Origin of the sequence: Streptomyces sp. NPDC101110 (assembly GCF_044759525.1) — a bacterium.
Taxonomy (GTDB): domain Bacteria; phylum Actinomycetota; class Actinomycetes; order Streptomycetales; family Streptomycetaceae; genus Streptomyces.
The window spans coordinates 115344-214101 of record NZ_JBIVZM010000017.1; the positions used below are offsets into that span (position 1 = coordinate 115344).

The 98758-nt window shown below is 72.0% G+C and carries 84 protein-coding genes and 1 pseudogene (1 of these 85 running past the window's edge); 41 read left to right on the forward strand and 44 right to left on the reverse strand.

Annotation, left to right across the window (positions count from 1 at the left end; genetic code table 11):
• Both ACIQU3_RS32265 and ngcE read right to left on the reverse strand, forming a co-directional pair.
• Nucleotides 1-534 carry the 5' portion of a carbohydrate ABC transporter permease gene (locus ACIQU3_RS32265; RefSeq protein ID WP_031104949.1) on the reverse strand. It extends 393 nt beyond the left edge of the window, so only the first 534 of its 927 coding nucleotides appear in the window; its start codon is at nt 532-534; its stop codon lies beyond the left edge, outside the window.
• 42 nt (nt 535-576) lie between these two features.
• The gene (gene ngcE / locus ACIQU3_RS32270; RefSeq protein ID WP_366714460.1) at nt 577-2031 is read right to left on the reverse strand and encodes an N-acetylglucosamine/diacetylchitobiose ABC transporter substrate-binding protein; all 1455 of its coding nucleotides are present in this window, start codon (nt 2029-2031) and stop codon (nt 577-579) included.
• Nucleotides 2032-2397: 366 nt separating this feature from the next.
• On the opposite strand from ngcE, the gene ACIQU3_RS32275 reads away from it, so the two are divergent.
• Nucleotides 2398-6195: a GH92 family glycosyl hydrolase gene (locus tag ACIQU3_RS32275; RefSeq protein WP_403929202.1), complete on the forward strand. Its 3798-nt coding sequence runs from the start codon at nt 2398-2400 to the stop codon at nt 6193-6195.
• A 20-nt stretch (nt 6196-6215) separates the two neighbouring features.
• Nucleotides 6216-6975, forward strand: a pseudogene (locus ACIQU3_RS32280) (alpha-glucuronidase); the annotation flags it as partial.
• A gap of 161 nt (nt 6976-7136) precedes the next feature.
• Here ACIQU3_RS32280 and ACIQU3_RS32285 read toward each other — a convergent pair.
• Nucleotides 7137-7547 (reverse strand): MmpS family transport accessory protein, encoded by a 411-nt coding sequence (locus ACIQU3_RS32285; protein WP_403741348.1) that lies wholly within the window; start codon nt 7545-7547, stop codon nt 7137-7139.
• A 447-nt stretch (nt 7548-7994) separates the two neighbouring features.
• Here ACIQU3_RS32285 and ACIQU3_RS32290 point away from each other — a divergent pair, with 447 nt between their 5' ends.
• The 6 genes from ACIQU3_RS32290 (at nt 7995) to ACIQU3_RS32315 (ending at nt 17260) form a co-directional block, all read left to right on the forward strand.
• Nucleotides 7995-9053 carry a lytic polysaccharide monooxygenase gene (locus ACIQU3_RS32290; protein ID WP_403929118.1) on the forward strand — a complete coding sequence of 353 codons (1059 nt, stop codon included), beginning with the start codon at nt 7995-7997 and terminating at the stop codon, nt 9051-9053.
• Nucleotides 9054-10242: 1189 nt separating this feature from the next.
• The gene (locus ACIQU3_RS32295; RefSeq protein WP_403741590.1) at nt 10243-12645 is read left to right on the forward strand and encodes a SpoIIE family protein phosphatase; all 2403 of its coding nucleotides are present in this window, start codon (nt 10243-10245) and stop codon (nt 12643-12645) included.
• Nucleotides 12645-13727: a sugar ABC transporter substrate-binding protein gene (locus tag ACIQU3_RS32300; protein WP_403741354.1), complete on the forward strand. Its 1083-nt coding sequence runs from the start codon at nt 12645-12647 to the stop codon at nt 13725-13727. Before ACIQU3_RS32295 ends, ACIQU3_RS32300 begins: the two co-directional genes overlap by 1 nt.
• Before the next feature lie 14 nt (nt 13728-13741).
• Entirely contained in the window at nt 13742-14521 is a 780-nt protein-coding gene (locus tag ACIQU3_RS32305; protein WP_403741357.1) for an ATP-binding cassette domain-containing protein, read from the forward strand.
• A complete protein-coding gene (locus ACIQU3_RS32310) occupies nt 14512-15819 on the forward strand; it encodes a sugar ABC transporter permease (RefSeq protein ID WP_403741360.1) in 1308 nt (435 codons plus the stop codon). Before ACIQU3_RS32305 ends, ACIQU3_RS32310 begins: the two co-directional genes overlap by 10 nt.
• An 85-nt stretch (nt 15820-15904) precedes the next feature.
• Nucleotides 15905-17260, forward strand: a complete 1356-nt coding sequence (locus ACIQU3_RS32315) for an ABC transporter substrate-binding protein (protein ID WP_403929120.1) — start codon at nt 15905-15907, stop codon at nt 17258-17260.
• Between the two features lie 95 nt (nt 17261-17355).
• Here the strand turns inward: ACIQU3_RS32315 and acnA are convergent, their stop codons facing one another.
• The 3 genes from acnA to ACIQU3_RS32330 all read right to left on the reverse strand — a co-directional run bounded on the left by acnA (nt 17356) and on the right by ACIQU3_RS32330 (nt 22497).
• Nucleotides 17356-20073 (reverse strand): aconitate hydratase AcnA, encoded by a 2718-nt coding sequence (gene acnA, locus ACIQU3_RS32320; RefSeq protein ID WP_403741366.1) that lies wholly within the window; start codon nt 20071-20073, stop codon nt 17356-17358.
• Nucleotides 20074-20966: 893 nt separating this feature from the next.
• Complete coding sequence (locus ACIQU3_RS32325; RefSeq protein ID WP_403929123.1) at nt 20967-21497, reverse strand: hypothetical protein; 531 nt, start codon at nt 21495-21497, stop codon at nt 20967-20969.
• The gene (locus tag ACIQU3_RS32330; RefSeq protein ID WP_403929126.1) at nt 21472-22497 is read right to left on the reverse strand and encodes an MFS transporter; all 1026 of its coding nucleotides are present in this window, start codon (nt 22495-22497) and stop codon (nt 21472-21474) included. The genes ACIQU3_RS32325 and ACIQU3_RS32330 overlap by 26 nt, the downstream gene beginning before the upstream one ends.
• 186 nt (nt 22498-22683) lie before the next feature.
• On the opposite strand from ACIQU3_RS32330, the gene ACIQU3_RS32335 reads away from it, so the two are divergent.
• The 4 genes from ACIQU3_RS32335 (at nt 22684) to ACIQU3_RS32350 (ending at nt 25842) form a co-directional block, all read left to right on the forward strand.
• Complete coding sequence (locus ACIQU3_RS32335; RefSeq protein WP_403741377.1) at nt 22684-23139, forward strand: hypothetical protein; 456 nt, start codon at nt 22684-22686, stop codon at nt 23137-23139.
• A gap of 289 nt (nt 23140-23428) precedes the next feature.
• Nucleotides 23429-23629 (forward strand): DUF4236 domain-containing protein, encoded by a 201-nt coding sequence (locus ACIQU3_RS32340; RefSeq protein ID WP_403929129.1) that lies wholly within the window; start codon nt 23429-23431, stop codon nt 23627-23629.
• Nucleotides 23630-23714: 85 nt separating this feature from the next.
• On the forward strand, nt 23715-25244 hold the full coding sequence (locus tag ACIQU3_RS32345; RefSeq protein ID WP_403741383.1) for a helix-turn-helix domain-containing protein: 1530 nt from the start codon (nt 23715-23717) through the stop codon (nt 25242-25244).
• A 52-nt stretch (nt 25245-25296) separates the two neighbouring features.
• Nucleotides 25297-25842 (forward strand): DUF488 family protein, encoded by a 546-nt coding sequence (locus ACIQU3_RS32350; protein WP_403741386.1) that lies wholly within the window; start codon nt 25297-25299, stop codon nt 25840-25842.
• A gap of 4 nt (nt 25843-25846) precedes the next feature.
• Here ACIQU3_RS32350 and ACIQU3_RS32355 read toward each other — a convergent pair whose 3' ends face one another.
• Complete coding sequence (locus tag ACIQU3_RS32355) at nt 25847-26479, reverse strand: hypothetical protein (protein ID WP_403929132.1); 633 nt, start codon at nt 26477-26479, stop codon at nt 25847-25849.
• 326 nt (nt 26480-26805) lie between these two features.
• Here ACIQU3_RS32355 and ACIQU3_RS32360 point away from each other — a divergent pair, with 326 nt between their 5' ends.
• The 5 genes from ACIQU3_RS32360 (at nt 26806) to ACIQU3_RS32380 (ending at nt 32208) form a co-directional block, all read left to right on the forward strand.
• The gene (locus ACIQU3_RS32360) at nt 26806-28272 is read left to right on the forward strand and encodes an alanine racemase (RefSeq protein WP_403929134.1); all 1467 of its coding nucleotides are present in this window, start codon (nt 26806-26808) and stop codon (nt 28270-28272) included.
• Nucleotides 28269-29588, forward strand: a complete 1320-nt coding sequence (locus ACIQU3_RS32365) for a pyridoxal-phosphate dependent enzyme (RefSeq protein ID WP_403741395.1) — start codon at nt 28269-28271, stop codon at nt 29586-29588. The genes ACIQU3_RS32360 and ACIQU3_RS32365 overlap by 4 nt, the downstream gene beginning before the upstream one ends.
• Nucleotides 29589-29593: 5 nt before the next feature.
• Nucleotides 29594-30790, forward strand: coding sequence for an aminotransferase class V-fold PLP-dependent enzyme (locus tag ACIQU3_RS32370; protein WP_403741398.1), 1197 nt, complete (start codon nt 29594-29596; stop codon nt 30788-30790).
• 90 nt (nt 30791-30880) lie between these two features.
• Nucleotides 30881-31642, forward strand: a complete 762-nt coding sequence (locus ACIQU3_RS32375; RefSeq protein WP_403741401.1) for a class I SAM-dependent methyltransferase — start codon at nt 30881-30883, stop codon at nt 31640-31642.
• A gap of 266 nt (nt 31643-31908) precedes the next feature.
• Complete coding sequence (locus tag ACIQU3_RS32380) at nt 31909-32208, forward strand: hypothetical protein (RefSeq protein ID WP_403929137.1); 300 nt, start codon at nt 31909-31911, stop codon at nt 32206-32208.
• A 47-nt stretch (nt 32209-32255) separates the two neighbouring features.
• Here the strand turns inward: ACIQU3_RS32380 and ACIQU3_RS32385 are convergent, their stop codons facing one another.
• The 6 genes from ACIQU3_RS32385 to ACIQU3_RS32410 all read right to left on the reverse strand — a co-directional run bounded on the left by ACIQU3_RS32385 (nt 32256) and on the right by ACIQU3_RS32410 (nt 37928).
• Nucleotides 32256-32909: an ABC transporter ATP-binding protein gene (locus ACIQU3_RS32385; RefSeq protein WP_403929140.1), complete on the reverse strand. Its 654-nt coding sequence runs from the start codon at nt 32907-32909 to the stop codon at nt 32256-32258.
• Nucleotides 32902-33822, reverse strand: coding sequence for an ABC transporter ATP-binding protein (locus ACIQU3_RS32390; RefSeq protein ID WP_403929204.1), 921 nt, complete (start codon nt 33820-33822; stop codon nt 32902-32904). Before ACIQU3_RS32390 ends, ACIQU3_RS32385 begins: the two co-directional genes overlap by 8 nt.
• Nucleotides 33823-33884: 62 nt before the next feature.
• Nucleotides 33885-34784 (reverse strand): ABC transporter permease, encoded by a 900-nt coding sequence (locus tag ACIQU3_RS32395; protein ID WP_403741410.1) that lies wholly within the window; start codon nt 34782-34784, stop codon nt 33885-33887.
• A complete protein-coding gene (locus ACIQU3_RS32400; protein WP_403929207.1) occupies nt 34774-35742 on the reverse strand; it encodes an ABC transporter permease in 969 nt (322 codons plus the stop codon). The genes ACIQU3_RS32395 and ACIQU3_RS32400 overlap by 11 nt, the downstream gene beginning before the upstream one ends.
• A gap of 20 nt (nt 35743-35762) precedes the next feature.
• Nucleotides 35763-37349 carry an ABC transporter substrate-binding protein gene (locus tag ACIQU3_RS32405; RefSeq protein WP_403741415.1) on the reverse strand — a complete coding sequence of 529 codons (1587 nt, stop codon included), beginning with the start codon at nt 37347-37349 and terminating at the stop codon, nt 35763-35765.
• A gap of 111 nt (nt 37350-37460) precedes the next feature.
• Complete coding sequence (locus tag ACIQU3_RS32410; protein WP_403741420.1) at nt 37461-37928, reverse strand: DUF6299 family protein; 468 nt, start codon at nt 37926-37928, stop codon at nt 37461-37463.
• A 244-nt stretch (nt 37929-38172) separates the two neighbouring features.
• Here ACIQU3_RS32410 and ACIQU3_RS32415 point away from each other — a divergent pair, with 244 nt between their 5' ends.
• Nucleotides 38173-38364, forward strand: a complete 192-nt coding sequence (locus ACIQU3_RS32415) for a DUF5999 family protein (protein ID WP_403741423.1) — start codon at nt 38173-38175, stop codon at nt 38362-38364.
• A 35-nt stretch (nt 38365-38399) separates the two neighbouring features.
• On the opposite strand, the gene ACIQU3_RS32420 is transcribed toward ACIQU3_RS32415, so the two are convergent.
• Both ACIQU3_RS32420 and ACIQU3_RS32425 read right to left on the reverse strand, forming a co-directional pair.
• A complete protein-coding gene (locus ACIQU3_RS32420) occupies nt 38400-38798 on the reverse strand; it encodes a RidA family protein (RefSeq protein ID WP_403741426.1) in 399 nt (132 codons plus the stop codon).
• Nucleotides 38795-40120 (reverse strand): acyl-CoA dehydrogenase family protein, encoded by a 1326-nt coding sequence (locus tag ACIQU3_RS32425; protein ID WP_403741429.1) that lies wholly within the window; start codon nt 40118-40120, stop codon nt 38795-38797. Before ACIQU3_RS32425 ends, ACIQU3_RS32420 begins: the two co-directional genes overlap by 4 nt.
• A gap of 128 nt (nt 40121-40248) precedes the next feature.
• Between ACIQU3_RS32425 and ACIQU3_RS32430 the strand changes: the two genes are divergently transcribed.
• The 6 genes from ACIQU3_RS32430 to ACIQU3_RS32455 all read left to right on the forward strand — a co-directional run bounded on the left by ACIQU3_RS32430 (nt 40249) and on the right by ACIQU3_RS32455 (nt 46637).
• On the forward strand, nt 40249-41859 hold the full coding sequence (locus ACIQU3_RS32430; protein ID WP_403741434.1) for an AMP-binding protein: 1611 nt from the start codon (nt 40249-40251) through the stop codon (nt 41857-41859).
• 15 nt (nt 41860-41874) lie between these two features.
• Entirely contained in the window at nt 41875-42687 is an 813-nt protein-coding gene (locus tag ACIQU3_RS32435) for a PaaX family transcriptional regulator C-terminal domain-containing protein (RefSeq protein ID WP_403741437.1), read from the forward strand.
• Between the two features lie 222 nt (nt 42688-42909).
• A complete protein-coding gene (locus ACIQU3_RS32440; protein WP_403741440.1) occupies nt 42910-43701 on the forward strand; it encodes a ribonuclease BN in 792 nt (263 codons plus the stop codon).
• A 160-nt stretch (nt 43702-43861) separates the two neighbouring features.
• On the forward strand, nt 43862-44680 hold the full coding sequence (modA, locus tag ACIQU3_RS32445; protein ID WP_403741443.1) for a molybdate ABC transporter substrate-binding protein: 819 nt from the start codon (nt 43862-43864) through the stop codon (nt 44678-44680).
• Nucleotides 44677-45558, forward strand: a complete 882-nt coding sequence (modB, locus tag ACIQU3_RS32450) for a molybdate ABC transporter permease subunit (RefSeq protein WP_403741447.1) — start codon at nt 44677-44679, stop codon at nt 45556-45558. The genes modA and modB overlap by 4 nt, the downstream gene beginning before the upstream one ends.
• The gene (locus ACIQU3_RS32455) at nt 45555-46637 is read left to right on the forward strand and encodes an ABC transporter ATP-binding protein (protein ID WP_403929143.1); all 1083 of its coding nucleotides are present in this window, start codon (nt 45555-45557) and stop codon (nt 46635-46637) included. Before modB ends, ACIQU3_RS32455 begins: the two co-directional genes overlap by 4 nt.
• A gap of 21 nt (nt 46638-46658) precedes the next feature.
• Here the strand turns inward: ACIQU3_RS32455 and ACIQU3_RS32460 are convergent, their stop codons facing one another.
• The 4 genes from ACIQU3_RS32460 to ACIQU3_RS32475 all read right to left on the reverse strand — a co-directional run bounded on the left by ACIQU3_RS32460 (nt 46659) and on the right by ACIQU3_RS32475 (nt 52135).
• Nucleotides 46659-47873, reverse strand: coding sequence for an NAD(P)/FAD-dependent oxidoreductase (locus tag ACIQU3_RS32460; RefSeq protein ID WP_403929146.1), 1215 nt, complete (start codon nt 47871-47873; stop codon nt 46659-46661).
• Between the two features lie 113 nt (nt 47874-47986).
• Nucleotides 47987-48937 carry an RNA polymerase sigma factor SigJ gene (gene sigJ, locus ACIQU3_RS32465; RefSeq protein WP_403741458.1) on the reverse strand — a complete coding sequence of 317 codons (951 nt, stop codon included), beginning with the start codon at nt 48935-48937 and terminating at the stop codon, nt 47987-47989.
• Between the two features lie 10 nt (nt 48938-48947).
• Nucleotides 48948-51323, reverse strand: a complete 2376-nt coding sequence (locus ACIQU3_RS32470) for a bifunctional salicylyl-CoA 5-hydroxylase/oxidoreductase (RefSeq protein WP_403929148.1) — start codon at nt 51321-51323, stop codon at nt 48948-48950.
• On the reverse strand, nt 51308-52135 hold the full coding sequence (locus tag ACIQU3_RS32475; RefSeq protein WP_403741464.1) for an enoyl-CoA hydratase family protein: 828 nt from the start codon (nt 52133-52135) through the stop codon (nt 51308-51310). The genes ACIQU3_RS32470 and ACIQU3_RS32475 overlap by 16 nt, the downstream gene beginning before the upstream one ends.
• Before the next feature lie 320 nt (nt 52136-52455).
• Here ACIQU3_RS32475 and ACIQU3_RS32480 point away from each other — a divergent pair, with 320 nt between their 5' ends.
• Nucleotides 52456-52911 carry an ATP-binding protein gene (locus ACIQU3_RS32480; RefSeq protein WP_403741467.1) on the forward strand — a complete coding sequence of 152 codons (456 nt, stop codon included), beginning with the start codon at nt 52456-52458 and terminating at the stop codon, nt 52909-52911.
• Between the two features lie 63 nt (nt 52912-52974).
• On the opposite strand, the gene argF is transcribed toward ACIQU3_RS32480, so the two are convergent.
• The 9 genes from argF to ACIQU3_RS32525 all read right to left on the reverse strand — a co-directional run bounded on the left by argF (nt 52975) and on the right by ACIQU3_RS32525 (nt 64207).
• A complete protein-coding gene (gene argF / locus ACIQU3_RS32485) occupies nt 52975-53982 on the reverse strand; it encodes an ornithine carbamoyltransferase (RefSeq protein WP_403741470.1) in 1008 nt (335 codons plus the stop codon).
• Nucleotides 53983-54091: 109 nt separating this feature from the next.
• Complete coding sequence (locus ACIQU3_RS32490; protein ID WP_403741473.1) at nt 54092-55315, reverse strand: arginine deiminase; 1224 nt, start codon at nt 55313-55315, stop codon at nt 54092-54094.
• A gap of 208 nt (nt 55316-55523) precedes the next feature.
• Complete coding sequence (locus tag ACIQU3_RS32495; RefSeq protein ID WP_403929151.1) at nt 55524-58100, reverse strand: polynucleotide kinase-phosphatase; 2577 nt, start codon at nt 58098-58100, stop codon at nt 55524-55526.
• Nucleotides 58097-59560, reverse strand: coding sequence for a 3' terminal RNA ribose 2'-O-methyltransferase Hen1 (locus tag ACIQU3_RS32500; RefSeq protein ID WP_403929153.1), 1464 nt, complete (start codon nt 59558-59560; stop codon nt 58097-58099). Before ACIQU3_RS32500 ends, ACIQU3_RS32495 begins: the two co-directional genes overlap by 4 nt.
• Nucleotides 59561-59717: 157 nt before the next feature.
• On the reverse strand, nt 59718-60641 hold the full coding sequence (locus ACIQU3_RS32505; protein ID WP_403929155.1) for an LLM class F420-dependent oxidoreductase: 924 nt from the start codon (nt 60639-60641) through the stop codon (nt 59718-59720).
• A 401-nt stretch (nt 60642-61042) separates the two neighbouring features.
• A complete protein-coding gene (locus ACIQU3_RS32510) occupies nt 61043-61513 on the reverse strand; it encodes a DUF6099 family protein (protein ID WP_366714504.1) in 471 nt (156 codons plus the stop codon).
• A 704-nt stretch (nt 61514-62217) separates the two neighbouring features.
• Nucleotides 62218-62577 (reverse strand): nucleotide pyrophosphohydrolase, encoded by a 360-nt coding sequence (locus ACIQU3_RS32515; protein WP_403929157.1) that lies wholly within the window; start codon nt 62575-62577, stop codon nt 62218-62220.
• Nucleotides 62570-63739, reverse strand: coding sequence for an ATP-binding protein (locus ACIQU3_RS32520; protein WP_403929160.1), 1170 nt, complete (start codon nt 63737-63739; stop codon nt 62570-62572). Before ACIQU3_RS32520 ends, ACIQU3_RS32515 begins: the two co-directional genes overlap by 8 nt.
• Before the next feature lie 72 nt (nt 63740-63811).
• A complete protein-coding gene (locus ACIQU3_RS32525) occupies nt 63812-64207 on the reverse strand; it encodes a cell division protein SepF (RefSeq protein WP_031134653.1) in 396 nt (131 codons plus the stop codon).
• A 193-nt stretch (nt 64208-64400) separates the two neighbouring features.
• Between ACIQU3_RS32525 and ACIQU3_RS32530 the strand changes: the two genes are divergently transcribed.
• The gene (locus ACIQU3_RS32530; RefSeq protein ID WP_403929163.1) at nt 64401-68441 is read left to right on the forward strand and encodes a molybdopterin-dependent oxidoreductase; all 4041 of its coding nucleotides are present in this window, start codon (nt 64401-64403) and stop codon (nt 68439-68441) included.
• A 34-nt stretch (nt 68442-68475) separates the two neighbouring features.
• Here ACIQU3_RS32530 and ACIQU3_RS32535 read toward each other — a convergent pair whose 3' ends face one another.
• Complete coding sequence (locus ACIQU3_RS32535; protein ID WP_403929166.1) at nt 68476-68991, reverse strand: YceI family protein; 516 nt, start codon at nt 68989-68991, stop codon at nt 68476-68478.
• Between the two features lie 117 nt (nt 68992-69108).
• Here ACIQU3_RS32535 and ACIQU3_RS32540 point away from each other — a divergent pair, with 117 nt between their 5' ends.
• From ACIQU3_RS32540 to ACIQU3_RS32560, 5 genes are all read left to right on the forward strand, one after another.
• Nucleotides 69109-69612: a MarR family winged helix-turn-helix transcriptional regulator gene (locus tag ACIQU3_RS32540; RefSeq protein ID WP_403929170.1), complete on the forward strand. Its 504-nt coding sequence runs from the start codon at nt 69109-69111 to the stop codon at nt 69610-69612.
• A gap of 212 nt (nt 69613-69824) precedes the next feature.
• The gene (locus ACIQU3_RS32545; RefSeq protein ID WP_403741498.1) at nt 69825-71168 is read left to right on the forward strand and encodes a hemolysin family protein; all 1344 of its coding nucleotides are present in this window, start codon (nt 69825-69827) and stop codon (nt 71166-71168) included.
• Nucleotides 71165-72190, forward strand: coding sequence for a hemolysin family protein (locus tag ACIQU3_RS32550; RefSeq protein ID WP_403741501.1), 1026 nt, complete (start codon nt 71165-71167; stop codon nt 72188-72190). Before ACIQU3_RS32545 ends, ACIQU3_RS32550 begins: the two co-directional genes overlap by 4 nt.
• Before the next feature lie 522 nt (nt 72191-72712).
• On the forward strand, nt 72713-72943 hold the full coding sequence (locus ACIQU3_RS32555; protein WP_403741504.1) for a hypothetical protein: 231 nt from the start codon (nt 72713-72715) through the stop codon (nt 72941-72943).
• A gap of 220 nt (nt 72944-73163) precedes the next feature.
• On the forward strand, nt 73164-73334 hold the full coding sequence (locus ACIQU3_RS32560) for a hypothetical protein (RefSeq protein ID WP_403741507.1): 171 nt from the start codon (nt 73164-73166) through the stop codon (nt 73332-73334).
• 55 nt (nt 73335-73389) lie between these two features.
• Here ACIQU3_RS32560 and ACIQU3_RS32565 read toward each other — a convergent pair whose 3' ends face one another.
• From ACIQU3_RS32565 to ACIQU3_RS32585, 5 genes are all read right to left on the reverse strand, one after another.
• Nucleotides 73390-73725, reverse strand: coding sequence for a DUF3140 domain-containing protein (locus ACIQU3_RS32565; protein WP_403741602.1), 336 nt, complete (start codon nt 73723-73725; stop codon nt 73390-73392).
• Between the two features lie 5 nt (nt 73726-73730).
• The gene (locus ACIQU3_RS32570) at nt 73731-73961 is read right to left on the reverse strand and encodes a DUF2945 domain-containing protein (RefSeq protein WP_403741510.1); all 231 of its coding nucleotides are present in this window, start codon (nt 73959-73961) and stop codon (nt 73731-73733) included.
• A gap of 55 nt (nt 73962-74016) precedes the next feature.
• A complete protein-coding gene (locus ACIQU3_RS32575; protein ID WP_403929173.1) occupies nt 74017-75138 on the reverse strand; it encodes an acyltransferase family protein in 1122 nt (373 codons plus the stop codon).
• 191 nt (nt 75139-75329) lie between these two features.
• Nucleotides 75330-76391: an N-acetylmuramoyl-L-alanine amidase gene (locus ACIQU3_RS32580; protein WP_403741516.1), complete on the reverse strand. Its 1062-nt coding sequence runs from the start codon at nt 76389-76391 to the stop codon at nt 75330-75332.
• A gap of 255 nt (nt 76392-76646) precedes the next feature.
• On the reverse strand, nt 76647-77537 hold the full coding sequence (locus tag ACIQU3_RS32585) for an NAD(P)-dependent oxidoreductase (protein ID WP_403741519.1): 891 nt from the start codon (nt 77535-77537) through the stop codon (nt 76647-76649).
• Nucleotides 77538-77787: 250 nt separating this feature from the next.
• Between ACIQU3_RS32585 and ACIQU3_RS32590 the strand changes: the two genes are divergently transcribed.
• The 4 genes from ACIQU3_RS32590 to ACIQU3_RS32605 all read left to right on the forward strand — a co-directional run bounded on the left by ACIQU3_RS32590 (nt 77788) and on the right by ACIQU3_RS32605 (nt 84005).
• Nucleotides 77788-81027 carry a BTAD domain-containing putative transcriptional regulator gene (locus ACIQU3_RS32590; protein ID WP_403929175.1) on the forward strand — a complete coding sequence of 1080 codons (3240 nt, stop codon included), beginning with the start codon at nt 77788-77790 and terminating at the stop codon, nt 81025-81027.
• A gap of 723 nt (nt 81028-81750) precedes the next feature.
• Entirely contained in the window at nt 81751-82203 is a 453-nt protein-coding gene (locus ACIQU3_RS32595; RefSeq protein WP_403929178.1) for a hypothetical protein, read from the forward strand.
• A 184-nt stretch (nt 82204-82387) separates the two neighbouring features.
• Entirely contained in the window at nt 82388-82843 is a 456-nt protein-coding gene (locus ACIQU3_RS32600) for a regulator component (protein WP_403929180.1), read from the forward strand.
• Entirely contained in the window at nt 82830-84005 is a 1176-nt protein-coding gene (locus ACIQU3_RS32605; RefSeq protein WP_403741530.1) for an MAB_1171c family putative transporter, read from the forward strand. The genes ACIQU3_RS32600 and ACIQU3_RS32605 overlap by 14 nt, the downstream gene beginning before the upstream one ends.
• Before the next feature lie 40 nt (nt 84006-84045).
• Here ACIQU3_RS32605 and ACIQU3_RS32610 read toward each other — a convergent pair whose 3' ends face one another.
• Entirely contained in the window at nt 84046-84879 is an 834-nt protein-coding gene (locus tag ACIQU3_RS32610) for an SDR family NAD(P)-dependent oxidoreductase (protein WP_403929182.1), read from the reverse strand.
• A 755-nt stretch (nt 84880-85634) separates the two neighbouring features.
• Here ACIQU3_RS32610 and ACIQU3_RS32615 point away from each other — a divergent pair.
• Genes ACIQU3_RS32615 through ACIQU3_RS32630 form a run of 4 tightly spaced genes read left to right on the forward strand, consistent with a single transcriptional unit; the run spans nt 85635 to nt 86815 of the window.
• Nucleotides 85635-85811 carry an erythromycin esterase family protein gene (locus tag ACIQU3_RS32615; RefSeq protein WP_403929184.1) on the forward strand — a complete coding sequence of 59 codons (177 nt, stop codon included), beginning with the start codon at nt 85635-85637 and terminating at the stop codon, nt 85809-85811.
• Nucleotides 85741-85998 carry an erythromycin esterase family protein gene (locus ACIQU3_RS32620; protein WP_403929187.1) on the forward strand — a complete coding sequence of 86 codons (258 nt, stop codon included), beginning with the start codon at nt 85741-85743 and terminating at the stop codon, nt 85996-85998. The genes ACIQU3_RS32615 and ACIQU3_RS32620 overlap by 71 nt, the downstream gene beginning before the upstream one ends.
• Nucleotides 85999-86057: 59 nt before the next feature.
• Entirely contained in the window at nt 86058-86333 is a 276-nt protein-coding gene (locus ACIQU3_RS32625; protein WP_403741539.1) for a DUF3253 domain-containing protein, read from the forward strand.
• Between the two features lie 41 nt (nt 86334-86374).
• Entirely contained in the window at nt 86375-86815 is a 441-nt protein-coding gene (locus ACIQU3_RS32630; protein WP_403741541.1) for a VOC family protein, read from the forward strand.
• A 27-nt stretch (nt 86816-86842) separates the two neighbouring features.
• Here ACIQU3_RS32630 and ACIQU3_RS32635 read toward each other — a convergent pair whose 3' ends face one another.
• The 7 genes from ACIQU3_RS32635 to ACIQU3_RS32665 form a co-directional block, all read right to left on the reverse strand.
• Nucleotides 86843-87661, reverse strand: a complete 819-nt coding sequence (locus ACIQU3_RS32635; protein ID WP_403929190.1) for an ABC transporter permease — start codon at nt 87659-87661, stop codon at nt 86843-86845.
• Complete coding sequence (locus ACIQU3_RS32640) at nt 87658-88728, reverse strand: ATP-binding cassette domain-containing protein (protein WP_403929193.1); 1071 nt, start codon at nt 88726-88728, stop codon at nt 87658-87660. Before ACIQU3_RS32640 ends, ACIQU3_RS32635 begins: the two co-directional genes overlap by 4 nt.
• A gap of 72 nt (nt 88729-88800) precedes the next feature.
• A complete protein-coding gene (locus ACIQU3_RS32645) occupies nt 88801-89643 on the reverse strand; it encodes a DUF4097 family beta strand repeat-containing protein (protein WP_403929196.1) in 843 nt (280 codons plus the stop codon).
• Nucleotides 89644-89738: 95 nt separating this feature from the next.
• Nucleotides 89739-90251 (reverse strand): toxin-antitoxin system HicB family antitoxin, encoded by a 513-nt coding sequence (locus ACIQU3_RS32650; RefSeq protein WP_403741552.1) that lies wholly within the window; start codon nt 90249-90251, stop codon nt 89739-89741.
• A gap of 168 nt (nt 90252-90419) precedes the next feature.
• Entirely contained in the window at nt 90420-91691 is a 1272-nt protein-coding gene (locus tag ACIQU3_RS32655) for an MFS transporter (RefSeq protein WP_403741555.1), read from the reverse strand.
• Nucleotides 91692-92238: 547 nt separating this feature from the next.
• Nucleotides 92239-92994 carry an HAD family hydrolase gene (locus ACIQU3_RS32660; protein ID WP_403741556.1) on the reverse strand — a complete coding sequence of 252 codons (756 nt, stop codon included), beginning with the start codon at nt 92992-92994 and terminating at the stop codon, nt 92239-92241.
• The gene (locus tag ACIQU3_RS32665) at nt 92984-94153 is read right to left on the reverse strand and encodes an acyl-CoA dehydrogenase family protein (RefSeq protein ID WP_403741559.1); all 1170 of its coding nucleotides are present in this window, start codon (nt 94151-94153) and stop codon (nt 92984-92986) included. Before ACIQU3_RS32665 ends, ACIQU3_RS32660 begins: the two co-directional genes overlap by 11 nt.
• A gap of 176 nt (nt 94154-94329) precedes the next feature.
• On the opposite strand from ACIQU3_RS32665, the gene ACIQU3_RS32670 reads away from it, so the two are divergent.
• On the forward strand, nt 94330-94923 hold the full coding sequence (locus tag ACIQU3_RS32670; RefSeq protein ID WP_403741562.1) for a TetR family transcriptional regulator: 594 nt from the start codon (nt 94330-94332) through the stop codon (nt 94921-94923).
• A 45-nt stretch (nt 94924-94968) separates the two neighbouring features.
• Here ACIQU3_RS32670 and ACIQU3_RS32675 read toward each other — a convergent pair whose 3' ends face one another.
• The gene (locus tag ACIQU3_RS32675; protein WP_403929199.1) at nt 94969-95934 is read right to left on the reverse strand and encodes a ScbA/BarX family gamma-butyrolactone biosynthesis protein; all 966 of its coding nucleotides are present in this window, start codon (nt 95932-95934) and stop codon (nt 94969-94971) included.
• A gap of 334 nt (nt 95935-96268) precedes the next feature.
• Here ACIQU3_RS32675 and ACIQU3_RS32680 point away from each other — a divergent pair, with 334 nt between their 5' ends.
• A complete protein-coding gene (locus ACIQU3_RS32680) occupies nt 96269-96928 on the forward strand; it encodes a ScbR family autoregulator-binding transcription factor (RefSeq protein ID WP_403741568.1) in 660 nt (219 codons plus the stop codon).
• A gap of 87 nt (nt 96929-97015) precedes the next feature.
• Here ACIQU3_RS32680 and ACIQU3_RS32685 read toward each other — a convergent pair whose 3' ends face one another.
• Complete coding sequence (locus ACIQU3_RS32685; protein ID WP_403741571.1) at nt 97016-98569, reverse strand: MmgE/PrpD family protein; 1554 nt, start codon at nt 98567-98569, stop codon at nt 97016-97018.
• Nucleotides 98570-98758: the final 189 nt, after the last annotated feature.

Genomic DNA, 98758 nt, shown 5'->3' on the forward strand with positions numbered 1-98758 from the left:
GGACCAGACGAGGACCCCCATCACCGCCCAGAGGGCCAGATCAGGGTCGCCGAGCCAGAGGGGCTGGACGTCGTCCAGGCCGATCCCGCGCAGGAGCGAGTTGATCGCGCCGCTGTCCGGGTTGTACGCGAACGCGAACAGCAGCGCGACGATGGCGATCGAGAGGACCTGCGGGAAGAAGTAGACGATTTTGTAGAAACCGGAGCCGCGGACGCCGGTGATGACTGGCCCGTTTCTCCGTTTTCTGCCGCCTACGTTGATCATGAAGGCGAAGAACAGCGCGAGGCCGATCGTCACCACCGGCAGCAGGAGGGCGAACAGCAGGCTGTGCTGCAACGACTTCCAGAAGATGTCGTCGTCGAGCATGCGGCTGTAGTTGTCGAAACCGACCATCTTGAATTCGGGGCTGAGGCCGGTCCAGTCCGTGAACGAGTAGTAGATGGACTGGATGAACGGCCAGACCACGAAGAGCGCGTACAGTCCCAGGGGCAACGCGAGGAAGCCCACGATGAACCGGTACTTGCCGTGCTGCATCGCCACTCCGGTGCCGTGTGCGGAATTTGTTTTCCGGTGCTCTTACTGGTGCTTGTAGTGCTTGATGGAGTCGTCCTTGGCGGTCTCGTCGGCGAAGCCCTGGATCTTCTTGATGGCCTCGGCGGGAGTCAGACGGCCGGCCATCATCTCGCCGAGGCCGGAAACTCCGATCTTCTCCTTCTGCAACTGCACGTACCAGTCCTGCATACGGGGATTCACCACGTTCTCGCCGGCCTTGTCCAGTGCCGCGACACCGGATTTCAGACCGGGGGTGAGGGCGATGCCGTCGGTGCCGCCGTTGTACGCGGTCAGCGACTTCACCTTGCCGGTGAAGTTCTTCGATGAGGCCTCGCTGAGCATGATGCGCAGCTGCTCCATGCCGCCGGCGGCGTTCTTCGCCTTGGCCGGGACGATGAAAGGTTCGCCGCCGGAGGCCCAGATGGTGCCGAACGGCATCTTGTCGGAGGAGTCGAGGCCGGTGGGCGCGGAAACGGCCAGGTCGAAGTCCTTCGGGATGACGTTCGCCGACTCGTTCTCCACCCAGGAGCCGTTGGGGATGAACAGCGCCTTGCCCTCGGCCCACGCGGTCTGCGACTGGATGTGGTCCAGGCCCGGGGTGCCCTTGAGGACGTAGCCCTTCTTGTAGAGCTCGTAGTACGCCTCGAAGCAGGCCTTGACGGCCGGGTGCTTCCAGGCGTTGGGCTCCAGGTTGTCGATGGCGTCCAGGACCTCGCGGCCGCCGACCTTGCCGATCATCGGGTAGAGCGAGAAGGGGAGGTAGTACGGGTATTTGCCCGCGTACGTCCAGCCCGCCATGCCCTTCTTCTTGGCCTTGGCGCAGACCGCGAGCATCTGGTCCCAGGTCTCGGGGTACTGCTCGTCGAGCGAGTCCAGGGCCTTCTGCGAGTACCAGACGCCGTACACCGTGTAGGCGTAGTAGAGGATCCAGACCTTCTCGCCGTCGAACTGGCCCATCTCCACGATGCCGGGGCGCAGCGTGTCGCGGACCTTCTTGTTCGGGTCGTCATAGGAGGGCGCGTCCAGCAGCGGCGTGAGGTCGGTGAGCTGGTTCTTGCCGACCAGGACACCCATGTCCATCTGCTCGGCACCGGAGTTGTCGATGAGGTCCGGCGGGGTGCCCTGGTTGAAGCGGGGCTGGAGTGTGGACTGGATCTTCTGGGTGGCGGAGAACTTCACCGACGCCTTGGGGAAGTTCTTCTCGTAGATCTTCACGGCGTCCTCGGCGTACTCCTTGCCGAAACCGCCGTCGAACAGGACGAATTCCATGCCGGCCGTGTCGTTGACGGCGAGCGGGTTCTTCGCGGTCTTCTTGCCTGCTTTGGCCTTGTCCCCGCTGTCGTCGCCGCCGCTGCTCGCGCAGGCGGACAGGAAGCTCATGGTGGGAACGGAGATCAGCCCGAGCGCGGCGGACCTCTTGATCAGATCACGGCGGCCGACACCTTCGGTGCCGTGGTGCTCGGCGGAAGTGGATCCCATGCTCAAGTCCTCGCCTTCTCCAGGACTCAGGCGGTGAACCGGATCCTCCCGGCACCGCGATCGGGTCAAGCTGGGTCGTGCAGGAAGTGCGGGTGGTCACGTGCGGATCGTGTGAAGCGTCCGACAGGTATAGTCCACTTCCCGCCAACGGATCAAGATCGAACGCAAGGTTGGCCGTGGGTCTTATCCGAGTTGAGACCTCGCGGAAGTATGCGCGGCCTGTGTGTGCTCCGCCGGAAATCTCCCGGTCACCGCCCCCGAATGCCGCAGGCAACACCCTTGACACTCCTCGCCACTTGGGCAACTACTGGTCCTTGCGCATCGAAGGTGACAACGTTGTCCACTGCGCAGGGAGGGTACCCGTTGATACAGCGGAAAGCTCGGCACAGATGGGGTTCGGCGGTCGTGTCGGCGACCGCCTTCGCTTTGACCCTGGGTTCGCAGGGCATTGCGGTCGCACTGCCGCAGGCCCCTGGAAAACCCGATCGGGAATTCGTGTCCTCCTTCGAGGCGGACGACCCGGTTCCGGACTGGGTGAACACCGTCGACACCGGCCCCGACGGCGCCAAGCGGGCCTCCGGGGTCGACGGCGGCTACAGCAGCGGCATACCGGGCAATGTGACCGACCGGGTCACCGACGTCCGGGCGAGCGCCGAGAACGCGGGCGGCGGAGAGGTGAAGGAGAACCTGGTCGACGGCGAGCCGAGCACCAAGTGGCTCACCTTCGAGCCCACCGGCTGGGCCGAGTTCGACCTGGACAAACCAGTTCAATTGGTGCGTTACGCACTGACGTCGGCCAATGACCACGACGAGCGCGACCCGAGGGACTGGAGTCTGAAGGGCTCCGTCGACGGCAAGGAGTGGAAGACGCTCGACGCGCGCTCCGGTGAGTCCTTCTCCGAGCGCTTCCAGACGAAGACCTACGATCTCGCCGAACCCGGCGAGTACCGGCACTTCCGGCTGGACGTGACCGGGAACAACGGCGGCGGCATCCTCCAGCTCGCCGACCTCCAACTGTCCACGGGCGGGGCCGACGGTCCCGTCCCGCAGGACATGCTCTCCCTGGTCGACCGCGGCCCGAGCGGCTCACCCACCGCCAAGGCCGGCGCCGGGTTCACCGGAAAGCGCGCCCTGCGGTACGCCGGCCGGCACACCGCCGACGGGCGGGCGTACTCGTACAACAAGATCTTCGACGTGAACGTGGCCGTCGGCAGGGACACGCGGTTGGCCTACCGTGTCTTCCCCTCCATGGCGGACGGGGACCTCGACTACGACGCCACGAACGTCTCCGTCGACCTCGCCTTCACCGACGGCACCCACCTGAGCGACCTGGGCGCCACCGACCGGCACGGGTTCCCGCTGACCCCTCGGGGACAGGGCGCGGCGAAGATCCTCTACGTCAACCAGTGGAACGACGTGTCCGCGCGGATCGGGTCGGTCGCGGCCGGGAAGACCGTGGACCGGATCCTGGTGGCGTACGACTCCGCCGAGGGCCCGGCCAGGTTCCGGGGCTGGCTGGACGACGTCAGCATCGAGTCCGTCGCGCCCGAGCGGCCGAAGGCGCACCTGTCGGACTACGCGGTGACGACCCGCGGCACCCACTCCAGCGGCGGCTTCTCACGCGGCAACAACTTCCCGGCGACGGCCGTGCCGCACGGCTTCAACTTCTGGACGCCGGTGACCAACGCCGGTTCGCTGAGCTGGCTGTACGACTACGCGCGTGCGAACAACGCGGACAACCTGCCGACGATCCAGGCGTTCAGCGCCAGCCACGAGCCGAGTCCCTGGATGGGAGACCGGCAGACCTTCCAGGTGATGCCGTCCGCGGCCGCCGGGACCCCGGAGTACGGGCGCGATGCCCGGGAGCTTGCCTTCCGGCACGAGAACGAAACGGCTCGGCCGTACTACTACGGGGTGCGGTTCGAGAACGGGCTGAAGGCCGAGATGGCGCCGACGGACCATGCGGCGGTGCTGCGCTTCACCTACCCGGGCGACGACGCGAGCGTCCTCTTCGACAACGTGACGGACCAGGCGGGCCTGACGCTCGACAAGGAGAAGGGGATCGTCAGCGGCTACTCGGACGTGAAGTCCGGGCTGTCGACGGGCGCGACCCGGCTCTTCGTGTACGGCGAGTTCGACAAGCCGGTCAGCGAAGGGAGCTCCAGCGGTGTCAAGGGCCATCTGCGCTTCGAGGCCGACGACCGGACCGTCACCCTGCGCCTTGCGACCTCGCTGATCAGCCTCGACCAGGCCGAGGACAACCTCCGCCAGGAAATCCCGGAAGGCCGGTCGTTCGAGGCCGTCAAGAAGAGCGCACAGCGGCAGTGGGACCGGCTGCTGGGCAAGGTGGAGGTGGAGGGCGCGACCCCCGACCAGCTGACGACGCTGTACTCCAGCCTGTACCGGCTGTACCTGTACCCGAACTCCGGGTTCGAGAAGGTAGGCGGCACGCACAAGTACGCCTCGCCCTTCTCCCCCATGCCGAACCCGGACACCCCGACGCACACCGGCGCGAAGATCGTCGACGGCGAGGTGTACGTGAACAACGGGTTCTGGGACACCTACCGGACCACCTGGCCGGCCTACTCGTTCCTCACTCCGTCCCGGGCGGGTGAGCTGGTCGACGGGTTCGTGCAGCAGTACAAGGACGGCGGCTGGACCTCGCGCTGGTCCTCCCCCGGCTACGCGGACCTCATGACGGGCACGTCCTCGGACGTGGCGTTCGCCGACGCGTACGTCAAGGGCGTCGACTTCGACGCGGAGGCGGCCTACGAGGCGGCGGTGAAGAACGCGACGGTCGTGCCGCCGAACCCGGGCGTCGGCCGCAAGGGCATGACCACCTCGCCGTTCCTCGGCTACACGGGCACCGAGACCCACGAGGGCCTGTCCTGGGCGCTGGAGGGCTACCTCAACGACTACGGCATCTCCCGCATGGGCCGGAAGCTGTACGAGGAGACCGGCGAGCGGCGCTACAAGGAGGAGTCGGAGTACTTCCTGAACCGCGCCCGCGACTATGTGAACCTCTTCGACTCGAAGGCCGGGTTCTTCCAGGGCCGGGACGCGAAGGGCGCCTGGCGGGTGGAGTCCTCGAAGTACGACCCGCGCGTCTGGGGCCACGACTACACCGAGACCAACGGCTGGGGGTACGCCTTCACCGCCCCGCAGGACAGCCGGGGCCTGGCCAACCTGTACGGCGGGCGCAAGGGCCTCGCCGACAAGCTGGACGCGTACCTCTCCACCCCCGAGACGGCCTCACCCGAGTTCGTCGGCTCCTACGGCGGTGTCATCCACGAGATGACCGAGGCCCGGGACGTGCGGATGGGCATGTACGGCCACTCCAACCAGGTGGCCCATCACGCCCTCTACATGTACGACGCGGCCGGGCAGCCCTGGAAGACGCAGAGGAGCGTCCGCGAGGTGCTGTCGCGGCTGTACACCGGCAGCGAGATCGGGCAGGGCTACCACGGCGACGAGGACAACGGCGAGCAGTCGGCCTGGTTCCTGTTCTCCGCGCTCGGCTTCTACCCGCTGGTGATGGGCAGCGGCGAGTACGCGATCGGCTCACCCCTGTTCACGAAGGCGACCGTGCACCTGGAGAACGGGCGCGAGCTGGTGGTGAAGGCGCCGCGGAACAGCGCGCGGAACGTGTACGTGCAGGGGGTGAAGGTCAACGGCCGGACGTGGACGAAGACTTCGCTTCCGCACGCGCTGGTCGCCAAGGGCGGTGTCCTGGAGTTCGACATGGGCGCGCGGCCGTCGTCCTGGGGCACGGGCGAGCACGCGGCACCCGTGTCGATCACCCGGGACGACGAGGTGCCGACGCCCCGCGCGGACGTGCTGGAGGGTGACGGCGCCCTGTTCGACGACACGTCGGCCACGGACGCCGCGGTGACCTCCGTGGACCTGCCGGTCCCGAAAGGCACTGAGGCGGTCCAGTACACGCTGACCTCGTCCGCGGACCGGGCGAAGGCGCCGGCCGGATGGACACTCCAGGGCTCCTCCGACGGCACGGCCTGGCGCACGCTGGACCGGCGCTCCGAGGAGTCCTTCGCGTGGGACAGACAGACCCGCGCGTTCTCCGTGAGGTCGCCGGGTTCGTACGAGAGGTACCGCCTGGTCCTCGACGGCGAGGCCACCCTGGCGGAGGTCGAACTGCTCTCCTGAGCAGCCGAGTTGGGGGTCCGATGGCGCGTCCCGTGCCCGTCCTGCCGGAGGGTGTCGCCCCGGCCCGGCTGCCGTCCGCCGCCTTCCGGGCGGTCGGCAGCCGGCGCACGCCGATCCGGGGATCGGGTCCGCTGGTGGAGACGGTGCACGAGGAGGTGGCCCACGCCTGCCGGGGTTTCGGAGGCCGGGTCGTACGGGAAGCCGAGCCGGACGGCCCGTACGACCTGGTCCTCGGCACCGGCACCGGTGTCGCCGACGCCGAGGGCTTCACCTGCGCGCGGGCGGGCGGCACGACCACGGTCACCGCCTGCGACGGCCGCGGGCTGCTGTACGGCCTGTTCCACGTGGTCCGCATCGGCGAGGCGGCGTTCCGGGGTGCGTGGGAGCCGCAGGCCCATCGCCCGGCGCTCGCCCCGCGGATGCTCGACCACTGGGACAACGTGGCCGTGCACCCCGTGATGGGCCAGGTGGAGCGCGGGTACGCGGGCGGCTCGCTGTTCTGGCAGGACGGGAGGGCACGGGGCGACCTCGACCGTGTGCGGGCCTACGGCAGGCTGCTCGCGGCGTGCCGGGATCAACGCGCTGTCGGTGAACAACGTCAACGTGCACACGGCCGAGGCGCGCCTGCTGACCGACCGCATCGGTGAAGTGGCCGCCATCGCGGGGGCGTTGCGCTTGGACGGGGAGTTCGCCGCGGGTGCCGTGCTCCAGGTGAAGCACGGGCCGATGGACTTCCAGGCGCGTGAGCCGGTGTCGCCGCTCGCCCGCCGCGCGCCCCGGCCCAGTGCCGGGCCGACAGCGGTGCGGCACTGAGTCAACGAAGACGCATGCGGTGCCGACCGGACCACTGCAGCGGGTGCCGGGCCCGCGACGGGCGCGGGGTCAGCCGAGGTCGTGGTGGCGCATCCCGGAGGCCGCGCCACCCCGCCCTGCTCTCCGGGTCACCCCGCGACCGGGGACTCCGCGGTGCAGCCGCCGGCGCTCACCAGGCCCTCGGCGCTCTGCTCCTCGATCACCTTGCCCTTGTAGACGATCTTGCAGGTGACCTGGGAGCCTTCGGGGTCCGCGGCGACCGGCATGACCGCCGCAGGCATGATGCCGCGCAGCGTGACCGTCTTCCTCCAGGGCAGCTCGGGCTTCGAGACCGACTCGATCTTCGGGTCCATGGCCTTGCCCTTGCCTCCGTGGAACTCGATCGAGTCGACGCTCTTCCCCGTGACCTCGTACGTGACTTCGTAGGTCTCGTCCACCGCCTTGTCGACCTGGTCGACCGCTTCGGAGCACGCGGTGAGGCCGACCGCGAGACCTGCGGCGGCGACGGAACAGACGGCTGCACGGACAATGCGCTGCAAAGGGATCCCCCCGGATCATGATGGCCGACCCCAAAGCCAACCGCACAGGGTACGTAGCGTCAACTTCCCCTGTGCGCAGGCCTGTTGCATCGCCGGCTTCCGCCCCCCCCTTCCGGCCCCCCTTCCGGTCCCCCACTTCCGCCCCCCTCCGGTCCCCCCGCTTCCGGTCCTCGGACTCGGCGACGGCGCGGTGCGCGGGGCCGTCCCCGGCACGGCGTCGGCGAGAGAGCCGGCCCGGGCCGTGTGCGGGAGCCGTTTACATCTGCGCCGCAGGGCGCTACCTTCCGCAACAGGCGGGGTGGGAGCGCTCCCATCAATGGTGGACCGGAACCCGCCCGCGAGTCGCTCCCATCCCGCGCATTTCCGTGCACACACATCCGCAGGCCCGTACCCCCACGAACGGATGACGCTGTCATGATCCTGACAAACAGGCCCGGAGGAGCCACGATGCTCCGGCCGGCGCTCCCCGCCCGGGCCAGAGCCCTCTTCCTCGTACTGCTCTCCCTCCTGGTCACCGTCCCGGCCATCGGCCTGGTCATGACGGCCGGCGGTGAGGCGGAGGCGCACGGCACCCCCATGAAGCCGGGCAGCCGCACCTTCCTGTGCTGGCAGGACGGACTGACCGAGACCGGCGAGATCAAGCCGGTCAATCCCGCCTGCCGGGGCGCGCAGCAGGTCAGCGGCACCACGCCGTTCTACAACTGGTTCTCGGTGCTCCGTTCCGACGGCGCCGGCCGCACACGGGGCTTCGTACCGGACGGCGAGTTGTGCAGCGGCGGCAACACCAACTTCACCGGGTTCAACACGCCCGGCAAGGACTGGCCGCTCACCCATCTCACCTCGGGCGCGACCATCGACTTCTCGTACAACGCCTGGGCCGCGCACCCGGGCTGGTTCCACGTCTACATCACGAAGGACGGCTTCGACCCGACCAGGACCCTCACCTGGAACGACATGGAGGAGCGGCCGTTCCTGAGCGTCGACCACCCGCCGCTGAAGGGCTCCCCGGGCACGGTCGAGGCCAACTACTCCTGGACGGGCAAGCTCCCCGAGAACAAGTCGGGGCGCCACATCATCTACATGGTCTGGCAGCGCTCCGACAGCCAGGAGACCTTCTACTCCTGCTCCGACGTGGTCTTCGACGGCGGCAAGGGCGAGGTGACCGGGATCAAGGAACCGGGCAACCCGTCCGAGCCGGCGCCCGGCACCTGCACGGCCACCCGCAGGACCACGGGCGGCTGGAACGGCGGATACCAGTCCGAGGTGACCGTCACCAACACCGGATCGGTGCCGATGCTCGGCTGGATGGTCGACTGGACGCTCCCGGCGGGCCAGAAGGTCGAGAGCCTGTGGAGCGGCAGTGCGACCTACAACGGCCAGGCGGTGATGGTCCACAACGCGAACTGGAACGGCTCCCTGGCGCCGGGCAAGAGCACGACGTTCGGCTACACCGTCTCCGGGACCGGAGGTGACAGCACGAGCAGTCTGCCGTGCCGGGTGGGCTGAACCTGCGCACGGGGCGGGCCCGTTGACCGGCGAGCACCGGTCGACGGGCCCCTCGGCACGGCAGGGTCGAACGGCCCGGCCGGGCCTCCGCGGGTTCCGGGCGACACAGGTGGGCGTCATGACGGAGGGGGCGAAGGCCACGGCCGACGCGGCGGCCACGAGCGAGCGAACCGGAGGACGGCGCGCACGGGGCGGCGGGGCGGCACGGAGCGGACCCGCCCGCTCGTCCCTGCTGATGGCAGTGGGCTCCTGCGGGGCTTCCACGCCTGGACACCCGCACGCCGTTCCTCATGGCGCCGTGGATCGCCACGGTGAACATTGTGTCTCACCGCCGGAACGGCCACCACGGCCGCGGCGCACTCGCCCTGGACCGGCTGATGAGGGTCGACGAGCTGCGCGTCCTCCCCGGCCGACGGTGACGGCGCCCCGCCGGCCCGCCTGAGGGGTCCGGCTCGGGGAGCGGAGGCGGACGCCCCATATGTCCGGGTTATCCAGGTGTGCGATTCTGTTGTGTGGGTGCCCTGCCGCTCATGTGCGGCGTGGAACCGCCATGGGAGGCGCGACCCCGCGCCGCCGGTCCCGTGCCCGCGTCGTCGTCGCCTGAGTCCCGGGGACTCCCACCTGCCGGTGACCGCGGCATGGACGGGAGGTGGATGCGGACATGCCCCATTACGGCGATGCCCGGGCCGCGTTCCCCGGTCTTCGGGCGCCGGGGGACGGGGGCACCGGTCCGTCTCGTCCCGCCCCGGAGCAGGCCGCCCGTGCGCGGCTCCTGGCGTTCGCCGGGGTGGCGCTGGCCGCGGTGTACGTACGTGGCGAGGACGGGGCCGGACTCCGGTTGGCGGAGTCCGCCGGGGGCGAGTCCGAGCAGCGGTACCGGTTGCCGGAACGAGTGAGCCTGCGGGCTCCCGGGTCATCCCCCCGAGCGGGATCGAGCAGCCCCGGGCCGGTGCCGGAAGCCGCTGCCCGTGACGACCGCTCCCCCGGCCCGACGCCGGGAGCGTCGCACGCCGCCGCCCACAGCGGCCCATCCCCCGGCCCTGCGTCGCACGCCGCCGGCCACGGTGGCCTCTCCCCCGGTGCCCGTACCGGCGGCGCCCGCGATGCCCCTGCCGGCCCGGACACGGGAGGTGGCGGTCCTGCCGTGGCCGAGGCCTATCTGCGGGGGCGGCCCGTGTGGCTCGCGAGCGTGCTGCTCGCCGGGGCCGAGGAAGGCGCCGCGGCCCCCGGTGGCAGGGCCCCGTTCGGTGCCCTGCCTCTGGGGGCCGGGGGCGGGTGGCTGGGATGTCTCGTCGTGGTGGGAGAGGCGGAAGGGTTCGGAGCCGAGCAGCGGGAGTTCCTGGAGCGCTACGCCGAGGCCGTCGCCGAGCGGCTGCGGGGCGAGGCCGACCGCTCGGCGCCTACGCCGCTGCTGGACTCGGCCCTGCGCGCCATGGGAGTGGGTTCCTTCGCCCTGTCGCCCGGCACCGGGCTGGTCGAGACGGATCCGGCCCTGCTCGAACTCGTCGGCATCCCCGAGGGCGGGTTCGACGGCAAGACCGACACGCTGCTGTCGGTGAGCGTCCCGGAGGACGTCCCCGCGCTGCTGTCGGTCATCGAGCCGTCCGCGCAGACCCCGGGCCGCCGCGAGCTGGAGTTCCGCATTCGGCGGCCCACCGGTGAACTGTGCTGGCTGCGGCTGAACTGCCGGGTTCTGAAGGGGCCCGACGGCGCCCCGGAGCGGGTGCTGGGCGTGGTCAGCGCGGCGCCCGTGCTGCGCCGCAGCGCCAGTGACGTCGCCCGGATCCAGTGGCTGACGGCCGCGCTCGACGATGCCACGACCGTCCGGGACGTCAGCCGTGTCGTCGTCGCCGCGTTGCGCGAGCCGCTGGGTGCCGACCGGGTGGCGCTCGCCGAGCTGCTGGAGGACCGGCTGGCGGTCACCGTGCTCGATCCGCCGGGTGCCGACGCCTGGCCGGAGCTGTGGCGCCGGGAGTGGCGCTCGGAGTGGCCCGACGCGCCGGTCACCGCCCTCCCCACGCTCCAGGCGGCGCTGCGCGACGGGCGGATGAGTCTGTGGCCGGCCGGTTCCGAACTGGAACCGGGACTCGCGGGGATCGGCCCCGGCGGGCTCGCGGTGCTGCCGCTGCCGGCCAGGAGCGGGGTGGCCGGGGTGTGTCTGGTCGGCTGGGACACCGCGCACGAGTTCGCCCCCGAGGAGCGGGCCCTGCTCACCGCGACCGCGGGCCTGGTCGGTCAGGCCCTGAAGCGCGCGCACGCCTACGACGCCGAGCAGGAGCTCGCGACGATGCTCCAGCGCAGCCTGCTGCCGCGCAGGCTGCCGCGGCTGCCCGGGGGCACGGCCGTGGCCCGCTATCTGCCCGCCCGGCGGGGGCTCCAGGTGGGCGGCGACTGGTACGACGTGATCGCACTGTCGGAGAGCAAGGTGGCCCTGGTCATCGGGGATGTGCAGGGCCACAGCGCGGGGGCCGCGACGATCATGGGCCAGATGCGTACGGCGGTCCGCGCCTACGCCGTGGAGGGGCATCCGCCGGACGTGGTCGTCGCGCACGCCAACCGGCTGCTCGTCGGCATGGAGACCGACCTGTTCGCCACCTGCTGCTACGTCGAACTGGACATGGAGGAGGGCAACGCGCTGTTCGTCCGGGCCGGGCACCTGGCGCCGCTGGCACGGCACCCCGACGGCAGCACCGAGGAGATCGCGGTCGAGGGCGGACTCCCGTTGGGCGTCCTCGCGGAGGCTGAGTTCCCGCTGACGGCCCTCGCGCTCGCCCCCGGATCGGTGCTCGCGCTGGTGACGGACGGCCTGGTCGAGTCGGCGGACCTCCAGGTGGACGAGGGGATGCGGCTCGTGCGCCAGGCGCTCGCGGCGGCGGATCCCGCCGACCCGGGCCGGATGGCCGACGCGCTGCTGGGCGAGGCCGGGCGGCGTGAGGACGACGTGGCGGTGCTGCTGCTGCGCTACGACGGGATGCGGGTACGGCCGGTGCGGGCCGGCTGGGTGGTGTGGCGGCTGCCGGACGCGGTGATGCACGCCCGCCGGTTCAGTGCGCGCACCCTGCGTTCCTGGGGCATCGTCGCGGAGGCCGACACCGTCCTGCTGGTGGTGTCGGAGCTGGTCACGAACGCCCTGGTGCACACACAGGGCGCGGTCCGGGTGGAGCTGACCTTGGCGGCGGACCGGCTGCGGGTGAGCGTGAGCGACTCCTCACCGCGGGCGCCGGCCAAGCCCGTGGTCGTGGACTGGGAGTCGACGGGCGGGCGCGGGCTCTTCCTGGTCGAGGCCATGTCGGCGGCCTGGGGTTCGGTACCGGTCGGCGGCGGCAAGCAGGTGTGGAGCGAGATCGTGGTCACCCGCCGGGAGACGGAGCCCGGTGAGGAGCCCGACGAGGAGCCGGAGACCGAGCCGGAGGAGGAGCGCAAACCGGGCCGGGTCTGGGGCCTGGGCCGCGACCGGTCCTGGGGCCTTGGCCGTAGCCGGGACCGCCGCAGGACCCGCGACGACGAAGGCTCGCGCCTCCACGAGGAACAGGCCCCGCGCCACCACGGCGGGCAGCCGCACCCGCACGCCTCCCGCGAGGGAGGCCCCTGATGCGCGGCCCGGGTCTGCGCGCGGCCGCCGGGCTGCTGGCGGTTCTCCTCGCCGTGTCCCTCGCCGCGTGTGCGGACAGCGGCGGGGAGGGCGAGGGCGAGGTGACCATCGGGCTGCTGCTGCCGAGCCGGGCCGTGCCCCGGTGGGAGAAGTCCGACAGGCCACTGATCGAGAAGCGGGTCAAGGAGCTGTGCCCGGAATGCCGGCTCCTGTACGCCAACGCCGAGAACGACGCGGCGAGCCAGCGGCAGCAGATGACCTCCATGATCACCCGGGGCGTCTCAGCCCTGCTCCTGGACGTCGTCGACCCCAAGGCTCTGCGCTCCTCGGTCCACGCGGCGCAGCGCGAGGGCATCCCCGTCGTCGCCTACGACCGGCTCGCCGAGGGCCCGATCTCCGGTTTCGTCAGTTTCGACGGGGCCGAGGTCGGCAGGCTCCAGGGCCGGGCGCTCCTCCAGGGCATGGGCGCCAGGGCCGACGGCGGCGGTGTGGTCATGATGAACGGCGACCCGTCCAGCCCCAACGCCGCCTGGTACGAGGGCGGAGCACGGTCCGTCCTGCGGGACGAGGTGCGGATCCTGAAGTCCTACGACACCCTCGGGTGGCGCACGGAGAACGCGCACGACCACATGTCCGCCGCGATCAACGACCTCGGTCCGGCCGCGATCGACGGGGTGCTCGCGGCGAACGACTCCATCGCGGCCGGTGTCATCTCCGCCCTCAAGAGCGCCCGCGTCTCGCCGCTGCCCCCCGTCACCGGGCAGGACGCCGACCTCGACGCCGTACGGCGGATCGTCGAGGGCGAGCAGCACATGACCGTGTACAAGCCCTTCCGGCTGGAGACCGAGGCGGCGGCCGCGATGGCCGTCGCCCTGGCGCGCGGCAACGACATCGACTCCCTGGTCACGACGACGATGGACAGCCCCACGACCGAGGACGTCCCGGCGATCCTGCTCACCCCGACCGCGGTGACGCGCGAGACGATCGGGCGGACGCTCGTCCGGGACGGTGTCTACACGCTCGACCAGATCTGCACCCCGAAGCTCCGCCCGGCCTGCGCCCGGGCCGGACTCACCCGGTGAGCGAGGTGGTCCCCGTGGCCCATCCCCCCGTTCTGGCGTTGCGCGGCATCACCAAGCGGTTCGGCGGTGTCCAAGCACTGGTGGACGTCGATCTGCAGGTCCGGGCCGGTGAGGTCGTGGCCCTGGCGGGCGACAACGGAGCGGGCAAGTCCACGCTGATCAAGGTGATCTCCGGGGTCAGCCCCGCGGACCGGGGCGTCATCGCGTGGGAGGGGCGTCTCGTCCAGATCAAGCGCCCCCACGACGCCCACGCCCTCGGCATCGCGACCGTCTACCAGGATCTCGCCATGTGCGACAACCTGGACGTCGTCGGCAACCTCTTCCTCGGGCGCGAGATCGACCGGGTGGGCGTCCTGGACGAGGTGGAGATGGAGCGCCGCGCCCGTGACCTGATGCGCACGCTGTCGATCCGCATCCCCGACGTGCGGATGCCGGTCGCCGCGCTGTCGGCCGGGCAGCGGCAGGCCGTCGCGATCTCCCGCTCGCTGATGGGCTCCCCCAAGGTGCTGCTGCTCGACGAGCCCACCGCCGCCCTCGGCGTGGAGCAGACCAGTCATCTGCTCGACCTGATCGAGGAGGTCCGCGACCGCGGCATGGCGATCATCCTCATCAGTCACAACATGGGCGACATCAAGGCCGTCGCGGACCGGGTCGCCGTGCTGCGCCTGGGCCGCAACAACGGTCTGTTCGACGTGAGCACCGTGACCCAGGAGCAGATCATCTCCTCCGTGACGGGAGCCGCCGACAATGCCGTGGCCCACCGTTCGAAGGGCGACGAGGAGGCATGGCCGTGAGCCGCGGCGGACCGCCCCGGGACGGCGGGCCGGCGGGGCCGGGCAGCACGGAGCCGGTCGCCGCAGCCGGTGCGGAGCGGGCCGCCGCCCGCGGCTGGCGGGACAGCGTGCGGGAGTACGCGCGGGGGGTCCGCGGCGGTGTGCGCGACGGCGAGCGGGGGCCGCTGCTGGTCGTCGCCGGGCTGATCGTGATCTGGATCGTCTTTCAGGGGCTGGACGACAAGTTCCTCTCGCCGCGTAACCTGTCCAATCTGAGCGTGGACATCGTCGGCACCGGGCTGGTGGCCGTGGGGATCGTGTTCGTGCTGCTGATCCGGGAGATCGATCTGTCGGTCGGCTCGGTGAGCGGTCTGGCGGGCGCGGCGTTCGCCGTGCTGAACGTCAACCACGGCGTGCCGGAGTGGCTGGCGGTGATCGTGGCGGTGGCCGCGGGGACGGCCGTGGGCGCCTTCCACGGGTTCTTCCACGCCTGGCTCGGTGTGCCCGCTTTCGTGGTGACGCTGGCCGGGCTGCTGATCTGGAACGGCCTGACGCTCTACCTGCTGGGGGCGAGCGGCACCATCAACATCGACGAGGAGGGCCTGGTCGCCTCCCTGACCAGCCGGCACTTCGGCAACGACCTGGTGGCGTACGCGGTCGCCGCGCTCGGCACGGCCGGGTACGTCCTGGCGGCCCGCCGTCGGCGCAGCCGCCACCGGGCGGCGGGCATGCCCTACCGGCACGGAGGTGACATCTGGCTGCGCACCGGGCTCCTCGCGGTGGTGGCCTTCGCCGGTGCGTACACCCTCAACCGGTTCCAGGGGTTGCCGCTGGCGCTGCTGATCTTCCTGGTGGTCCTGGTCGTCTCGGACTACGTGCTGCGCCGCACCCGCTACGGCCGGCGGGTGTACGCACTGGGCGGAGGGGTCGAGGCGGCGCGGCGGGCCGGCATCGGCGTGGAGCGGGTGCGGGTCGCGATGTTCATGGTGTCGGGGACGCTGGCCGCGTTCGGCGGGTTGTTCGTGGCGTCGGGGCTGACCTCGGCGAGTCCGACGACGGCCCGTGCCGCCGGTTCGGGGATGCTGCTGATCAACGCGATCGCGGCGGCCGTCATCGGTGGGACGAGTCTGTTCGGCGGGCGGGGCTCGCCCTGGTCGGTGCTGCTGGGTGTCGTGGTCATCCAGTCGATCGCCTCGGGGATGGGGCTGCTGGGGGTGCAGGACGCGGTGCAGTTCATGATCACCGGCGCGGTGCTGCTGGCCGCCGTGGCCGCCGACGCGCTGTCCAGGCGCGCTCAGGCCAGACGCGGCCGACCGTGACGCAGCGTGCCGGAAATGTTCCTGTTATTGCTTTATGCAACGTAATGCCTAATAGATGGCAAACGTGGGTATGCGGCGAGATGTCATGAAACACAGCCGCCTCACCCAGGTGGCCGTGGCCGTCACGGTCGCCGCCGGTCTGGCTCTTGCCGGGTGCGGTGACACCGATCTGCCCGGCGGCGAGGAGCAGGCCGATCTCAGCGTGCTCGCGACGGACGTGCCGCAGATCCAGACCCTGAAGAAGCTCACCAAGAGGCACTTCACGGCGGAGACCGGCATCACCGTCGACTACACGCTGCTGCCGGAGAACGAGGCGCGGGAGAAGATGAACCGCGAGTTCGCGACCCAGGCCGGCACCTACGACGTGGCGAGCGTCAGCGCGTACGAGGTGCCGATCTACGCGGAGAACGGCTGGCTCGCCCCGCTCGACTCCTATGTGAAGGCCGACGGGGACTTCGACCAGGACGATGTCTTCCCGAACCTGGTGTCCTCACTGACCGGCGAGGACGGCAAGCTCTACGCCGAGCCGTTCTACGGCGAGGGGTCCTTCCTGATGTACCGCAAGGACCTGTTCCGCAAGAGCGGTCTGACGATGCCGGCGAAGCCGACCTGGAAGCAGGTCGCCGACCTGGCCGCCCGGGTCGACGGCTCCGAGGGCGCGAGCGGCATCTGCCTGCGCGGCCTGCCCGGCTGGGGCCAGAACCTCGCCCCGATCAACACGGTCGTCAACACCTTCGGCGGCGCCTGGTACGACATGGACTGGAACGCCCGCCTGACCTCACCGGAGTTCAAGGAGGCCGTCGGGTTCTACGTCGACCTGCTGCGCTCCCACGGCCAGCCCGGCGCCGAGCGGATGGGCGTGCTGGAGATCCTCGACAGCTTCGTCGAGGGCAAGTGCGCCATGATGTACGACGCCACGTCGCTTGCCTCGTCGATCGAGGCCGACAGTTCCCCGGTCAAGGGCAAGGTGGGCTACGTCCCGGCCCCGCACGAGAAGACCGAGAAGGCCGGCTGGCTGTGGACCTGGGCGTGGGGCGTGCAGCAGGCCTCCGAGAAGAAGGACGCCGCCTGGGAGTTCATCTCCTGGGCCTCCTCCAGGCAGTTCCAGGAACTGGTCGGGCAGGAGATGGGCTGGACCTCGGCCCCCGCCGGGAACCGCAGGTCGCTCTACGAGACGCCCGAGTACCAGCAGGCGGCCGGCGCCTGGTACCGGCAGGAGTACACGGCGGCGACGGACTCCGCCGACCCGAAGGACCCGGGCGTCGGCCCCCGCCCCTACACCGGCATCGGCTTCCTGGGCATCCCCGAGTTCGCCGTGCTGGGTACGGCGGTGTCCGAGCAGATCGCGACGGCCATCGCCGGCCGGCAGTCCGTGGACGCGGCTCTCGACAAGGCGCAGGACCTCGCCCAGGCCGCCGCGGCGAAGTACCGCGGCGGGTGACCCTGCCGCCGTGCGGCGGGGGTCGCCCGTGAACGGCGCGGGCCGCGCCCCCGGTCACCCGGGAACGCGGCCCTCGAACTGCCGTGGCGGTCCGCTTACTTGCGGATCAGGCTGCGCAGCACGTACTGCATGATGCCGCCGTTGCGGTAGTAGTCCGCCTCGCCGGGGGTGTCGATGCGGACGACCGCGTCGAACTCGACGCCGGTGTCGGTGGTGACCTTCACCGTGCGCGGGGTGGTGCCGTTGTTGAGCTCCTCGACGCCGGTGAAGTCGAAGGTCTCCTCACCGGTGAGGCCGAGGGACGCGGCGGTCTGGCCCTCAGGGAACTGCAGCGGCAGGACGCCCATGCCGATGAGGTTCGAGCGGTGGATGCGCTCGTAGGACTCGGCGATGACGGCCTTGACGCCCAGGAGCGCGGTGCCCTTGGCGGCCCAGTCGCGGGACGAGCCGGAACCGTACTCCTTGCCGGCCAGGACGACCAGCGGGATGCCCTGCTCGATGTAGTTGCGGGAGGCGTCGTAGATGAACGACACCGGACCGCCGTCCTGGGTGAAGTCGCGGGTGTAGCCGCCCTCGGTGCCCGGCGCGATCTGGTTGCGCAGGCGGATGTTGGCGAACGTACCGCGGATCATGACCTCGTGGTTGCCGCGGCGGGAGCCGTAGCTGTTGAAGTCGCGGCGCTCCACACCGTGCTCGGTGAGGTACTTGCCGGCCGGGGTGTCGGCCTTGATGGCGCCGGCCGGGGAGATGTGGTCGGTGGTGACCGAGTCGCCGAGCTTGGCGAGCACGCGGGCGCCGGAGATGTTCTCCACCGGGGCCGGCTCGTGGGCCATGCCCTCGAAGTACGGGGGCTTGCGCACGTAGGTGGACTCGGCGTCCCACTCGAAGGTGTTGCCGGTCGGGATCGGCAGCGCCTGCCACTGGGCGTCGCCGGCGAAGACGTCGCTGTAGGACTTGGCGAACATGTCCTCGCCGATGGCGTTGGCGACGACGTCGTTCACCTCGGCCTCGGAGGGCCAGATGTCCTTCAGGAAGACCGGGTTGCCGTCCTGGTCGGTGCCCAGGGCGTCACGGGTGATGTCCACCTTCATGGAGCCGGCGAGCGCGTAGGCCACGACCAGCGGCGGGGACGCCAGGTAGTTCATCTTGACGTCCGGGTTGATGCGGCCCTCGAAGTTCCGGTTGCCGGAGAGGACCGAGGTGACCGCGAGGTCGTGGTCGTTGACGGCCTTGGAGACCTCCTCCGGCAGCGGGCCGGAGTTGCCGATGCAGGTGGTGCAGCCGTAGCCGACGAGGTTGAAGCCGACCTTGTCGAGGTACGGGGTCAGGCCCGCCTTCTCGAAGTAGTCGGTGACGACCTTGGAGCCCGGGGCGAGCGTGGTCTTGACCCACGGCTTGCGGGTCAGGCCCTTCTCCACCGCCTTCTTGGCCACCAGCGCGGCGGCGACCATGACGTACGGGTTGGAGGTGTTGGTGCAGGAGGTGATGGCCGCGACCGTCACCGCGCCGTGGTCGATCTCGTACGACGTGCCGTCGGGGGCGGTCACGGTGACCGGGTTGGACGGGGCGCCGTTCGGGATCGTCGAGGGCGCGTCGGAGCCGGGGAAGGACTCCTTGCTGGCCTCGTACTCGTCGTTGACGTAGGCGCGGACGTCCGTCTTGAACTGCTCGGCGGCGTTGGCGAGGACGATGCGGTCCTGCGGGCGCTTGGGGCCGGCGATGGACGGCACGACGGTCGACAGGTCGAGCTCGAGCTTCTCGGAGAAGTCGGGCTCGGCGGCCGGGTCGAGCCAGAGGCCCTGCTCCTTGGCGTACGCCTCGACCAGCGCGAGCTGCTGCTCGCTGCGGCCGGTGAGCCGCATGTAGTTGATGGTCTCGTCGTCGATCGGGAAGATCGCGGCGGTGGAGCCGAACTCCGGCGACATGTTGCCGATGGTGGCGCGGTTCGCCAGCGAGGTGGCGGCGACGCCCTCGCCGTAGAACTCGACGAACTTGCCGACGACGCCGTGCTTGCGGAGCATCTCGGTGATGGTCAGCACGAGGTCCGTGGCGGTCGTGCCGGGCTGCAGCTCACCGGTCAGCTTGAAGCCGACGACGCGCGGGATGAGCATGGAGACCGGCTGGCCGAGCATGGCGGCCTCGGCCTCGATGCCGCCGACGCCCCAGCCGAGCACGCCGAGGCCGTTGACCATGGTGGTGTGCGAGTCGGTGCCGACCAGGGTGTCCGGGTAGGCCTTGCCGTCGCGGACCATCACGACACGGGCCAGGTGCTCGATGTTCACCTGGTGGACGATGCCGGTGCCGGGCGGGACGACCTTGAACTCGTCGAAGGCGGTCTGGCCCCAGCGCAGGAACTGGTAGCGCTCCTTGTTGCGGCCGTACTCCAGGTCGACGTTCTGCTTGAAGGCGTCGTTCGTGCCGAACTTGTCGGCGATGACGGAGTGGTCGATGACCAGCTCGGCCGGCGCCAGCGGGTTGATCTTCGCCGGGTCGCCGCCCAGCTCCTTCACGGCCTCACGCATGGTCGCGAGGTCCACGACGCAGGGAACGCCGGTGAAGTCCTGCATGATCACGCGGGCCGGCGTGAACTGGATCTCCTGGCTGGGCTGGGCCTGCGAGTCCCACCCGCCGAGGGCACGGATGTGGTCGGCGGTGATGTTCGCGCCGTCCTCGGTGCGGAGCAGGTTCTCCAGCAGGACCTTGAGGCTGTAGGGAAGGCGGGCCGAGCCCTCCACCTTGTCCAGCCGGAAGATCTCGTACGACTCGTCGCCCACCTGCAGCGTGCTGCGGGCGTCGAAGCTGTTCGCCGACACGACAGTCTCCTTCATTGATGTGCGCGTACCACCACGATCCTGCCGCCACGGCATCTTGGCCGATCCGCTAAGGTAAGGCTAAGTTAGGTAACCCTTACCGCCGGACTCGATGGCGGCGTGCGGCTGCGGTGCTCTCTCGGCAGATATCTCGATGTCGAGATAACTCTAGTACACGAGCGCCGGATGGTCATGCCCCGGCGCCCCTGATCTCGCGCAGGGAACGTTGAGCGGCCACCGAAGGTCGGTGACCGCCAGGTTTTCCCGCCGAAGGTTGAGTGATCGTTTACGGCTGACTGCCCGGGGGACGGTGGGGGAACCCGTACGCGCGTACGGCGATCCCGTACGGGCGCCTGCGCTGGGCTCCGGATGGGGTGTCCGGTTCGAGGACGTACCGATGTCCGTGCTGAGGACGATGTCGACGAGCGAACCGCGGAAGCGTTCGCCGCGACCGGGTGGGCCTGGTCGGCGGCGGGGTGCGGCAAAAGACTGATCACCGCCGTCCACGGAGAGACACGTCTCTGGTGTTCGGCGAGCTGCCGTCAGAAGGGCTACCGGCAACGGCAGCGCGAGCGAGCCGAAGCTCTGGCGGCCCAGCCCACTTGCGACGAGTGCGGCACCCCACTCGGCCCCGGCAGCCGACGACGCCGGTGCTCGAAGATGTGCAGTCACCGGGCCTGTATACGTCGCCGGATCGAGCGGGGCGGATCCCCACTGCTGACACCCGGTCCAAAGGCACCGCCCCGAGAACAGCCGAGGATCTGCGCGTATTGCTCAGGCCCCCCGTTGCCGGGGCGCAAGATCCAGATACGCCTCACCTGCTCAGCAACCTGCCGCACATACCTCTACCGCCGAAGGGCACCGTGCTCCATCTGCGGATCTTGCGGACGTGCAGGTCAACGGGGGTTCGTCTCTCCGGGGGCGGACCCGCGGCCTGCTGCTTCGACTTCGGCAAGGGAATGGAACCTGCGGACCCGGTCGGGTCGCGAGGTCTCGACAACCGGGCGCAGATGCCACCGCGCCGTGGGCGCATGCGGGTTCCGGTCCGGTGATGTGTCGGAGACGGCTACGATGTCGTCCTCGTACGCCTCCGTGCATACGTATCCCATGCTCGGGTTGCCCAGCACGGGGCAGTAGTCCACCGCAATCCGGAGGCACCCGGCATGGATGGTGGCGGAGGACACCACCGCCGACCCGTCCCGCGGCTCCTGAAGGGCCACCCACGCCGTGGTGCCCAGATCGTTCCCGCAGACCTGGCACCCCCAGAGCCGGCGGCACAGCTCCGCCTTCACCCGCTCGATCTCGCGGAAGAGCGGCCGGCCGTCGCCCATGGGGGTGACCCAGGGGAAGGGCAGCCCGCCCAGCACCGGGCGCGGCAGCCCAGCGGGGTTCTGGAACTCCTCACCCTGGTAACGCGGCGGATGCACGTATACGACGCGCTATGAGCGGCACGGCGACGCCACGGAAGACGCCGGCGAGGGGAGCTGCCACCACGGCGAACGGTGCCAGGGCGGAGAAGATGAGCGTCATCCGGATTTCACCGAACCGGCGCCGCAGTCGTGGAGCCGGGAGAGAGGCAGCGAACCCGGCCAGGGCGCCGAGCGTGGACAGCAGGCCGCACATCCAGGTCGAGATGCCGATCTCGTTGAGAAGGAAGACCGGCAGCATGGCCAGGATGATGCCCGCGCCGATGTTGTTCAGGGCAGCCTGGTTGAGGAGCAGGCGGAGCAGGGGCTGGCTGAACAGGACGCCCATACCGTCCGCGATCTCACGGCGGAACCTGCGCTCGGGCGTGGCCCTGTCTCGCGCGACGTCCCCGGACGGGTGGATGCGTCGTACCAGCAGGAGCGACATCAGGTGGCAGAGCCCGACGAAGCAGTAGAGAACAGGTGCGGCGATGCTCTGTGTCACCACGCCCGCGACGCTGGGGGAGACCGCCTGAATGGTGGTCTGGGAGGTCTGCAGCCGGGCGTTGCCGTCTGCCACTCGCCGTCTGGGCAGCACGTACGGCAGCACGCTGCTGTGGGCCACTTCGAAGAAGACCCCGGCCATGCTGACCACCAGGGCCACCACGATCAACTGGGCCACGGTGAGGACGTCCAGGAAATAGGCGACCGGGATGCTGCCGAAGGCGACGGCGTAGGCGACGTCTGCCCAGACCATCACCGGCTTCTTGCGCCAGCGGTCGATCCAGACGCCGGCGGGCAGACCAACCGTCAGGAATCCCGCCCGGCTGCAGACGAAGATCAGGCTCATCACCAGCGGACGCGCGTGCAGCAGCAGGAGCGCGGTGACGGGTAGGGCGAACCCGGCGACCTCGGAGGCCGCGTACCCAAAACCGTTCGCTGCCCACAGACGCCGGAAGTCGGGGACCTTGAGGACCTCGGTGGCGTCGTCGTCGGCGGCGAGGGCAGGGGGGAGCGTCACGGTCCTTCCCTCCGTCAGCGGATGATCGTGAAGCTGGGGATCGCACCCGGCGTCGGTCGTGCTGCCAACTCTGCCAGCACCTTGCGGTCGACCTTCCCGTCCTACCAGGGCGCCGTTTACGGGGCCCTGTGCGCGGTTGCCGTACTGTCACGGGCCGAGGGACCGGCCCCCCGGAGCAGCCACGTCATGCTTGTCCACGGACTGGTCTGGCTGGCATTCGTGGTGAACTTCCTTCTGGTGGTGACCGGCGTGAAACTCGAGTGGGCCTTCGCCATGTTCACCAGCCTCCGCCCGTTCGGCCGGTCCTGGCTCGAGCGCCATCGGCTCATGGACTGGCCCCGTTACTACGCGCTCACGCTCCCGGCCCGCATACCGAAGTCACTGCTGCGCGAGGTCGACCCCGAGTTCCTCTATCTGGCGACACGGGCGGGAAACGTCGTCCACGAGGGCGTGGTCTACCACCTGGAAGCCGCGGCGCGGAAGTGTGACGTCTCGTTCGCTCCGCAGGCGATGACCGTCGATCTCGGCGTGCGCGAACTCGTCCCCGCCCCCGCCGATCCGCCCCAACCCCCTCCCCGGCGGCGTCTTCTCGCGTACCCGGCCATCGCCCCCAAGAGCCTGGACCAGCGCTACCTCGTCTGAGAGAAGTCTCCCGACGGCCGTGCGGATGGTCGGGCCGACGTTGACCGTCTCACCGCACCACCCGCGCACACGATCCAGCTTGTCGGCGCCCTCGCACCGGCCGCCGATCGCTCACCTGGGCACTGCGGGCTCCGTAGGGACCGCTCAACCTTCGCCGAGAATCGCTCCCCCTTCACTGCGACGGGTCACTCCCGGCGGCCATGTACGCCCTTTTCCCGGGTATCCGAACGGGACATCCACGTACCACACAAGCAGACGGACAACCACGCACACAGGAGAGGAGACAGGCATGCCGCTCACGTTCCGCAAGAGTTTCCGGATCCTTCCGGGGGTGCGGCTCAACATCAACAAGCGCTCCTGGTCCATCACCACCGGCGGCGGAAAGAACGGCCCGCGGTACACCCGCAGCAGCACAGGACGCCATACGACCTCGATGGACCTGCCCGGACCCTTCGGCTGGCGGCGCACCACCAAGGCGGGCCGACACTGAGCCGGCCCGGACGGGTTTGACATCCCGTCACCCGTTCGGACCCCCCGATCGGGCTTCATCTCATATCTGAGATAACCTCAGCCTCATGTCAGACGACTACCTCGTACGCATCGGCAAGCTCATCCGTGACGCCCGGCAGCACCGCGGCTGGACCCAGTCGCAGCTGGCCGAGGCGCTCGGCACCAGCCAAAGCGCCGTCAACCGGATCGAGCGCGGCAACCAGAACATCAGCCTTGAGATGATCGCGCGCATCGGGGAGGCCCTCGACAGCGAGATCGTGTCACTCGGCTACGCCGGTCCGATGCATCTGCGGGTGGTCGGCGGGCGCCGGCTGTCCGGTGCCATCGACGTGAAGACGAGCAAGAACGCGTGCGTGGCACTGCTGTGCGCCTCGCTGCTCAACGAGGGGCGCACGGTGCTGCGTCGCGTCGCCCGCATCGAGGAGGTGTACCGCCTCCTTGAGGTGCTGGGCTCCATCGGGGTGCGCACCCGGTGGATCAACGACGGCGTCGACCTGGAGATCGTGCCGTCGGCCGAACTGAACCTGGCGGCGATCGACGCGGACGCGGCCCGCCGCACCCGCTCCATCATCATGTTCCTCGGCCCGCTGCTGCACCGCCTGGACCACTTCAAGCTGCCGTACGCCGGCGGCTGCGACCTCGGCACCCGCACGATCGAGCCGCACATGATCGCGCTGCGCCGGTTCGGTTTGGACATCGCCGCCACCGAGGGCCTGTACCACGCCCAGGTGGACCGCGCGGTCAGCCCCGACCGCCCGATCGTCCTGACCGAACGCGGCGACACGGTCACCGAGAACGCCCTGCTCGCGGCCGCCCGGCACGACGGCATCACCGTCATCCGCAACGCCTCGTCCAACTACATGGTCCAGGACCTCTGCTTCTTCCTGGAGGCCCTCGGCGTCAAGGTCGACGGCATCGGCACGACCACGCTCACCGTGCACGGCGTGCCCACCATCGACGTCGACGTGGACTACTCCCCCTCCGAGGACCCGGTCGAGGCGATGAGCCTGGTGGCCGCGGCCGTGGTGACGGAGTCGGAGCTGACGGTCCGCCGCGTGCCCATCGAGTTCCTGGAGATCGAGCTCGCCGTCCTGGAGGAGATGGGCCTCGACCACGACCGCACGCCCGAGTACTTCGCCGACAACGGCCGCACCCGGCTGGTGGATCTCACGGTCCGGCCCTCCAAGCTGGAGGCGCCCATCGACAAGATCCACCCCATGCCGTTCCCGGGCCTGAACATCGACAACGTCCCGTTCTTCGCGGCCATCGCGGCGGTCGCCCAGGGCCAGACCCTCATCCACGACTGGGTCTACGACAACCGCGCGATCTACCTGACCGACCTGAACCGCCTCGGCGGCCGCCTCCAGCTCCTGGACCCCCACCGCGTCCTGGTCGAGGGCCCGACCCGCTGGCGCGCCGCCGAGATGATGTGCCCGCCGGCCCTACGCCCCGCGGTCGTCGTCCTGCTGGCGATGATGGCGGCCGAGGGCACGTCGGTGCTGCGCAACGTGTACGTCATCAACCGCGGTTACGAGGACCTGGCGGAGCGGCTGAACTCGATCGGGGCGCAGATCGAGACGTTCCGGGACATCTGAGGGTGAGTACGTCCGCAGGTGTGGCCCCTCCAGAACGGGATAGTCCGCATCTGTGGACACACAGCTGCTGACCTTTGGCCACAGCACCGCCGGACGGGAGCGGATCGGCGGGCTGCTGCGGGATGCCGGGGTGGCGGCCGTCGTGGACGTGCGGACCGCGCCCGGCAGCCGCCGCGATCCCGATCTGCTGCGGGAGCGGCTCGCCGAGTGGCTGCCGGGTGCCGGTATCGGCTACCGGTGGGAACCGGCCCTCGGCGGGTTCCGCCCGCTGCCCGCGGACAGCCCGGACGTCGTGTGGCGCAACGAGTCCTTCCGCGGGTACGCCGCGCACACCCGCTCCCCCGAGTTCGTCTCCGCGATGGACCGCCTGCTGCGCGAGGCGGCGGGCGCCCGCACGGCCGTGATGTGCAGCGAGGCGGTCTGGTGGCGCTGTCACCGCCGCCTGATCGCCGACTTCGCGGTGCTGGCCCGCGGCGTACCCGTCCGGCACCTCATGCACGACGGTCGTCTGAGTGCCCATGCGCCGACACCGGGAGCCCGTCTGCGGGAGGACGGGCTCCTCGTGTACGACGCCCCCACCGAGCCGACCCGGGGCTGAGCCGTCAGTACAGCTTGTTCACCGCCGTGACGGTCGTGGCCTTGAAGTCGGCCACCCGGGCGTGCCGGAAGGTGCCCATCTGTCCCCAGCGGACGACCGTGACGGTCGCGCCGTCGCGTCCGACCGAGAAGAGGCCGATGTCGGAGGAGCCCCGGACGGAGGCGGTGTGGATGCCGTAGACGTCGGCGCCCTCCTCGACGTTCAGCTTGCCGTAGTACTTCTGCGTCGCGGTGATGTCGGCGTCCTGCCGCATCAGCTTCTCCGCGCAGCCGGCCAGGTCCTTGCGCAGCAGCGCCGCGAACTCCTTCGCCCACTGCTCGCTGCGTCCTTCGACGGTGAGCTGCTGGGCGTTCGTGTCGAACTCCGTCCAGTACTGCCGGTGCGTGGTGATGGACGGCAGCGCGTCGCCCAGGCACATCGGCAGCGGGTCGGGCCGGCCGGGCGTGACCGCTCCGGCGTACCAGGGCGAGGACGGGTGCGGCGGCAGGTCGGCCGGCTCCAGGAACCGGGGTGTGCCGGAGGCGGGCGTAGTGGCGGCGACGGCCGGGACGGCGGCTGCGGCGACACCGGCGACGGCCGCCAGCGCGGCCATGGTGGTGCGGATGTCTCGGGCACGGATCTGCATGGTCTCCCCCATTGTTCTGCCGGACCCCCGGTTCGTCGTCCGGTGTCCCAGGCCGATTGCGCGGGCCTTTGCCCTTGCCCCCCGTACGACCCGCCACCGGCCGCATCCGTTGCCCCGCGGACCTGCTACGGGTCCGTCCCGAATGTCACCGCCGTGCCACCGCGGCCGGTGCCCCTCACCGAGGGCGGCAGCGGCGGCCGGGCGGTGGGCGGCGGTGAGGAGCGGGCTTTACAGGGCGTAAAGCGAACGAAGAATGGATATGGGTCATACGGCGAAACGCGGGGAGTGTCCGACGTGCCCGGATGCCGGGTGCCGCGGCTTCAGGAGGGGGAGCGCGCATGGACGGCCGGCCCTTGTACCTCGAACCGCGGCTGGAGCCACGGCTGAGGTCGCTCACGGCGGCACACGGCACGCTGCACTCGCTCGTCGACGCGCTCGGCTCGCCTCTGCACGTCGTGGTGCCGGACCAGATCGCCGAGAACCTGGAGCGGTTCCGGTCGGTGTACCGGGCTCACCGTCTGTCGGGCCAGATCTTCTACGCCCACAAGGCCAACGGGTCCCGTGCCCTGCTGAGGCGGCTCGCCGCGACGGACGCGGGCGTGGACGTCGCGTCGCTGGGCGAGTTGCAGCACGCGCTGGGCGCCGGTTTCGACGCCGGCCGGATCATGGCCACGGGGCCGAAGAACCCCGAGTTCCTGTGGCTGGCGGCCCGTACGGGGGTCACGGTCGGCGTGGACGCCGTCGCCGAACTGGACCAGCTCGCGGCCCTGGTGCGCAAGCACACGCTCGCGCCGGTGCGGGTGCTGCTGCGACTGTCGGGCTTCGAGACACCGGGCGTGAAGGTGCTGAGCCGGCGCAGCCGTTTCGGCACGCCCGTCCGGGAGTTGGAGCTGCTGCTGGAGGCGGTCGAGCGGCATGCCGACGCCCTCGACGCGGCGGGGGTGGCCTTCCATCTGGACACGACGAGCGTCACGGAGAAGGCGACCGCCCTCGAAGGAAGCCTGGGCGCACTGGAGTTGTGCCGGGCCCGGGGGTTACGGCCGCGGGCCGTGGACATCGGCGGCGGGTTCGGCGTCAGCTACCTCGCCGAGCGGGAGCAGTGGGAGGCGTACACGAGCGGGCTCACCGAAGCGGTCCTCGGCCGCCGTCCACCGCTGACGTGGGGCGGGCACGGCTACGGGCTGCGCAACGAGTCCGGCACCCTGCGCGGCACGCTGGGCGTGTACCCCGCCCACCGGTCCGTCGCCGGCGCCGCCTACCTGGACGAGCTGCTGGCGCAGCCCGCCGTCTCGCTGGGCGGGCGCCCGCTGGCCGCGCTGCTGCTGGAGCACCTGTACGACCTGTACAGCGAGCCCGGCCGGGCGCTGCTGGACCAGTGCGGACTCTCGCTGGCGCGGGTCGTGGAGGTCCGTGACCCGATGGCCGGCGGGCCACTGCGGGTGCGGCTGGCCGCGAAGTCGGACGACATCGCCCTGGAGGACCACGGGGTGCTGATGGACCCGGTCGTCGTCCCCCGCGGCGGAGCAGGGCAGGGCGGCGGGCCCGTCGCCGTGCACCTCTTCGGCAGCCTCTGCCTGGAGACCGACCTGATCACCCGGCGCACGGTGTTCCTGCCTCGCCGCCCGGAACCCGGCGACCTGCTGGCCTTCGCCAACACCGCGGGCTACGTCATGGACTTCCACGCCACGCGCGCCCAGCACCAGCCCGCCGCCCGCAAGGTCGCCGCCTGGCAGGACGGCGACGCGTGGCGCTGGTGCCTCGACGACCAGTTCTGGCCGATCACGCCCTTGAGGGGAGCCCCGTGAGGTACGACAGCATCACCGAGGCGATAGGCAACACCCCTCTGGTGCGGATAGACCCGGCGGTGCACGGCCTGCGCACCATCGATCTGTACGCCAAGCTGGAAATGCTCAACCCCTTCGGCTCGGTCAAGGACCGGGCCGCCTGGAGCATGGCGGGACCGCTGCTGGCCGAGGCGGTGGAACACGGCAGCCAGGTGGTGGAGTTGTCCAGCGGCAACACGGCCAAGGCCCTCGCGGTCATCGCGGGCATGCACGGCCTGGGCTTCAGAAGCGTCACCAACCGGATGCGGGTGCCGGAGATCAAGGACCTCCTGCTGCTGCTCGGCGCGGAGATCGAGGAGCTGCCGGGGCAGAGCGAGTGCCTCGACCCGACCGCCACGGACGATCCGCTGACCCTGTTCCACCGGACGCTGGCCGCCTCCGGCAGCGCCTATCTGCACACCGACCAGTACTTCAACCCGCGCAACACCGAGGCGCATCTCACCGGTACCGGGCCGGAGATCGTCAAGGATCTGGACGGCCGGGTTCCGGACTGGTTCGTCGCCTGCGTGGGCACCGCCGGTTCCTCCACGGGCGTGGCCCGCGCTCTGCGCGAGGAGGATCCGTCGGTGCGGGTGGTCGGGCTGGTCTCGGCCAAGTCCGACTTCATCCCCGGCATCCGCACCATCGACGAGGTGCAGGAGGTCGGCCTGTTCGACCCGGAGACGTACGACACGATGGAATCGGTCAGCTCCGAAGAGGCGATCGAGGGGATGCTGACCCTGAACCGCCGCTGCGGCATCCTCGGCGGGCCCACCGGAGGGGCGGCCTACTTCGGCGCGGTCCGTCATCTGCGCAACCTCGACGAGGAGTCGGCCGGGCGGCGGACGGCGGTGTTCATCGTCTGCGACCGGGTCGAGAGCTATCTGAGCTACGTCCGGCAGCGGCGCCCCGATCTGCTGGGCCGGCCGCCCCGGACGAACTCACCGGCCGGCCTGTCCGACGCCGAGGTCCGCGGGGCGCCCTCGGTCACCGTGGCCGAGGCCCGGCGCTGGATCGACACCGCCGGACCGCTCGTGGTGGACCTGCGCAGCCCGTACGCGTACGCGGCGCTGCACATCGACGGATCGGTCAACATCGTCGACGAGCTGTTCGCCGAACTCGTCCGGGGCGGCCTGCCGTTCAGCCGGCGCCGGCCGGTGCTGCTGGCCTGCCCGGTCGGCGAGCAGTCGGCGCGGTACGCGGCGCTGCTGACGCGGATGGGCCACCCGGACGTACGCAGCCTGGCCGGCGGCATCATCGCCTGGCGGGACGCGGGCGCGCCCCTGGTACGGGACTGACCGGCATGACCGCACCGATCTCACGCGAGGACCCGCACGCGTGGCAGCGGACGCTGCGCGCCCAGTTCCCCATCGTCACCGGTCACCCCGAGCTGGCCTACCTCGACAGCGCGGCCACGGCGCAGAAGCCGCAGGCCGTACTGGACGCCGTGCAGACGTACCTGACCACGTCCAACGCCAATTCCGCGCGCGGGACCTACACCTGGGCCAACCGGACCACGGAGCTGGTCGAGCGGACCCGTGAGCGCGTCGCCCGGTTCCTCGGCGACCCCCGGCCGGAAAGCTCCGCCGTCCACTTCACGGGCGGCACCACCGAGGGGCTGCGCACCCTCGCCCGTGACTGGCTGCCGGGCTTCCTGCGCGACGGGGACGAGATCGTCGTCCCGGACGCCGACCACCAGGCCAACATCGCGCCGTGGCGGGAGGCCCAGCGGCTGCTCGCCCGCGAGGGTGTGCGCATCCGGGTGGTGCCGATGCCGTACCAGAGCGGCTCCGGGGACTACGACCACCGGGTGCTGGCCGAACGGGCGAGCGCGCGCACCCGGTTCGTCGCCACCACCCATGTGCACCACGTGTACGGCGGCGACATGAACGTGCAGCGCATCCGCGCGGCCGTCGGCCCCGAGGCGGTCATCTGTCTGGACGCGGCGCAGAGCGTCGGCCATCTGCCCGTCTCCGTGGCCGAGCTGGACGTGGACTTCGTCGTGTTCTCCGGGCACAAGGCGCTGGCCCTGCCCGGTTCCGGTGCGGTGTGGGCCCGGCAGGCGCGGGGGCCCGCGTTCGTGCCCGGAGGCTGGAGCGGCACTCCGAACACCGTGGGCATCGCCTCACTGGAAGCGGCTCTGGACTGGCTGGAGGCGGCTGGCCTCGACCGGATCGAGCGCTGGACGGCCGACCTCGCGACCCGGCTCACGGAGGGACTGCGCCGGCTGGACGCCTACGAGATTCTCGGCTGCCCGCTCAGCCTGGCCGCCGGCACGGCCGTGCAGCGCCGCGTGGGCATCGTGACCCTGCGGCACCGCGCCATCGACTCGGGCGATCTGGGGTTCATCCTGTTCAGCCACGGCTTCATGGTCCGCTCCGACCATCACTGCCAGGGGGACGCGGGTGAGAAGAGCGGTTCGGTTCGGGTGAGTCTGCATGTGTACAACACGGTTAAGGAGATCGACCGGCTGCTGTCGGTTCTCGCCTCACTTTCGTGACACCCTTCTCTACGCGTAATGGGAACCGTTTCCACCTGTAGGCTCGGAACGGCAGGAGTCGGGTGCGATACGGCGAGGTGACGCGACCGGATGGGGCTGAGTCTGGCGACGGCGGAGCGATGGGTGGAGCGCTGGGAACTCCAGCAGCAGCGGTACGCCGTCGACCGCGAGGAGCGGTTCACGGTGATCGCCGATGTCGTCGAGCACACCACGGCGGAGTGCGCCGCCCGCCCCCTCGTCGTGGACCTCGGCTGCGGGCCCGGCTCCCTCGCGGCCCGGCTGGTCCGGCGGCTGCCGGACGCGGAGATCGTGGCCGTGGACCGGGACCCCCTCCTGCTGGAGCTGGGCCGCACCCACCATCCGGACGCGGCCCGTTACGTCGACGCCGAGATCGGCGCGCCCGGCTGGACGTGGGCCCTGGGCCTGGACCGGCCCCTGGACGCGGCGGTCTCCACCACCGCCCTGCACTACCTCGACCGCGACACCCTGCTCGCCACGTACCGGCAGCTCGCCGTGCTGCTGCGCCCCGGGGGCGTTCTCGTCAACGGCGACCACCTCCCGCCGGGCGAGACGGGCCCGGCCCGGATCGCCGCCCACGTCGGGCGGTGCCGGGCCGGCCGGCAGCGTGTGTTCGCCCAGGAGGACTGGGACTCCTGGTGGGCCGGGGCCGGTGCCGACCCGGAGCTGACCGACCTGCTCGAGGAGCGCCGCCGCCGCTCGGCACGCGACACCGGCCGCCCCGCCGACCTCCCCCTCCCCGCCCATGTGGAGCTGCTCCGGCAGGCCGGCTTCGCCCAGGCCGGCCCGGTGTGGCAGTACGGCGACAGCTGCGTGGTCGTCGCGGTGCGCTAGGTGTAGTGACCCGCAGCGTTGTTCACGCGGGTGATCAATACAGCTAGGGCCTGTCGTTTGGATCAGGCCGTCCGAGAGTGACTGCGGCTCTCGGCCGCCGCGACGACAGGTCCTGGCCGCCTGTTTCACCCGCCCGCGCCCCACCGGGTGCGCGCGGGCGCGGGCGCTCCGACACTGCATGGCAGGACCGCTCCACGTCGACATCGCCCCACCGGTCTCGGCGCACGCCCCGCGAGCGGCCACGCGCCCCCCCCGCGAGGAGACCCATGACCACCGCCGAGCACGCCACCCACGACGACCACGGGCACACCCACGGCGACGACTGCGGTCATCTCGCCTTCCCCCACGGCGACCACACCGACTACGCCCACGACGGGCACATCCACCGGATGCACGAGGGGCACGCCGACGAGTGCGCGAAAGCCGGCCACACGGTGCACCGGAACCACGACCACGAGCACGGCGACACCTGCGGCCACCTGGCCGTGCGGCACGGTGACCACACGGACTACGTGCACGACGGCCACCGCCACGCGGCCCACGAGGGCCACTGGGACGACCACTGACCGGCGTCCGGGTCCGATGACGGACGCGGACGCCCGGTCGGCGGGTCTCAGGTCAGGGCGTCCCAGTGGACGGTACGGTCGCACCAGCGCTCCAGCAGGGTGCGGTCGTGACCCACGGCCAGCAGGGCGGCGCCGGTCGAGGCGCGGTAGTCCTCGACGGCGGCGACCAGGGCGGCGGCGGTGGAGGCGTCGAGCATCGCGGTCATCTCGTCGCACACCAGCAGGCGCGGATGCAACACCAGGGCCCGGGCGAGGCAGGCGCGTTGCAACTGACCGTCGCTGACCTCGTGCGGCTTCCGGGTGAGCAGGTCGGGGGTGAGGCCGACGGCCGGTGCCAGCTCGGCGACCCGGGCCGTGACGTCCCCGGCGCGACCGGTGGCGCGCAGCGGCTCGGCGATCAGGCCGCTGAGCGGCAGCCGGGGGTCCGCGGAGAGCCTGGCCTGCTGGAAGACGACCCCGAAGGCGGTGCGCAGGGCCCGTGGGGCGCGGTGGCGCCAGTGCCGTACGGGCGCGCCGTCGAGGAGCAGGGTGCCGGAGTCGGGGCGGTGCAGCAGGGCCGCGACCCGCGCGAGGGTGGACTTGCCGCAGCCGCTCGGGCCCAGCAGGCCGACGGACTCCCCCGCGGCGACGTCGAGGCAGACGTCCCGGACCACCGGGGCGTTGCGGGCGTATCCGGCGGTGATGGAGCGCAGTTCAAGCACGGGTGTCCTCCGGCACGTGCGGGTGGTGGCAGGCGACCGCACCGGTGGGCGGCGGGCCGGCGCAGAGGTCGGTGGCCCTGTCGCAGCGTGCGGCGAAGGCGCACCCGGCCGGGAGGTCGCCCAGTTCCGGCGGCATGCCCGGCACGGGGGCGAAGGCACGGTCGGGCAGGGCCCGGAGCAGGCCCCGGCTGTAGGGGTGGCGGGGCCCGGACGAGCCGAAGAAGGCGGTTGCGTCGGCGAGTTCGACGATGCGCCCCGCGTACATGACCGCGACCCGGTCGGCGATGCGCTCGGCCGCCGCCAAGTCGTGCGTGATCATCAGCAGGGCCCGTCGGCGGCCGTCGCCGGGGGCGTCGACGTGCCGGCGCAGTTCGTCGACCGTGCGGTCCACCAGGTCGCGGTCGAGTCCGGTGGTCGGTTCGTCGGCGAGCAGCAGGGGCGCGCCGCCGACCAGGGCGAGGGCGGTGGCGGCGCGCTGGGCGAGGCCGCCGGACAGCTGGTGGGGGTGACGGTCGAGATGGTCGGCGGGGAACGCGGCCCGTTCGGCGGCGGCCTCGGCGGCGGCCCGCAGTGCGGCGCGGCCCCGGGTCGCGGTCAACGCGGCGACGGTCTCCTCCAGTTGGGAGCGGACGGTACGGACCGGGGTGAGGTGGGCGGCCGGGCTCTGCGGTACGAGGCCGATGAGTCGTCCGCGCACGGTGCGGGCGAGGGTGCGTTCGCCGGCGGTGAGGAGGTCCAGGTCGCCGAGCAGGGCCGAGCCGGCGGTCTGTGCGTTGCCGGGGAGGAGCCCGAGCAGCGCCGAGGCGAGCACGGACTTGCCGCAGCCGCTCTCCCCGATCAGGGCCAGGCACTCGCCGGGCGCCACGTCGAAGCGCGCGTCGGTGACGGCGGCGACGCGGCGCCCGCCGGGCATGAGGAACCGCACGGACAGTCCGCGCACGGACAGCACGGGGGTCGTGGACTCCGTTCCGGCGCTCACAGCATCAGCTCCGATCGGTGACGTGGGTTGATCCGCTCCCGCCAGGCCCCGGCGAGTCCGGCGATGGCGAGGGTGGGGACGATGAGGAAGAGGCCGGGGAAGAGGGTGGGCCACCACTGGCCGGCGAGCAGGGAGCCGCGGGCGCCCTGGATCAGGGTGCCGAGGCTCGCCGTGTGGCTCGGCAGTCCGAGACCGAGGAAGGACAGGGCCGACTCGTGCCACATGGCGTGCGGCACCATCAGCACGGCGGCGAGCGCGGCCTGGGGAAGAACGGCGGGCAGGAGGTGCCGTACGGCCACCCGCCACCGGGACGCCCCGCCGGAGACGGCCGCGTCGATGTACGGCCGCGACCGCAGCGACAGCACCTCGGCGCGCACGATCCGGGCCGTGGACAGCCAGTGGGTCAGCGCGACCGAGATCACCACCGGCCACACCCCGGGGCGGAACATGGCGACGATGAAGATGCCGAGCAGCAGATGCGGCACGGACGAGAACGTGTCGACCAGCCGCATCAGGGCCCGGTCGGCCCAGCCGCCCAGCGCGCCGGCCGCAGCGCCCACGGCCGTGCCGACCACGGTCGCGGTCAGCGCCGCCGCCACACCGACGAGCAGGGAGACGCGCAGGCCGTAGACGCAGCGCAGCAGCAGGTCGCGGCCGACGTCGTCGGTGCCGAACGGGTGTGTCCAGGAGGGTGGTTGCAGCTTGGCGGCGAGGTCGACGGCCTGCTGGTCGAGCTGGACCAGCGGCGGGACGAGCAGCACGGCGAGCACGGTCGCCGCCACGAGCACGACGGAGGTACGCACGCGCAGGGTGCGGGTGGAGCGGCGCTTCGGGCCGTGCGAGCGCCACTCGGGCCCGTCCGGAGCGCTGGCGGGCGCCGGTGCGTCACATGTCACTGAGCTTCACCCTCGGGTCGAACAGTCCGTAGAGCAGGTCGGCGAGCAGGTTCCCGGCGAGCACGGCGGCGGTGGCCAGGGTGGTCAGGGCGGCGAGCAGCGGGAAGTCGACGGCGGTGGCCGCCTCGACGGTGGCGGCGGCGATCCCCGGCCAGCTGAAGACGCTCTCCACCAGCAGGGCTCCGGTGATGAGTTCGGGCACGCGGGAACCGATGAGTGTGAGCACCGGCAGGAGCCCCGAGCGCAGGGCGTGGCCGAGCAGGACGGTGCGTTCGCTCAGGCCGCGGGCCCGGGCGCCGCGTACGGGGTCCTCCGCCAGCGCGTCGCCGACGCCCTGGCGTACGTACAGGGTGAACCAGGGCAGTTGGGAGAGGGCGAGGACCCCGGCGGGCAGGACGAGGTGGCTCGTGACCTGGCCGGGGGTGACCTGTTCGCTGCCGGTGTCGGTCAGTCCGCCCGCCGGCAGGACGTCCCACTGGAGGGCGAACAGCCAGATGGCGAGCAGCGCGATCCAGAAGACCGGGGCCGCCTCCAGCGTGTAGGCGAGGGAGGTGACGGTCCGGTCGACGAGCGAGCCGGGACGGCGGGCGGCGAGCACGCCGAGGACGGTGCCCGCCAGTACGGCCGCGGCGAAGGCGACCGCGCAGAGCAGCGCGGACCAGACGAGCCGTTCGCCGATGACCTGGGTGACGGGCTGCCGCATGACGCTCGAGTGCCCCAGGTCGCCGGTGAGCGCGGAGGTCAGCCAGTGCCACCAGCGGGCGGCGAAGGGCTGGTCCACGCCGAGGTTCTCGCGCAGCCGGTCCAGGGTCTGCCGGTCGGCGCCGAGCGCGGCGGTGCCGGCGTAGGCCTTGACGGGGTCGAAGGGGGAGGCGGCGGCGATGGCGAACACGCCGAAGGTGACGACCAGCAGGACGGGGACGGCGAACAGGGCCCGCCGTCCCGCCAGCCGCGCCATCGCTCCCCAGGGGAGGCGGGTCACTTCTTCGGCTGCCAGTCCTCGATGTTCCACCAGGGGCCGCTGGCGAATCCGTGCTCGTGCGGCTCCAGTTGGGTGCTCAGGCCGCTCCAGCGGTCGGCGAGCACATAGAGGTGGTCGATGTGGGTGAGGAAGGTGTAGCCGGGGTCCCGCACCAGGGCCCGCTGGAGCTTGTCGTACGCGGCCGTGCGCACGGCCGGGTCCTGGCTGCGGCGGGCGTCGTCGAGGGCGTGGTCCACGGCCGGGTTGTCGTAGCGGGCCATGTTGTTGAAGCCGTCGCCGGCGAGGGAGGAGTGCAGCAGGGTGTAGAGGCCGAAGTCGGGGTCGCCGGTGCTGCCGAAGCCCGCGAGGACCGCCGTGTCCTTCATGCGGGGCTCGATGACCTCCCAGGTGGCGCTCTCGGCCTTCACCTCGACCCCGGCCTTCTTGGCGTCGGAGGCGTAGGCGAGGGCGTGGTCCTGGCGGACCTTGTCGCCGGCGGGGTAGAGCAGGCTGAAGGACGCCCGTCGTCCGTCCCTGGTGCGGATGCCGTCCTCGCCGCGCTTCCAGCCCGCCTCGTCCAGAATCTTCCGGGCCTTGCCGAGGTCCCGGGTGCGCTCGATGCCCTTGCTGAAGGCGGGGTCGTCGACGGGCAGCGGCCCGTAGGCCGGGCGGCCCGCGCCGTCGAGGATCTTGGCGGCCATGGCCTCGCGGTCCACGGCGGCGTCCAGGGCCCGGCGGATCGCCCGGTCGCCGGTGACCTCGTTCGCGGTGGGGAGCGTGACGGCCCGGAAGTCGTAGGAGCGCGCCTCGTGGGTGCGCTTGGTGCCGTCGCCCTTGAACGTGGCGGCGAGGTCGGGCGGGAGGACCGCGCCGTCGAGGTCGCCGGAGCGCAGGCGGGTGGCGCGCACGTCGTCGTCGCCGATGACCGCCATGGTGAAGGTCTTCACCTTCGGCTCGCCGCCCCAGTAGCGGGGGTTGGCCTTGAAGGTCAGCTTCTCGCCCTTGCTCCAGCGGCTGAGCACGTACGGCCCGGTGCCGACGGGCTCGGTGTTGAACGAGCCGGTGTTGGGGTCCTGCCCGCCCGCGATGTGCTCGGGTACGACGGGCAGGACGGTACGGGCGGCGAAGGGGGCGTAGGGGTACTTGAGTGTGAAGACGACCCGGTCGTCACCGCGCGCCCGGACCTTTTCCACGGCGTCCAGTTCGCTCTTGAAGGTGTTGTTCGTCTTCGGGTCGAGGACGGTCCGGTACGTGTAGACGACGTCGGCGGCGGTGAGCGGTTCGCCGTCGCTGAACTCGACCCCGTCGCGCAGGGTGTAGGTGTAGGTGCGGCCACCGTCGGTGATCTTCGGCAGTTCGGCCGCCAGCGCGGGCTTCAGTTTCAGGTCGGCGTCGCGGGCGAGGAGCCCGTCGAAGATCTTGGAGTTGCCGTCCTTGCCGTAGCCCAGCAGCGGGCTCAGGGTGTCGGGTTCAGAAGCCACCCCGAGCACGACCGGCCCTGCGGACCTGCCGTCGGCCGGGCCGCCGCCGGGGGCCGAACATGCGGTGACCGCCGCGGCCAGCGCCGCCGTGACGGCGGCCCCTCGTATCCGACGGGTCGACATGTGACCTCACCCCTTGTTGCTCTATTCCTGCTGTTGCAAAGACTTCGCAATTAAACAGGATCGGCGGGCGTCCCGGAATCGGGGCGCCCGCCGAGGGGTTCACCGACGCGCTCAGGCCTGGGTCAGGGTGATGTCCTGGCCCTGGGCCGCGTGGAAGGCCGGCAGCGGCAGGCCGTCGGAGCGCAGCTCCATCAGGCCGGCCTCGACGTGGGCCGCCCCGGCCACCAGCGCGCCGGGCAGGGTCGGGCCCGTGTTCACCCAGCCGTGCACGGCGCCGTCGCACACCGCCTGGGTGCCGCCGATGCCGTGACGGATCGTGGACGTGCCCTGGCTCACGGAGGAGCTGACGAAGACCGGGCTGCTGGAGCCGGTGCAGCGATAGGTGCCGGACAGGGTGACGGTGCCGTCGGCGGCGATCCGGCCCACGGCGTCGACCGTCACGGAGCCGGTCGGGGCAGGGGCGGTCGGGGCGGGAGCGGTCGGGTCGGGGACGGGTGGTGCGGCGGGCGCAGCACCCGCACCCGTGAGCAGCAGCAGCGCGGCCCCGGCCGCCGCGCCGAGAAGAGGTCGTACACGCATGAGGGAAACCTCCCGACAGGGATGAATTGCGGCTCCCACTCGTACCGGCCCCGCGGGTCGGCACCCGTCATCCTCACCCCTTCGGTGGCGAGTCCGCACCGGCCGTCGTGGAACCGTCCCGGGAATGTCCGGGGCGTGTCACGCTTCGCGCCGGGCCGTTCCGCTCACCCGGGGACGGCGGGATGGTCGGTCCGTACGAGTCATACGAACCCTTCGGATGGCCCTACCGACGTGGAGGTGCGCCATGTGTGCCCACCAGCCCCAGTGCCCCGCGACCGACTCCCCCGCCGCGCACGTCGTCGCGGCCCACCCCGAGCAGGGCTGGAGCCTGCTGTGCGACGGGACGGTCGTGTTCGACGACACCGGCGAACTGCTTCCGGACGGGCGCGTGGTGCAGCCCCGCCGGGCGGCGGCGGGACTGGCCGTCGCGGCCTGAACACGGCGCCGCCCCGAGGCGGCACGGGCATCGCGCTACGGCAGGACCGCGAAGCCGTCCAGTTCCACCATCGCCTCGGTGTCCCACAGCCGGACGACCTGGACGACCGCCATGGCGGGGTAGTCCCGGCCGGCCAACTCGCGCCACAGGCAGCCCAGTTCGGACGCGTGCGCGCGGTACGCCGCGATGTCCGTGGCGTAGACGGTGACACGGGCCAGGTCGGACGGGGTGCCGCCGGCCGCGGTGAGGGCCCTCAGCAGATTGGCGAGGGCCCTTCCGAACTGCTCGGGCAGGGTGCTGCCGACCACCTTGCCGTCGGTGTCGAGCGCGGTCTGGCCGGCCAGGAACACCACGCGCGACCCGGAGGCCACCACGGCGTGGGAGAAACCGGCCGGCGGGGACAGCTCGGACGGGTTGACGCGCTCGGTGCTCACCGGGCCTCCAGACGGGTGTACAACTCCTTGGCGATGATGCCGCGTTGCACCTCGCTGGCCCCTTCGTAGATACGCGGGGCGCGCACCTCTCGGTAGAGGTGTTCGAGCAGATGGCCGCGCTGCAGGGCCCGCGCCCCGTGCAGTTGGACGGCCGCGTCGACGACGTACTGCGCGGTTTCGGTGGCGAGGAGTTTCGCCATGGCGGAGCGGCCGGGCACATCCGGGGCGTCCGCGTCGTACGCCGAGGCCGCCGCGTGGACCATCAGGCGGGCCGCCTCCGTGCGCAGGGCCATCTCGGCGACCTGGTGCGCGACGGCTTGCAGGTCCTTGAGTTTGCCCCCGAAGGCGTCCCGTCCGGCGGTGTGGGCGAGGGTGGCGTCCAGGGCCGCCTGCGCCATGCCGACCGCGAAGGCGCCGACGCTGGGCCGGAACAGGTTGAGCGTCCCCATGGCGACCCGGAAGCCCCGGTCGGCCTCGCCGAGCACGTCATCGGCCGTCACCGGCACGGCGTCGAAGTCGAGGGCTCCGATCGGGTGCGGCGAGAGCATGTCGAGGCCGCGGCCCGTCAGGCCCGGGCGGTCGGCGGGCACAAGGAAGGCGGTGACGCCCCGGGCCCCGGCGCCCGGGGTGGTGCGGGCGAAGACGGTGTAGAAGTCGGCCTCGGGGGCGTTGGAGATCCAGCACTTCGCACCGCTGAGCCGCCAGCGTGCGGAGCCGTCGGAGGCAGCGGCGAGCACGGCGCCCCCCGCCGACGGGTCCCTCAGCGGACCGGCATCCGCCGCTGCCCGCGCCCCGTCCTGCGAGACGTCATCCGTCTCTCCCCGCGACGAATGGCCACCGTGCGGATCCGTGTCCGCCGCGCGGTGCAGCCGGAGCGCCGCCGCCCCCGCCGGCCGGCCACCCCCCGGATCGGCATCCTCCTGAGCCCGCAACCCCAGCCCCGCGGCGTCCGAGCCCGCGCCCGGCTCGCTCAGGGCGAAGGCCGCGATCGCCGTCCCGGCGGTCACCGGGGGGAGCCACCGCTCACGTTGGGCCCGTGTTCCGTACGCGTGGACGGGGTGTGCGCCGAGGCCCTGGAGGGCCAGGGCCGTCTCGGCCTCCGTGCAGGCGTAGGCCAGGGACTCGCGCATCAGGCACAGGTCGAGCGCACCCGAGGTGAACAGGCGGCCGAGCAGTCCGAGGCTGCCGAGTTCGGCGACGAGCGCGCGGTTCACCCGCCCCGGTTCGCCCTTGTCCGCCAGCGGGCGGAGCCGCTCCGCCGCCAGGGCGCGCAGTTCCGCACACCAGGCGAGTTGTGCCGGTTCGAGTGAGAATGCGGTCATCGCCGGTCCCTTCTCCGCCACCCTGCGTTCCGGCTGGGCCACTCCGAGGCTATCGCGGACCGTTGACTGTCGTCACCAACACGATACGCTCCAGGGGCGAGCCCACCACGCCATAGGGGGCGAACCGTATGAATCCACGGGGCACGGCCCACGTCGACACCTTCGCCCGGGACCACCTCCCACCCCCGGACCAATGGCCCGAGCTCCGCTTCGACCTGCCGGAGCTGCACTACCCCGAACGGCTCAACTGCGCCGCCGAACTGCTGAACGGCCCGCCCGACGAGCGCCCGGCGTTCCTCACCGGCACCGGCGCGCCGTGGACGTACGGCGACCTGCGCGCCCGGGTGGACCGCATCGCCCATCTGCTCACCGGCGAACTCGGTGTCGTCCCCGGCAACCGGGTGCTGCTGCGCGGCCCCACCACCCCCTGGCTCGCGGCCTGCTGGCTGGCGGTGCTGAAGGCGGGGGCCGTGGCGGTCACGGTGCTCGCCCAGCAGCGCCCGCACGAGCTGAGCACCATGTGCGAGATCGCCCGGGTGCGGCACGCCCTGTGCGACATCCGGGCCGTCGACGACCTCGCCAAGGCCGAGGTCCCGGGTCTGCGGATCACGACCTACGGCGGGGACGCACCGGACGACCTCCTGAAGCGCCCGGCGCCCGGCACCCGGTACGAGCCCGTCGCGACGGCGGCCGACGACGTGGCGCTGATCGCCTTCACCTCGGGCACCACCGGCCGCCCCAAGGGCTGCATGCACGTCCACCGGGACGTCCTGGCGATCGCCGACACCTTCTCGCGGCACGTCCTCAAGCCCGTTCCCGACGACGTGTTCACAGGCAGCCCCCCGCTGGGCTTCACCTTCGGCCTCGGCGGGCTGGTGGTCTTCCCGCTACGGGCCGGGGCGAGCGCACTGCTCCTCGAACAGGCGGGCCCCCGGCAGCTGCTGCCCGCCATCGCCCGGCACCGGGTCTCCGTGCTGTTCACCGCTCCGACGGCGTACCGCGCGATGCTCGACGAGCTCGACGGCCACGACGTCACCTCCCTGCGCCGCTGCGTCTCCGCCGGCGAGAACCTGCCCGCGGCGACCTGGCAGGCCTGGCACGAACGCACGGGCCTGCGCGTCATCAACGGCATCGGCGCCACCGAGCTGCTGCACATCTTCATCTCCGCGGCCGACGACCGGATCCGGCCCGGGACCACGGGCGTTCCGGTGCCGGGCTGGCACGCCCGCGTGCAGGACGAGGACGGCGAACCCGTACCCGACGGGCAGCCGGGGCTGCTCGCCGTGCGCGGACCGGTCGGCTGCCGCTACCTCGCCGACCCTCGGCAGCGGGACTACGTGCGCGGCGGCTGGAACGTCACCGGCGACACCTACGTCCGCGACCCCGACGGCTACTTCCGCTACGTCGCCCGCGCCGACGACATGATCATCTCGGCCGGGTACAACATCGCCGGCCCCGAGGTGGAGGACGCGCTGCTGCGGCACCCGGACGTGGTGGAGGCGGCGGTCGTGGGCCGGCCCGACGAGGCACGCGGTCAGGTCGTGCTGGCCTTCGCCGTCCTCAAGGAGGGCGCGCGGCGCGACGCCGAGGCGCTGCGCGCCTTCGTGAAGGGCGAACTGGCGCCGTACAAGTGCCCGCGGGAGATCGTCTTCCTGGACGCGCTGCCACGCACGGCCACCGGCAAGCTCCAGCGGTTCAGACTGCGCACCCCGGGGGTACCGGAACGCGACCGGGAATGATCCGTACGACCTAAGATGATCAACGTGTCCGACCAGCATGCACCACGGTCTCTCATCGTCACGCTCTACGGCGCGTACGGCCGCTTCGTGCCGGGCCCCGTGCCGGTGGCCGAACTGATCCGGCTCCTGGCCGCGGCCGGCGTCGACGCTCCCTCCGTACGCTCCTCGGTGTCGCGGCTGAAGAGACGCGGACTGCTCGTGCCGGCCCGCACCGCCCAGGGTGCGGCCGGTTACGAACTGTCCCCGGACGCACGCCAGTTGCTCGACGACGGCGACCGCCGCATCTACGCCTCGGCGCCGCCGGAGGACGAGGGCTGGGTGCTCGCGGTGTTCTCGGTGCCGGAGTCGGAGCGGCAGAAGCGGCACGTGCTGCGCTCCCGGCTGGCCGGACTCGGTTTCGGCACGGCCGCTCCGGGGGTGTGGATCGCGCCCGCACGGCTGCACGAGGAGACCCGGCACACGCTGCAGCGGCTGCGGCTCGACGGGTACGTCGACTTCTTCCGCGGTGACCACCTGGGTTTCGCCCCGACGGCCGAGGCCGTCGCCCGGTGGTGGGACCTGGCGGCCATCGCCAAGGAGCACGAGGCGTTCCTCGACCGCCACGCGCGCGTCCTGCACGACTGGGAGAAGCGCGAGGACACCCCGGCCGAGGAGGCCTACCGGGACTACCTGCTGGCCCTGGACTCCTGGCGCCACCTCCCCTACACCGACCCGGGCCTGCCGTCCGAGCTGCTTCCCGCGGACTGGCCGGGGGCCCGGTCGTCGGCGGTGTTCCGGGGGCTGCACGAGCGGCTGCGGGACGCGGGGGCGGAGTTCGTCGGGCTCTGACCCGTCGGGCGCGGCTCTTGCCGCACGGCGGACGCCGCTCTCGGCGCGCAGCGACTACCACTCCGGCCGCGCAGCGGGTGCCGCCCGCTTTGCCGGTGTTTGCTCCGCCGCCGAACGGTCAACGATGTCCGCGAGCGGACGGAGCACGGAGCGGGAGGCGGGCCGAGGCATGACCGTCACCACACCACCGGGAGCGTCAGGCGTCCGCGCGGACCGGCTCCTGTGAGGCGGCTGGGGCGCTCGGTGCACGGCGGGTGGGTACGGGCCGGCGCCCACACCCTCGTCCGGCGGGGCCGTGACGTGGAGTTGATGCACCGGGCCACCGGGTTCGCCACGCTCGCGCTGGTCACGCTGGCGCCGCTGCTGATCGTGGTCGCCGCCGCCGACCCCCTGGGGCGGGGCGGTTTCGCCTCGTGGCTGGCCGACGGCATGGGCCTGTCGGGGCGATCCGCGCGGGTGCTCACGGACATCATCAGCCCGCCGCGCAAGGTCATCGGCACCACGAGCGTGCTCGGCGGGGTGGCGCTCGCCGTCTTCGGCATCGCCTTCGGCGGGAGTGTGCAGAACGGCTACGAGCGGATCTGGGGCCTGCCCTCGGGGCCGTGGCACCGCGTCTGGCGTCAGGCGGTGTGGATGATCGCGATGACGGCCTACCTGTACCAGGAGGTGCAGACGCGCAGCCTCGTCTCGGGGCCGGAGCGGATCGCGCTGAGCTCGGCTTCCGGTGTGCTGTTCTTCTGGTGGGGGCAGCGCTTCCTGCTCGGCGGTCAGGTCCGCTGGCGTGATCTGCTCCCCGGAGCGGTGGCCACCATGCTGGGGCTGGGCGGGCTGCGCCTGTTCTCCTACTTCGTCTTCACCCCCCTCATCGTCACCAACGCGATCAGCTACGGGGCGATGGGCGTCGTCCTCGTCGTGGAGTCCTGGCTCATCGGCGTGGGCTACGTCGTGTACGGCGGGGCGCTCCTCGGTCGCTGGGCCCTCGAACACCACGGACGGGGCGACCACACCGAGTAGGCCGTTCGGACCGCCCCTCCAGCACTTGGCCCGCCCCTCCGTACGAACGCACATGCCACCCTTGGAGATCTCCGCCCCGGCTCATGCGAACCCACAGGGGTCTTTCCCCTCGCATCTGCGGCATTATCATCGGCGCGTACCCACCAGAGGGAGAAGACCCGTGCCGACCCGCACCGTGCGCCCGACCCGCCGCCCGCTCCAGGCGGCCGCGGCGGGAATCGCCGCCCTGCTGGCCCTGAGTGCCTGCTCGTCGTCCGGCTCGGATTCCTCGGCGAAACCGGACTCCTCGGGGCCGGGCAAGCCCTCCGGTGAGGTGACCGTGTTCGCCGCGGCCTCGCTGAAGGAGAGCTTCACGAAGCTCGGCGAGCGGTTCGAGAGGGAGCACCCCGGCACCAAGGTCACCTTCAGCTTCGGCGGCAGCGACTCCCTCGCCGCGAGCATCACCGGCGGCGCCCCGGCCGACGTGTTCGCCGCGGCCAGCCCCGGGACGATGAAGATCGTCACCGGCGCCGGTGACACCTCGGGGACGCCCGCGACCTTCGTCCGCAACAAGCTGGAGATCGCCACCCTGCCGGGCAACCCGCACCAGGTCACCAGTCTGAAGGACCTCACCGGGCCGGACCTGAAGGTCGTGCTCTGCGACAAGGAGGTGCCGTGCGGCGCCGCCGCCCAGAAGGCCCTGGACACGAGCAGGCTGAAGCTCACACCCGTCTCCTACGAGCAGGACGTCAAGGCCGCGTTGACCAAGGTCGAGCTGAAGGAGGCCGACGCCGCGCTCGTCTACCGGACCGATGTGCGCGCGGCGGGTGACAAGGTGGCGGGCGTGGAGTTCCCCGAGTCCGCCGACGCCGTCAACGACTACCCGATCGCCCTGCTCAAGAACGCGCGGAACGCCGGGGCCGCCAAGGCGTTCATCGCCCTGGTGCGGTCCGCCGAGGGCCAGGAGGTCCTGAGCGGAGCGGGATTCCTCAAGCCGTGACGTCCCCGGTCGGCAAGCCACGCGCCACGGGCGACACCCTCCGGGTCGGCCCGCAGCGGCGGGGTGCCCGGACGGGCGGCCCGCTGCGCCGGGGTGCCCGGGCGGGTGTACCGCTGCCCCTGCTGGTCCCGGCGCTGCTCGGCCTGGCCTTCCTTACCGTGCCGCTGGTCGCCCTGCTGGTGCGGGCCCCGTGGCAGAGCCTGCCCGAGCAGCTGACCAGTCCGGAGGTGTGGCAGGCCCTCAGGCTGTCGCTGCTGTGCGCTACGGCGGCGACCGCGGTGAGCCTGGTCCTCGGCGTGCCGCTGGCGTGGCTGCTGGCCCGCGTCGACTTCCCCGGCCGCGGCCTGGTGCGCGCCCTGGTCACCCTCCCGCTCGTCCTGCCGCCGGTCGTCGGCGGTGTCGCGCTGCTGATGGCACTCGGCCGCAACGGCATCGTCGGGCAGTGGCTGGACGCGTGGTTCGGGATCACGCTGCCGTTCACCACGACCGGGGTCGTGATCGCGGAGGCGTTCGTGGCGATGCCGTTCCTCGTCATCAGCGTCGAGGGCACCCTGCGGGCCGCCGACCCGCGCTACGAGGAGGCGGCCACCACCCTGGGAGCGTCCCGCTTCACGGCGTTCCGCCGGGTCACGCTGCCGCTGATCGCGCCGGGCATCGCGGCGGGCGCGGTGCTCGCCTGGGCGCGGGCGCTCGGCGAGTTCGGGGCGACGATCACCTTCGCGGGCAACTTCCCCGGGCGCACCCAGACCATGCCCCTGGCCGTCTACCTGGCCCTGCAGAGCGACCCGGAGGCCGCGATCGCCCTCAGCCTGGTGCTGCTGGCGGTGTCGATCGCGGTGCTGGCGGGGCTGCGCGACCGCTGGATGCGTGCCGGATGACACGGACGCACCACCAGGACACCCACTCCGGCACCACGGCGGACGGGCTCGACGCCCGTCTCGTCGTGGACCGCGGCCCCTTCCGTCTCGACGTGGCGCTGGCCGTCGCACCCGGCGAGGTCGTCGCCCTGCTCGGGCCGAACGGCGCCGGCAAGACCACGGCCTTGCGGGCGCTCGCCGGTCTGACCCCGCTCACCGACGGCCATCTGCGGCTGGACGGCGCAGCGCTGGACCGTACGCCGCCGGAGGCCCGGCCCGTGGGAGTCGTCTTCCAGGACTACCTGCTCTTCCCTCATCTCACGGCCCTCGACAACGTCGCCTTCGGCCCCCGCTGCCAGGGCGCGACCAAGGCGGAGGCCCGTGCGCAGGCCGCTCAGTGGCTCGACCGGCTGGGCCTCGCGGAGCACGCCGGGGCCAAACCGCGCCGGCTCTCCGGCGGGCAGGCCCAGCGCGTCGCCCTCGCGCGCGCCCTCGCGACCCGGCCCCGGCTGCTGCTGCTCGACGAGCCGCTGGCGGCCCTGGACGCCCGTACCCGCCTGGAGGTGCGCGCCCGGCTCCGGCGCCATCTGGCCGAGTTCGAGGCGGTGGCCGTGCTCGTCACCCACGATCCGCTCGACGCCATGGTGCTGGCCGACCGGCTGGTGGTGGTGGAACACGGCCGGGTCGTCCAGGAGGGCACCCCGGCCTACATCGCCCGCCACCCCCGTACGGACTACATCGCCCGGCTGGTCGGCCTGAACCTCTACCGGGGCGAGGCCGACGGCCACACCGTGCGGCTCGCCGACGGTCCGGCGCTCACCACGACCGAGCTCCTGTCCGGCCCGGTCTTCGTGGCGTTCCCGCCGAGCGCGGTCACCCTGCACCGCGAGCGGCCCACCGGCTCCAGCGCCCGCAACCTGTGGCGCTGCGAGGTGGCGGGTCTGGAGACCCACGGGGACCAGGTCCGGACCGACCTCACCGGTGAACTGTCCCTCACCGCCGACCTCACGACGGTCGCCGCGGCCGAACTCGGCCTCCACCCGGGCGCGGAGGTCTGGGCCACCGTGAAGGCGGCGCAGACCCACGCCTACCCGGTCTGAGACGGCCGGTGTCCCCACGGGTCAGGCCGCCGTCCTGACCGGCGCGGCCTCCGGGACGGCGGCGGCCTGCCGCACGACGCGGCGGCGGCGGACCGGCAGGAGCGTCGGGTGCGCGACGCCCCAGGCCGCGCCCTTGCAGATGATTTCCTTGTAGAGCGCGGCGATCCGGCCGGTCAGGGCGGCGGACTTCGCGCGGTCGTCGGCGGTGACGTACTGGATCAGGCCGTCCTTGCGTCCCAGTGAGATGCACTGGTTGAAGTAGCGCACCGGCACGGTGGGGACCTTGCCGCCGGTCAGCCGGGCCGCGACGGCGTCGGCGGCCTGCCAGGCGGTGGGGACGCCCGAGGCGCACGACATCCGCAGCGGCTTGTCGCCGGGGCCCATCGCCAGGGCCGCGTCGCCGATGGCGTACACGTCCGGGTGGGACACCGAGCGCATGGTCCGGTCGACCACGATCTGTCCGGTGCCGGAGACCTCCAGGGTGGTGGCCTGCGCGATCGGGTGGACGGCGAAGCCCGTGGTCCACACGGTCACCGCGGCCGGGAGGGTGGTGCCGTCGGCGGTGGTCAGGCGGTCGACGTCGACGGCGGTGACGGCGGTGTGCTCGTGGACGGTGATGCCGAGCCGGTCGAAGGTCTTCCGCAGGTGCCCGACGCCCTTGGGCGAGAGCCAGTCGCCGAATCCGCCGCGGACGGCGAGGGCGACGTCGAGGTCGGGCCGGGCCTCGGCGATCTCGGTCGCGGCCTCCACCCCGGTGAGACCGCCGCCGACCACGACCACGGACTCCCCGGCGGCCAGACCGGCCAGGCGCTCGCGCAGCCGGAGGGCTCCGGCGCGGCCGGCGATCTCGTGGGCGTACTCGGCGGTGCCGGGCACACCCTGGTCGTTCCAGCCGCTGCCGAGGGCGTACACGAGCGTGTCGTAGGGCAGGACCTCGTCCGCCCGCTGCCCCGCGCCTTCCGGGGCCGCGACGGTGACGGTCCTGCGGTCCACGTCGACGGCGGTGACCTTCCCCTGCTTGAGTACGACGCCGGTGCCCTCGAACATCTCGGCGAGGGGCCGGGGCGCGAGGTCCTGGCCGGCTGCGAGCTGGTGCATCCGGACGCGTTCGACGAAGTCGGGCTCGGCGTTGACCAGGGTGACGGCGACGTCTTCGCGGTGCAGTCGCCTGGCGATGCGCCCGGCGGCGGTGGCTCCGGTGTAGCCGGCTCCGAGGACGACGATGCGGTGCTGCATGGCGTGGCTCCTGTCATGACGCTGTCTTCAGCGGGTTCGCCTCTTGAACCGGGCGGCCCGCCGTTTCCTGACAGAAGTGCGTTGTGACCTGCGTCACACCGTGAGGGGTCGGGTCAGAAGACCCTGAGCAGCGGCTCTCCGTGGTCTGCGGCGGCCCACAGCCGGGTCGCGCGTTCGAGCTTGTCGGGGTTGACCTGGTTGCGGAACGCGGCGATGCCGTCGGCGGCGACCTCCAGGCACATGACGCCGATGACCCGGCCGTCGAGGACCACGACGAGGGCGGGGTCGCCGTTGGCGGTCCAGGCGTAGACGTCGGGCGAGCCGCCGACCAGGGCACGCTTGGCCGCACCGGGCTTGAACAGGCCCCGCATGAACTTGGCGACCGCGAGGGCACCCTCGAACGCCCTGGCGCGCGCCGGGACCTTCCCGCCGCCGTCGCCGACCGCGACGGCGTCCCCGGTGAGCAGCTGCACGAGCGGCTCGGTCCTGCCGCTGGAGGCGGCCGCGAGGAACTCGTCGATGATCCGCCGGGCGGCGGCCTCGTCGATCTCGGTGCGGGTGCGGGCCCTGCCGTCGGCGACGCGCTTCTTCGCGCGGTGGAGGATCTGCTGGCTGGAGGCCTCGGTGATGTCGAGGATCTCGGCGATCTCCCGGTGCGGATAGTCGAAGGCCTCCCGCAGCACGTACACCGCCCGCTCGTTCGGGGACAGGCGCTCCAGCAGGACGAGCACCGCGTACGAGACCGACTCGCGCTGCTCGGCGGTGTCGGCGGGCCCGAGCATCGGGTCCCCGGCGAGCAGCGGCTCGGGCAGCCATTGCCCCACATAGGTCTCACGCCGGGCACGGGCCGAGGTGAGCTGGTTGAGGCACAGGTTGGTGAGCACCTTCGTCAGCCAGGCCTCGGGGACCTCGATGCGGTCGGTGTCGGCGGCCTGCCAGCGCAGGAACGTCTCCTGGACGGCGTCCTCGGCCTCACTCGCCGACCCGAGCATCCGGTAGGCCACGGCCTCCAGGCGCGGTCGGGAGGCTTCGAACCGGTCCACGTCGTCCAGCGTCAGGGGCATGCCACGGATCCTAACGCCCGCGGGCGTCACCGCCTCCGAGATCCAGTCGCGGTTTCGGGGCGTCCAGGCGGCCCGTCTGAGGGCGCCGGCTGCCCGCGCGGTACGGCACCGGCCAGGGCGCACCCGGGCCGGCGTAACCCTGCTCGGCCGCCGCGTGCAGGGTCCAGTGGGGGTCGTAGAGGTGGGGGCGGGCCAGGGCGCAGAGGTCGGCGCGGCCCGCCAGGATCAGGGAGTTGACGTCGTCCCAGGAGGAGATCGCGCCGACCGCGATCACCGGGACGCCGGTGGCGTGGCGGATCCGGTCCGCGAAGGGCGTCTGGTACGACCGCCCGTACTCGGGCCGTTCGTCGGCCACGACCTGGCCCGTCGACACGTCGATCGCGTCGGCGCCGTGCGCGGCGAAGGCCCGGGCGATCTCGACGGCCTCCTCGGCGGTCGTGCCGCCCTCGGCCCAGTCGGTGGCGGAGACACGGACGGTCATGGGCCGCTCCCCCGGCCACGCGTTCCGTACGGCGTCGAAGACCTCCAGCGGGAAGCGCAGCCGCTTCTCCAGGGAACCGCCGTAGGCGTCGGTGCGCCGGTTGGTCAACGGGGAGAGGAAGCCGGACAGCAGGTAGCCGTGTGCGCAGTGCAGTTCGAGCAGGTCGAAGCCGGCCCGGGCGGCGCGCACCGTGGACGCCGTGAACTGCTCGCGGATGTCGGTCAGTTGGGCACGGGACAGCTCGCGGGGCGTCTGGCTGAACTTCTTGTAGGGGAGCGCGGAGGGGGCCACGAGCGGCCAGTTGCCTTCCTCCAGCGGCTCGTCCATGCCCTCCCACATCAGTTTCGTGGAGCCCTTGCGGCCGCTGTGGCCGAGCTGCACGCCGATGGCGGTGCCGGGTGCCTGAGCGTGCACGAAGTTCGTGATCCGCTTCCACGCCTCGGCCTGCCGGCCGGTGTAGAGACCGGCACAGCCGGGCGTGATCCGGCCCTCCTCGCTGACGCACACCATCTCGGTCATCACGAGCCCGGCCCCGCCCAGCGCCCGGGCGCCCAGGTGGACGAGGTGGAAGTCACCGGGGACGCCGTCCACGGCCGAGTACACGTCCATGGGCGAGACGACGACCCGGTTGCGCAGGGTCAGTCCGCGCAGCCGGAACGGCGTGAACATCGGGGGCGTGCCGGGCGGGCAGCCGAACTCGCGCTCCACCTTCTGCGTGAAGTGGGCGTCGCGCAGCCGCAGGTTGTCGTGCGTGACGCGGCGGCTGCGGGTGAGCAGGTTGAAGGCGAACTGGCGGGGCGGCTGGTCCACGTACAGGGGGAGGTTCTCGAACCACTCCAGACTGGCCCGGGCCGCCCGCTGCGTGGAGGCTACGACGGGGCGCCGTTCCGCCTCGTAGGCGGCCAGGGCCTCGGGCAGCGAACCCTGTTCCTCCAGGCAGGCGGCCAGGGCGAGCGCGTCCTCGACGGCGAGCTTGGTGCCGGAGCCGATGGAGAAGTGGGCGGTGTGGGCGGCGTCCCCGAGGAGGACGACATTGCCGTGCGCCCAGCGGTCGTTGACGACCGTGCGGAACGTTGTCCACGTGGAGTTGTTCGACTGCAGAGGGCGGCCGCGCAGAGCCTCCGCGAAGATCTTGGCGCAGCGCTCGATCGACTCCGCCGTGCCCAGCTCGTCGAAACCGGCGGCGTGCCAGACCTCTTCACGCATCTCGATGATCACCGTCGAGGCGTCCTGCGCGTAGGGGTAGCCGTGGAGCTGCATGACGCCGTGCTCGGTCTCGGCGATCTCGAAGCGGAAGGAGTCGAACGGGAAGTCGGCGGCGAGCCAGATGTAGCGGCAGCGGTGGGACGTCACCCGGGGGCGGAAGACGTCCGCGTGGGTCTCACGGGTGGTGCTGTGGACGCCGTCCGCGGCGATGACCAGGTCGTGGGTGCGTGGGAGGCCGTCCGGGGCCTCGGTGCGGAAGCGGAGGTCGACGCCGAGGTCACGGCAGCGGGTGTGGAGGATCTCGAGCAGCCGCTTGCGGCCCAGGGCCGCGAACCCGTGCCCCGAGGAGGTGTGCCGGCCGCCGCGGTGGACGATGTCGATGTCGTCCCAGCGGGTGAAGTGCCGTTGGAGCGCCTGGTAGACCTCCGGGTCGGCGTGTTCGATGCCGCCGAGGGTTTCGTCGGAGAGGACGACGCCGAAGCCGAAGGTGTCGTCGGGGGCGTTGCGTTCCCAGACGGTGACCTCCCGTCCGGGGTCCAGGCGTTTGAGGAGGGCGGCGGCATAGAGGCCGCCGGGTCCGCCGCCGATGATTGCGACGCGCAGGGCCTGGCTGGGGGCGGTGTGCGGGTGCCGCTCGTTCGTGGCTTGCCGCGCAGTTCCCCGCGCCCCTGAGGGTGTGACCGTCACCGTCCGCTCCATTTCGGGGGGCGCTTCTCCGTGAACGCGGCGTGGAACTCGGCGTAGTCCTCGCCGGTCATCAACAGAGCCTGGGTCGAGGCGTCGAGTTCGATCGAGGCCGCCAGGGGCATGTCCAGTTCCGCCGTGAGCAGTGCCTTGGTCTGGGCGTACGCCAGGGCCGGGCCCTCGGCCAGGCGCCGTGCCAGCCGCTGTGCGCTCTCGTCGGCGGCGCCTTCCTCCGTCAGTTCGCTGATCAGGCCGATGCGCTCGGCCTCCAGGGCGCGGACCGGGTCGCCCAGCATCAGCAGGCGGGTCGCGTGCCCCAGGCCGACGACCCGGGGCAGCAGGTAGGCCGCGCCCATGTCGCCGCCGGAGAGGCCGACGCGCGTGAAGAGGAAGGCGAAGCGGGCGGTCGGGTCGGCGACGCGGAAGTCCGCGGCCAGGGCGAGGACGGCCCCGGCTCCCGCGGCGACGCCGTGCAGTGCCGCGATCACGGGGAACGGGCACTCGCGGATCGCGCGGACCACCTGGCCGGTCATCCGGTTGAAGTCCAGGAGCTGGGCGGTGTCCATGCCGAGGGTGGCGCCGATGATCTCGTCGACGTCTCCGCCGGAGCAGAAGCCGCGGCCCTCGCCGGCCAGCACCAGGGCCCGTACGGACCGCTCCCGGGACAGCTCAGCGAGCAGGTCGCGCAGATCGGCGTAGGCGCCGAAGGTGAGCGCGTTGAGTTTCTCGGGGCGGGCCAGGGTGACGGTCGCGACGCCGTCGGCGACGTCGACGCGCAGATGCTCCCAGCCGGGGGTGCGGGCGGCGGAGCCGGTGAAGGGACTCATGACGTGCGGCCTCCTCGGGCGGGCACTGCCTCACTGAGCTCTACCCCTCGAAGCTATCACCCATCCGTGACTGTCGTCATGAGTGCGCGATAGACCGTACGGGTAGGACTTCGGTGAGGGCCCGGCGCGACCCGGCCCGGTCACATCCGTCACAGATCGTCCACACCGGCGTAACAGCGGGAGCAGCGGTGCGCGGCGGCGCGTTCACCTGGGTAAGCCGTCCGGCATGGAGGCAAGGGCGCCTCCGACGGTGCCCCTCGGACGTCTGCGAAGAGCGGCGCCGTACCATTCTTCAGGTTGAAAGCAGGATCTCCTGCTCCATGAACGGACCCGCCTTGTACGAACTCCCCTCAGCCCCCGCCTCCTGGCGCATCGCGCTGCCGCACACCGCAGCGGCGGTGCCCGTGGCCCGCGCCCTGGTCCGTACGGCGCTGGCCGAGCTGGAACACGGGGCGGACTGCGACACCGCGGAGCTGCTGACGGCAGAGCTGGTGGCGAACGCCGTGGAGCACACCACGGGCGAGACGCCGATAGAGCTGGTCGTGGAGCTGATGCCGTCGGGCTGCCAGGTGGAGGTGCACGACACCGACCCCTCCCCGCCCGGCGACCTCACCTGTCCGGCCGGCGGTCCGCCCGACCCCTGGCAGGAGCACGGGCGGGGGCTGCTGCTGATCCGCGCCCTGAGTTCCTCCTGCGGGCACCGGCCGACCGAGTCCGGCAAGGCGGTCTGGTTCCGGCTGCCCGCTCTGCCGGCTCAGCGACGCCGGTCGGCATGAGCTCCGGCGCGGGGCCCGCCCGGGCCCCGCGCGGGTCGGTGCGGCCGTCGGCGCGGGGGACGCTCAGGCCAGGGTCGCCACCATGACCGCCTTGATGGTGTGCATCCGGTTCTCCGCCTCGTCGAAGACAACCGAGTGGGCCGACTCGAAGACCTCGTCGGAGACCTCCAGGTACTCCAGACCGTAGGCCGCGTGGATCTCCTGGCCGACCCTGGTGCCGAGGTCGTGGAAGGCGGGGAGGCAGTGCAGGAACTTCACGTCCGGGTTGCCGGTGGCGCGCAGGACGTCCATGGTCACGGCGTACGGGGTGAGGGCGGTGATGCGCTCGGCCCAGACCTCCTTCGGCTCCCCCATGGAGACCCAGACGTCCGTGGCGACGAAGTCGGCGCCGCGCACACCCTCCTCCACGGTCTCGGTCAGTGTGATGCGGGCACCGCTGACCTCGGCGAGCGCGCGGGCCCGGTCGACGATCCCCTCGGCCGGCCAGTACTCCTTCGGTGCGACGAGCCGTACGTCCATGCCGAGCAGGGCGCCGGTGACCAGGTAGGAGTTGCCCATGTTGAAGCGGGCGTCGCCGAGGTAGGCGAAGGAGACCTCGTTCAGCGGCTTGGCGCAGTGCTCGGTCATGGTCAGCACGTCGGCGAGCATCTGGGTGGGGTGCCAGTCGTCGGTGAGCCCGTTGTAGACGGGGACCGCCGCGTGCGCCGCCAGCTCCTCCACCTTCTGCTGGCTGTCGCCCCGGTACTCGATGGCGTCGTACATCCGGCCCAGCACCCGTGCGGTGTCCTTGACCGACTCCTTGTGCCCGATCTGGGAGCCGAAGGGGTCGAGGTACGTGGTCGAGGCGCCCTGGTCCGCGGCCGCGACCTCGAAAGCGCAGCGGGTGCGGGTGGAGGTCTTCTCGAAGATCAGCGCGATGTTCCGGCCCTGGAGGTACCGGGGCTCGATCCCGCCCTTCTTGGCGGCCTTGAGGTCGGCGGCCAGCTCGACCAGACCGAGGAACTCCTCCGCGGTGAAGTCCAGCTCTTTGAGCAGATGGCGGCCGGCGAGGGCGGTCGGGACAGTCGCCATGAGGGCGCTCCAGGGATACGGGGGACACAGACTGCTGGAATACTATACGAAGAACAGCATGCCTATACAGGGGGCTCAGGGCTGCGGCTGCCGGGCCCGCGGCTGCCCCCTACACCGGATCGCGTTCGACCGGGCAGCTCATGCACCGCGGCCCGCCCCGGCCGCGGCCCAGCTCGCTCCCCGGGATCTCTATCACCTCGATGCCCTGTTTGCGCAGGTGGGTGTTGGTGGTGGAGTTGCGCTCGTAGGCGACCACGACCCCCGGCTCGACGGCGAGGACGTTGCAGCCGTCGTCCCACTGCTCGCGTTCGGCCGCGTGCACGTCCTGGGTGGCGGTCAGCACGCGGATCTTGTTCAGGCCGAGGGCGGCGGCGATCGCGCGGTGCATGTGCTCCGGCGGATGGTCGGTGACCTTCAGCTCCTTGTCGCCGACGCCCGGCTCGATGGTGTACGAGCGGAGCATGCCGAGGCCCGCGTACTGGGTGAAAGTGTCGCCGTCGACCATCGTCATCACGGTGTCGAGGTGCATGAAGGCACGCCGCTTGGGCATGTCGAGGGCCACGATCGTCTCGGCGGAGCCGGCGGCGAACAGCTTGTGCGCGAGCATCTCAACGGCCTGCGGGGTGGTGCGCTCACTCATGCCGATGAGCACCGCCCCGTTGCCGATGACCAGCACGTCCCCGCCCTCGATGGTCGACGGGTAGTCGGCCTGCCCCTTGGACCACTCGTGGAAGGTCTCGTCGCGGAACAGCGGATGGTGCCGGTAGATCGCCTCGAAGTGCACGGTCTCGCGCTGCCGGGCGGGCCAGCGCATGGCGTTGATGGACACGCCGTCGTAGATCCAGGCGGAGGTGTCGCGGGTGAAGAGGTGGTTGGGCAGCGGGCCCAGCAGGAAGTCGTCCAGCTCCATGACATGGAAGCGCACCGAGGCGGGCTCCGGATTCATGTCGAGGAACTCGCGTTTGGTCATGCCGCCGACCAGGACCTCGGCCAGCTCACGCGCGGGCAGGTTCTCGAAGGCGGCTCTGAGCGGGTCGGTGGCCAGCGGGCCGTACTCCTTCTCGTCGAAGACCCGGTCCAGGACGAGGGATCTGGCCGCCGGGACCTCGAGCGTCTCGGCCAGCAGGTCACCGAAGAGATGGACGGCGACACCGCGGTCGCGCAGCACGTCGGCGAACCCGTCGTGCTCGGCGCGGGCCCTGCGCACCCACAGCACGTCGTCGAAGAGCAGCGAGGTCTTGTTGCTGGGGGTGAGCCTTTTGAGCTCGAGATCAGGCCGGTGCAGGATGACACGGCGCAGGCGCCCGGCCTCGGAGTGGACGTGGTATGCCATGCATCCATCCTGACCGCCAGGACCGCAGTTGACGCACTTCCCGCATGTTTCGACGCGGTTCTGTTCGCGTCCGGGTGACGACAACGGGGTCGCCGTGAAGCGGCTCCGCAGGCGGCGTACGGGGAACGAGGCAGCCGCCCGCTCGGCCCCGGCCTCCCCCACCACGCCCGGCCGGGCACCCGTACCCGGGCGACCGGCCGGGCTCTCGCTACAGTCGCGGGTCCACCGGCTCCGACTCCAGTGCGAGCACCCCGAACACCGCCTCGTGCACCCGCCACAGCGGCTCGCCCTCGGCCAGCCGGTCCAGGGCCTCCAGGCCCAGGGCGTACTCGCGGATCGCCAGGGAACGCTTGTGGTTGAGGAAGCGCGAGCGCAGGCGGGCCAGGTTCTCCGGGCGGGTGTACTCCGGACCGTAGATGATCCTCAGGTACTCGCGGCCGCGGCACTTGATGCCGGGCTGCACCAAGCGGCCCCGGCCGTCGCGGACGACCGCGCCGACCGGCTTGACGACCATGCCCTCGCCGCCGCGGCCGGTCATCTCCAGCCACCAGTCGACGCCGGCCCGGACCGACTCCGGGTCGGCGGTGTCGACGTAGAGCCGGCGGGTGGTCTGGAGCAGGCCGCTGCCGTCGTGCTCGACGAGCCGGTCGAGCAGGGCGAGCTGCTCGTCGTGCGGCAGGCCGGCGAGGCTGCGCCCCTGGACCGCGAGGATCTGGAACGGTGCCAGGCGCACGCCCTCCAGGCCGTCCGTGGTCCAGCAGTAGCGGCGGTACGCCTCGGTGAACGCGGCCGCGTCGGCGGCGCGTTCACCGGTGCGGGTCAGCAGGCTCGCCACGTCCACGCCCCGGTCCGCCGCGCCCCGCAGCGCGCCCAGCGCCTGCGGGAGCACCGCGCCGGACGCGGCGCCCACGGCCGCGTACTGCGACCGCAGCAGACCGGACGCCTTCAGCGACCAGGGCATCAACTCGGCGTCCAGCAGCAGCCAGTCCGTCTCCAGCTCGTCCCAGAGGCCGGCCTCGCCGATCGCCGTGCGCAGCCGGTCGAGGATCTCCTCGGTGAGGGCGTCGTCGTCGAGGAAGGGGCGGCCGGTCCGGGTGTAGAGGGATCCGGTCGGCCCTCCCCCGCTCTCGGCTGCGTTCGACCGGGAGGTGCCCCCGACGCCGAAGCGCTTGCGGGCGGCCTCGGCGTCGCGGCACACCAGGGCCACCGCCCGCGAACCCATGTGCTTCTCCTCGCACACGACCCGGGCGACACCGTCTTCCTTGTACTGGGCGAAGGCCTCCTCGGGGTGCTCCAGGTAGCCCTCGACGTGACTCGTGGCCGTCGGGGCCATGGTCGGCGGGAGGTACGGCAGCAGGCGCGGGTCCACCGCGAAGCGGCTCATGACCTCCAGAGCTGCCGCCGCGTTCTCCTCGCGGATCGAGACGCGGCCCTGGTGCCGTGTCTCCACGACCCTGCGGCCCCGCACGTCCGCCAGGTCCAGCGGACGGCCGTCCTGTCCGCCGGGCGCCTCCGTGCGCAGCGGCTTCGTCGGCTCGTACCAGACCCGCTCCGCGGGCACGTCGGCCAGCTCGCGCTCCGGCCAGCGCAGCGCGGTGAGCTTGCCGCCGAACACCGCGCCCGTGTCCAGGCAGATGGTGTTGTTCAGCCAGGTCGCCTCCGGCACCGGGGTGTGGCCGTAGACGACCGCCGCCCGGCCCCGGTAGTCCTCCGCCCACGGGTAGCGCACCGGCAGGCCGAACTCGTCGGTCTCCCCGGTGGTGTCGCCGTACAGGGCGTGGCTGCGGACCCGGCCGGAGGTGCGCCCGTGGTACTTCTCGGGCAGACCGGCGTGGCAGACGACCAGCCGGCCGCCGTCGAGGACGTAGTGGCTGACGAGGCCGTCGAGGAACTCCCGTACCTCGGCGACGAACTCCTCGCTCTCGCCCGTCATCTGCTCGATGGTCTCGGCGAGGCCGTGGGTGTGCTGGACCTTGCGGCCGCGCAGGTACCGGCCGTACTTGTTCTCGTGGTTGCCGGGCACGCACAGGGCGTTGCCGGACTTCACCATCGCCATGACGCGGCGCAGCACGCCGGGGCTGTCCGGGCCGCGGTCGACCAGGTCGCCGACGAAGACGGCCGTGCGGCCCTCCGGGTGGACACCGTCGACGTAGCCCAGCTTGCCGAGCAGGGCCTCCAGTTCGGCGGCGCAGCCGTGGATGTCTCCGATGATGTCGAACGGGCCGGTCAGGTGGGTCAGGTCGTTGAAGCGCCTCTCGGTGACGACCGTGGCGTGCTCGACCTCCTCCACACCGCGCAGGACGTGCACCTTGCGGAAGCCCTCGCGCTCCAGGTGCCTGAGGGAGCGGCGCAGTTCGCGGGTGTGGCGGTGGATGACCCGGCGGGGCATGTCGGCGCGGTCGGTGCGGGCCGTGTTGCGCTCGGCGCATACCTCCTCGGGCACGTCGAGCACGATCGCGATCGGCAGCACGTCGTACTGCCTGGCGAGGTCGATCAGCTGACGGCGGGAGTCGGACTGCACGCTGGTGGCGTCCACGACCGTGCGGCGGCCTGCGGCAAGGCGCTTGCCCGCGATGTAGTGCAGGACGTCGAAGGCGTCCTTGGTGGCGCCCTGGTCGTTCTCGTCGTCCGAGACGAGACCGCGGCAGAAGTCGGAGGAGATGACCTCGGTGGGCTTGAAGTGCCTGCGGGCGAAGGTGGACTTGCCGGAGCCGGACGCCCCGATCAGCACCACCAGGGACAGGTCGGTGACGGGCAGCACGCGCCCCTGCGTCTCGTCGGTCATGCCGCCTTCGCCTCCTTCGGGGTGGTCATCGTGAACACGGCCATCTGGGTGGGCGGCCCCACCTCCGGGTCGTCGGGGCCGACGGGCTCGAACACGACTCCGTAGCCGTGCCGTTCGGCCACCTCCTCGGCCCAGGCGCGGAACTCCGCCCGGGTCCACTCGAAGCGGTGGTCGCCGTGCCGGACGTGCCCGGCCGGGAGGGACTCCCAGCGCACGTTGTACTCGACGTTCGGGGTGGTCACGAGGACCGTCCTCGGACGCGCGGAGCCGAACACCGCGTACTCCAGGGCGGGCAGCCGCGGCAGGTCGAGGTGCTCGACGACCTCGCTGAGCACGGCGGCGTCGTAGCCCTTGAGCCGGGCGTCGGTGTACGCGAGCGAGCCCTGCAAGAGCCGGACTCGGGAGGCCTGCCGCTCGCCCATGCGGTCCAGCTTGAGCCGCCGGGAGGCGATGGTGAGGGCACGCATCGACACGTCGACACCGACGATCTCGGTGAACGCCGGGTCCTTGAGCAGGGTCTGCACCAACTGGCCCTGGCCGCAGCCGAGGTCGAGCACCCGGGCGGCTCCGGACTGCCGCAGCGCCGTGACGATCGCCTCGCGGCGCTGCACGGCCAGCGGGGTCGGCTTCTCCTCGGCCTCGGTCTCCGCCTCGACGGCGTTGTCGATCTCCTCGACCTCGCTGTCGTCGGTCTCGGCGAGCCGCACCAGCTCCAGGCGCTCGGTGGCCTGTCGGGTCAGCGACCAGCGGCGCGAGAGGTAGCGGCTGGTGATCAGCCGCTGCTCCGGGTGGCCGGGCAGCCAGCCCTCGCCGACGCGCAGCAGCTTGTCGACCTCGTCGGGGGCGACCCAGTAGTGCTTGGCGTCGTCGAGGACCGGGAGCAGGACGTAGAGATGGCGCAGGGCCTCGGCGAGGGTGAGCGTGTCCGATTCCAGGACGAGGCTCACGTACCGCGAGTCACCCCACTCGGGGAACGCGGTGTCCAGTGCCACCGGCTCGGCGGTGACGGCCCAGCCGAGCGGCTCGAAGAGCTTGCGTACGAGGTCGGGGCCGCCGCGGGCGGGCAGGGCGGGCACCTCGACGCGCAGCGGCCTGGCCTGGCCGGGCAGCTCCGGCCGGGCGTTGCAGACGCCCTTCATCGCGCTGGAGAAGACGTTGCTCAGCGCCACGGCGAGCAGGGAGGAGGCCGCGTAGGGGCGGTCGTTGACGTACTGCGCCAGGACCGCGTCCGGAGCGCCGCCGCGGCCCTTGCCCTTGCCGCGCCTGACCAGTGCCACCGCGTCCACCTCCAGCAGCAGCGCCGCCGTGCAGCGTTCGGCGTCCGCCTCGGGGTAGAGGACGTGAGCCGTGCCGTAGGAGGTGGAGAACGCCTGCGCCTTGTCGGGATGCTTGTGCAGCAAGTAGCCGAGGTCGGTGGCGGGGCGTTCCGGCGTGCCGGTGGTCGTGATCGTCAGGAACATGCGGAGGGCCTCTCCGGCTGGGTGGACGTCTTCGGTGCCGTACGCGCGAGAGCCCCCAGGAAGGGTGATCCTGGGGGCTCGGCAGGACGACGTCCACAGCTTCGCACACCTGTGCCCACCAGCGCCTTCGGTTATCGAGGGCGCCGGGAGGGCCCGGCTACGACAGCTGCGACTGCACCTGCGCGGAGATCAGTTCCAGGTGGTCGAGGTCGTCCAGGTCGAGGACCTGGAGGTAGATGCGGGTCGAGCCGATCTCGGCGTAGCGGCCGATCTTGTCGACGACCTCGGCCGGGGAGCCGGCCAGGCCGTTGCGCTTCAGCTCGTCGGCCTCGCGGCCGATCGCGGCGGCCCGGCGGGCGACTTCCGCCTCGTCCCGGCCGACGCAGACGACGAGGGCGTTGGAGTAGGTCAGTTCGTCGCCGCCGCGGCCCGCTTCCTCGGCGGCGGCACGGACCCGTCCGAACTGGCGCTCGCTGTCCTCGACGGAGGCGAACGGCATGTTGAACTCGTCGGCGTACTTCGCGGCCAGCCGCGGGGTGCGGGCCGGGCCGTGGCCGCCGACGAGCACGGGGATCTTCTGCTGGGCCGGCTTGGGCAGGGCGGGAGAGTCCGTGAGGTCGTAGTGGGAGCCGTGGAAGTCGAAGGTCTTGCCGGCCTCCGTCGCCCACAGGCCGGTGACGATCTCCAGCTGCTCCTCGAGGCGGGCGAACTTCTCCTTGGGGAAGGGGATGCCGTAGGCCTTGTGCTCCTCTTCGAACCAGCCGGCGCCGAGCCCGAGTTCGACGCGGCCGCCGGACATCTGGTCGACCTGGGCGACCTGGATGGCGAGCACGCCGGGCAGCCGGAAGGTGCCGGCGGTCATCAGGGTGCCGAGCCGGATGCGCTTGGTCTCGCGGGCGAGTCCGGCCAGGGTGATCCAGGCGTCGGTGGGGCCGGGCAGGCCGTCCACGTTGCCCATGCGCAGGTAGTGGTCGGAACGGAAGAAGGCGTCGAAACCGAGGTCCTCGGTGGCCTTGGCGACAGTGAGCAGAGTGTCGTAGGTGGCCCCCTGCTGGGGCTCGGTGAAGATGCGAAGATCCATGCTTCCATCCTGCACGCCGGGGTGCGCGACCAGCAGGTCGGTCCCCCGCACCGGCCCGTGCCCGGCCGGGTGAAATCACGTCAACACCGCGGCGCCCGGGCGCCCGGGCCGGTGACGGCTCCGACGATGATCGTCGGCTCGGGCGGGCATTGACGCGAACCTGTCGGCGGGGGACGCGGACTTGTCGGCGTGGGACGCGGGCCTTCGGGCGGCGGGGGACGCTGACTTTCGGACGGCGGGGCCGTGAGCCTCCGGGCGGTGGGGAACGCCGGACGCTCGGCCGCCGAGGGGACGCGCGGGCTGGGCACCACCACCTGAGCAACGAGCCTCCGCACCACGCCTCTGCACCACGCCTCCGCACCACGCCTCTGCACCACGCCTCCGCCCCGCGCCCCGCCGCCCTACCCCGCCTCCCTCTCCGGCAGGGTCTGTTCCCGGTCGGCGAGTCTGCGGAGCATTTCCAGGACGCGGTCCCGGGACTCGTCCGCCGCGTCGATGGCCTCCATGCACTGCCAGTACGTGCCCTCGTCGTCGGCGGCGCTGGCCAGGGCGACGAGGGCGATGCCGACCTCGCCGAGGAGGCCGCCGAGGTACATCAGGGTGTGGCGGGCGTCGCCCAACTCGGTGAGCTGACCCGCCCGCAGCTCGCCGGGGGCGAGTTCCGGCGGGTCGAGGACACCGCACCCCCGGCCCGCCAGCTCCGTCAACCCCAGCGCCTCACCGCGTAGTTCGGGAGGTCCGGCGACCGCCAGGCGGCTGCCTATCGCCTGCGCGAGGGCCTGCGCCTGCCACACCTCGGCCAGGGTCTCCCGCGCGTCGCCGCCCGCCGCCAGGGACCGCCTGCTCGTCACGATGAGCCGCACCGCGTCCATGCGCTGCCCCCGTCTGTCCGACGCGCTGCGCGCGTCCGTCTGCCCGCACTCCCTTGTTCACTACCCAGCGTGAGGGGATGTGAGACGAAAAGCCAGAGGAAGGCGGAAATCTGCGGACAACAATTCGGATTCGGACCACGATTCGACTACGGAGAGTACAAACGGACTGTCCAACTCCAGACAACGGGATACGCCCGCCAGCGTTGCGACCGCATAGGTGCCCCGGGTTGACGGGCCTGACGGTTGGATCTGAGGCGACGCCCGATCGACTGCCGGAGGTACGGAAAAGGCTTCGGCGCGCCCAACTGCTCCGACGCTGCGCCGACGCCCGCCACGGCTCAGCCCTGGTGACAGCGGGCGATGAGCCGGCAGCAACCCTCGGCGGTGAGCAACTGCGGCATGAGTCGATGCAGCGCAGCGGCATGCTGATGGACCCGTTTGAGCATGGCTCTGCGGGTCGGGGCGGAGCCGGGAACGTCTTGGGCGGGGCCACAGCCGCTCACGACGTACAGCTCGTCCAGCCATGCTCCCCTCGCCCTCACGCCGTCCGAGGTGAACGGGGTGACCAGCGTCGTCACCACGGGCTCGTGCCCGTCCAGGAACCAGACCTCCACCTCCAGGCCGCCGCCGTGAACCAGAAGCCCATCGTCAGTCTGCCGCGCCGACGGAAGACCCCGGCCCGGCGAGCCTTCCCGGTCACAGCATTAGATCGGGAACCTCCGTTCGTTCCGGGCGATCTTTGCGTTCAGGGCCGCCAGCGGGTCGATGCCGAGTACCTCGCACAGCTGGAGCAGATACGCGAGCACGTCGGCGACCTCGTCCGTGACGCGGTGTGCGGTGTCCGGGTCGGCCATCACCCGCGCCGACTCCTCGGGCGTCAACCACTGGAAGATCTCGACCAGTTCGGACGCCTCGACGCTGAGGGCCGAGGCCAGGTTCTTGGGCGTGTGGTACGGCTGCCAGTTCCGGGCGGCGGCGAAATCGGCCAGCCGTCGCTGAAGGGTCGCCACGTCCAGGGGTTCGCCGCTGGGGCCGGGCTGCGATGCGTCCAGTGGATCAGTCACGGTCCAGGTGTACCACCGTCGCCCCTTCCGTCCCCACGGCGCACGAGCCGTCGCTGACCGCCCCCACGAGCCGAATGTGCCCCCGCTCGCACATCCGGGCCGCGAGTCCCAGCAACTGCCTTTGCTGCCGTGGGTCCAGGCCCCGGTCGAAGCCGTCGGCGAGGATCGTGAGCGTCTGGAGCGCGGCGGGCACCTCTCCTGCCGGATCGACCTCCAGCACACCGGGTCCGGTGAGGAGGACCAACGCGAGGGCGAGATAACGGAGTTCGCCGTGTCCGAGCCGGCCCAGGTCCGTGTGGAGGCCGTGGCCCCGGTCGACCGCGGCGGCGACCGTTCCGTCACCGTTCAGCCGGGCGAGCACATCCGACACCGGCCCGGTGCAGCCGGCCCGGGCCGCCGCCACGAACTGCGCGTGCCGCCGCCCGCACTCGGCGCGGGTGCGCCACAGCACGTCCGCGAGGTTGCCGCAGCCGCCCAGGAGGCGACCGGACCCGGCCTGCACGGCGCCGCGCATGAGGGCGGGCCGGGGGTCGCAGGCGAAGGCGGAGCGCAGAGCCACGACCATCTGCTCGGCAGCGGCCAGCACCCTGCGCTGCCCGGGTGTCGTGCCGGCGACGCGCAGGGGCAGCAGGGCGGTGCCGAGCCGGTCGTCCGGGAGCGGGCCGCGGGTCACGGGCGTCGGCCCCGCCGTGTGCCAGGCGGCCTGCACGGCGCGCTTGCCCGGGTCGCGCAGGGCGGTCTCCAGGAGGACCAGGCCGTCGGCTGTCAACCGCTCACCCACGACACGCAGTTCGGGTTCGGCTTGTACGGCCACGTCGAGGCGGACCGGGCCGGCGGGGCCGTCGGCCGTGCAGCCGATGCGGAAGCCGCGCCGGCCCTGCGCGTCGGGCCGGGCCCGTTCCGGTACGCAGGCGACGGGGTCGGGGAACACCGCCTCGAGTTCGGCGCCGCCCCCGAGCCGGGTGAGGGCCTCGTACGCCCGCAGCGCGCTGGTCTTGCCGCAGCCGCTCCGACCGGTGAGGAGGGTGAGGGGCCCGAGCGGCAACGTGGCGCGGCGGTGGGTGGTGAAGGCGGCCAGCCGCAGTTCGGTGACGCAGGGGCGGTCGGGGCGGTCGGGGCGGTCGGGGGGTACGGGCGGGGTGGGGAGAGCGGGCTGGGTCATGTGCGGACCGTAGGGTTCCGCGCACGGGACGAACCGTTCCGTCTTCGAGGGTTCCCCAGATCGGGTTACCGCCTATACCCCCGGAAGCCCGGCCCCCTCCATCAACCCCGTCACCTCGGTCCCCGCCGGCGTCAGCAGGAACACGTTGCGGTCCACCCGGTGCATCCCGCTGGCCAGGCCGAAGACCACGCCCGTGCTGAAGTCGAGGACCCGCTTGGCGACCTCCGTCTCCGCGCCGGTGAGGTCGAGGAGGACGGGGACGCCCGCCATCAGCCGCTCGGCGACGTCCCGGGCGTCGGCGAAGACGTTCACACGCAGGACGACGAAGCGGCGGCGGGTCTCCGTCTCGGCCTCGGGTATGGACCGGTGGCCGACCGAGGACGGCCAGGCGTCCCGGCCCCGCAGCGGCACGACCTGGGCGAGCCCCTCCCACTGTTCGTCGGTGACATCGTGGCTGTTCACCGGCATGCTCCGTCCTGGCTCGCGCTCACTGTCTGCATCGGGCAATTCTTGCGCAGAGTCACCCGTTCGGCCCAATGCGACACGCTCCGCGACCTCAATGCACCTCACAACGGCCGGAAGGCGGCTGTGTGACGGGCGTAACCCTCGACGATCAAGCCGTGTGACAGAGGCGTAACGGGCGATTCGTACCGTCGAGGGCATGACCACGATCCCTGGAGACCGGCCGGACCCGCGGCAGGTGCGCACCGTCTGCTCGTACTGCGGTGTCGGCTGCGGGCTCGTGCTCGACGTGGGGACGGGCCCGGACGGGCGGCGCACGGTACTGAAGGCGTCCGGTGACAAGGCGCACCCGGCCAACGCGGGGCGGCTGTGCACCAAGGGCGCGACCACGGCCGACCTGCTCGCCGCGCCCGGGCGGCTCACCGGCGCCCTGGTGCGGGACGGCCGGGGCGAGGAGGGGGTGCCGGTACCCGTGGCCGACGCGATCGCCGAAACGGCGGCGCGGCTGCGGGCGATCGTCGACGAGCACGGGCCCGACGCGGTCGCCTTCTACGTGTCCGGGCAGATGAGCCTGGAGGCGCAGTATCTGGCGAACAAGCTGGCCAAGGGGTTCGTGGGGACGAACCGGATCGAGTCGAACTCGCGGCTGTGCATGGCGAGCGCGGGCACCGGATACAAGCTGTCGCTGGGCGCGGACGGGCCGCCCGGGTCGTACGAGGACTTCGACCGTGCGGACGCCTTCCTCGTCATCGGGTCGAACATGGCCGACTGCCATCCGATCCTGTTCCTGCGGATGATGGAACGGGTCAAGGCGGGCGCCAAGCTGATCGTCGTCGACCCGCGGCGGACCGCGACCGCCGCCAAGGCCGACCTGTTCCTCCAGGTCAGGCCGGGGACGGACCTCGCGTTGCTGAACGGTCTGCTGCACCTGCTGCACCAGGACGGGCACACCGACCCGGATTTCGTCGCGGCCCACACCGAGGGCTGGGAGGACCTGCCCGGGTTCCTCGCCGACTACCACCCGGCCGCTGTCGCGGGGATCACCGGCCTGGCCGAGGACGACCTGCGCGCGGCGGCCCGGATCATCGGCGCGGCGGGCCGGCGGTGGATGAGCTGCTGGACCATGGGGCTCAACCAGTCCACCCACGGCACCTGGAACACCAACGCCCTGGTCAATCTGCATCTGGCGACGGGCGCGATCTGCCGTCCGGGCGCCGGGCCGTTCTCCCTGACCGGGCAGCCCAACGCGATGGGCGGGCGCGAGATGGGCTACATGGGGCCGGGGCTTCCCGGTCAGCGGTCGGTGCTCGTCGAGGAGGAGCGGGCGTTCACCGAGGAGGTGTGGGAGCTGCCGCCGGGGACGCTGCGGGCCGACGGGGCCGGGCAGGGCACCGTCGACCTGTTCCGGCGGATGGCGGACGGGGAGATCAAGGCCTGCTGGATCATCTGCACCAACCCGGTCGCCTCGGTCGCCAACCGCCGTACGGTCATCGAGGGCCTGGAGGCCGCCGAGTTCGTCGTCACGCAGGACGTGTTCACGGACACCGAGACGAACGCGTACGCCGACGTCGTCCTGCCCGGCGCGATGTGGACGGAGGCCGAGGGGGTGTTCGTCAACAGCGAGCGCAACCTCACGCTGACCCGGCAGGCGGCGGACCCGCCGGGGGAGGCGATGGCCGACTGGCGGATCATCGCCGAGGTGGCGTGCGCGATGGGGTACGAGAAGGGCTTCTCGTACGACGGCGCCGAGCAGGTCTTCGAGGAGATCAGGCGGTTCTGGAACCCGAAGACCGGCTGGGACCTGCGCGGGGTCACCTACGAGCGGCTGCGGGAGACGCCCGTGCAGTGGCCGGCCGCGCGGGAGGACGGGCCGGAGCGCAATCCGGTCCGGTACGTGGGTGAGGAGGGGCTGCGTTTTCCCACGGCTTCCGGGCGGGCCGTGTTCTTCGCGCGGCCGCACCTGCCCGCCGCCGAACTGCCGGACGACGACTATCCGTTCGTGCTCAACACCGGGCGGGTGCAGCACCAGTGGCACACGCTCACCAAGACCGGGAAGGTCGCCAAGCTCAACAAGCTGAACCCCGGCCCGTTCGTGGAGCTGCATCCCGGGGACGCCGCGGCGCTCGGGGCGGAGGAGGGCGACCTCGTCGAGGTGGCGTCGCGGCGCGGGCGTGCCGTGCTGCCCGCCGTGGTGACCGACCGGGTGCGGCAGGGCTGCTGCTTCGCGCCGTTCCACTGGAACGACCTGTTCGGGGAGTACCTGAGCATCAACGCGGTGACGAGCGACGCGGTCGATCCGCTGTCGTTCCAGCCGGAGTTCAAGGCGTGTGCGGTGTCGCTGGCGAAGGTGGCGGCCCCGGCACCTGTGGCAGCGGGGCCCGCGCCGGAGGCACCGGTCCTGATTCCCACGACGGTGGCACCGGGCGCCGCGAACCCCTTCGGTCTCGAACCCTCCCCTCCCCCGGTGCTCTCCGCTCAGGAGCGCCGGTACCTCACCGGCTTCCTCGCCGGGCTCGGCTCGGGCGCCCCCGGTGTGCCGGTGCTGCCGCCGGACGCGCCCTTCTCCCGCGAACACGCGCTGTGGGTGAACGGCGTCCTGGCCGGCATGCACTCCCGGTCCGGGACGGCGGCGCCGCAGGAGCGGCCCGGGCGTGAGGTCGTGGTGCTGTGGGCCTCGCAGACCGGCAACGCGGAGGAGTTCGCCACGGCCACGGCCGAGCGTCTGACCTCCACGGGGCACCGTACGACCCTGGTCGGCATGGACGACGCCGACGTCGGGACGCTCGCGCGCACGGCCGATCTGCTCTTCATCACCAGCACGTTCGGGGACGGCGACGCCCCCGACAACGGCTCCGGCTTCTGGGACGCGCTCCGCGGGGAGCGGGCCCCGCGGCTGGACGGGGTGCGGTATGCCGTTCTGGCCCTCGGCGACTCCTCGTACGACGACTTCTGCGGGCACGGGCGGCGGCTGGACGCACGGCTCGACGAGCTGGGCGGGGTGCGGCTGGCCCCGCGCACGGACTGCGAGCCGGACTTCGAGCCGTCCGCCGGACAGTGGCTCGACCAGGTGCTGTCGGCGCTGGGCGGCACGGCTGCCGCCCCCGCCGCCGGGCCACGGACGAGGGCGAAACCCGTCACCACGGCCCGGCTCGTCGGCAACCGGCTGCTCAGCGGGGCCGGGGCGGGCAAGGAGGTCCGGCGATTCACCTTCGACACGAGCGGGACGGACCTGGCGTACGAGGCCGGGGACGCGCTGGGGGTGCGGCCGGTCAACGCGCCCTCGCTGGTGGCGGAGTGGCTCGCGGTGACGGGGGTGGACGCCGAGACGGCCGTGACGGTCGACGGGGTCGGCGAGGTGCCGTTCGGCGAGGCGCTGCACCGGCATCTCGACATCACCCGGATCAGCTCCGACCTGCTCCGCTTCGTCGCCGAACGCGCCCGGGACAGGCACGAGTTGCGCCGGCTGCTGCGGCCGGACAACAAGGACGGCCTGGCGCAGTGGAGTTGGGGGCGGCAGGCCGTGGACGTGCTCGCCGAGTACGCGGTGCGGGCGGGCGCGCAGGAGTGGGCCGGGGTGCTGCGCAGGCTCCAGCCGCGGCTGTACTCCATATCCTCGAGCCCGCTGGTCGATCCCCGCCGGGTGGCGCTGACGGTGTCCGTGGTGCGGTACGAGAACCTGCACGGCCGGGCGCGCGGCGGGGTCTGCTCGCCGTACCTCGCGGACGCCGAACCGGACACGGAGGTCCCGGTGTTCGTACAGCGCTCTGCGCACTTCCGGCCACCCGCCGACGCCTCGACCCCGATGATCATGGTCGGGCCGGGCACCGGCGTGGCGCCCTTCGTCGGTTTCCTCCAGGAGCGGCGGGCGCTCGGTCACCGGGGCCCCAACTGGCTGTTCTTCGGGGAGCAGCACCGGGCGACGGACTTCTACTACGAGGACGATCTGACGGCGCTGCTGGGCGAGGGCACGCTCACACGGCTGGACACCGCCTTCTCCCGGGACCAGCGCAACAAGGTGTACGTGCAGGACCGGATGCGCGAGCACGGCCCGGAGCTGTGGCACTGGCTGCGCGACGGGGCCCGCTTCTACGTCTGCGGTGACGCCTCCCGGATGGCGAAGGACGCGGACCGGGCGCTGCGGGACATCGCGGTGGCGCACGGGGGCCTGGGCGAGGACGAGGCCGCCGCGTACGTGAAGCAGCTGGCGGCGGACAAGCGGTACGTGCGGGACGTGTACTGACCCCGGCGCCCGGCGGGGTCCGCGGCGACGCCGTTCACGCGGCGGCCCGGGTGAAGCGGAGGGTGGCGGTGACCGTCGTCAGGCCGCGGATCATGCCGAGTTGGTTCCAGCTCATGCCGAACTGCTCGCGGTCCACGCCGAACTCGGTGTCCAGGGTGAGCCCCGCGGCGTCCCGGTCCGTCACGCGCGCGGTCAGGGACAGCGGCCTGCTGACGCCGCGCACGGTGAGCCGGCCGACGACGTGCACCTGGTCGTCGTCGCGGAGTTCGGCGCTGCGGGCCTCGAAGGTGATCTCGGGGTGGTGGCCGGCGTCGAGGAAGTGTTCGGACCGGAGGTGGGTGTCGCGCTTGGCGTTCTTGGTGTCGAGGGAGGCGACGTCGAGGGTGAGGGTGCCGACGGCGGATCCGTCGGCGCGGACCTCGCCGTGACCGCCGAGCACGCCGAAGGCGCCCTTCACGGTGACCAGGCCCCACATCGTCCTGTGCCGGATGCCGACGGCCGAGGCGGTCGCGTCGAGCTGCCACTGTCCGGTTTCCACGGCGACGGTCATGAGCGTTCTCCCTGCCAGGTAGTGCAAATTTGGATGAGTGCGCAGCCACGCTAGTCGCTAATCCAAAATTGAACAACCCTTCTTCTTCAAATTTGGACGACAGGTAGACTCGAAGGCATGTCCGACCCCGCAGAGCACCCCGCCGACCAGCCCGAATGCCCGTCCCTCGGCGATGGCGGACTGCTGCCCGCGGAGCTGCGCGCCTGGATGCTGCTGCTGGCCGCGACGGGGGCGGTGGAGCAACGGCTGCGCGCGGCCGTGAAGGACCGGCTGGATGTCTCGCACGACGAGTTCCTCATCCTGTGCCTGCTCGCGGAGCAACCCGAGGGCGGGCTGCGCATGACCCGGATCGCGGAGCTCCTGGGCCGCCCGAAGACCCGCCTCACCTACCAGATCGCCTGCCTCCAGCACGCCGGCCTGGTCACCCGCGGATCGGTCTGCGGCGACAAGCGGGGCGTCGAGGTCGCCCTCATGGACAAGGCCCGCCACCTGCTGAAGGAGGCCTCCAGCCCGCTCGCCGAGACGGTCACCGAGGCCCTGGCCCGCTTCATGGGGCCCGAGCAGTGTGCGGCGATGCGGGGACTCGTACCGGATCTCGCGGGGGACTCCGGCGAGGAGTGAACCGGCGCCGGGGCCCCGCGCACCCGGGCGGCTTCATCTACACGGCCGTAGAATCCGGGAACACCGGCGCGACGGCGAGCGTTGTACCGGTGACACACCACCCGTCCAAGGAGCACCTTCTTGTCCGCCAGACCGACGGACCCTCCGGGGCACAGTCCCCGACCATCCCGCCACGGCACCAGTGATCGCGGCACACGGCGGGGTGGTGTCGGATGAGTGCCGCGGAAGCCCTGACGGGCCTGCTAGCCGTGTTCGTGCTGACCGCCGGCACCGGCTACTTCGTGGCCCAGGAGTTCGCCTACGTCTCCGCCGACCGGCTCACCCTCGCGCGTGAGGCCGAGGCCGGGGACCGCAGGGCCGCCCGTGCCCTCACGGTGCTGGAGCGGTTGTCGTTCATGCTGTCCGGCGCGCAGCTCGGCATCACCGTCACCGGCCTGGTGGTCGGCTTCATCGCCGAGCCGTCGGTGTCCGCGCTGCTCAGACCCGCGCTGTCCGGCCTCGGCCTGCCCGACGCGGCCGTCGGCACGTTCGCCGTGGTACTCGCCTTCGTGCTGGCCACGGTCGTGCAGATGGTCCTCGGCGAACTCGCCCCGAAGAACCTCGCGATCGCCGTGCCCGAGCGGCTGGCGAAGGCGCTGGCTCCGTCCACCCTGGCGTATCTGAAGGTCGTCGGCCCCGTCGTGCGGATCTTCGACGGCGCGGCCGACCGGCTGCTGCGCAGGGCCGGGATCGAGCCCGTCGAGGAGCTGCACCACGGCGCCACGCTGGAGGAGCTCGGCCATCTGATCGGCGAGTCCCGCGAGCAGGGCGAGCTGCCCGGGGACACCGCCGCGCTGCTGGACCACGCGCTGGAGTTCTCCGAGCGCACCCTGCACGAGGTGAGGGTGCCGCGCGCCGACGCCGTGTTCGTCCGCAAGGACGCCGGCGCCGAGGAGGCGGTCGGGCTGATCGCACGGCACGGCCACTCCAACTACCCGGTGCTCGGCGACCACCCGGACGACATCGTGGGCGTGCTGGGTGTGCGCGAGCTGATGGCGCTGCCCGCCGCCCGGCTGGCCGGGGCGCGTGCCGGTGAGGTGGCCCGGAAGCCGCTGCTGCTGCCGGACACGCTCGCGCTGCCCGACGCGGTGGCGCGGATGCGGGAGCACGACGACGAGTTCGCGGTCGTCCTGGACGAGCACGGCGGTGTCGCGGGCGTCGTCACGTACGAGGACATCGCCGAGGAGCTCGTGGGTGACATCGCCGACGAGTCCGACGAGGTCACCCTGCTCGCCGTCGCGGACGGCGACGGCTGGCTGGTGGACGCCGGCCGCCGGGTGGACGAGGTGGCCGAAGCGACCGGCGTCCGGCTGCCGGAGGACGACGACTACGACACCGTGGCCGGCCTGGTCGTGGACCGGCTGGGCCGCTTCCCGACGGTCGGCGACCGCGTCACGGTCGAACTGCCCGGGGGCGGGCGGGCCGTGATCGACGTGCGCACGCTGGACCGGCACGTGGCCGACCGCGTCCGGATCAGCCCGCTGGTGGACGCCGTGGAAGCCGAGGAGATGGCGTGAGTTTCCCGATGGCGGTCTTCGTGACCGTGCTGCTGCTGATCGGCAGCGGATTCTTCGTCGCGGCCGAGTTCGCCCTCGTCGCCGCCAAACGGCACCGGATGGAGAAGGCGGCGGCCGAGGGCAGGCGGGGTGCCGGGGCGGCCCTGGCCGGCATGCGTGAGCTGTCGCTGATGCTGGCCGGCGCCCAGCTGGGCATCACCGTGTGCACGCTGGGTCTGGGCTCGGTGTCCAAGCCGGCGATCTCGCACGAACTCGACCCGCTGCTGCACGCCCTGGGACTGCCCGGCGCCGTGAGCTACGGCGTGGCGTTCGCCGTGGCGATGGTCGTGGTGGTGTTCCTGCACATGGTGGTCGGCGAGATGGCGCCCAAGTCGTGGGCGATCGCCCACCCCGAGCGGTCGGCGATGCTGCTGTCGCCGCCCTTCCGGGCGGTGGTGCGGGCCGTGCGTCCGCTGATCCGGCTGCTCAACCGGGTGAGCAACGCCCTGGTACGGCTGTGCCGGGTGGCCCCGCGCGACGAGCTGGCCTCGGTGCACAACCGGGAGCAGCTCACCCACCTGGTGGAGGAGTCGGAGCGGCTGGGCCTGATCAGCGCCACCGACTCGGAGCTGCTGACCCGTTCACTGACCGAGCCGGAGACGCCCGTCGTGACGTTGCGCATCCCGGCCGCCGAGATCAGCTGGATCGACGGCGCGGCGGACCTGGACGCGCTGCTGCGTTTCGCCGCCGAGCACGACCGCACCCGGCTGCTGGTCCGGGAGAACGGCACCGTCCTCGGCTCGGTGCACGCCCGGGACGCTCTGGTGGCCCGGGCCCGCGGCGGCCGGGCCCGGGCCGCGCGGGATCTCGCCCGGCCGGTGCCCGAGCTGACGGAGACCACCACGGTCGCCGAGGCGATCGAGGTGCTGCGCCGCCGCCGGTCGTCCCTGGCCGTGGTCCGCGACGGCTCCGGCCGCCTGTCCGGCCTGGTCACCCTGGACGATCTGCTGGCCCGGCTGCTTCAGCCGACCACCGTCGGCTGAGTGGCGGGGGCACGGCCAGGGGGCGGGACGAGATTCGGTCGCCCGACGGGCACGGGGCCGTGCCCTGAAGGCGACCGGCTGGCGGGGCCGGTCGGCTGCCTTCAGGTCGGGCAGGGCCGGGCCCCATGGCCCGGTACCGGCCGGGGACCGAACATCCCGCACATCTGCACACCGCGTGCCGGGAGGCGGCGCGGCCGCCGGGCCGCCGATGAGCCCCGGTGGCGACCTGGGAACTTGGCGATGAAGTGCCCGCTTCGGGAACCGGAGCGCAATACTCCCGGACCCGGACGGGCGACGGGCTGTGTGAAGAAGTGGGCGCATCGCGTGACCCCGCGATCACAGCGATGAAGGCGGCGGTCACGAGGAGGCGCGCAGGCCCGGCCGGCGGTTGGATCTCTCCTTCGCGGGGTGCTTTGATCCTGCGCACGGCGGGAGCGGCCGGGGAGGGATCCCGGTCCCGGATTCCTGCGATCACCCCTGCTCACCGCCACTGCGAGACATTCACGCGAAGGGAAACACCCCATGAACCTCACTCCTCGGGTCGACACCGCCGAGCTCACCGACGCCGACCTGGACGCCGTCGCCGGCGGCAACGCGGGCGGCGTCGATGTCTCCGCGGGCCTCGTGGGCGGCCTCTCCGCCGGCCTGGTCGGCCCCCTGGCCGGCGAGGCCTGCGCCGCCGTGCAGGCGGCCGTCTCCCCGGAGGGCGCGGCCGCGGGCGGGCACGCGGGCCTGCACACGACGTCGCTCTGACGCACTGCGCGCAAAGGGCCCCGGGAAGTGATTCCCGGGGCCCTTTCGCATGCCGCCGTGCGGCGGACCCCCGCACGGACCGCCGCACGGCAACGTGAGGAATTTGCAAAACACGTGACGGAAATCTGGACACCCTGGGGGTGGGTAACGCGGTGGAAGGGCGTGACGCAGACTTACTCGGACCCCTCAGATCCCGCCTGCAAAGCGATAGGAACACACTGTGAAGACCGACTCGATCTCTACCGGAGAGCTGCCGATCTACGAGAGCCTCATACGCGAACGCGGTGACGTCGTGGAGGAGGCCCGTGCGGTGGCCGAGGAGACCCAGCACCAGATGACCCAGGCGCTGAACGGTGTCGCCGCCGCCCCGCAGGAGACCGCCGGACAGTGATCCCGGGGGCGTCGAGCCGCCCCGGGATCGTCGCGGGCGCCGCCCCGCCGGGCCGTCACCCGCCGAGCGGGTCGTGGCCCCAGTTCATCAGGGAGTACCGCCACCGGGAGTCCCGTACGTCCCCGGAGGGCCGCTGGGCCAGGTGGCGGCGGACGTAGCCGACGACCTTGCGCATGTGCCGGTAGTCGTCGTCGGAGAGGTCGCTCTTGCCGGCCCGCAGGATCGCCACGATCCGACGGCCGGAGGCGTGTCCGGTGGACTCGCCCCCGTCCTGGTGCTGCCCGGCGTTCTGCGAGTCGTCGGACTCCAGCCACTTCTCCAGCTCGGCCGGTGTCATGTTCACCAGCTCACGGAAGTCTTTCCAGGTCTCCTCGCGCTCCCCGTCGTCCACGCCGCTCACTTCTTCTTCTTGAGCGCGGACGGCTTGTGCACCGCGGTCCTGCCGGACTTGTCGCTGCGCACCTCGTACTGCGGGGCGTCCGGCGAGGCGTCGACCGTACGGCCGGACGCCTCGGTGCGTTCGGTGATCTTCCGCTCCACCTCTCCCTCGGTGCGGCTGCCGTGACTGCTCCAGGTGACCTTGTCGCCCTTCTTCGGCTTCCCGCCCTCGCTGCGGCGCTTCGCCATGCCGGTGCTCCCTCGCCGAGACGTGTGATGTCCCTCCAGCGTGCCGCCCGGGTGGTCAGGGCGCAGCTCGGCGGGCACCGGCCCGGGTGCCGGCGCCGTCGCCGAAGGCCCACGCCATCCGGGGCTCCGTCACGCAGCGGACGGCGCGTCGTACGGGCGGCGTACACAGCGCGGTGACGACCGCCGCGGCGACCAGTGCGGCTGCGGACACGCCGGCGGGCCCGCGGACCCAGACCGGCTCGTACCAGCCCCAGTGCTTCGCGGCCTGCGCGACGAAACCGTGCAGCAGATAGCCGGACAGGGTGCCGGCCCCCAGCGCCGTGAACCAGGTCCGGCGCCCGGGCACCCAGGCGAGGAAGCAGCCGACCAGGACGAGGGAGCAGCCGAAGAGAGCGGCCGTCATCAGCGGCCCGTACCAGAGGGGGACGCCCAGTCCCCGGGCGCTGTCCGCATGGAAGAACCAGGCGTAGTCCATCCGCGGCACGGCCCAGTACGCGAGGCCCAGGGCGCCGGCGGTCACCGGCACGGCGAGGATCCGCACCTCGCGCCGGCGCACCAGCCGGAAGTGCTTTGGCCGCAGCAGCAGACCGACGACGAAGTACGGCAGGAACTGGAGGGTGCGCTGCAGATCGAGGTCGGGTCCGACGGACGGCGCGGCCGTCGCGGCCATCGCGATGACCAGGGCCAGCGGGAGCGGCCACCGGACGTGCCGCCACAGGGGCGTGGTCAGCCGCCAGGCGAACAGCGCCGCGAGGAACCACGTGAGGTACAGGGGGTCCAGCAGGCTGACCGGGCGGTCGGGGTCCTGGCTGGACCAGCGGGTGAACAGGGTGTACGCCGTCTCGAACACCACATAGGGGACGGCGACCCCGGTGATCAGGCGCTTGAGGCGGGCGGGGCTGCCGTCGAAGGAGCGCGAGAAGTAGCCGGAGACGATGATGAACGCCGGCATGTGGAAGGCGTAGACGAGCGTGTAGAGGGCGGTGACGGTCCTGCTGCCCTGGCGCAGTGGCTCCCAGGCGTGCCCCACGGCCACGAGCACGATCGCGAGGTATTTGGCGTTGTCGAAGAACGCGTCCCGCCGGGGGGCCGGGCGGGGCGCGGTGTCCTGCTCCTTCGTCCGCGTCACCGGGGGCGCCTCCGCGCCCGGCCGGACCGCGGTCACCGTGTCACTCACGGGCCCTCCCGCGGCGACGCGAGGCGGGGACGCCTCTACCGGCAGGGAGTAAGGAAGTGAGGGGGGCGCAGAACATCGCCCGCACCCTAATCACAGGGCCCGTCCTTCGTTCAACTCGTAACGGGCAGGGCTCGCTTCGGTTCATGCCCGGGTATACGTGCCGGGAGGGACGATCGTCTCCCGCGCGGCGCTCAGTTCTCCTTCCACACCAGCACGGTGAGTACGGCGCCGGCGACGGTGACCGGCACGTCCGCCTGGTTCAGCAGCCGCACCCGCATGCTCCGGCCGGACGCGAGACGTTTCGCCAGGGGCAGGACCGCGAAGGTGCCGCCGCCGGTCCCGACGATCTCGTGGATGGGGTGGTCCACTTGCTGCTGGTCGCCCTCGTACTCCGACATGCGCGCCTGGACGATCCCCCCGGCCGGCAGTCCTTCGATGTGGAGGCTGAGGGTGCCGCCGAAGCGGGCCGGGCCGCGGGCGAAGACACTTCCGCCGGTGGCGTGGTCGCCGGTCTCATCGGTCCACTCCTCGGTGAACTCGACCGAGTTCCAGGCGCCGGGCGTGAGTTGGTACTGCGCAGCGACACCGAGGTTGACGTACTGGGGCATGGGGTCCTCTCCTTCCCACCGGCCCGCAGGGTGGGCCAGGGCGGCGGCGACGTCACGGCGGAAGCCGGCCATGTCGAATCCGCGCGGGTCGACCTTCCAGTCGCTCCATTCCAGGTGGCCGACGGCGCTCTTGTGGCCCCAGCCGTGCGCACGGCAGATCGCGGCGGTGGCCTTGACCATCGCGAGGTACTGGGCGGGCGGCCACGGGTCCCTGCCGTCGCCCTCGTTCTCGCACTCCCAGCCGTAGAACCGGGCGTTGCCGTCGACCGCGCCGGCGGAGCCGTCGTGCTCGTGCGTCGGGGGCGGATACGTGCCGTAGGACTCGCCGATGACGGCGTCGAGCACGTCGCCGTCCCCGCCGCCTGCGTGGTTGGCCCGGCCGTTGCCGGTGAGGTGGACGACGCCGTCCTTGGTGATGCATCCGGTGGCGAGCGGGCCGGGCAGGGCGCTGTGGCCGTGGAAGATCAGCCCGACGACGTCCGTGCCGGGGCCGGTGACGGTGTGGTGGATGACCACGCCGTGCACCGGCCCCCACGGGCCTTTGTGGTTGCGGTTGTTGGTGCGCCATCCGGAGACTTCGCGAACGGAGCAGCCCTCGGCCTTCAACGCGGCGACGAGCCGGGCGGCGGTGAGCGGGGTGGCCATGAGTCAGTCCTCCGTTCCGGCGCGTCCACGCCGGTCTGAAGACGGTCCGATCACATGTGGGGGGGTGTGCTTGATCTCGGAGCGTGCCTGATCTCGGGGCATGCCGATTCTCGGAGCGTGCCTGGTTTCGGGGCATGCCGCATCGCGTGAGTTCGCCTGATCTCGCGGTGGGCGCGCCGTCAGGCCCTCACCATTCTCGCGCCGCTCGCCCCGTCGCTCACCCAGCCGTGCACCACATGGGCAAAATCGGCGCGATTACGACGCCGCAGGTCGGCGGAATGCCTTCACCACACTGGCGTAGCTGTTCCCGGAATGCCCTTGCGCGATCACTCCCTCCATCAACGCCTTGGAATACTTGGGCAGTTGGCTGTCCACGCCGAGCGCCTCGCTTTCCTCGACGAGGTGTTCGAGCGCGCCCAGGTGCGTCGCCAGGGTGGCGTCGTTGGCCGGGAACCTCTCGTCGCCGGCGTCGATCTGCGCGGCGTAGTCGGCGGTGAACATCTTGATGGCGTCGAGCCACATGTGCGCCCAGGGCAGGAACTCCTGGGCCCTGACGCCGCCCGTCTCCACGATGGCGACCCCGTGCAGGAAGCTGTTCAGCGTGCCCCACATCAGGCCGAGCAGCGACACGTCGAACAGGGCGGGCTTGCCGTGGTCGGTGCCGAGGTAGGTGGTACCGCCGCCGAGGAGCTTGAGCACGGGCTCATGGGCGTCGAAGACGGCCTGCTCACCGGCGTAGAAAAGGACGGAGGTCGCGGCGCCGATGCCGGGCGGCGTGATCATGATGGCGCCGTCGAGGTACCGCACGCCGTTCTTCTCGGCCCACGCCGCGGCCTGCCGGGCCTGCTCGGAGGAGCCCGTGGTCAGGTTGACCACGGTCTTGCCGCGCAGGGCGTCACCGAGCGGGCCGATGACGTCGTGCACCACGTCGTACGTCGACACGCACACGACCACGAGGTCGCTCGCGGCCACGGCGTCGGCGGGGGCCGCGGCGAGGACCGCACCCTCCGCGACGAGTGAGCCGGCCTTGTCCGCCGAGCGGTTCCACACGGTGGTGGCATGTCCCGCTCTCAGGAAGGCGGCGGCCAGGGCCTGCCCCATCAGGCCGAGCCCGAGCACCGACACCGAGGTGTGGTTGTCACCCATGGATGAGTTCCTCCAAAACGCAGTTCCGTGCTGTACGAGCACCGGTACGCGGGGACACGCACCGGGCGGGGGACGGCGGTTCGCGCATCCCTCGGGGAACCCTGGCAAAGGCCCCTTCGGGCGCGCCTCGGACCGCTTCGGAAACGCTTCGGACACGCCTCGGGCAGGTCCGGGGAAGGCGCTTCGGGGCGGGTGGCCGGGCCCGTTTCACCACCGGTGGCGACGGTCCTCACCCCGTTACGCTGAGATCATGGAATTCGGGGTGCTGGGGCCGCTGGAGGTGCGCACGGACGGCGGTCGCGGCGTGCGGATACCCGAAGCCAAGGTGCGCATGCTCCTCGCCGGTCTGCTCGCCCGCCGGGGGCAGGTCGTCCCGGCGGCGCGGCTGGTCGAGGACCTCTGGGGCGGCTCGGCGTTCACGGCCCGGCCGACGGCGTCGCTCCAGGCCAAGGTCTCCCAGTTGCGGCGGGCGCTGGAGGATGCGGAGAGGGGTGGCCGCGCCCTGGTCGTGCACCGGCCGCCCGGATACGTCCTGGACGTCCCGGCCCGAGCGCTCGACGCCGGGCGCTTCAGGGAGTTGGTCGCACGGGCCCGCTCCGCAGGGGAGCCGGCGGAGCGGGCGGCGCTGTACGCCGGGGCGCTGGCGCTGTGGCGCGGTCCGGCCTTCGCCGAGTTCGCGGACCGGCAGTCCGTGCGGCCGACGGCGGCCGGGCTGGAGGAGGAGCGCCTGACGGCGCTGGAGGAACATGCGGGGCTGCGCCTGGAGTTGGGCGAACACGCTCTGCTCGTGGGCGAGTTGACGGGGCTGGTGGAGCAGTATCCGCTGCGCGAGGGGCTGCGGGGCGCGCTGATGCGGGCGTTGTACCGGGCGGGGCGAACGTCCGACGCGCTCGACTGCTTCACCGACTTGCGGCACCGGCTGGACGAGGAGCTGGGACTGACCCCCGGGCCGTCGCTGGCGGCCTTGCAGCAGGCCATCCTGCGCCACGATCCGGCCCTGGCCCGGCCCGGGCAGCCGGCGGCGTCCGTCGCAGGAGTACGGCCGACGGAGCCGGGTCCGGCCGGTGCGGCCTCGCCCCTGGTGGGCCGTGACCAGGACATCCGGTCGGTCCGGGCCCTGCTCGCACGGCATGGCCTGGTGACGCTCACCGGCCCCGGAGGCGTCGGCAAGACCCGTCTCGCCCGGGTCGTGGCGGAACTCCTGGCGGACGACTTCGGCGAGGGCGTCCGTCTGGTGGAGCTCGCCGACGCCGGAGGTCTGGAGCGGTTCGCCGGACCGGAGGCGCTGGCCGAGCGACTGATGGCGGCGCTGGGCATCCGGGAGAACACCGGGGACGACGGTGCCGAGGGCCCGGCGGACCGTCTGGCACACGCGCTGGCCGGCCGGCGGCTGCTGCTGGTGCTGGACAACTGCGAGCACGTCGTGGAGGCCGTGGCGCGGCTGGCCGGACCGCTGCTGGGGCGGGCACCCCACCTGCGCGTTCTGGCGACCAGTCAGGAGCCTTTGCGCATCAGGGACGAGAGGGTGTTCCCGGTGGCGCCGCTGTCGCTGCCCCCGGAGGACCGGCCGGGCCTCGACGCGGTGACGAGCGCGGGCGCCGTACGCCTGTTCATGGACAGGACCCGGGCGGCGGACCCGGGGTTCGTGCTCGACGCCACCACCGCCCCCCTGGTCGCCGACGTGTGCCGGCGCCTCGACGGCATCCCGCTCGCCCTTGAACTGGCCGCGACCCGCGTGAGGTCGCTCGGCATCAGGGAACTGCACGACCGGCTCGACGACCGTTTCCAGGTGCTCAACAGCGGTTACCGCGACGCCCCCGCCCGTCACCGGACGCTGCAGGCCACGCTCGACTGGAGCTGGAGCCTGCTCCACGACCGGGAACGGACCGTGCTGCGCAGGCTGTCGGTGTTCGGCGAGGGGTGCGGGCTGCAGGCCGCCGAGGACGTGTGCTCCGGTGGCGGCCTCAACCCGGCCGACGTCGTCGACGCGCTGAGCCTGCTCGTGGAACGCTCCCTGGTCGTGCGCGCCGAGGGGTCCCGGGGCCCGCGCTACCGGCTGCCCGAGTCCGTCGCGGTCTACGCACGCGTGCGGCTCGGCGAGTCCGGTGAGCGCGCCGGGACGGCCGCCCGCCACCTGCGCCACTGCGTGCGCCTCGCCGAGCGGGCCCGTCCGCATCTGCACGGGCGGGAGCAGTCCGGCTGGTTGCGGATCCTGGACGTGGAGACGGCGAACGTGCAGCGCGCGCTGGCCGAGGCGGCCCGCTCCGGGGCGGCACGGGAAGCACTGCGCCTGGTCAACTCGCTGGCCTGGTACTGGTACGTGCGCGGCCGGCTGGGCGAGGCCCGCAGGGCGCTGGCGACGGCCCTGGACACACCCGGCGAGGCGGCGCCCGGGGAACGCGCGCAGGCGGCGTACTGGTACGCGGGCGTCCGTCTGCTGCTCGGCGAGCACGACCGGGAGTGCGACGTCCCTCGGGACCACCCTGCCGACGCCACCCGGGAACCGGTCAGGGCCCAGTGGTTCCTGGCGCACGCGCAGTGGACGGTGGGGATGCTGGCGGAGGGCGAGCAGCGGGTCGACCGCGCCCTGGCCCGCTTCCGTGCCCTGGGGGACGCCTGGGGCACGGCAGCCGCGCTGACCACGCGCGCCTGTTTCGCGCTGGCCCGGGGAGACCTGGAGTCGCTGCGTGAGAACGCCGAGGAGGCACATGCCCGCTTCACTGAACTGGGCGACCCCTGGGGCCGGTTGAGGACGGCCGACCTGCTCGGCCGGCTCGCCGAGATCAACGGCGACTACGACCGGGCGGCCCGGCTGCACCGGGAGAGTCTCCGGATCACCCGGACGCTGGAGACATGGCCGGAGATGTCCGCGAAGCTGTCCGGTCTCGGCCGAATCGCCCTGCTGACCCGGCGCCACGACGAGGCCGACGACCTGCACACGCGCGCCCTGCGGATCGCGGTGGAGCAGGGCAACCGGCCGGCCGAGCAGTTCGCCGCGCTGGGGCTCGCCCTGAGCGCCCGCCGTCGGGGCCGCCTCGACGACGCCGAGGAGTGGCTGCGTCCCTGGCTCGCCTGGAACCGCCGCCGCGGCGACGGCCCGGGCCTCGCGCTCGTCCTGGCCGAACTGGGCTTCGTCGCCGAACAGCGCGGCGACGCGGAGCGGGCCCTCGCCCACCACCGGGACGGTCTGGCGGCCGCCGTGACGACCGGGGACCCCCGCTCGGTCGCCCTGGCCCTCGAAGGCCTGGCCGGCGCGTACTCCCTGGCCGGGGCCCCGGAACGGGCGACCCGCCTCCTCGGTACGGCGGCGGCGGCCCGGGAACGGGCGGGCGCCCCGCATCCCCCGGCGGAACGGGGCGACGTGGACCGCGTCGAGGCCCGGCTGCGCGCCGCGCTGGGCGAGGAGAGGTACCGGGACGAGTTCACCGCCGGCACCCGGCGCACCCATGAGACGGAAGCCGCGGCGGAGATGCACACGCAAACGCCGTGAGCCGGGCCTCTCGGGGGGTTGCCCCTCCCGGCCCCGCGGGGGGCGGGTCGGTTCACGGCCGGGCCGGTCAGTCCTTCCGGCCGAGGACCGCCTCGCCGAGATGGGTCAGGCGGTGCAGGGTCAGATTGTCCCGGCGCTCGGCCGCGACCATCCCGGACCGGCGCAGGACACCCAGATGTCTGCTGACCGAGGGGTGGGAATGACCGAGCGCTGCCGGTGGCCGGGCACGGCGGAGCGCCCCGGGCTTTCCGGACGTGGGGCGAGCCGGCGGAGCGGATGGGTCAGGTCCGCCGGATCCGCCCCGCCGGCGACGTGCCGGAGCGGCGCCGGCTCTGCTGTGTGACGGTTCCGGATCCGGATCGGATCCTGCCGGCTCCGGTACGGATGTCATCCCCGTGATTCCCCCTGGTGCTGTCCTGGCCCGACACCGTCGGCGGAGTCAGGGAGGACCCGATCGGACACCCGTACGCCAAGGCCGACGCAAGCACTCGGGGACCGCACTCAGCGGATGAGAGGGTGTCAACTGATCCGCTGGGCCACCCGGTCCGACCGTCCGCCCACCCTCCGGCCCGCCCTCCTCCCGTGCCCGGCGCAGGGCAGTTTTGAGCCAAAGGCGATCGCGCGTCCGTCGAGGGCGTGCAAGGCGGCGGTCCGCTGCGTAAGTTGTGTGTCCTATCCTGTCCGCTGGACTCAGACGTGATATCGCGCCCGGGAGTTGGAGACTTGGCCAGCAGCAGCAGCGGCGACACCGGTATGACCGGCCCGTCATCCCTGGCCCGGCGGCTCGAGGACATCGTCAACGCCTACTACCGGGGCAACCGTCCTCCCTACAGCAAGATCGCGGAGGAGATCCGGCAGAGCACCGGGCGGACGTTCTCGGCCACTTACCTCTGGGAACTGGCGACGGGGCGGAAGCGGAACGTGACCCGCGACCACCTTCGCGTACTGGCGGAGCATTTCGGCGTCACACCGGACTACTTCACCGACGAGGAGGTCTCCGAGCGGGTGCGGCGCCAGATGGAGTTCGCCGTCGCCCTGGGGAACAGCAAGGTCCGGACACTGGCCTTCCGGGCCGACGGCCTGTCGGAAGCAGGACTCGACGCCCTGCTCGCGCTCGTGAACGCGATGTCCAACGAGTCCGACTCCACGGGAAGACAACAGCGTCCCGGCCGATAGGAACCATGCGGAAAGTCGGGGCAGCGAGACCGGTGAGAGCCAGAGGGACGAAGCCCGCCCGTGCACGCGCTCAACCGCCTTCCGCGTTCCTGCCGTCCGGGGACGGGGGTGACAGCAGGTGAGAAGAACGGGCGAGTATGCCAAGTTACAGCGGAAGTGTGCGGCGATCCTGCGTGATCTCGGGGTGCAGCGGTCACTGCCCCTGGACGCGATCCGGGAACGGGTGGAGGAGCTCAGAGGCCGCCCACTCGTCCTGAAGGAACTGCCCGAGCAGGCGGCGGTCGCCGGAGCCTGCGGCCTCTGGCTGGGCACGGACGACGCCGACTACGTCTTCTACGAGGCCCGGACCGCGCCCCTCCACCGGGAACACATCATCCTGCACGAGATCGGCCACGTCCTGTGCGACCACCACCGCGGCATCACGCTGCGCGGCGACGAGCTGACGGGCGGGCTCCTCGGCGGCCTGGAGCCCCACCTCGTCAAGCGGCTGATGGCCCGGACCAGTTACACCACCGCCGAGGAACAGGAAGCGGAGATGATCGCCAGCCTGATACAGAGCGCCGGGACGACCGGCCGGGTGTCCGGCTCCCTCGGCCGGCTCGGCGCGTTCCTGGGAGTGACGGACGATGTCGGCACCTGAACTGGCGAGGCAGGTGGGGCTCTGCAGCATCGTCACCATGTGGTTCGCCCTCGGCGTCCGTGCACGGCCGGCGCTGCGCCAGCCACGCCAACGGGGGCTGTGGCTCGCGGTCCTGGCCGCGGCCATCGCCATCACCCTCTTCCAGCCCCCGATCATCGGCCGGCTCACGAACGGCTTCGTGGACCTCCACACCGTCGCCCTCGCGCGGAACCTGATCGGTGTCCTCAGCGCGGGGCTGGTCCTGCTCTTCATGGTCGATCCCACCCGGGCCCGGCGCCTGTGCGTCACCGTGACGCTGGGCCTGCTGGCGGTCATGGGCGCGCTGGTCGTACTGGACCTGTCGCAGACCCAGCACCCGGGCGAGAGCGTCACGTCCGTGCAGGGGCCGGCCGACCCGGCGTTCGCATACTGGCTGATCCTCATCGTCGCCCACCTGGTCGGTGACGCCGTCGCCCTCGTGGTCTGCTGGGCGTACAGCCTGCGTACCGAGGACCGCGATCTCGTGTGGTCGCTGCGGCTGTTCGCGGTGGGAAGCGTCCTCGCGCTCGTCTTCTGGTGCGGCTATCTCTGGCACCTGTACGGCGGCACCTCCGCGATGCTTCCCTACCTGTCCCTCGTCATCGGCGTGCACGGCTGCATCAGGGCGGCATCGCTGCTGGTCCCGACCGTGACCGCCCTGGGCCGGTCGTGGACCGCCCTGCGGGTCACCTGGCGCCTGTGGCCACTGTGGCGCGATCTCGTGCTGGCGGTGCCGCAGGTGGCGCTCGCCAACCCCCAGCGGACCAGGCTGCGGGAGGTACTGCGACCGCGTTCGCCGCTGGCCCTGCAGGCCCACCGGCAGACGATCGAGACCTACGACGCGTTCCTCGACCTGCAGCAGTACGTCCGCCCCGGTGCCTACGAAGAGGCGCACCGGCATGCCCGGCGAGCCGGGGTGCCGGACCGGCGTCTGGCCGCCGCCGCGCTCGCCGGGACGCTGGGGCAGGCCCGCCGGGCCAAACTCGTCGGTGCGCCCCCGTCCGTCCCCCATCCCCTGCCCGGAGTGGTGCACGGCAGCTCCGCGACGCTGCTGGGGATCGCCCGGATGTGGCCGTCCATGACGGATGCGCTGCCCTGCGACGACCGGCCCGTCGACGCGGCGGCCCCGGCCCACCGCGAGTAGCACGACGGGCAGGGGCGGTCGGTCACGGGCCCGGCGGTCCTCAGCGAGGAGCGCCGGGCACCTCGTCGTGGCGGGGCGCGACATGGAAGTCGAACGCCAGCGTCCCGGGATCCAGGGCCGTCGCCCCGCCGTCGACGGTGAGCACGGCACCGTTCACATAGGACGCCGCCGGGGACAGCAGCCAGCCGATGGTCTCCGCGACCTCACGCGGCTCACCCGGACGGCCCAGGGGCAGAAGACCGGTCACCTCCGCGTAGGCGCCGTCCACGCCCTCGCCCCGCAGGTCCGCTTCCTCGGCGAAACGCGCCATGCGGCGGTCGGCCATCTCGCTTCTCACCCAGCTCGGGCACACGATGTTGGCCCGCACTCCCCGGCGCCCGTAGTCGACGGCGACGGAACGGCACAGCTGGAGCAGGGCCGCCTTGGACGTGGCATAGGGGGCGTTGCTCGTACCGTTGCGCAGGGCGGACACCGAGGCGACGGCCACCACCGCGCCCCTCGTCTCCAGCAGGTGCGGGATCGCCGCACGCAAGAGCAGCAGCGGACCGGTGACGTTGGTGCGCATCACCTCGTCCCAGTCCTCCAACGACAGGTCGCCCACGGTCCCGCCGCGCCCGATGCCCGCGTTGAGCACGAGTCCGTCGAGTCGTCCGTATGCGGTCAGGGCCGCCTGGACGAGACTGTCCGCGGCCTCGGGGTCCCGGACGTCGCAGGGGTGTGCGAGCGCCCCGGTCTCCTGCTCGAGACGTCGCAGCGGCTCGCTCCGCCGGCCCGAGACGACCACATGGTGACCGGCTTCGCACAACAGCCGGGCCGTGGCCTCCCCGATACCCGAACCCCCACCGGTCACGACAACAACTCGCTTGTCAGTCACAGTCTGTTCCGGCTCCTTCGCGATCAATGACATGTCCGAGCCTAGATCCCGCTGATCACTTGCTGATGACTTTGAGACATGAGGGGGGTGGTGGGGGAAACCCGCCCCCCGACTCTCCTGCCAGGTCCACTGCCCCGGGCGGCGCGCGCTGCTGGACTGGCTTCAAGCAGTTCGTTCCAGGACACGTAAGCCTGGTGAAACACCGGCGAGTACCTGGCTCTCGTCGAGTGGATGCGCGCGTACAACCGCAGGCACCCGCGTGACCAACTGCGTTTCATGGGCGACGACTTCGCGTACGCGGGTCCGGAACTGCACGACAAGGTGCTCCGGTACGCCGCCCGTCACCTGCCGGATCTGCTGCCGCGTCTCACCGCGCTGTACCGGGGGCTGTGCCCCACCACGTCGGCGGGCACCTACATGAAGGCCTACCTGACGCGGCCCCTGGCCGAGCGCCGGGCGCTGGCCGAGCGCGCGGAGACGGCGCTGTCCCTGCTCGCCCGCCGGCCGGTACCCCCGTCGAGCACGGAAGACGCCCACGACTGGGCGGTGCAGCACGCACGGGCGCCGGCCCTGACCGCGCGCGGCTACGCGTTCGACTTCGACGATCCCGCGCAGCTGAGGCAGTCCATGCGCTACCGGGACCGTTTGATGGCGGACAACGTCGCCTGGTGGGCGGCCCGGACGGGCCGGAAGGTGCTGCTGTCCGCGCACAACAGCCACGTCGCCTACCGCACCTCCGACCCGCGGTACCCCGTATGCAGGGCGCGTTCCTGCGGGACCGGCTGGGCGAGGACTACGTCAGCGTCGCCACGACGTTCGGCGAGGGGTCCTTCAACGCGACGGACCCCGACGGCACCACTCGTGTGCACACCCTGGGGGGTCCCGTCGCCGAACAGCACCGAGCGCTTCCTCAACAAGGTCCGCCCCGGTGACTTCTTCCTGGACCTGCGCACCTCCCCCGCCCCGGCGCGCACCTGGCTGGACACGCCCCGGCCCACCCGCAGCATCGGCACGTCCTACCCGGAACGCCCGCACCGGATCGCCCCCGCGGCATCCCACGACGTCCTCTTCCACCTCCGCCACGTCGTGCCTGCCCGTCTGCTGTCACCTCCGGGCTGACGTGCCCGGGCGGCCGACGACAGAGCCCGGCCCGCGCCGACGGTGCGACACTGGACAGCGTGGCGGAGACGGAGCGGCAGCTCACTGAGCGGCTGGAGCGGGTCATCCTGGACCTGCTGGACCGGCGTGCGGCCACTGCCTCGATCTGTCCGTCCGACGCCGCACGCGAGGCCTACGAAGGCGACGACGACGGCTGGCGGGCCCTAATGGAACCGACCCGCCGGGCCGCGTGGCGCCTGATGGAGGCCGGACGGGTCGAGGTGACCCAGGCCGGCCGGCCCGTCACGAAGACGGAGGCCCGCGGCCCCCTCCGCATCCGCCGTCCGGGCCGGTAGCGGCCCGGATCCGTCCGAACCGGCCCCCACGGGAGATCACCATGGCGATTCAGCGGATGGACAACGTCGGGATCGTCGTCGAGGACCTGGACGCCGCCGTCGCGTTCTTCGTGGAACTCGGTATGGAGCTGGAGGGCAGGGCGGAGATCGAGGGTCCCTTCGCCGACCGGTGCACCGGGCTCGACGGCGTCCGCTGTGACATCGCGATGCTCCGGACGCCGGACGGTCACAGCCGGCTCGAGCTGGCGAAGTACCGCAGCCCCGCGGTGATCACCACGGGGCCGCGCGACCAGCCGCACAACGTTCTGGGCACGCACCGCGTCATGTTCGCCGTCGACGACATCGAGGACACCGTGTCCCGCCTGCGCCCCCATGGCGCCGGACTCCTCGGCGGGATCGCCCGGTTCGAGGACAGCCATCTGCTCTGCTACGTCCGCGGCCCGGAGGGTGTCATCGTCGGACTGGCGGAGCAACTGCGCTGAGTGGGGCACCCGGCGTGCGCCCCGGGGCTACTTCGGGTCGCGGGCGAACAGCGACCTGGACCAGATGTAGCCGAGTGCGCTCAAGCCCAGGCACCAGGCGACGGCCAGCCAGCCGTTGTGGCCGATCCCCGTGCCGAGGAGCAGGCCCCGCAGGGTCTCGATCGCCGGGGTGAAGGGCTGGTACTCGGCGACCGGCCGGAACCAGCCCGGCATCGTGTCGACCGGGACGAAGGCACTGGACAGCAGCGGGAGGATCATCAGCGGCATGGCGTTGTTGCCGGCCGCCTCGGCGTTGGGGCTCGACAGGCCCATCCCCACGGCGATCCAGGTGAGCGCGAAGGACATGAGGACCACCAGCGCGAAGGCCAGGATCCACTCCACGGCGGTGGCGTCGGTGGACCGGAAGCCGATGGCCACGGCCACGGCACCGACGAGGGCCACGCTCATCGCGCACTGGATCACACTGCCGACGACGTGCCCGACGAGCACCGAGCCGCGATGGATCGCCATCGTGCGGAAGCGGGCGATGATGCCCTCGTTCATGTCCATGGAGACGGACACCGCGCTGCCGATCGTCGTGCCGCCGATGGTCAGCATCAGGATCCCCGGGAAGAGATACGCGAGGTACTCGGACCGGTTCCCGCGGCCGCCCCCGATACCGGCACTCATCGTGTCGCCGAAGATGTAGACGAAGAGCAGCAGCAGCACGATCGGGCTGAGCAGCAGGTTCAGGGTGAGGGAGGGGTAGCGGCGCACGTGCAGGAGGTTGCGGCGCAGCATGGTGGACGAGTCGCGCAGGGCGTGGGAGAGCCGGGGCGGGCGGGCGGGGGCCAGGGGCGAGCTCATCGGGCAGCCTCCTCGGGCTGGTCGGGCCGGTTCGGCAGGCTGGTCCGGTCGGGTCGACCGGTCCGGTCGGGCCGGCTGGTCCGCTCGGGCAGGCTGGTCCGCTCGGGCAGGCTGGTCCGGTCGGGCCGGTCCGCGGTCAGGGCGAAGAACACGTCGTCGAGGTCAGGGGTGTGCACGGTCAGTTCGTCCGCCTCGACACCGGCCGCGTCCAGCCAGTCGAGGAGGGAACGCAGTTCGCGCTGACTGCCGTTGCTGGGGATCTGCAGGGCGAGGGCCTCGTCGTCCCGGGTGACTTCGCCCAGGGCCGCGGCCGCGCTCCGGTAGGCGGCCGGGTCGCCGAAGCGCAGGCGGACGTGTCCGCCCGGGACGATCCGCTTGAGCTCGTCGGCGGTGCCTTCGGCGGCGATGACGCCGTCGTGCAGGACGGCGATCCGGTCGGCGAGTTCGTCGGCCTCCTCCAGGTACTGCGTGGTCAGGAAGACGGTGACACCGCCGGTGACCAGTTCGCGGATGATCCGCCACATGTTGTGCCGGGAACGCGGGTCCAGGCCGGTGGTCGGCTCGTCGAGGAAGATGATCCGCGGATCACCGACCAGGGTCATGGCTATGTCCAGGCGCCGCTTCATGCCGCCGGAATAGGTCGAGGCGGGCCTCTTGGCCGCGCCGGTGAGGTCGAAACGCTCCAGCAGCTCGGCGGTCACCCGCCGTCCCTGGCGCTTGGACAGGTGGTGCAGGTCCGCCATGAGGAGCATGTTCTCCTCGCCGGTGATGAGGCCGTCGACGGCGGAGAACTGACCGGTGACACCGATCGCGGCGCGCACGCCCTGCGGGTCGGCGGCCACGTCGTGGCCGGCCACCCGGGCCTGTCCGCCGTCGGCGCCGACGAGCGTGGAGAGGATCTTCACGACGGTGGTCTTGCCGGCACCGTTCGGCCCCAGCAGGGCGAACACCGACCCGGCCGGAATGTGCAGATCGATGCCGTCGAGGACGGTCTTGTCGCCGTACGACTTGCGCAGGCCGGTTGCGGAGACGGCCGCCGATGAGCCGTGCTGGATGGATGTGGACATGACAGATGAAGGCATGGGCCCTCCGTGAGAAGGCTGAGGCGGGTGAGGTGGGGACCGGTCGGGACGGGCCGTTCAGCCCTTGGCGCGGAAGACGTCGATGTTGCCCCAGTTGGTCCGTGCGCGGACCTTGACCGTGTCCTCGGTCCGTTCCGGGGCGTCGGAGGCGGTGAGCGTGTTGCGCACGAGCCCGCGGTTGGAGCTGACGTCCAGCCAGGCGGCGGCGCCCTCGCGGATGCCGATCTCGATGGAGCCGTTGGAGGTCTCCAACCGGACGTCGCCGCGCACGACTTCCGAGACCCGGAGGACACCGTTGGTGGCGGTGCCGGTGACGGACGCCTCGGCGCACGCGATGTCGATGGCGCCGTTGGCACCGCTCACCCGCAGCTCGCCCGACACGACGCCGACGGTGGTGTTGCCGTTGGAGTTCTTCAGGACGGCCGGGCCGTCGATGGTGCCGACGCGCAGATTGCCGGAGCTGGTGGTGATCTCGGCCTTGCCCTCGACCCGGTCGACGACGATCGAGCCGTGGGAGGCGGTCAGCCGGACCGGCCCGGCGGCGTCGAGGCGGACGTCGCCGACCGAGGTCTTCACCCGGACCTCGCCGAGCCGGCCGTCGCCGAGCACCTGGGCCCAGGCGCCGGTCACCTCGACCTGTGATCCCGCGGGCAGTTCTACGGTCACGTCGACGACACCGGAGGGGCCGATCATGCGGCGCTCCTTCGTCCTGACGGTCAGGACACCGCTCGCGAAGCCCACCTCGGTCTGCTCGGCCGCCCGCACGTCCTTGTCCCGCTCCGGGTCACGGGGGCGCACCTCGACGACCGTGTCGAGGCAGTCGCCCGCGGTGAGCCGGAGGGAGCCGGCGCCCACGTGGGCGACGACCGAGATCGGTTCGGGAGTGTCGTAAGAAGGCATGGCTGTCCCGTCCTCTTGGGTCTTCGGGCGTCCCTGCTGGTGGGACGAGGTGCACGTGCTGTGCTGGTTTCTCCGGGGCGCGGGCGCGGGTGCGGCTAGCGCACCCAGCCCGTGAAGCTCTGTCCGACGTTCTGTGTCCTGCCCTGCGTGCGCGGCCGGGTTCCGCCGTCGACCGCGGCGGACACGGCGCGGACCAGCCACGCGTTGACCGACAGGCCCTCGCGACTCGCGGCCTCCTCGGCGCGGGCCTTGAGGTGGGCCGGCAGGCGCAGATTGACGCGGGCGGTGCCGCCTTCGTCACCCTCGGCCGGGTTCCTGAGCGGTTCGAGGGGTGCGGCCGGCTCCACGGGCGCACCGCTCTGGGCGGGCGGCGGTGTCACGACGAAGTCGGGGTCGAGCCCGCGCAGCCGTACGTCGACCGAGCCGGGGGCGAGTTCGCGGGTGATCTCGTCCATCGCGACGGAGAGCACGTTGAGCATGACCAGCCGGGTCGCGGACTCCAGGGGAGCGGTGAGCCGCTCGGCCAGCTCACGGGCGTCGTCGCCTCCGGCTTCGGCAGCCACCGCGAGTTCGCGGCGGAGGTTGTCGACATACGGGGTGAGGTCCATGACGCCATGATGGCACCACTATGGCGCCACACGCAACCGTCAAACACCTCACACCGGAAACGTGGCCCCCTTGATCCTTCCCACCTGCATAAACGCGGCATGGCACCGAATGGCACCTACTGGCACCACCCAGCGCCACGTGACACCGGACTCGCCATCCTCATGCGGTCATCGGCGGTAGGCGGTGGCGGCGACGGCAGGCAGGACGGCGAGAGCGAGAACGCCGCCGGTGAGGGCGAGGACGGGATAGCCGGCGGCAGCGACGACCATGCCGGAGGAGATGCCACCCGTGGCGCCGGCGATGGCGATGGCCACGTCGACCGTGCCCTGGGTTCTGGCACGGGTGGCGAGCGGCACCGTATCGGTGATGATCGCCGTGCCGGAGACGAGGCCGAGGTTCCAGCCGAGGCCCAGCAGAGCCAGGGCCAGGGCGAGGAGCGCGACGGAGTCACCGGGTGCGGCCGCGGCTACGACGCCGGCGACGAGGAGGGTCAGGCCGGAGGCGGCGGCGATCTTCATACGGCCGTGGCGGTCGACGAGCCGTCCCGTCAGCGGGGACGGCAGATACATGGCGCCGATATGGAGGGCGATGACGAAGCCGGAGGCGGCTGTGCCGTGCCCGTGGTCGTGCATGTGGACCGGGGTCATCGTCATGATCGCGGCCATCACCAGCTGCGTGAGCACCATGACCAGCGCCCCCAGGACCACGCCTCCTCCCCGCCTCTCGTGTGCGGGGGCCGTCTTGTCCGGGGCGTTGGCGCTCTCCTCCTGCGCGGCGGCCACGGTGCGGGCCACGAGAAGGGGGTCGGGACGCAGCCAGACGGCCAGGACCAGCGCCGCGAGGGCGTAGGCGGCGCCGGACAGCAGGAAGGGGCCGGCGAGATCGGGGATGCCCAGGGTCCCGGCGAAGACGCCGGCGGGGGCGGCGAGATTGGGGCCCGCGACGCCGCCGAGTGCCGTGGCGACCAGAACCGTCGAGACGGCACGGGCGCGATGGCCGGGGTCGGCGAGATCGGCCCCGGCGTAACGGGCCTGGAGGTTGGTGGCGGTTCCGGCGCCGTAGACGAACAGGGCGATGAAGAGCAGGGCGGGGTTGTCCAGTGCGGCCGCCACGATGACTCCGGCGCTGCCGACGGCGCCGGTGAGGTAGCCGGTGGCCAGACCGGCGCGGCGTCCGCGAGCCTGGGAGACTCGGCCGACGACGACGGCCGTGAGGGCGGATCCGGCGGTGAACAGGGCACTGGGCAGTCCGGCGAGGCCGGTGGTGCCGAGCATGTCCTGGGCGAGCAGGGCACCGACCGCGACCCCGGCCGCGAGACCGGCGCCGCTGAGGACCTGTGAGGCCACCAGGACGCGCAGCGTACGGCGCTGCACCTGGGCGGCGTCGGGAACATCGGGTAGGGAGTTCGCCGTGTCGGCTGCTGTGGCTCCGGTCGTCATGTCTCTTCCTGTCGGCAAGGGTGCCTCGCGGCCGGGGCTCTGACGGCCCGCTTCCGCCGTAAGCATCTCCTCGTCACCGGCTGGCTGTCCGGCATCCCGTCCCCTTCGTCCTCGCCCGCGCGCCGTCCGGGGGCTGGATCGTCGCCGCGAACGTCCTGCTCGGCCTCGAACTCGCCCAGCACAGCAAGCCGCTGCCCACCGGCGAGGACACCGGCCTGAAACCACCTTCGCCCGCACCTCCTGGACCACCCGGTGCTCGCCGGAGTCCTCTCCGCCGTCTTCCTGGGCCTCGGCACCGCCATGGTCCACCCGGCCCTGGTCGCCTACGTCTCCGACCACGCACACCCGCGTGGCGGCCAACACCCTGGGCACCTACCGCTTCTGGCGCGACAGCAACTACGACTTTTCCGACCAGCAAGGGTGAGCAGCCCGGCCGTCACGGCATCCGACATGAAATGACCTCGGCCGTTCGGGCGGGTTGCGCCGGCCGGAGCCGGCCTTTCGGCGGCCATCCCTCCGCCCTGCCCCGGCCGGCGGTCCGCCGCGGTCACCCGCCTCCGTCGATCCCGGCGGCGTGCGGTGGCACGGTGGTGTGGGTCCCGTCCGGGGCGACCATCACCGCGTGCCCCACGCTGTGCAGCATCGGCAGGTCGGAGGGATGGTCGCCGTAGGCCCAGCAGTCCGCCGGGTCGATGTCGGGGTGGCGGGCGAGGAGTTGGCGCACCAGGGTGCGTTTGCCCTCGCCGATGGCCGGGGGGCCGATCAGTTCGCCGGTGAGCAGCGGCCCGCAGCGTTCGAGTCTCGCGCCGAGGGCGAACTGCGCCCCCACCGCCTCGGCGATGGCGGCCAGCAGCGGCGGGAATGTGCCGGAGACCAGGGCGACGGACGCACCCTCGGCCCGGTGCCGGCGCAGCGCGGCCAGTGTGGTGGGGAGATAGAAGCCGTCGGCCCGGCTGTGCTCCCGGTACCACCGGCGGGCCGCGGCCTCGGCCTCCGCGGCCGGGCAGCCCCGGAAGGCCCGGTGGAAACGGCGGTTGGCCTCCGCGCGGGGCAGACCGGCCAGTGCGCCGAGCAGTTCGCCGGCCCGGCGCACTCCGTCCGCGCCGTGCATCCGCGCGAAGTGGTCGCGGAGGAAGTCCGGGCCGCTCTTGCGGCCGATCAGCGTCTCGTCCACGTCGAAGAACACCAGCCGGCGGGGGCCCTCGGGGCGTGCCCACGCAGCGGACCGGGAGGGTGCGGGACGGGGCGGCGACGTCACGGGGCGCTCGGACCGGTCGAGCCCGCTGCGGGTGTCAGTGGACACCGGCGACCACCTCCGCCGGCGCGGGGGGCGCCAGGAACGGGAGCGTGGCCACCGGCCCGGCGGCCTGCTCGGCACGGTCTTCGAAGTCGGCGAACACCGACTCCGCGTACAGGACCGCCGCGGTCTCCCGGCGCACGGCCTGGTGCGTGGCCAGCACGTGGACGTCGCGCCAGGTGCGCTCCAGCGGGCCGGGGCCGCCGCATGCGTGGGTTCCGGCCGCGCGGAACAGCCGCTCGACTGCGGTGACCAGGAGCTGTGCGGCGGCCGCCGCGACCCGGCGGTTGCGGGCCACGTCCCGCTCGGCGCGGGTGCCCGAGTCGGCCCGCAGCGCCGCGTCCCCGAGCAGCAGTTCGGCGGCCTCGATGTCGTCAGCCGACTGTGCCAGCGTCAGCTGGAGCGTGGCGCGCTCCGAGGGCCGGCCGGCTCCCCTGCGCGCGGCCCACGCGGTCCACTCCCGCAGGGCGTGGCGGGCCGCCCCGAGGGCGGGCGCGCACAGCAGCAGTCCCGTCCCCAGGTGCGCCGGGGCGGTGTGGCAGCGGGACCGTCCGGGCCCGGGAGAGCCCGCCAGCACGTCCGACAGCGAGCAGGTGCGGTGCTCGGGGACCACCACCGGGCCGTCGAGGACCGCGGTGTGGCTGCCGGTGCCGCGCATTCCGGTGCTGCGCCACGTCTCCCGTACGTGGATCTCGGCGGCGGGGACGGCGAAGAGCCGGCACCTGCCGCCGGGTAACCGCGGTTCGTCCGGTTCCGGGGCCGCGAGCAGCAGCCAGTCCGCGTCCGCGATACCGCTGACGCACTCCCAGGTGCCGCTGAGCAGCCAGCCGCCGGAGCGGCGGACGGCCGAGCCGGAGGGCCGCAGTCCGGCGGCGATCCGCACATCGGGCGATCGGCCCCACAGGTCGAGTTGCCCTTCGAGGGGCAGGTGGGCGGCGTATCTGCCGTGGGTCGCCCACAGGGCGGCGCACCACGCGGCGGACGCACACCCCTCGCCGACGGCCGCCGCCTCGGCGAGGAGGTCGCTGAAGGTTCCCTCGGTACCGTGCCAGACCCCGGGCACGAAGTGACGGGCGAAGCCGGCGCGGGTCAGCAGCGCGACGGTCTCCGCGGACAGCCGGCCGGTGGCGTCCGCCGCCGACGCGTGCGCCGCGGCGGATGCCACGGCGCCCGCCAGCTGTACGCGCGCCCGCGGCGTGCCACCCTGTGCCCCCTGGCCTGTGCAGATTTGACTCCGGTTCACCTATCGCTCTCCTTTGCTCCACGACTAGAATTCGTTCGGGAACGAATCTTTCTCGGCCGGTCCTTCACCACCGGGCCGGGGTGAAGGAGGTGATCAGCGTGGTCAAGCAGGCGCGTGCGCTTCGGACGCACGATCGCGTCCTCGACGCCGCCGCGTACGAGTTCGCACGCTACGGCTACGTGAACGCGAACCTGCAGCGCATCGCCGACCGGATCGGGTTGACCAAGGGCGCCCTGTACGGGCACTTCTCCAGCAAGGAGAAGCTGGCCGCCGCGCTGACGGAACATCTGTCCCGGAGCGTGCGGACGCTGCTGGACGAGGCCAGGACCTCGCCCGAGCCGGCCACGAGCCGCCTGGAGGCCCTGGTACTCGGACTCGGCAAGCTCTTCGAGACCGACGACAGGGCGCAGGCGGCGTTGCGGCTGGAGGTGGAGGCAGCTCGGGCGGCCGACACGATGGCTCCCCTCCTGAGCGACACCCACGGCATCGCACTCGAACTCGTCGGCGAGGTGCAGCGGGGACGGCGCTGGGACGAGGCACCGCCGGCCGACGCCCTGGCCGATCTCATCGTCGCGGCGTTCTGCACCGCGCTGTGGGCCGGCGCCTGCGCGGGCCCGGACCGGCCCGGGCCCAGCGTCGCCGCGATGTGGGGCGTGCTGACGCGCGCGATGGGAACACGCACATCCGCCTGAGCCCCGACACCGTGCGGCCCCGGGCCCCGGGCCGGCGGGCCGCCGCTACCAGGAAGCCGGGACGGCCGCCGCCGGACGGGTGCCCACGCAGGCCCAGGCGGTCCGTGCGCGGGCCAGTACGGTGTCACCCTGGACCGCCGAGACGGACAGCTGAAACGTTTCCTGCGGACGGGCGCCCGACGCGCACTCATCGACCACCAGCCGGGTGGGCCGGTCGAACTCCCCGAAGGCCAGGCACTGCACGGTGGTACGGGCCAGTGCGAAGGACAGGTCGGCGAACGGGCCGTCGCACGCCTCGTGCACCTTGAGATGGCCGAGCTGGCGGAAGCCCTCCAGCATCACCATCATCGGGATGTGGTCGGTGGGGTGGTCGAAGAGCACCGCGTGGTCGCGGTCCACGCGCAACCACCACTCGTCGGGCCTCGCGGCCTCGTCCAGGACGCAGTCCCGCCAGCGCAGCCGCCCCACCCGGTGCGGGGGCGTGCGCGGCGCCCCGGAGGCGGGCATCTGCTCCGGTACCGCGGCCGGCGCGGCCGCGGCGCCGCCGCCGAGCCGGCGCAGCAGGCCGTAGCGCCGTTCGTCCACCATCAGCATGCTGATGGCGCCCCAGCCGCACGCGCGGCCGCCGACGACGAGCCGGAAGTCCATCCTGGCCCCCCGCCTGCCCCGCGCGTCATCGCCGTCCCAGGTCCACTCGCCCACCAGGAACACCGAGAGCGGTACGCCCTCGACCCGCAGGGCGGCGGGGTCGGTGATCTCGAAGTCGAGGTCGCGGCCGACGAAGCGCCGGCCGAGCGGCACACCGCAGTACCGGTGGGCGACGTAGACCATCCCCTGACGCAGGGTCTCCGCGAACAGCAGGGGATCACTCAGACCGTTCTCGTCCGGGTGGTAGAGCGCGTGGTCGCGCGGCCACTGGGCGGCGACGACGAACTCGCGGTCACCGACGCGGTCGCCGTCGGTGACGAACACCTCCGCGACAGAGCTGCGGTGCACCAGCTCACGCGTCACGGGACGTGCAAAGCTCAACGAATCACAGGCGTGGGCCATTGCTGACGCCTGAGGGATGCTGGGATGATTGAGCACGACTGACATCTGGGATTCGCCTCCCCCGTACTGGAAGAACCAGGACCATGCGAACTAACAGACGTGCGGCGCCCTTCGGCACGAAATTAATATACCTTCGGGAAGGTATCTTGCAAGGCTCGGGCGAAGCATGGCAAAAGAATGGTCATCCCTGCTGGTCAGAGGGGCGAATCCCGCGAAGCGCCCGCACGTGCCCCGGCCCCATCCCCCCACGAACCGGCCACCCAATGCAGCGGAGGGCACGGCACGAATGGACGTCATGAGCGAACACAGCGACGCGACACAGACCTCGCACATCTCCGGCGGCACCTCGGTCGACGACACCTCGCACCTCAAGCAGGAGCGCGCCATCCGCACCCGGCGCACCATCCTCGACGCGGCCGCGGAGGTCTTCGCCCGGCACGGCTACCCGAACGTCACCATCAAGGACATCGCCGACGGCGCGGAGATGACCAAGGGCGCGGTGTACTTCCACTTCTCCAACAAGGAGGCCCTCGCGGTCGCCGTGACGGAGGAGTTCTACCGCAGGCTCAACGAGATCGTCACCCCCGCGCTCGAGGGCGACCACTCCTCGCCCTCGACGGTGGTGGACGTGCTGCTGCGCACCGCGCGCGGGTTCCGCGACGACGTCTACGTCAAGGCGGGGGCGCGCCTGCAGATCGAACGTCCCTACATCAAGGCGGAGATGCCGGTCCCGTACGTCGGTTTCACGTCACTGATCGTCGACCTCCTCCAGGAGTGCCGGGCCGCGGGCCGGCTGCCGGAGGGCGCGGTGCCCGAGGCCCTGGCCAGGGTCCTGGTCTCCGCCCTGTTCGGCGCCCAGCACATCTCCTGGGTGCAGAACGACCGGGCCGACATCGTGGAGCGGGTCGAGGAGATCCTCGACGCGTTCGCCCTGCTGTCGGTGCCGGCGCGGTAGGACCGTGTGGCCGGGAAGGTGCGGCGGGAGCCGGTGAACCGCTCCGGTCGCCGCACCGCCACGCCGTCCGGCGGCGGGCCGGACGGTTCAGTCCAGGAAGGCGGCCTCTATCCAGCGGCGCAGGGCGCCCGGACGCATGCGGTGCAGCCGGTCCACGCTGTCGGACACCTCGTGCGGGCCGCCGACCGACAGGAACTTCTCCCGCACCAGGTCCGCGTGCCGGACCCGGGTCTCCGGTCCGGCCGCACCGACCGGAATCAGCCGCGTGCGCGACACCGTACGGCCGTCGGTCAGCCGGACGGTGACCCGGGCACCCGTGGCCTTCGCGGCGCGGGAGAAGTCCCGGTCGTCGGCGCTCAGCGGGCCCAGCAGGTCGACCAGCTCGTCCCCGCCGAAGCCGCGCAGCCACGGCACGGCACGCTCCCCCGCCTCCCGTACCGCCTCGCCGAACGGGGCGTCGGACAGGAACAGTTCGCGCGTCATCTCGGTGTCGTGCTCCAGGCGCACCCGCCGGGCCAGCGCCCAGCGGGCCGGGTCGTCCAGGTGCGGGGAGGAGAAGTCGTCCACGGTGAACTCGCCGGTGAGCAGGGTGGTCGCGACGGGGTAGGGCACGTCGAGGACCAGGGCGCCGAGTGGGGAGCCCGGACCGTTGACGTACCGGGCGGCGCGCTCACCGGCGAAGAGGGTGTACAGGGACGCCTCGACGACCACCTCGGCCACGTCCTCGGGCCGCAGACCGCCCAGTTCCCGGTGGATCTCGGCGGCGCAGTCCACGGCCGCGTCGATGCCCGGGCCGCCCGGGTGCATCTTGAAGGAAAGCGTGTCGGTGTGCCAGCGCCGGCCCAGTCCCTTGGCCACCGCCTGCGGCAGCGGCACGGTGGCGAACCGGGCGAGGAATCCGTCCTCGTGCTCGACGATGTCGGGAGCGCCGCGCAGCCCCGCGTACGCCGCGTCGCAGGCGTCCATGGCGGTGCGCACCGGGGTGAAGGTGTTGAACAGACGGGCGTCGCTGGCCAGAAAGGCGCGCATCAGGGGCCAGTTGGGCATGGCGAAGGCCAGCCCGAAGGCGTTCTCGAAGAGCGCGGCCGGGGCCCGGTCGCAGTGCAGCCGGCCGGCCACCGCGCCCGCCAGGTGCGTGTGCACGGCGCTCTGGCCGCGCAGCGGGCCGAGGGTGGCCGAGGCGGTGATGCGGGCCGCGCACTCGTTGGCCGCGACGACGGCCGTCAGCAGGGACAGCCCGTCGAGCCGGCGGGTGTAGGCGAAGGCCAGCGGTACCGCGACGGTGGAGTTCGACAGGTGTCCGGCGTAGGCGGTGTCATCGAGATTGAGCCAGGACCCGAGGGCGGCGAAGACGCCCGCGGCGGTGCGCGGGTCGCGCTGCATGGGGTGCCCGAAGGCAGCCACCAGCCGCCGTCCCAGCGGGTGCTGGAGTCCGGCCCTGATGGATGCGGCCTGCGAGAGCACCTGACTGGCGGCGAGCTTCAGCACCCGGCACGGGATGTGCTCGGGGCGCAGCGTCGCCGCCCACTGGGACAGTTCACGCAGGGGGGTGTCGGTGGGTCGGCGAGTACGCCTGGGCGCCGTGCTCCCCCAGTCGTCGCACAGCGCCCTGGCCACGCTCTCACCGAGTACTGCCGTCATGGCGCGAGGCACCTCTCTTGCCGTACGCCGGCCGGGGCGTGCCGTGGCCGGCGGCTGGTCGCTCCGGGCGGGTGGAAGCGGGGGGGGGGGGGCCCCCCGGCCGGGGGGCCGCCCCCCCCCGCCGGGGGGGGGGGGGGGGCCCCCCCCCCCCCAACGACCCGGACCGCGGCGGGGGGGGCGCCCCCGCCG

What these genes read in the sequence shown, in the direction of transcription:
- ngcE (WP_366714460.1), bottom strand. Translation starts at nt 2,031, where the DNA reads ATGGGATCCACTTCCGCCGAGCACCACGGCACCGAAGGTGTCGGCCGC.
- ACIQU3_RS32290 (WP_403929118.1), top strand. Translation starts at nt 7,995, where the DNA reads ATGCTCCGGCCGGCGCTCCCCGCCCGGGCCAGAGCCCTCTTCCTCGTA.
- ACIQU3_RS32300 (WP_403741354.1), top strand. Translation starts at nt 12,645, where the DNA reads ATGCGCGGCCCGGGTCTGCGCGCGGCCGCCGGGCTGCTGGCGGTTCTC.
- ACIQU3_RS32310 (WP_403741360.1), top strand. Translation starts at nt 14,512, where the DNA reads ATGGCCGTGAGCCGCGGCGGACCGCCCCGGGACGGCGGGCCGGCGGGG.
- ACIQU3_RS32315 (WP_403929120.1), top strand. Translation starts at nt 15,905, where the DNA reads ATGAAACACAGCCGCCTCACCCAGGTGGCCGTGGCCGTCACGGTCGCC.
- ACIQU3_RS32335 (WP_403741377.1), top strand. Translation starts at nt 22,684, where the DNA reads ATGCTTGTCCACGGACTGGTCTGGCTGGCATTCGTGGTGAACTTCCTT.
- ACIQU3_RS32340 (WP_403929129.1), top strand. Translation starts at nt 23,429, where the DNA reads ATGCCGCTCACGTTCCGCAAGAGTTTCCGGATCCTTCCGGGGGTGCGG.
- ACIQU3_RS32345 (WP_403741383.1), top strand. Translation starts at nt 23,715, where the DNA reads ATGTCAGACGACTACCTCGTACGCATCGGCAAGCTCATCCGTGACGCC.
- ACIQU3_RS32355 (WP_403929132.1), bottom strand. Translation starts at nt 26,479, where the DNA reads ATGGGGGAGACCATGCAGATCCGTGCCCGAGACATCCGCACCACCATG.
- ACIQU3_RS32360 (WP_403929134.1), top strand. Translation starts at nt 26,806, where the DNA reads ATGGACGGCCGGCCCTTGTACCTCGAACCGCGGCTGGAGCCACGGCTG.
- ACIQU3_RS32370 (WP_403741398.1), top strand. Translation starts at nt 29,594, where the DNA reads ATGACCGCACCGATCTCACGCGAGGACCCGCACGCGTGGCAGCGGACG.
- ACIQU3_RS32375 (WP_403741401.1), top strand. Translation starts at nt 30,881, where the DNA reads ATGGGGCTGAGTCTGGCGACGGCGGAGCGATGGGTGGAGCGCTGGGAA.
- ACIQU3_RS32380 (WP_403929137.1), top strand. Translation starts at nt 31,909, where the DNA reads ATGACCACCGCCGAGCACGCCACCCACGACGACCACGGGCACACCCAC.
- ACIQU3_RS32390 (WP_403929204.1), bottom strand. Translation starts at nt 33,822, where the DNA reads ATGCCCGGCGGGCGCCGCGTCGCCGCCGTCACCGACGCGCGCTTCGAC.
- ACIQU3_RS32400 (WP_403929207.1), bottom strand. Translation starts at nt 35,742, where the DNA reads ATGGCGCGGCTGGCGGGACGGCGGGCCCTGTTCGCCGTCCCCGTCCTG.
- ACIQU3_RS32405 (WP_403741415.1), bottom strand. Translation starts at nt 37,349, where the DNA reads ATGTCGACCCGTCGGATACGAGGGGCCGCCGTCACGGCGGCGCTGGCC.
- ACIQU3_RS32410 (WP_403741420.1), bottom strand. Translation starts at nt 37,928, where the DNA reads ATGCGTGTACGACCTCTTCTCGGCGCGGCGGCCGGGGCCGCGCTGCTG.
- ACIQU3_RS32415 (WP_403741423.1), top strand. Translation starts at nt 38,173, where the DNA reads ATGTGTGCCCACCAGCCCCAGTGCCCCGCGACCGACTCCCCCGCCGCG.
- ACIQU3_RS32425 (WP_403741429.1), bottom strand. Translation starts at nt 40,120, where the DNA reads ATGACCGCATTCTCACTCGAACCGGCACAACTCGCCTGGTGTGCGGAA.
- ACIQU3_RS32430 (WP_403741434.1), top strand. Translation starts at nt 40,249, where the DNA reads ATGAATCCACGGGGCACGGCCCACGTCGACACCTTCGCCCGGGACCAC.
- ACIQU3_RS32435 (WP_403741437.1), top strand. Translation starts at nt 41,875, where the DNA reads ATGATCAACGTGTCCGACCAGCATGCACCACGGTCTCTCATCGTCACG.
- ACIQU3_RS32455 (WP_403929143.1), top strand. Translation starts at nt 45,555, where the DNA reads ATGACACGGACGCACCACCAGGACACCCACTCCGGCACCACGGCGGAC.
- ACIQU3_RS32460 (WP_403929146.1), bottom strand. Translation starts at nt 47,873, where the DNA reads ATGCAGCACCGCATCGTCGTCCTCGGAGCCGGCTACACCGGAGCCACC.
- sigJ (WP_403741458.1), bottom strand. Translation starts at nt 48,937, where the DNA reads ATGCCCCTGACGCTGGACGACGTGGACCGGTTCGAAGCCTCCCGACCG.
- ACIQU3_RS32470 (WP_403929148.1), bottom strand. Translation starts at nt 51,323, where the DNA reads ATGGAGCGGACGGTGACGGTCACACCCTCAGGGGCGCGGGGAACTGCG.
- ACIQU3_RS32475 (WP_403741464.1), bottom strand. Translation starts at nt 52,135, where the DNA reads ATGAGTCCCTTCACCGGCTCCGCCGCCCGCACCCCCGGCTGGGAGCAT.
- ACIQU3_RS32480 (WP_403741467.1), top strand. Translation starts at nt 52,456, where the DNA reads ATGAACGGACCCGCCTTGTACGAACTCCCCTCAGCCCCCGCCTCCTGG.
- argF (WP_403741470.1), bottom strand. Translation starts at nt 53,982, where the DNA reads ATGGCGACTGTCCCGACCGCCCTCGCCGGCCGCCATCTGCTCAAAGAG.
- ACIQU3_RS32490 (WP_403741473.1), bottom strand. Translation starts at nt 55,315, where the DNA reads ATGGCATACCACGTCCACTCCGAGGCCGGGCGCCTGCGCCGTGTCATC.
- ACIQU3_RS32495 (WP_403929151.1), bottom strand. Translation starts at nt 58,100, where the DNA reads ATGACCGACGAGACGCAGGGGCGCGTGCTGCCCGTCACCGACCTGTCC.
- ACIQU3_RS32500 (WP_403929153.1), bottom strand. Translation starts at nt 59,560, where the DNA reads ATGTTCCTGACGATCACGACCACCGGCACGCCGGAACGCCCCGCCACC.
- ACIQU3_RS32505 (WP_403929155.1), bottom strand. Translation starts at nt 60,641, where the DNA reads ATGGATCTTCGCATCTTCACCGAGCCCCAGCAGGGGGCCACCTACGAC.
- ACIQU3_RS32510 (WP_366714504.1), bottom strand. Translation starts at nt 61,513, where the DNA reads ATGGACGCGGTGCGGCTCATCGTGACGAGCAGGCGGTCCCTGGCGGCG.
- ACIQU3_RS32520 (WP_403929160.1), bottom strand. Translation starts at nt 63,739, where the DNA reads ATGACCCAGCCCGCTCTCCCCACCCCGCCCGTACCCCCCGACCGCCCC.
- ACIQU3_RS32525 (WP_031134653.1), bottom strand. Translation starts at nt 64,207, where the DNA reads ATGCCGGTGAACAGCCACGATGTCACCGACGAACAGTGGGAGGGGCTC.
- ACIQU3_RS32530 (WP_403929163.1), top strand. Translation starts at nt 64,401, where the DNA reads ATGACCACGATCCCTGGAGACCGGCCGGACCCGCGGCAGGTGCGCACC.
- ACIQU3_RS32535 (WP_403929166.1), bottom strand. Translation starts at nt 68,991, where the DNA reads ATGACCGTCGCCGTGGAAACCGGACAGTGGCAGCTCGACGCGACCGCC.
- ACIQU3_RS32540 (WP_403929170.1), top strand. Translation starts at nt 69,109, where the DNA reads ATGTCCGACCCCGCAGAGCACCCCGCCGACCAGCCCGAATGCCCGTCC.
- ACIQU3_RS32545 (WP_403741498.1), top strand. Translation starts at nt 69,825, where the DNA reads ATGAGTGCCGCGGAAGCCCTGACGGGCCTGCTAGCCGTGTTCGTGCTG.
- ACIQU3_RS32555 (WP_403741504.1), top strand. Translation starts at nt 72,713, where the DNA reads ATGAACCTCACTCCTCGGGTCGACACCGCCGAGCTCACCGACGCCGAC.
- ACIQU3_RS32570 (WP_403741510.1), bottom strand. Translation starts at nt 73,961, where the DNA reads ATGGCGAAGCGCCGCAGCGAGGGCGGGAAGCCGAAGAAGGGCGACAAG.
- ACIQU3_RS32580 (WP_403741516.1), bottom strand. Translation starts at nt 76,391, where the DNA reads ATGGCCACCCCGCTCACCGCCGCCCGGCTCGTCGCCGCGTTGAAGGCC.
- ACIQU3_RS32585 (WP_403741519.1), bottom strand. Translation starts at nt 77,537, where the DNA reads ATGGGTGACAACCACACCTCGGTGTCGGTGCTCGGGCTCGGCCTGATG.
- ACIQU3_RS32590 (WP_403929175.1), top strand. Translation starts at nt 77,788, where the DNA reads ATGGAATTCGGGGTGCTGGGGCCGCTGGAGGTGCGCACGGACGGCGGT.
- ACIQU3_RS32605 (WP_403741530.1), top strand. Translation starts at nt 82,830, where the DNA reads ATGTCGGCACCTGAACTGGCGAGGCAGGTGGGGCTCTGCAGCATCGTC.
- ACIQU3_RS32615 (WP_403929184.1), top strand. Translation starts at nt 85,635, where the DNA reads ATGCAGGGCGCGTTCCTGCGGGACCGGCTGGGCGAGGACTACGTCAGC.
- ACIQU3_RS32630 (WP_403741541.1), top strand. Translation starts at nt 86,375, where the DNA reads ATGGCGATTCAGCGGATGGACAACGTCGGGATCGTCGTCGAGGACCTG.
- ACIQU3_RS32635 (WP_403929190.1), bottom strand. Translation starts at nt 87,661, where the DNA reads ATGAGCTCGCCCCTGGCCCCCGCCCGCCCGCCCCGGCTCTCCCACGCC.
- ACIQU3_RS32640 (WP_403929193.1), bottom strand. Translation starts at nt 88,728, where the DNA reads ATGTCCACATCCATCCAGCACGGCTCATCGGCGGCCGTCTCCGCAACC.
- ACIQU3_RS32645 (WP_403929196.1), bottom strand. Translation starts at nt 89,643, where the DNA reads ATGCCTTCTTACGACACTCCCGAACCGATCTCGGTCGTCGCCCACGTG.
- ACIQU3_RS32650 (WP_403741552.1), bottom strand. Translation starts at nt 90,251, where the DNA reads ATGGACCTCACCCCGTATGTCGACAACCTCCGCCGCGAACTCGCGGTG.
- ACIQU3_RS32655 (WP_403741555.1), bottom strand. Translation starts at nt 91,691, where the DNA reads ATGACGACCGGAGCCACAGCAGCCGACACGGCGAACTCCCTACCCGAT.
- ACIQU3_RS32680 (WP_403741568.1), top strand. Translation starts at nt 96,269, where the DNA reads ATGAGCGAACACAGCGACGCGACACAGACCTCGCACATCTCCGGCGGC.
- ACIQU3_RS32685 (WP_403741571.1), bottom strand. Translation starts at nt 98,569, where the DNA reads ATGACGGCAGTACTCGGTGAGAGCGTGGCCAGGGCGCTGTGCGACGAC.